Origin of the sequence: Embleya sp. NPDC020630, from assembly GCF_044334985.1 — a bacterium.
In the GTDB taxonomy this organism is placed as follows: Bacteria; Actinomycetota; Actinomycetes; order Streptomycetales; family Streptomycetaceae; genus Embleya.
In genome coordinates this window covers 121443-236785 of record NZ_JBIRUB010000009.1, presented here as the reverse complement: position 1 = coordinate 236785, position 115343 = coordinate 121443, and the positions used below count along the sequence as shown (strand labels likewise).

The window sequence follows — 115343 nt, the reverse complement described above, 5'->3', positions numbered from 1 at the left end:
TTCGGCGAGGTAGGGGCTGTCCACGTCGACGTCGACCACGTGCGGGGCCGGCATCGCGGGGCCCGGATCCAGCGGGCTCGCCAACGCGGCGGCGGCCTCGCGGCGGATGTCGGCCGCCGTCGCGGCGGGCGTACGGCAGATCGCCGCATGCCGGGAGATGGCCGTCTTCACCGTGACCGTACGGCAGCCCGGCGCGTAGCGCGCGGCCTCGGCGCAGGTCGCGTCGTCACCGGTGACCAGCACCACCGGCACCCCGGCCTCGGCGGCGACGAGTGCGTTGAAGCTCCCCTCGTCGACCGCGCGGCCGTCCACGCGCACGCCGAGGATGCTGTGCGAGAGGTAGGTGTGGGCGAGCACTCCGGCCTCGCCCGCGCCGGTGTGGTAGCCGACGAACGCCAGCGCGTCCACGTCGGATTCGAGGCCCTGGAGCATGCCGAGGGGTTTGTTGCGGCCGACGATGAGCACCGCGCGCGGGTCGAGTTCCTCCAGGAGCACGTTGTCCATGCCGCAGTGCGCGTCGTTGACGATCACCTCGTCGGCGCCGCCGTCCAGGAATCCGGCCACCGCCGCGTTGACGTCGCCGGTGAGCAGGCGCCGAAAACGTTCGTAGCGCGGGTTGCCGGCGCGCACGTCGGCGGGCAGCACCGTGCCGGTGGCGCCTTCCATGTCGGCGGAGATCAGGACGCGGGTCATACCGCCACCTCCTCGGGGTCGGGACAGTCGTGCTCGGACGGGTACCCCGAGCAGGTCGCGGACCCCAGGTCCACGAGGGCGTGCACATGCGCCGCCCCGCTCTCCAGGACCACTTCGCGAACGGTCTGCGCCTCGCGGACGGTGGCCAGGCGCACCTCGCCGTCCACGACCCGGTAGCCGTATACGGCCGGTCGGGGCAGCGAGTTGTAGGCGAAGTGGGACGAGAAGTAGTACGCGCCGGTGTCGTAGAGCGCGACCACGTCGCCCGGTTCGAGCAGTGGCAGTGCGCGGCCGACGGCGGTCAGGTCGCCGGCGAAGCAGCACGGGCCGGCGACGTCCTGGATCTCCTCCGGCGTGTGCTTGGGGCGGCCGTGCGCGTCGAAGGCGCCCACGCGCAGCGGCCACGCCTGGGGCATGAACACGGTCCGGGTGGCGACCTGTGCGCCGGCGTGGGTGATCGCGATCCGTCGGCCGCCGGCGCTCTTGGTGTACTCCACGAGCGAGGCGATCGTGCCGTTCTTGGCGAGCAGCGAGCGACCGAACTCGGTGACCAACTCGTAGCGGCCGTCCAGGAGTTCGGGCACCGCTGCGCGCAGTTCGGCGACATAGTCGGCGAAGGTCGGGTCGTCCTCGTCGCCGGTGAAGTCCACGGGCAGGCCGCCGCCGATGTCCAGGCCGGTGATCTGTCGGTGGCCCAGGACGGCGTTGACGTGCTCGGCGAGTTCGTAGGTGGCCCGCAGGCCGGCGGCGATCAGGGACAGCGGGCAGCCCTGGGAGCCGACGTGCGCGTGCAGTCGGTTCAGCCACGGCCGGCGGGCGAACGCCTCGACCACGGCCTCGACGGCCCCCGGGTCGCGCAGCGCGATGCCGAATTTGGACGTGGTGGTCGCGGTGCTCATCGCGCCGATCGTGCCGGCGCCGACCTGCGGGTTGACCCGGATCCCGATCGGCCCCGTCGCCGGGCGCTCGGCCACGATCGCATCGATGCGCGCCAGTTCCTGGAAGTTGTCGACGTTGACGGCGATGCCGTGCGCGAGGGCGTACCGCAGTTCCTCGACCGTTTTGGCGGGGCTGTCCAGGACGAGCCGGTCCGGGGTGAACCCGGCCGCCAGGGCCTGTTCGAGTTCGCCCGGCGAGGCGACCTCACAGCCCATGCCCGCGTCGGCGAGCAGGCGCAGCACCGGGACCAGGCCGCACGCCTTGGCGGCGAAGGTGTGCAGTACGGGGGTGTCGCCGAACGCCGCCGCCAGCGCGTGGACCGACGCCCGGATGCCGTCCACGTCGAGCAGTCCCAGCAGGGGTTGCTCCGGGCCCAGCAGCCCCTGCTCGACCACTCGGGCCAGGGCCGCCTCTCGGGCCGATCGACGCCGTCGGGCCGCTGCGGAAGTCACGTGCACCACACCTCGGAGATGTCGAGTGTTCGCGACCCGTTCGAGTCGCATGCACAGCTTGGATCCGGGCGTGGGCGGGGGTCAGCGTCACGGGCGACCAAAGGCGGAGGCATCGGTTGTCTGCCATCACAAGAAAATGATCATGAAATGCAGCCCGCCGCACCCCGGACTCACGGGCGCGCCCGGTACGCCAACCGCAGCCCGAGGTCCGCGAGCAGTCGGCCCGTCGGGTCGTCCAGGTCCACTCCGAACAACTCCTTGGCTCGGCGCAGCCGATAGCGCAGGGTGTTCGGGTGCACGCTCAGCCCGCGCGCGGCGGCGGCGGTGTCGCCGAAGGCGCCGAGGTACGCGCCGACCGACGCGGAGTACTCCGATCCGTGCAGGCGGTCGTGCTCGACCATCTCGTGCACCGGTCCGGCCATCGGCCACAACGACGCGAGCCGGTCGAGGAGGCGCACCAGGGCCACCTCGGACACCACGTCGGCGGACAGCGCCGACGCGGACGCGGGCGCCCGGGCCGACGCCGCCGCCCGCTCGCGCAGCACCCGCACCACGATCTCGGCCTCCTCGCGCGCACCGGGCAACTCGTCCGGCCGCCCGGCGGTGGGCCCCACCCCGGCGAAGACGACCGTGCCCGGAACCGACCGCGCCGTGGCGACCAGGTCCCGCGCCGGGTCCACGTGCGCGTCGCCCGCCGGCGTCAGAACGAACAACCGCCGCCCGGCCCGCGCGGTCACACCCTCCGGGCGCAGCGCCGTCGCCTGCAACGCGAGCACGTCGAGCACCCGTTGCTCGGCGTGCGTGGGCGGGTCGGCCGCGGCCTGCGTCGCGGAACGCTCGTACGCCTCGACCACGATCACGGTGTACGGCCGATCCGGGCGCACCCCCACCGTCCGGGCCGCCTGTTCCGCGCCCGCGCCGCCGCCGAGGAGCGTGTGAACCGCCTCCTCCCGCCGCCGCGCCGCCTCGCGACCGCGCGTCTCGTGGTGGACCAGGTGCGGCAGGGCCGCCCGGGCGGCGGTACGCAGCGCCGCCGTCGCGTCCGGCGCGAGCGGGCGCCCGTCGGCCGCGGCCCAGATCGACCCGAGCACTTCTCCCCCGTCGCGCACCGCGATCACCAGCCGCTCCGCGTAACGCTCGTCGGCGGGCAGCCGCACCACATCGTCGGTGCCCCACAGGGTGCGGAAGAAGCCGCTCTCGCGCAGCTCCGCCACCCGCCAGCGCGGCACCTCCTGGTTCAGGATGGTCGCCCGGCGCATCGGATCCGGCTCGTGGTCCATCCGGGAATAGGCCAGCACCCGCGACTGCGGATCCTCGATCGTGATCGCGCCGCCGACCAGGTCGGCGACCGTATTGGCCAGGCCGGACAGATCCCCGGGGCGCAGGCTGTCGACGGCGGCGAGTTCGAAGGTGCCGCTCTGCGCGCAGGCGTTGCGCAGCAGGCCGAGCACGTGGGTCCAGCCGCGTCGGGGATGCCGGGTGAGCAGGGCGGTTCCGCCGTGTTCGGCCGCCTCGACCACCGCGGGATCCACTCCGGCCGCCCCGCGCCGAAGCACCAGCGCGCTCGCCCCCGCGTCACGGGCCGCCCGCACGGCCTCCACCGCGTCGCGCCCGCGCGGGTCCACGCCCACCCCGAGCAGGATCGTCCCGGCGAGCGCCGCGCCGTCGGCGTCCTCGTCGCCCAGGTCGTACAGGATGACCCCGCGCACCGGCACGTCGGTCCCGCGCGGCGCCACCACGACGTCGATGATCCCGGGGTCGATCAGATCCAGCACCCGGGCCAACGTCGCCGCAGCGGAACGGCCGGAGGTTTCACGCTCGGTCATACACCCATGATGCCGGGCACGGTCATCGGGCTGTCGCAGTCGTGCATCAGTGCGACCAACCGGCCGCAGTAGCTGCGCTCGGCCTTCATATAGCGGCGATTTCCCGCGCCGAACGACCAGGCCACGGCATTCATCTCCGCCTCGTCGTGCGAGGGAACCCGGTCGAAGAATGTGGCCAGGCGGCCGGCGATGTGCGGGAATCGCCCGACGGGAAGCCGAAGAGCATAGATACCGACGCGCTCGATCCGTCCGGTGTCGATCCGCAGGGTCACCGAGAGCGTATACCCGCCCGGCGCCGTGAAGGCGCGCATGTCCGCGAAAGTCCGCGCGTCCGGCCCGGCGCTCCCGGACAGCGCGAGCAGTCGCTTCGTCGACTTCGCGTCGATGCCTTCCGCGGTACGGAAGTACAGGTTCGCGGTGCCCTGTTGATAGTCCACCGCCACATTCCGCACCACCGTCAGGCCCAGTTCGCAAAAACGGCTCTCGTGCCGGCGGATCGAGTCCGGGATCTCGCGCGGCCCGAGGACCTCCTCCAGGGGCCGCCTCCCGTCCAGATACACCCAGGTCTTGACCAGGCCCTGCGCCGAGTCGAAGTCGCACAGTTCCCTCGACCCCGCGTACAGCGCGCTCCAGGCGCGGATCAGACCGGTGGCCGGGCTGCGGGCGGGGATGAAGCCGGCCCGCTCGGCGATGTGCACGGTGTCGACGGGCCTGCGCTCGTAGAAGCGATAGTTCAGCGCGCCGCCGGGCCGGTCTGTGGTGCGCCACAGCACCGCCCCCCGGTGGAAGCTCTCCTCGAACACATCCAGCACCCGGCGGGTCATCGGTGCGCTGTAGTCGGCGCCCAGGAGGTCGGCGGTCGTTTCGATGTCCGCGAGGAATCGGGACGGAGAAAATTCGATGGTAGACATAATCAGGATGCGCTCCCGGTTTTTGTATAGAAATTGACGAAACCGCGGAGCGGCTATTCACTCACGATCCCACAAAGCTCCGCAAGGACATGTCGGTATGTCGCGGAACACGAATCACATTCAGAGTATCGGGTGTGAAAAGGCGCCCGAATGGGCGAGTTCCGGTCGGGCCGGACGATTATCGACGTGAAATCAGATCAGCCCGAGCCGGCGCAGATCCGCCGCATACTTGTCGATCAGCCCGGCGGACAGATGGGGAATCCCCGGCTCGCCGATCCCCGTCGCCCGCACGGCCCGCGCGAACCGTCCGGCCGGGAAACGCGAGCCGGCCACGGGTTCGGCCGGTTGCCGGAAGGTGTGCAGCAGAGGCAGTACGGAGTGCCGACGCCGCGTCTTGGGCAGCGCCCGCAGCGCGGCCTCGAAGCGGGTGAACCAGACGCCGTGGTCGTCGACGCGTTCGATGTCGTGGCCGGTCGCGACGAGCCGGTCGACGAAGGTGTCCAGCGAGATGCCGTCGTCGTGGGGGTTGACGACGTTGTACGTACGAAAGCCGTCCCCGTCACGGGCGCCGAGGGTGTCGACGGCCCGCGCGACGAAGTCGACGGGCAGACCGTCGAAGTGCGCGCGTGGCCCTTGGGCCTCGACGTCCCTCCGGTAGAAGGAGGCCGGCGCGATTTTGGTGGCGACCAGGCTCAGCATCAGCCGGGTGAACACGTCGGTCACGTTGAGCTGACCGGCGTGGTGGGGGTGGGCGAGGATGATGTCCGAGCGCAGCACGGTCACCGGCAGGCCGTACCGCTCGTGGGTTTCGCGCAGCAACACCTCACCGGCCCACTTGCCGGCCGCATAGCCGGTGGCGTACGCGTCCGAGAGGCGGCGCTCGGGGCTCGCCTCGCGGATGTCGACGCTCTCGTCGAGCCGCGCCGGTTCGACTCCGGTGGCCACGCCGACGCTGGACAGGTAGGTGAACGGCTTGATCCGCCCGGTGAGCGCCAGTTTGATCAGCTCGGCGGTGCCGGCCACGTTCGGGCCGAAGAGCTGGTCGTACGGCAGCACGTGGTTGACCAGCGCGGCCAGGTGGAACACCCGATCGACCTCCTCGGTCAGCCACCGCCACGTGTCCGCGTCGAGACCCAACCGCTCCCGGCCGATGTCCCCGGCGAGCACGTCGAGCCGCCGGGCGGCCAGGGCCCGGTAGCGGCGCGACAGTTCCCCGTCGCAACCGTCGTCGAAGGCGGCATCGAGCCGGCGGCGGGCCTCGGCGTCGTCCCGGCCGCGCACGATGCACACCAGCCGGCCGCCCGTGCCGGCCAGGCGCTCCAGCAGGTCGAGGCATACGAATCGGCCGAGGTAGCCGTTCGCGCCGGTCAGCAACACGGTCCCGGTCGCCGTCGGCCGTACCGGTGCCGCCGGCGCACAGGCGGCTTTCAGGGTGGCTGCGTCGATGAACCGGTCCGGTGTGAGGTCGACGGCCCGCACCACGTCGCCGCCGGCGCCGTGCACGGAGCCCGCCGAGGGTCGTGCCTCACCGAACTCGCGTACCGCCTCGATGTGTTCCGCGATCGCCCGCATGGAGCACGCCGGGCCGAGCAGCATGTCGACCGGGACCTCGACCCCGAAGACGTCCCGGAGCAGTTCGGCGAACGCCAGCGCGGACAGCGAGTCGATCCCCAGGTCGGTGAAACGCGCGGCCGGCCCCGGATCCGCGACCGACAGCCCCAGGAATGCGCCGGCGGCCCGGCGGACGGCCGCGAGCACCGGTTGATCGGCGCCGGCCTCGCGCAGGGCGCGCAGTTCGTCCGGCCGTCCCGTCGCCGTCTGCTCGTACAGCCGTTCCAGATGATCCCCGTAGCGCTCCTTCAACCGGGGTCGGACGTTCTTGCGCAGCTCCGACAGCAGGCCGTTCCCGATGTCGAAGGGCTCGGTCTCCACCAGGAAGTCCCGGGGAACCTCGTAGGGTTCCAACGCGGCCTGCCTGGCGACCCGTTGCAGCGACTCACCCAGTGCCCGCCGCAACTCGTCGCCCTCGGCCCGCGCCATCGCCTCCTCGGTGGGCACGATCACGGCGAGCAGATGGGCACGTTCGCCGTTGCCGTACACGTAGATTTGCCGCACGAGCGACGCGGTGGCGAAGATGCTCTCCAGCCGCGAGAGTGCGACGAACTCCCCTTGGGCCAGCTTCAGCACGTCGTTGCGGCGGCCCACGTACACCAGCCGGTCCGGGCCGATCCGCGCCATGATGTCGCCGGTTTGGTAGAACCCGTCCTCGTCGACGACCTCGTCGGTCGTCCCGGGCCGTCCGTGGTAGCCGGGGGTGACGAACTCCGACTTGATCAGCAACTCGCCGCGCGGATACGGCAGATCGTTGGTGCGGTAGCCCGACTCCGGTACGTCGACGAGCTTGTGGTCGCGCACCGCGGGCCGCTGTACGCGGGAGTCGAACAATACGACGCCGGCCTCGGTCGATCCGTAACTGTCGTGCACGGTCCGGCCCAGGTACGACTCCATGAAGCGGGCGAGTTCCGGGGACAGCGGCGCACTGCCGCACATCACCCGCAACACCCGGCCGCCGAGGCGGGACTCGCGGCCCAACTCCTGTTTCGGCCCGAGCAGTTCGTGGCCATGCTGCCGATAGAGCGTGTCGCAGATGCGCGGCACCAGCATCAGCTGCGTCGGGCGGACGAGCCGGATGTCGTCGAAGAGGGTCGAGGCGTCGCTCTTCGCGGGGAAGTACGCCGTGCCGCCGTGGCCCAGGGTGTGGAAGAGGACGGTACGGCCCGCCACATGGCTCAGCGGCAGGTACTGGACGGTGATCCAGGGTAGCCCGTCATCGGGGATGCTGCCCATCCACAGTCGCCGGAGCATACGCTCCGTGTAGATGGCGCCCTTCGGCTCCCCCGTGCTGCCGGAGGTGTAGACGAGCAGCCGCATCGTGTCCGCGTTCGTGTCCTCGTCCGCAGCGGTCGGCCGGCGCGCCGGGGCGGCGGGTGGGAGTGTGCGCCCTCGCTCGGTGACGACGGTAAGGGTGTCGATCCCGGTGAGTCCGGCCTCGGCCAGGCGCCTGCGCGCCGCCTCGAAGCGCTCGCGCTGATCGTCGACCTCAGGGTGGTGGTCGAACACCACGAGCCGGGGCCTCGACGTGCTCGCCAACACCAACTCGACAGCGTTGTCCAGGACTTCGACGCCGGCCGCGAGGACCCGGGGCCCGACCTCGTCGACGATCGACCGTAACCGGGCCACGGGAGCGCTCGACGGCAACGGCACGGACACCGCCGCCGACCGCAGGCACGCCAGGTCCAGCACCGTGTAGTCGACGCCGACGAAGCCGTACACCGCCACGAAATCCCCGGCATCGACCGCACGCTCCGCGTCCCGCGTCCACTCGGCCGCGACCGCGCCGGCCCGTTCCCACAACTGGGCGTAGGTGATCGTGTCGAACCACGGCAGCGGTTCCAGTGTGGTGCGACCCGACGTCGGATCGAGCACCGTGCGTGTCGCGCGCCGACCGAGGGCGGGACGTCGGGCGTAGGCTTCCATCAGCAGCGCGACGCTCCGTACCAGGCTGTCGGCGGAGTCCCGAAACGCGGCGCCGACCGAGGGAACGGGCACGGCGGCGCGCAACTGCGCGTCCTCCGTCACCACATCGGCGGGCTTCGGGAAGCCGCGGGCTACGGCGTCCCGGTCGCACGTCGCGGATGACGGGGACACGGCTCACCAACCTTCCGAACGAGGGGATCGATTCCACCGAAAGCCTCCCATCGACCCCCCTGTCGCAACGCCGATCCGCCCCCGAATGCACCCGACCTGGCGAACAGAACCACCCGAAACGGCTCCCGTCGCCATCGCCGCCGGACGAAAACGATCGACATCTACGATGTTTCGGTGGACGCATGCCAACAACCGAAAGGCGACGTCGGATGCTGAACCACGGCCTTGACGTGTCCGGTCTGGAACGTGACGTCGCCCTGTCCGACCTGGTGGCCGAGGGAAACGAACTCGACGTCCTGGTATCGCGCACGCCGACTGGTCCGACCCCACCCCGGCGGCGGGGTGGACGATCGCCCACCAGATCGCGCATCTCGCCGCGGCCGATACGAACGTCCTCATCGCCGTACGAACCCCGGAGGCGTTCGACGCCGTACTGAAACGGACGGAAGCCGCGGGCAGTCGACACGCCGATCTCGAAGCCGCCGCGGGAGCCGCCAAACCACGATCGGTACTGCTCGACGAGTGGCGCTCCGGTCGCGCCGAGGTGGCGGCGGCGCTCCGCGACCTACCGACGGAGCACGGATTTCCCTGGTACGGCTCACAGTTGACCGCGACGCTCATGGCGCCGCTTCGGCTCATGGAGGTGTGGGCCCACGGGCAGGACGTCTTCGATGCGGTATGCGCCGCACGCCGTCCGACGGATCGACTCCGGCAGATCGCCACCCTGGGCGTGATCGGACGCGAACTCTCTTTCCATGCCGCCGAGTTGCCGCTTACGACGGAGCCGTTCCGGGTCGAACTGGCCGGCTCGGACGGCCGAACCTGGACATGGGGACCGGCGGATGCGGAGCAGCGGGTGGAGGGCGGCGCCCTCGACTTCTGCCTCCGAGTCACCCGGCGCAGGTACCCGGCCGAGACCGACCTCACGGCAGTCGGTGGGGACGCGCAGGCGTGGCTGGACAACGCCCGCGTCTTCCTCTGAGCAGGCCCCCGACCGCCGTGAACCCCGGGGACCACCGCCCGGGGTTCACGGTCGTGGAACCGTGGATCGGCAGCTCCCGGATCAGCTGACGTACTTGATGGACACCCAACCCTTGATACCCGACGCCTGGTGCTTGACGTAGTACCACTCGCCGGCCTCGGCGTCACCGTCCCGGTACACGACGCCCTGGCAGTAGACGGTGACCTTCGCGCCCTTCTGGAGCACCCGCAGGATCGGCGTCCAGGTGCCCTTGCCCTTGCGCAGGCTGACGTTGTTGCCGGTGATCTTGGCGGTGTGGTCGCGGAGATCCCGGTAGCACCCCGGGTTGCTCACGGCGGACGCCGACGGCGCGAGCGCGACGCCCACACCCGCGAACAACGACACCGACGCCAGTACAGCCGCAGCGCTCCGACCCATTTTGCCCACTGGCAAATTCCCTTGATCGACATGAGGAACAAGACACACGGATCCTTCCCGCTACCCCACTCGCGCGGATATCCGGTTCGCGCGACACGGCCCCCTCCCATGAGCCGGCCGCCGGAGGCCCGCCGCGGCGTGATCTTGGGGTCGGTATCCTGGCCATCGCCGCAGAAGAGGGGAACCATGGAGTTGTCGGGCGCCGCCGATCCGCGGCGGGTCGGACCGTACGCCGTGCTCGGCGTGCTCGGTGCGGGCGGCATGGGCAAGGTGTTCCTGGGTCGTTCGCCCGGCGGGCGTACCGTCGCGGTCAAGGTCGTCCGTCCCGAACTCGCCGACGACCCGGTGTTCCGGGCTCGTTTCGGACAGGAGGTGGCCGCCGCCCGCCGCGTCTCCGGTGCCTTCACCGCCCCCGTCGTGGACGCCGACCCCGACGCCCCGGTCCCCTGGATGGCGACGGTATTCGTGCCCGGCGTACCCCTGTCCACCGCGGTCGCCCGGTATGGGGCGCTGCCCGCGGCGGCGCTGCGCATGCTGGTCGCCGGGTTGGCGGAAGCGCTCGGCAACGTACACGCCGCCGGCCTGATCCATCGCGACCTCAAACCCTCGAACGTCCTGGTCGCGCTCGACGGGCCGCACGTCATCGACTTCGGGATCTCCCGGGCGGTGGAGGGAACCTCCCACACCCGCAGCGGCGCGGTGGTCGGCTCGCCGGGGTACATGTCGCCCGAACAGGCCCTGGAGCGGCTGCTCACCCCGATCAGCGACGTGTTCTCGCTGGGCGCCACCGCGTATTTCGCCGCCACCGGGCTGCCGCCGTTCGGAACCGGCAACGCCGCCGCGCTGATGTTCCGCGTCGCCGGCACCGAGCCGGACCACGCGCCGCTGGCCGGACTGGACGAGCCGCTGCGCGCGCTGATCCTGCGCTGCCTGGCCAAGGACCCCGCCGAGCGGCCCGAACCGGCCGAGGTGGTCGAGGACATCGAACGCCAGGGCGTCGACGTCGCGGCCGGGAGCTGGCTGCCCGCGCCGCTGACCGCCGACATCATGGCGGTCCGCGCGTCGACCCTCACCGCTCCCCCGCCCGCGCCGATACCCCCGACTCTGCCGTCCCCGCGCACCCCGCCCGAGCCGCCGGCACCGCCCACCGCCCGCACGATCGGTCGCCGCGCCCTGCTCGTCGGCGTCGCGGGCACCGTCGCGGTGGCCGGCGGCGTCACCGCGGCCGTCGCGCTGTCGAACCGGGGCGGGGGCAACGTCGAGAACGCCGGCCGCAAGAGCGAGTCCGCCCGCCCCCGTCCGGCCGGTACCCCACCCGCCCCGGCCGCCCTCTCGACCACGCCCCTGACCGCTCCCGACGCCGTCGTCCGCAGGATGCGCGACCTCGGCGAGCCGAGCTCGGGTCTCGTCCTGAGCGGCGACGTCCTGGTCACCTTCGGCCTGCTCGACGCGAACGGCCTGGACCTGGACGCCAAGGCCCGTTGGGGGCCGACCGCGGCAAGGATCGAAGGCGTGTCGGCCAGGCATCGGCCGGGCATCGTGCGCAACGGTGTCCTCTACTTCTGCGGCGGTGCCGGCTCCGTCGCGGGCCTGCACGCCATGGACGTCTCGACCGGAAAACTCCTGTGGTCGGTGGCGGAGCCGCCCGGCGATCGGCTCCTGCGGGTCGTGGCCGGAATCATGGGCGACACCGTGATCGTCTCCGGCGACCTCCTCGGTGGCACCTCCATGCGGGGTTTCGTGTGGGCCGTGGACGTCCGAAAGCGCGCCACGCTGTGGCAGGAAACCGGCACGGACGTGGCGGCGGTGCTGCTGGTACCGCCCACGACCGAGTCGATGATCCTCGCGGGAGGCGGCGGAATCGGCCGAGACGGCGAGGTCGTCGTGCTCGACCCGGCGACCGGCAGACGCGGCTGGCGCAACCCGGTACCCGGCGGCTCCTTCGGCACCTTCGCACGGTCGCGGGCGTGCTTCGCGGGTGGTGCCTACGTGTACGCAGGATCCTCGGTCACCGCGGTCGACCCGCTCGACGGCCGGCAGCGTTGGACGTTCCGGACCGGCCGCAACGGCGGCGACACCTTCGGGGAACCGGTCGCGAGCCCGGACGGAAGGACGGTGTACGTCACCTGCGCCGTCGGCCTGGTCGCCCTCGACGCGGCCACCGGCGCGCCGAAGTGGGCCACCGCGCCGCAGGAGGGTTCGCTCCGCGAATCCGACTCGGCCGGGATCCGGATCGCGGACGGCAACGTCTACGTGGCGGACGACAGGGCGAACCTCTGGGCGGTGGACGCCGAGACGGGCAGGGGCCGATGGAAGTACGGCGACCCCACCCAGGACGCGACGAACGTCCTGCTCACGGCCGTGGGCGGCGGCCGGGTGTGGGGCGCCAACCGCACCTCGCTGGTGGTCGTCGCCGCGAGCGGGGCGTAGCCGCCGAACCGCCCACACCATCGCCACGACACGCGCGATCGGCCCGGACGACGCCCGGTCGATATTCGAACTCCCGCTTCGAATCGGGGCGTTCTCCAACGAAAGGGTGACGGCAGCAGGCCATGGAACAGCTCGACGCCTCGGATCCTCGACGGGTCGGCCCGTACGTCCTGCTCTTGCCGCTCGGCTCGGGCGGCATGGGGAAGGTCTACCTCGGCCGCTCCGCCGCCGGACGCGCCGTGGCGGTGAAGGTCATCCGCGCGGACTTCGCCGCCGACGAGCACTTCCGCAACCGCTTCCGGGCCGAAGTCGCGGCCGCGCGGCGGGTGTCCGGGGCCTTCACCGCGCCGGTCGTGGACGCGGACCCCGACGGCGATCCGCCGTGGATGGCGACGGCGTTCGTCTCGGGTCTGTCGCTGTACGACGCCGTGCGGCGGCACGGACCGCTGCCCGAGGCTTCGTTGCGGATGTTGCTGGCCGGGGTGTCCGAGGCGCTGGTCGGGATCCATGCGGCGGGGGTGATCCACCGCGATCTCAAGCCGGGCAACGTGCTGTTGGCTTTGGACGGTCCCCACGTCATCGACTTCGGCATCGCCCACGCGCTGGACGGCACGTCCTTCACCCGGGAGGGCACCATCGTGGGATCGCCGGGGTACATGTCGCCGGAGCAGTCCCTGGGGCGGTCGGTGAGTGCGGCGAGCGACGTGTTCGCGCTGGGTTCGACGATGTTGTACGCGGCATCCGGACAACGGCCGTTCGGGGATGGGCCGCCGGCCGCCGTGCTCAGGCGCGTCGTCGGCGATCCGGCCGATGTCGGCGCGCTGCCGGCCTCCATCCGGGACGTGGTGGCGGCGTGTCTGCACAAGGACCCCGTACGACGTCCGACGCCGCGGGCGCTGATCGACTTCGTCAGCCGGGACGAGGGCGGCTCGGGCGGGGGAAGTTGGCTGCCGAACCCGGTGACGCGCGAGGTGAGCCGCGCGGCCGATGTCCTGACGGGCCTGCCCGCGGCGCGGGACGCGGCGAGTGGTCACCAGGCCCCGCCCACGACGGGCATGGACGCCCCTGCGCCGGCGCGGGCGCCCGCCGGGTCCGGAACGCCCACCCGGTCCGGGGCGTCGGCGACACCCGAGACTTCGGCATCAGCCGAGTCGCCGGCGCTGCCCGGGACCGCTGCGTCGCCGGGGACGTGGCCACCGCCCGACACGTCGGCATCACCCGGGATCGCCGCACGGCCCGGGACATCGGCACCGCCCGGGGCCTCCGCACCGCCCGGGACGGGGTCGCCGCTCGGCGGGCCCCCTCGTCCCGACAGCCCGCGCCCGCCGGAGCAGGCCCGGCAACAGCTCTTGCGCAGGCGGTTGTTCCTCGGCCTCGCCGCCGGTGCGGCGGTGGCCGTCTCCGGCGGCGTGGCGGCCGTCCTGCTGCCGGGGGACGCCGATTCGGCCCGGGGCACGGCCGTGACACCGTCCGCCGGCGGACCGGAATCCTCGCCGCCGGCCACCGTCGCGCCCCCGCCGCCGGTCGCCCCGCATGCGCCGCTGCCCGCGCCGACCGGTCGCAAGGGTGTCCTCGACGGCCCCACGGCCGCGACGTCGTGGACGGCCAAGGCGAGTGGACCCGTCACCGACGTGGCCGTATACGGGGGTTCGGTCATCGCCACCAGCAAGAACGGCCGGGACGCGTTCGACGCCGGCGCGGGCCGACCGCGGTGGACGCTGCCCCTGACCGGGAGTTGGAGCGACGCCGGCAGGGTCGCCGGGGACGACCGCGTCGCCTACCTCACCGGCACCAGGGCCGCCGGCGGGCAGGACGTGCTGAGCGCCGTCCAGCCCGGCACCGGAAGGGAGTTGTGGACGCTCCCGCTCCCACATGTCGAGTGGGCCCCCACGGGCGTGGCCGGCGTCGTCGACGACATCGCCTTCGTCACCGGCCGAGGGATTACCGGTAAGACGACGACGCTGTCCTCCTTCGGGTTCGTCTGGGCCGTCGACGTCCGCACCCGAACCGGCGTGTGGGAGACCGTGGGCGCGGACGTCGACGGGTTGTTCGTCCCCCCGCGCGGCCCGAACCTGCTGTCGCACGGCGACCGCGACCGGGGCTCGGACGGGCGCCTCGTAATGCTCGACGCGACGCGCGCAGGCGCCCGAGGCTGGACCATCGACGTACCGCCCGTGTCGACGCAGGGGTACGTCCCCGTGACCCGGCCCCCGATCCCCGTCTGTTGGACCGCCGGTGGCTTCGTCTACTGCGCGGACCGGATCCGCCTGGTCGAACCGGAACGGGGAAAGCCGGTGTGGGACTTCCCGGCCGCCGGCGCCGGCGAGACCTTCACGGACTGCGCGTCGAACACCGACGGCGACACGGTTTTCGCCACCACGCAGACCACGCTCTATTGCCTCGACGCGAGGAAGGGCACGCTGCGTTGGCGCAGCTCGATACCCGGCGATTCCGCGAAGCGACCGACGTTCGGGACGCAAGGCCCCATGGTCCGCCACGACTTCGGCAACGTGTACGTCGCGGACAGCACCGGAACACTGTGGGCGGTCGAGGCGGCCACCGGAACGACCCGGTGGAAACACCCGTTCCCGGTGCAGCCTCCCGGTGACCGCGCCGGCCCGATCCTGACCGCCGCGGCAGGCATCGTGGTGATCGGTTACGGCTTCCAACTCACGGCGATCGACGCGGCCGGGTAGGCCGGAACACCGGGACCGATCGGCCACGGTCACCGCGTCGAAAGTGGCCGATCTCGCCGCCCGCGGACCGGGCTACGCGTGGGCGACCGGATCCGAGAGCCCCGCCGACGGATTCCGGCCGACGTTGTACCGCTGGAACGGCACGGCGTGGAACCGGGACACCTCCTTCCCCGGCGCCGACGAGCCGGGCTCGCTCGGCCGGGTGCAGTTCGTCGGCGACGAGGTGTGGATCTTCCACTACCGCGCGGAGGTCGCGGAGATCCTGCGCCGGTCGGCGACCGGGTGGAGTGCCGTACCGCTGCCGCAAACCCTGTGGACCTACCAGGACTTCACCGCCGTACCGGGTGCCGCGTGGGTGGTCGGCGAGGACGACACCGGCCTGAAGGTGTTGCGCTACGACGGTTCCGGCTGGACCACGCAGTCCACCCCGGACGGCGTGCTGTTCCTGATGGGGATCACCGCGCGCACCGCCGACGACGTCTGGGCCTGGGCGGACACCGCCGAGGGGACCACCATCCTGCACTGGGACGGCGGTTCCTGGCGGGACGCGAAAGTACCGCTGCCCCCGAACAGCAATGTGCATACGATCCTCCTCGAACCGTCCGGCGCGATCACGATCAGCGGCAGCAGGTACACCGACGGCGTGGCGCGCGTCTATCTGACGAACCGGAACGGCCGTGCCTGGCACACCCGTTACCCACCGCTGGAGGACACCTCCACCGAGGCCATGGTGCGCGGCCCGGACGGCGCGCTGTGGTTGCCGGTGCGCAGCGACCGGGCGTTCCAGTCCAAGTACGCGCGGATCGACGGCCCCCGCACCACGTGAGGCGCCCGGTTTCCCGCTGGTGCTGCGCTGGGACGGAGCCGCGTGGCAACGCCGCGGCCTGCCCGGGATCACCTGGCAGGGCGAGTTGTCGTCCATCGCCGCGACCTCCCCGACCGCGATCTGGGCGGTCGGCCGCGACGCGGCGGGCGGCGGCCACGTGCTCCGCTCCGACGGCTCCGTCTGGTACGAGGGCCGGGCGCCGCTCGGTGTCGCGCCGACCCGAGTCGTCGCCGGCGGCGGCCAGGTCTGGCTGATCGGCACGCGCAACGACGCGCAGGCGCTGCTGCGTTGGGACGGGCGCGCCTGGCGGGACCTACCGGTGCCGCCCGGATCCGTGTACGGACTGCACATCCTGGCGGCCGAGGACGTGTGGGCCGCGGGCGCCGGCGCCTCGGGCGCGACCGTGTCGCCTGGATCTCGGTGATCCGCTCCCAAAAATGGGCCCCACCGGGCAACTCCCCACCCCTGATCCCCGGCCCGGACTTCCTCGCCTGGACCGGCCAATCCTTCACCGAGTACCAAGAACCCGTCGTCCCGGGCGAAGGCCCCTCGACCACCCTTTACCTGACCCCGGTCCCCAACACCACAACCATCTGGTCCATAGGCCGAGCCCCCGGCCCCGAATCCGCCTTCACCCCCCGCACCCAACACTTCCCCTGACCCCTGCACGGGCGCACGGGCGCACGGGCGCGTCGCCACGGAACGAAATCACCGGAGCCAAAGGTATAGACCTATTGTCTCGACGCGTGGGGGACGGCTAGCTTGGGGGCGCCGCGGTACGAACCGTCAGTCCTCGTACGTCGTTTCCCCGGACCGGACCGTCCGGGAGAATGGGGTTGGGCTCATGCGCAAGGTTTTGACCGGTTTCGCATTCGTCCTCGCACTCGCGGCCGGCGCCGCCGCACCCGCCGCTGCCGACGGCGGGCCGCCGGACTTCACGTATATCGTCGGCTACTACGCGTCCGCCGAGGACTGCCGCGCCGGAGCCGTGGCGCAATACCCCAACCACGGCGCCTACTTCTACTGCCAACAGGTCAACGACCACGCCTGGGCCTTGTGGATGCACTAGCCCGGCGAACGCGCCGCTGACGCCGCACGCCGCGCCGGCTATCGCCGCCCGGCCGTGGTCTCGGCGACGGGGGACCCGTCCTCGGGCGCGTCGTCGTCGAACGCGCGGTTGATCACCTGGTACATCACGAAGTCCTGCCACCGTCCGGCGATCCTGAGGTATTGCGGCGCCAGGCCGTACCGCGTGAAGCCGTTGCGTTCCAGCACCCGCTGCGACCCGACGTTGTCCGTCAACGTCTCCGCCTGCACCCGGTGCAGCCGCAGTTCGTCGAAGGCGACACGCACCGTCTCGCGCACCGCGGCCGTGGCCAGGCCGCGGCCGTTGGCGTGCGCGCTCACCCAATAGCCCATGGCGCACGACTGCAGCGCCCCGCGCACGATGCCGTTCAGCGTCAGCCGGCCGACCACGTCCCCGGCCTCGTCCACGATCACGCGCAGGTGCACCCGGCCGGCCGACTCCTCGGCCAACGCCTCGCGGATCTGCGCAGCCTGCGTGTCCAGGGTGAAGAAGTCCTCGGCGCGCAGCGGCTCCCAGGGGGCCAGGAACTCGCGGTTCCCGACCACCAACTCGGTCAGCGCCGGTACGTCGTCCATGGTCAGCCGTCGGGTCACAAGCACGAGCCGAGCATGCCACGATCCCTGCCATCGGCCGCGACCGGGGCATCGGACGCGGCGACGGTCAGGTCGGGTGCGTGAGCGAGCCGGAGTGGGGCCGGTGTTCCCAGCCCCGGTCGGTGCGGGCGAGTTCGCGGAAGCCGGCCGCGGTCAGCCGGGCGATCGACGTGGTGTCGGCGGCGGATTCGTAGTCGAGCACGCGGTCCGTGCCGGCGAGGTGCAGCCATTCGGCCGCGTGGGCGAGCAGGTGGCCGGTCAGGTCGTCCGCATCGGCGTCCGGTGCGACGTGCAGGTTGCCGATGTCGGCCAGGCCGCCGCCTCGGGCGCGGCGTTCGGGCCGGTCGAGCATGGTGTCGACCTCGATGAAGCCGAGTTCGCGGTCGCCGTGGCGGGCGGTCAGCCGGGTACCGCACTCGCCGACGGATCGACGCACGACGAATCGTTGCGCCGAGGGGTCGGCGCACGCTCGGCGGAGATCGGCGACCTCCGCGACCAGGACGACCTCGGTGTCGCCCGTGTGGTGGAACCCGGCACGCTCGAAGACGGCCCGGACGTGCGGCCACGGTCGCGGCAGGCCGTACACGCCCGGCGCCGGCAGCGCGCCGTCCGCGTACCGCACCCGCACGCCCCAGCGGGCCGACTGCGCCAGGCACGCCTGCATCAGCAGGTCGGCGGCCCGCTCGGCATCGGGCCGAAAGGAGGCGGCCGGCCGGCAGACGAACCAGTCGACCACACTCGCGTCCCGGTAGTCGGCGCCGACCTCGGCATCGTCGCGATAGCGCAGCAGATGCGCCGCGGCCACCACGCACCGGTGGTGTTCGGCCACCAACGTGACCCGTTCCGCGACCCATGGGTCGGTGACGAACTCGCCGGGCCGCCGGGTCAGGCAGTCGAGCACCGTGTTCACGGACACGGAGACACCCGGGACCACGGCGGCGACGTGGGCGTTGACGAGGTCGGTGAGTTGGTCGCGGTCGTCGCGACGAAAGAGGCGCACCGTGGGAGCGGACGAAGGCATGCGGAGAACTCCGTTGAAGATCCGACAGAGAAGCCGCCATGCGATGCGGTACCCGGCCGACGATACCCCAGACTCGGACCGGACCGGCCGACCACGCCTCGTTCCGCCGGCTCAGCGCGGCTCGTCGCCCTCGATGACGATGCGGTGCATGACGCGCGGGCCCCGGTAGTCGTACACCGCGTAGTGCTGGGTGCTGCGGTTGTCCCACAGCGCGATGTCGCCCGGCCGCCACGTGAACCGCACCTGGAAGTCGGGCCGGGTCACGTGCTCGAAGAGGTGCGGCAGCAGCAACTCGTTCTCGCGTTCGTCGAGTTCGACGATCCGGGTGGTGAAGATGCGGTTCACGTACAGGCATCGGCGACCGGTCACCGGATGTGTGCGCACCACGGGATGCACCACCGGCGGCAGCGCCTGCGGGTCGCCGCCGCGGTGCGAGCGCGACTTGGTGACGTCGTGCTCCGCGGTGAGGCCGTCCAGCAGTGCGCGCATCGGCGCGGAGAGGGCGGCGTACGCGCTCTCCATGTCCGCCCACAGCGTGTCGCCGCCGAGCGGCGGCAGCGACACCGCGCGCAACATCGTGCCCATCGGCGGGCGGGCCAGGAACGTCGCGTCGCTGTGCCAGATGTCGGCGTTGGAGACCTTGGGCCCGTCGCCGTCGGTGGCCAACACCATGACCTCCGGCAGGTCGGCCTCGGGCGGCTCGCCGAACGGAAAGCGCTGGAGCGCCCCGAATCCGGCCGCGAAGTCGCGCTGGCGGCGCGCGGAGATGTCCTGGTCGCGGAAGAACAGCACCTGGTGGGTGTGCAGCGCGTCGGCGAGGCCGGCGTAGGCGTCCGCGCCGAGATCGCGGTTCAGGTCGATCCCGGCGATCTCGGCGCCGATGGCGGGTGTCAGGGGGCGGACGTCGAACACGGGTACTCCAAGGCGTTGTTGTTCGATGCGATCGATGCGATCGATGCGATCGATGCGATCAAGCTTTGTGAGACAGATTGTCTTAATCAATCGACTGAGACGGAATGTCTTACACTCCTCCCGTGGATGTCAAGACCCGAACCCGCGCCCGCATCCTGGACGCCGCCGAGCGCCTGTTCGCCGAGCGCGGCATCGCCGCCGTGTCGCTGCGCGAGATCGGCGCCGCGGCCGGACAGCGCAACAACTCCGCCGTGCAGTACCACTTCGGCACCCGCGAGGCACTGGTCCGCGCGCTGTACGAGGACCGCCTCGCACCGCTCAACCTGCGCCGCCTCGACCTGCTCGCCGCCCTCCCCGACGAGCGCCGCGACGACCTGTCGGCGCTCGTCGACATCCACCTGCGACCGCTCGCGGAGGCCATGCGCGACGGCGCGCGCGAGAGCCACTACGCCCGGTTCGTACACCGCTTCACGCTCGAAGGCGAAGTGCTGTCCCCGCCGCTGGGTTCCGACGTCGCCGGCGGCGTGCGCGCCGTCACCGCGCTGATCGAGGACACCCTCGCCGCCGCCGAGCCGGACACCCCGCCCGCCGTGCACGCGACCCGGCTGCGGCTGATGTTGCTCCTGGTCACCGCGACCCTTGCCGACAGCGAACGCCGCCTCGACCAGGGCGCGGAACTCCCTCTGCCCTTCGAGGACTTGCTGACCGAACTCGCCAACGCCGCAGTGGGCGTACTGGATCCCACAGGAGCCGTGCGACGACGTTGATTCCGCGGGTCGACCGAACACACCGCGCGCCGTGCCGCCGCCGAGGACGCCGCGATTCCTATCCTGTGGCCTGTGACATCCGGATCAGATCACCCAGATGACCGCAACTCGGACGGCAAGCCGGAAATCGGACCGTCCGCCGGCTCGGCCCACGCGGCCTCCGGCGCTCCCCCACCGCACGACTCCGACCGGGCCTCCCGGTCGCGCGAGGCCCGCCAGTCGGACAAGCGCGGCGGCCCCGGCCACAACGTCCTGCTCCTGCTGATCCTGATGTTGCCCGCGCTCAAACTCGCCTGGACCGTCGGCGAAGGATCCGCGACCCGCGACGTGGTCACCGCGATGGGGCCCGCGAACTGGCCCGACGTCATCCTCGGCATGATGCTCGGCGACGCGCCGTTCGCCACCCTGCTCGCCATCGTGGTCTCGCGGATCAGCTTCGCGTACTTCGCCGCCCACGGGGCCGTACCCCGCGGCGACGACCGTATCTCCCGGGCCCGGGTGGTCGGGTTGTCCCTCGCGACGCCGCTCGCCTTCGGGGTGTTGATCGGTGTGTTCTTCGGGCCCTGGTGGGGGTTGACCACGGCGGTCGCCGCGGTCCTGCTCCGGTACGGCGTCATCGTCGAGTACCGCGCCGGACGCCGCGGCCGGCATCCCGAACGCCGCGCCCAGTCCCCCGCCCCATGGCGGCGCGCGGCCTCGTTCGGCCAGGCCGCCGCACTCGTGCTGACCGTGGTCGTGCTGCCCGTCGTCGCGCTCGCCGACGCCCTCGACGGCCGCTCGTGGGCCCCGGTCGTGCACTGCTCCGTCGACTACGGCCGCGGCCCCGCACCCGCCCGACTCATCGAACTCGACCGCGTCGGCAACGGCGTCGTCGGCTGGGACGTCGACGCCCGCGAGATCGCCAACGGCCTCGACTGCGCGGCGGACGATAACGACGTGATCCGCGAACCGTGGTGGCGTGACCGACTCCGATAGCGTCGAGCCCATGATCGTATGGCTCAACGGCACGCACGGCGCCGGCAAGACGACGACCAGTGCCCTCCTGCAACCACTGCTCCCGAATTCACGGGTGTTCGACGCCGAGAAGGTCGGCGAGACGCTCATGGACATCAAACCCGGGCTGCCGGCAACGGACAACTTCCAACACTGGCCGCCGTGGCGCGAGTTGGTCGTCGAGACCGCCCACCGCGTACTCGACTACACCGGCGGCACCCTGGTCATGCCGATGACAGTCCTGGTCGAGCAGTACTGGCGCGAGATCAGCACGGGCCTCGCCCGACACGCCGTCCCGATACGGCACTTCGTCCTCCACGCCGACCAGGACACCCTGCGCCGGCGCATCGAGGGCGACTCCCTCCTGGGCCCCTCCCCCTTCCGTTTCAAGTACCTGGAGCCCTACGCCGAGGCGGCCCGCACCTGGCTGCACGCCGAGGCCGAGGTCGTCGACACCACCCACCTCACCCCCACCGAGGCGGCGCTACAGATCGCCGAGGCCGTCGGCGAGGGCCGCGACGGGTAGTGGGTCGTCGTGCGCCGCCTGGGCTCGGCGCGGGTTCGGCTCGGTCAGCCTCGGATGTCGAACTCGCAGTAGTCGACGTCGGTGAGTTCGACCGCCTCCAGGTCCACGGCGCGGGTGCCGCTCTCCTGGAAGTAGGCCTGGTGCAGGCCGGCGGCGACGATGCGCTCCAGGTCGCGTTCGGGGGCGCCGGCGTGGTGGGCGTCGAACAACTCCCGGGCGCGGTCGGGGGGAAGGGGTTGGGTGATGCGGCGCATGCGGGGGTCGTCGGTGGAGCCGGCGGCCGAGGAGAATCCGAACCGGGCCCTGGTCTCGACGATCACCGCGCCCGCGGCGGCGGCGCGTTGTTCGGCGCGGCGGCGGACGCGGGGTTGCCACAGGCGGCGAACCTCCGCGTCGATCCGGGCGTTGACGGGGCCGGGCGGGTTCTTGCGGTCGCCCTTGAGGTAGCGCTCGACGGTGCGTTGGCTGACCCCGAGGAGCGCGGCGACGATGCGGGTGCGGTTCTGGTTCTTGCTCATCAGGAACCGTACGCGGGCCTTGGTGGACCGGGGCGGTTTGCGGGTGAGGACGTGCTGGGCGGCCTGGTCGAGGCCGTCGCCGATCTTGCCCATGCGGGTTCCTATTCGCCTTCGGCGACGGCGTCGACGCCGTCCTTGATGTGGCGGGCGGGGTTTTGTCCCTCGACGAGCATGCGCAGGGCCCATTCGAGGGGGCGGGTGCCCTCGTGTTTGACCATGCCCGGGCTGACCCCCAGGCGGAAACCGCCCGGGATCGGCTTGCCGTCGGCCGTGCGCGGCAGGACGTCCAGGGGGGAGGGCCCCTCGGAGAGGTAGACGACGCAGTCGGAGAGCACCGCGATGGGGTACAGGTCGGCGGTGGTGGCGAGTTTGCGAATCTTGCGGTGCATGCCGACGCGGGCGTTGGCGATCACGGCGGCGCGGATGTCGGGGCGCCAGGTCGGTCGCTCCAACGCGGGCCAGCGGTCGCCGGGGCGGTAGCGGGCGCCCTGGGGGCGTTCGCGGAGCTTGCCGATGCCGCCCTTGACGGTCGCCTTGATCGCGGCCAGGACGATCGCGCGGGCGGGGTCGGCGCGCTTGTGCTCGGCCATCGCGGCCAGGAACGCGGTGTCGTCGAGGTCGGGGGTGACGCCGAGGTCGGCCATGGTGGTCAGGTAGGCGTCCCGCAAGCGGGTGTACCAGGGGTCGAGGTAGGCGCCGTGCTCCGGACGGATCCACGCCTCGAACGGGTCGATCACGGCGCCGAGTTCGGCGGCGTAGGCGACGGTGGGGGTGGCGTACCAGCCGGGGCCGATCGGGGGCAGGCCGGTCGGGGTGAACGGGTTGGGCAGGCGGGGGTCGAGCTCGATGCCGGAGAGGTCGACGTACCAGCAGCCGGGAAGCTTGCGGTCGAAAGTCGGTGCCTCGACGTGGACCGGGGCGCCCAGGCCCACCGGCAGGCGGGACGCGGCGGCGAGGAAGGCGGTGTTGACGTCGAGGCCGACGGCGTACTCGCGGTTGCCCTCGTCGTCGCCGACCAGGTGGATGGGGCGGTGCCAGTCGTACGCCTCCTCCACCAGCACGTCGGCGCCGCCCCGGTTCTGCGCGACCGGGTGCTCGTCCGGGGCCTCCGGCGGCGCCGGGTCGACGGCCTCGGTCAGCGAACCGCCGACCGGGCCGGAGCGCCACTTGCCGGTGCTCTCGTCCTTGACGGCCTGGGTCGGCGGGCGCAGCTCGGTCATCAGGGTCAGACCCGCGACGGCGGTGGAACCGCGGGGGGTGACCACGCGGGTGGCGTAGGTACCCAGGAGTTCGGCCAGTCGCGGTGCGGGCAGGTCGGCGGCGTCGGCCCAGGAGCGGGTGTCGAGCGCGTCCCAGCCGAGGAAGGCGAACTGCACGCACTGCCGTCGGCCGCCGTCGGCGGGCGGTCGGTAGACCTTGGTCCAGGGGCCGAAGCCGCGCCGGGTCAGCCGCCAGCCGTCCTTGGTGACCTGCTTGACCAGCTTGTGGTCGTCGGGCAGGCGCAGGTTGCGGCGGTCCTCCAGGTCGGCGGGTACACCCAGGCGCTCGGCGGCGGCGGCGGTGACCACGACGAGCGGGTCGGCGTCGCGGCCGGCGCGGTGCAGGCGCTCGGCGCCCAGGCCGACGTCCAGGGCCCAGGTCACCACGGCGGGCAGCGACTTCGCGGGACCGGGCAGGATCCGACCGTCGACCAGGTACGCGACGAGCCGGCCCTTGTCGGCATCGAGGACGGCGAGTGGGCCTGCCGGGAACCGGGCGGCGGGCGGCGCGTCGGAGGGGGCGGTGTCGGCCTTGGCGGCCGTACGGGTGCGGGGCGGCGACTTGGGGGAGGCGGCCGAGGGGGCCGTGGAGGGGCGCGCCGCCGCAGGCGGGGCGGAGCGCGACGGCCGAGGGGGCCGTGGCGGGGCGGCGGGCGGCTGGGCCTCCAGCGGCGGAGGCGCGGCAGGCGGCCCGGCGGCAGGCGGCTTGTCGACGCCGCGCAACTGCGCTGCGGGCGTCGGCGGCACGGCGGGCGACGGCGGCGCGCTACGCACCCACGGCGCGGCGGCCGTCCTCGCCCCGGCCCCGCCCGGACCGAGCGCCGCCGTGAAGGTGGTGTGCGTGGCGGTGGCCGTCTCCGCTGTGGGCCCGGCCTCGTTGGGCCCGTCGAGTTCGTCGACCGGCCCGTTGGCGCCCTCCGCCGCGTCGGCCTCACCCGGGGACGGTCGCGGCGCGGGGTAGCGCTCGGCCAGCCCCGCCAACAGGCGCGCGTACGCCTGGCGTTGCGGTGGGCGCGGGTCACTGCGCCCCGCCTCCCACGCGACGACCGTCACCCGCTGGACCCCCAGCGCGTCCGCGACCCGCTGCTGCGTGAACCCGGCGGCCTTGCGCAGCCTCGCCCGCTCGGCCGGCGACGGGAGATCACCGGGCGCCTCGGCCAACAACGCATCCACGGCGTCGAACAACGCCGGTTGGGGCTCGGACATGATCCACCTCCACCGGCGAATCTATCAACGAGCACACTCCGGACCCGACATTGACCTTACATTGCGCCCGAACTCGCGACTCCGAGCGCACGGGGCTGCCGAGTCCCCCGCAAGGGTGAGTTCGGGCATGGGGCGACACATACCCGGAGAAGCTACCGACAGCCAACGACGGCGGCGCCCAGGCCGACCCGAATGTATGGGGCACCGCCCACCTCCCCGGCTACACCCCACCCCCGGCCAACCGGACTCACCCGCCGAAATTCTCCTGGAAGCCGCCCGGGGCGCGAACTCCCCCGCGTCCGTCGCCCAATCCCCCGCACGGGAATCCCCCTCGCGGGCGGCCCACGCCGATAGCCGGCCGACGCCTATGCGCCCTCGGAAGCGGCCCCTTCCACGATCGACAGCACGGTCGGGGTGGGCACGACCCGGACCAACCGCAGGCCCGCCGCGTCGAACAGTCGGGCGAAGTCCGCCTCGGTACGCTCTCGGCCGACCAGGGACGCCATCATCATCAGGTCCAGTGCCTTGCCCTGGTGCGGTTCGTTGCCCTGCGGCAGCACCGCGTCGACGACGAGGACCCGACCGCCGGGAGCCATCTCCCGGCGGCAGTTGCGCAGAATCCGCACACACTGCTCGTCGTCCCAGTCGTGCAGGATGCGCTTGATCAGGTACACGTCTGCGGCGGGAACGGAGGCGAAGAAGTCGCCCTCCGCCGTGGCCCAGCGGTCCGTCAACTCCGGGACATCCAGTCGGTGGCCGGCCAGGACGTGGGCATGGTCGTACAGGATGCCCCGCAGCCGCGGGCCGGCCCGCAATGCGGCCAGCAGGAAGCCGCCGTAGCCGCCGCCCACATCCACGAGCGTGGCCGCCTCGGGGAAGGCGTAGCAGGCGGCGATCGGCACGTTCTCCGCCTCCGACATGGAGTCCATGCCCGCGTGAAAGACGGCGGCGGTCTTCTCGTCCCGAGCGAAGTGCTCGAAAAACGGCACGCCGAAGATGTCCTCGAAGGCCGAGGAACCCGTTTCCAGGCAGCGGGTCATCTCCCCACTCGGCAGCCACATCGTGCGATCCGTCAGCATCAGAACCGCCGCGCGTGCCGAGACGGGCGCGTGCGAACGCAACGAGTCGCCCGCCGAGGTCAGCCGGAACCGGCCCCGGTCGTCCTCCTCGAACAACCCCCGGGTGGCCAGGAGTCGCAGCAGCCGATACAGATTGTGTTCCCGAGTGCCCGTCAGTCGCGCCAGCTCCGCCGCACCGAGGGGTCCGTCGGCCAAATGGTCCGCGACCCCGACCGCCGCGGCCGCGCGCAACGCGGCCGGATACAAAAACCCCAGGGCCTCCTCGACGACAAGGGCGGCACTGCGCCGCGCGGCCTCCGCACCCGACTCGCGGGAATCACCGTTCATGCAATCGCCTCCGAATGCCCGAACCATCCGAGTCACACATCGAGCAGGACAACAACTCGCCCACTCACGGCGGTTCCCCGCCGCCCCCGCACTCTTCCCCTCCATCACGATACGAAGGTCCATCATGACGTTCCGTGAAGCCCCACGGGACCCCCGACGCACACAACCGTCGCCGTCGACCGAAGGCCGCCTCCGACCGAAAAGCCTTTGCCCGAGCCGGCCCGGGTTGCTACGGTCGCCCCCGCGCGGGAGGCGCGCGATCAGCGGGACAGGGAGGTTGATGAATATGGCCGCCGTCGGCTCTCTTCGGCATACCCTCGTCCGTCCCGCGTACTGACACAGCGCGGGGCGGGTCGTTCAACGACCAGGAGTGACACGTGACTTCCTCCGCTTCATCGGCCCGCACACAGCTGACCACCGACCGCCTCGTCCTTCAGCCCTGGACCGCGGCCGAGGTCGGCGCCGTCCTCGACGGCACCGGATCGGCCCACTGGGCCGAAGACTTTCCCGCCGACGGCGACCGCGTCATCGCGGGCCTCTTCGACGACAACCCCGCCTGGCTCGGCGAATACGGCCACCACCTGATCATCGAGCGGGACAGTGGCCTCGTGGTGGGCTCGATCGGCCTGTTTTGGCCGCCCCACGAGGGAACGCTCGAAATCGGATACGGCATCGTGCCCTCCCGCCGCGGCCGTGGCTACGCCCCCGAAGCCGCCTTGGCCTCGGCGGAGTTCGCCCTCGGAGCACCCGGCGTCCACACCGTGTCCGCCACCGTGGAACTGTCGAACCCGTCCTCGGTCCGCGTGCTGGAGAAGGCCGGCTTCCACCGCTGGACCACCGACGAGGACACGGCCCGGTTCCGACTGACCCAGACGGCCGCCGGCGACCGGCGCTGACCCCCGGCCCCGGAAGCACACACGGCTTCCGGGGCCCATCCCGCATCCCGAACCCACGTGGGAGGGCCGTGCGATTGCGATATGGTTCGCGGCCGGGAACAGCGGGACATCGGCCGGGGGGCGACCATGGTGGAGGACTTCGGCCGGCGGATCGAGCCGTATCGGCAGGAACTGCTCGCCCACTGCTACCGCATCCTCGGTTCGGTCCACGACGCCGAGGACCTGGTCCAGGAGACCTGCCTGCGGGCCTGGCGGGCGCGCGATCGGTACGACCCGGCCCGCAGTTCGCTGCGGACCTGGCTGTACCGGATCGCGACCCATGCCTGCCTGACGGCGTTGGAGTCCCGCAGTCGCCGACCGCTGCCCTCGGGAATGGTCGCCGACAGCCGGCCGCTCGATCCGCTGGTCCACGGCGGCGAGGTCACCTGGCTGCAACCGATGCCCGACGCGCTGCTGCACCTGGGGGATCCCGCCGGCGCGGCCGTCGATCGCGGCAGCCTGCGACTGGCCTTCGTCGCCGCGTTGCAGCACCTCTCGGCGCGGCAGCGCGCCGCGCTGATCCTGCGCGAGGTGCTCGCGTTCTCCGCCGCCGAGACCGCGGACATCCTCGGTACGTCAATCGCCTCGGTCAACAGTTCGCTGCAACGGGCGCGGGCGCGGCTGAACCAGGCGGGTGTCCTGGAGGACCAGGTCGGCGAGCCCTCGCAGGCGAAACAGCGGGCCTGTGTCGATCGCTACATGACGGCGTTCGCGAACGCCGACGTCGAGGGGCTCAAGCGGCTCCTGACCGACGATGTGCTCATGGAGATGCCGCCCATGCTCAATTGGTTCGTCGGGCGCGACAACTACGGGCGGTTCATGGACTGGGTGTTCGACAAGGCGGGCACCACATGGCGGCTGGTCCCCGTCGCGGCCAACGGCCAGCCGGGGTTCGCCGCCTACAACCTCGGCGCCGACGGCGTGTTCGAACTGCACACGCTCCAGGTGTTCACCGTCACCGCTTCCGGCATCGGCAGGAACACGGTGTTCCAGGACGCCGAGGTGTTCGCGTCGTTCGGCCTCGCGCCGCGGTTCGAGGTCTGACGACCGGCAGGTCGTGTCCTCGATCCCCGTCGAAAAAAGTTCGTCTCGGCGCGATGAGTTCGGATCCCGCCGCCGGTATGTATCCGCGGAGCCACACACGACTCCCCGTGCGTCGCACAGCGCGACGATCCGCGGCAGTACGACCGGAACGAGGGACACCATGACCACGACCGCCAACCGCACGCGAACCGCGGACGAGACCGCCGTCCTCCAGGTTCTCAAGGGCGTGTACGACGCCTGGGACGCGCACGACGCCGACGCGTTCGTGGCCGACTACACCGAGGACGCCTGCGCGATCCTGCCGGGCTCCTACCGCCCGTCCCGCGAGGACGTGCGGCGGAGCATGGCGGCCGGCTTCGACGGCTTCCTGAAGGGCTCGACGACCGACAACAAGGTACTGGGCATTCGCTTCCTCAACGACGACGTCGCCCTCGTGGTCAGCGAGTCGAACGTCATCTTCCCGGGCGAGACCGAAGTACCGGCCGACCGCGCCGTGATCGCGACGTGGGTCCTGACCCGCCGGGACGGCAGGTGGCTGCTCGCGTCGTACCAGAACTCCCCCGCCGTCGTGACCATGGGCTGACCACCGCGACGGCGACGCGGGACACATGACCGCAGGACCTTCCCGCCGCGTACCCCACCCGGGTACGCGGCGGGCGGGGGCCTCGGCCACGGGCGGGGACGGCCGCCTCGCCGGCGGGATCCCGTCGATCGACGCAGACTCGAAGAATGGAGATCCGCCAAGCGCACGGCCACGTGACGCTCCCCGACCGCGACGACGTCGAGGTCACGCTCGACCTGTACGACTGGCCGCTCGACGGTGACACCCTCCCCCACAGGTGGACCGCCGTCATCGACGGCCCACCCGTCCTGGAGGCGGGCGTGGAGGGCGTCCTGCACCTCGACACCGAGCCGACCGCCCTCGGCCACCGCTTCGTCGTCGTGGCCGGCGGCGACCACACGACCCGACTTCTCGGCCGAGACCCCCGCTGACCCACCCCACCGAACCGGCGACCCACCCGTCGCGCGGGGTCGAAGGACAGGTGTGACGGTCGCGGACAGGGCATACGTGGGGGATCGAAAGATCACCGTCCGACCGGGTGGAGAAGGGAGCCGAATGCCGTCCGACGTCGATCTCTCGGCGGCGCTGTCCAGGGTCAAGGAGAGCGAGACCTCGCTGGTCGCGCAGGTGCTGCGGACCACCGTGGCGGCGGTGACCTCGTACGTCGCCGCGCTGCTGTTGACCGGCCCCGATCCACAGCCGATCCTGTCCCCGCTCACCGCGCTCCTGGTGGTCCAGGTCACCTCGTACGCGACGTTCACCACGGGTGTACAGCGCGTGGCCAGCGTGGTGTCCGGGGTGCTGATCGCGGTGATGTTCAGCGAGGCGGTCGGGCTCAACTGGTGGAGTCTGACCCTGCTGCTGTTGGCCTCGCTCGGTCTGGGGCACCTGATCCGGCTCGGCGATTCGATCAACGAGGTGGCGATCAGCGCGATGATCGTGCTGGGCGTCAGCCAGGTCGCCGACACCGCGTGGGACCGGATCGCGGAGACGCTGATCGGGGCCGCGGTCGGCATGGTGTTCTCCCTCGTCCTGGCGCCGCCGGTGCACGTCCGGCCCGCGAACGAGGCGGTGATGTCGGCGTTCGACGCGCTGACGCGACTGCTGGACACGATGGCCCGGGAGATCGGCGAGGACGTCAGCCACGCCCGGGCGCACGGCTGGCTGGAGGAGGCCCGCCGGATCGACCGGGACATCGTGCGCGTGGACGCCACGCTGTCGACGGCCGAGGAGGGCACCCGGCTCAACCCGCGCGGCAGACGGGCCACGGTGCGGGTGCTGGCGCTGCGCAGCGGCCTGGACACCGCCGAGATCAGCGCGGTGGCGTTGCGCATGGTGTGTCGGGCGCTGAGCGGGCTCTACGCGCGGGGTGAGCACGGCGAGCCGGCGTACACCGAGATCCCGTTGGCCACCGCGCAGTCCCTGCGCAGCCTGTTCCACTCGCTCGCGGCGCTGTTCGCGGCGTACGGCCATCTGGTCGTGCTGCACGGGCGGGCCCTGCCCGAGGAGGCCGCCCGAGCCGAGAACACCCAGCGCGAACGGCTGGCCGAGGCGCTCGAGGACCGCTCCCGCACCGAGGCGATCCTGCTCGCCGACTCGATCGAGAACCCGGATCGCTGGGAGCTGTACGGCACGCTGCTGACCGCCGTCGACAAGCTCGTCGACGAGACCCGCCCGGCAGGCACTCCGGGCGACCTGGCGCAGCGCATCGAGGAGCGGCGGCGGCGACTGGCCGAGGAGCGCCGGTTGCGCGCCGTGGTCGCCCGGCCCGGTCCGGTCCTGCGCGAGCGCATCCGGCGGGTGGTGGCGCCCACCGACCGCCTCCTCCGCGCCCCGCGCCGGCTGCCGCGGCCCCTGCGGCACACCCTGCGTCGCCGGACCTGACGGATGGGGGCGCCGGGTGGGGTGCCGGCCACGTGCCTGTCGAGCCCGTGGCCGGCGCCCCACCGCCGTCAGCCCGCCTGGGCGAGACCGGTGAGGCCGGGCGGCAGGTCGCGGGTGTGGACGACGCCGAGGCGTTGCGTCGCCCGCGTCAGGGCCACGTACAGGTCCGCCAGGGCGAACGCGGCCGGCTCCACGACGATCACCGCGTCGAACTCCAGGCCCTTGGCCTGCTTGGGATCGAGCAGCACCAATGGCCGGGTCAGGTCCGGCTCGACGCCTCGCTCGGCGTGTGGGATCGCCGTCGCCAGCGTGTCGATCAGCTCGCGCGGCGCGATCACGGCGACGCGGCCGTCGACGGGAACCCGCGCGTCGGCGCCGCCGGTCGCGTCCCCCGGACCCGCCTCCGGGGCGGCCCCTTCGTGCGCGACCGCCCACGCCACGGCCGCCGGCAGGTCCGCGGTGTGCCGCGACCACGGCTTCACGCCGGTCGAGCGCACCGAGTCCGGCGGTTCGAATCCGGGGTCGACGGCCCGCATGACATCGGCCGCGACCTCCATGATCTCGGTCGGCGTACGGTAGTTCACGCCCAGCCGCACCCGCTCCCAGCGGCCCTCGACGAACGGGACCAGGATGCGCTCCCACGAGCCGCACCCGCCCGGCTCCGAGGTCTGCGCGGGGTCGCCGACCAGGGTCATCGACCGGGTGGGGCTGCGCCGCATCAGCAACCGCCAGGCCATCGCGGACAGTTCCTGGGCCTCGTCGACCACGATGTGGCCGTACGCCCAGGTGCGGTCCGCCGCCGCGCGTTCGGCGGAGGTGCGGTGGTCGAGTTCCTCCTGCCGTTCGGCCAGGCGTTCGGCGTCCACGAGGTCGTGGGCGCTCAGCACCTCGGACTCCTCGTCGTCGCGATCCTCGAACTCCTGGGTGCGCGAGCCGTAGGACAGGTCGAGCACGCCTTGCGCGTACGCGATCCGCCGCCGGCGTTCGGCCGCCACCAGGGCCTGCGCCAAGGAGTCGTCCTCGCCCAGGAGTTCGGCGGCCTCGTCCAGCAACGGCACGTCGGCGACGGTCCATTCGACGCGGTCGCGGGTCCCGAAGACCGGGTCGTACCCGATCGGGCGCCGGATCGCGGCCGCGTCCTCGTCGGACAGGTAGACCGGTTCGGCGAGGTAGTCCGCGACCAGTTCCTGCGGCGTGAGGCGCGGCCACAGTTCGTCGATGGCCGCCTGGACGGCCGGACTCTCGGCGACCGACATCGACAACTGCGCGATCTCGCTCGAGCCGAGGAAGTTCGGCCCGCCGAACGGGTCGGCGCCGAGCCGGTCCACCAACTGCTCGGTCAGGCCGTCGATCACACGCGACGCGAATGCCGGGCGGGCGAGGTTGTGCGGCAGCGGCGTCGCCCGCGCCTTGCTCCGGGCGGCCTCGGCGATCGCCGCGTCGAGGTACAGGTCGCCGTCGTCGTGCTCGATGAACAACGGCGTCTCGGGCACCGTCTGCCGGTCGGCCACGAAGCGGCGCAGCACCTCGGCCATCGCGGCACGGCCCTTGACCTCCGCCGCCTCCGGGGTGTCGACGGCGGTGGCGGTCACGCCCGGGAACAGCTCGCCGGGGGTGGCGAATTGCACGCCCGTCTCGCCGAGGGAGGGCAGCACGTCCTCGATGTAGCCGAGGAAGGCGGGGTTGGGGCCGACCACGAGCACGACGCGGCGGGTCAACTGCTCGCGGTTCGCGTACAGCAGGTACGCCGCGCGGTGCAGCGCGACGACGGTCTTGCCGGTGCCCGGGCCGCCCTCGACCACCAGCACCCCGCCGTGCGGCGCGCGGATGATCCGGTCCTGCTCGGCCTGGATGGTCTGCACGATGTCGTGCATGCGCCCGGTGCGGGCCGCGTCGAGCGACGCGAGCAGCACGGCGTCGGCGTCCGAGCCCTCGAAGCCGGTGCGGGTGGCGTCGGTGAGGTCCAGGATCTCGTCGTGCAGCCCGGTGACCCGGCGCCCGGACGTGGTGATGTGCCGCCGGCGCCGCAGCCCCATCGGGGTGTGCCCGGTCGCCAGATAGAACGGCCGGGCGACATCGGCACGCCAGTCGATGACCAACGGCGTGCGCTCGGCGTCGTCGCGGCGGATCCCGATGCGCCCGATGTGATGGTCGGCGCCGTCGCGGAACAACAATCGGCCGAAACACAGGCCGTTCGCACCGGCGTCCAATGCCGCCAGCAGGCCCGACTGCTCGAAGACCGCGATGTCCCGCTCGACGCGTGCCTGCCGGGTGCCGTCGTGCTCGCGCCCGAGCGCGCTCTCGACGGCGGCCTCCGTTCGGGCGCGCAGGTCCGCGAGGTGCGCATACAGCACATCGACGAATTCCTGCTCGTGTCGCAATTCGGCGTTTGACAATTCGACTCCCGGACGGATATCATGTCGTCGTTGAGCTTTCCGAATACCATTCGGAATCGGTATTCAGAACCACCAAATATACCTCGCGAAAAGCCCCGGACGTCAAGTCGACCGGGGCTTTTCCGTGTGCCGCCCGGTCCGTCGCCGGGGGGCCGGGGTGGCGCTACTCGAAGCGTGCGGTGTCGCCCGCCCCGCGGCGGACGATCTCGGCCTCGTCGCTGGAGAAGTCGATGACGGTGGTCGGTTGGGTGCCGCAGTCGCCCGAGTCGACCACGGCGTCCACCACGTGGTCGAGCCGTTCCTTGATCTCCCAGCCCTGCGTCAGCGGCTCCTCCTCGCCGGGCAGGAGCAGCGTGCTGGACAGGATCGGCTCACCGAGTTCGGCGAGCAGGGCCTGGGTGACGACGTGGTCGGGAATCCGCACGCCGACCGTCTTCTTCTTCGGGTGCAGCAGTTGCTTCGGCACCTCCGACGTCGCACGGAGAATGAAGGTGTAGGGGCCGGGAGTCGACGCCTTGATCGCCCGGAACACGTCGTTGTCCAGGTGTACGAACCGGCCCAGCTGGGCGAAGCTCTCGCACACCAGGGTGAAGTGGTGCCGGTCGTCCAGCTCGCGGATCGCGCGAATCCGGGCGATGCCCTCACGGTTGCCCAATTGGCATCCCAGTGCGAAACAGGAATCCGTCGGATACACGACGAGCGACCCGCCGCGGATCAGGTCGACCACACTGCCGATGGTGCGTTGCTGGGGGTTCTCGGGATGCACATCGAAATACTTCGCCATGCGCAGACCTTACGGGGACCGGGCCGCGCCCCCGACCAAAGCCCACCACCCGACGGCGGCCGTTGCGGCGGAGGTCGAGGGATGAGGGGCTTGTCCGGCGTCACTTGTGGGGCCGCCGCACGATCCGAGGCGTAGCAATCCGGTGACATGGCGGGACCCAATTCGTCGAGTCTTCCGGGCTAACGTCGATCTTGCACGGCGCGCCACCGCCTCCCGTCCCGACACCGGAGGGAGTGGGCAACGTGTGCGTCCTCGATACCGATTGCTCGGGAGAAATCGCATGTCCCTCGTAACGATCCCCCGTACGAACACCGTCCGTACGCTGGCCGGCGCCGTGCTGGCGGCGGCCCTGCTGATTCCCACCGCAACGGCGTGCGACTCGGACGACAAGGACAAGAACACCGCGCCGGCCGCCACGGCCAAGGTGGGCGACAGCACCCCGCCGCCCGTCCCGGCCACCCCGCCCGCGACGGCCGCCGCACCCGGTGCACCCGGTGCACCCGGTGCACCCGGTGCGAGCGCACCGGCCGGCACGACCACCCCGAAGACCGGCACCCCGCCGGCCACGACGCCCAAGGGCGGCGGCGGCTCCTCGGGCGGTGGCAAGACCCTCGTGGACGGCAGCACCGCCCAGATCGAGGGTCTCGGCGCCCAGCGCTACCGTGCCAAGATCGTCAACGGCGGCCAGGTCCTCGCCACGCTCGAAACCAACGACACGGACGCCGGACTCGACGCCAACGGCATGTTCGTCGTGCTCTCGATGGACGGCACGATCCACTCCTGGATGGGCGGCCAACACACCGGTCCGGGCACCTTCCGACTCCCCGGCGGCTGGACGGCCGAGGTCACCAAGGTCGGCGAACTCCGCTTCCGTGCGCGGATCCTCGGCAACGGGGGTGCGGACTACGGGACATTGGAAGCGAACCAGCACGACGCCGGCGCGGTCGCCAATGGCATATACATCGTGCTGAGCGCGGGCGGCGAGATCAGCGGCCACGAGTAGAACCCCGGCGGGCCCCGCCGGTCGCACGGCGCGACGGTGGAGCCCCCCCGGCTGCTCCACCCCCGCCGAAGACGCAAACGTTCGGTCGGCAACGCCCCCTGGCGCGCCCGAAATCCGCTGCGAACCGGTCCGGGAATCGCCCGCCCGTGCGGGCACCATGCGAGGTCTTCTTCGCCCGTCTGCGCACGCACCCGGCGGACCGCCCCGACCCGATGGAAATCCCGTACCCGACCGACACGTTCGTCACGCACAAGCACACCATCTGACTCCGGACCGGGCCCCGACAGCGGCGATCACCAGGAGATACAACGGGAGTTGCAACGCGACCGGCAACGCGAGCGCCTACGGGGAATGGGACGAAGACTACGACGTGAGCTGCAGCGGAAGCCGCGACACGCGATACATCCGAGCACCCAGAGTAGTCTCATGGCGACGGATCGTCGCCGACGCCACGCCCATCCGGCGGGGGCTTTCCAAACCGCCTCGGAATTCGGCCTTTCGGCCGCCGGTCCTTGATCGATTGCACAATGCACAGGAACAGAGAAGAAGCATTCCGGATGCCACGACCTCGGCAGGCTTATGATAATACGCGCCCGTTGTTAGAGTGACACGGTAAATGCAGCGAGCCGGGCGGGGATTCTCTTCGCCGAATCAGCCAGCCGACGGAGGTGCACGTGTCGTTGTCCGATGAGGATCTTCGAGTCATCGCCGGAGACGTTCTGCGATCTGTTCGCTATCTCACCCTGGGTACCGCCTCTCGGGGCGGTGAATCCTGGATGACCCCATTGGCGCACGCCTGGGACTTCGAGGACCATTTCTACTGGATATCGGCCGCCGACTCCCGGCACTCGCGCAACATCGACGAGAATCCGGCCGTTTCGGTACTGGCCTACGACCTCGGCACGACCGGGACGGACCAGGCCCTGTTCGGCAGCGGAACCGCCCGGCGACTGAGCGACGACGAGGTCGCCGAGGGCTGCGCCGTCTACTACGCACGGCGCTACCCCGACCCGGAGGTACGGGTGAAGCGCGAACGCCCGGCGGACGACTTCCGCGGGGCGTCGCCCAATCGGCTGTACCGCGCCCGCATCGACGCCTACTCCCTGCTGCACCCGGACGGCCACCCCGTACACGGTGGCCTGGTCAGTCACCGCGTGACCGTTCCGTTCAGCACCGCGCAACTGCTGTCCGCCGACTGAGCAACCGGACGAATCGGGCGCCCGGACGGCTCGGGCGCCTTGTATCGTGACGCCCTCGGGGACGCGCGGGCGGGCCGGAACGGCCACCCCGAGTGAGGAGTCACGGTCATGCGGACGTATGCCGGTGAGGACGTCGTGCTCGGTCTCGACCTCGGAGGCACCGCCTTCAAGTCGGCGCTGATCGGCCGCGACGGCGCCCACGAATTCGTCGGCCGGCACCGCAGCGGGCGCGAACTGGGCCCCGACGCCGTGGTGGACCACGTGCTCGACCACGCCGCCGCCTCGGTGGCCGAGGCGACCCGGCGCGGCGCCGTGGTGCGCGCCGTCGGGGTCGCCGCCTGCGGGGTGGTGGACGAGGCGGCGGGGGTGGCCGTGTTCTCCTCCGCCTTCCGGTGGCGCGACGTGCCGCTGCGCGACCGGGTGGCCGAACGGCTGGGCCTGCCCGTGGCACTTGGGCACGACGTGCGCGCAGGCGGTGTCGCCGAGGCCCGCCTCGGCGCCGGCGTCGGCCACGACGTCTTCCTGTTCGTGCCGATCGGTACCGGGGTGGGGGCGGCGATCATGATCGGCGGTCGGCCGTTCGTCGGCGCGCACTGGCGGGCCGGCGAGTTGGGCCACACGGTCCTGCGGGCGCACGGCCGCGCCTGCGGATGCGGTCAGCGCGGATGCGTGAGCACCGTGGTCGGCGGGCCCGCCATCGCCCGCCGCCATCGCGAACTCGCGAACCCGGGCGACGGGTCGGCCATCGATGCCGCCGACGTCGCGCGTCTGGCGGCCGAGGGCGATGCGATCGCGGTCCGGGTGTGGTCCGAGGTGATCGACGGCCTGGCCGACACCTTGGTGATGTCCGTGACGATGCTCGATCCCTCCGCCGTCGTACTGGGCGGGGGGATCGCGCGCTCGGGCGACCTGCTGCTGTGCCCGTTGCGCGCGGAACTCGAACGGCGGCTGACCTTCCAGGTGCCGCCGCAACTGCTCGGCGCGCGCTTCGAGGACGAGTCGGGCTCGTTGGGCGCCGGCCTGCTGGCCTGGGACCTCTTGGCCGGCGATCCCCCGTCCGGCGCCTGAATACTCGTCCTCAACCGGCGAGTTCGCCGTCCGCGGCGATCCGGAAGGCATTCGCGGCGATGGTCAGGCCCGGGTTCACCGCCGCCGAGGACGGGAACACCGCGCTGTCGGCCACCCACAGATTGTCCAGGTCGTGCGCCTTGCCATAGGGGTCGACGACGCTGGTGGCCGGGTCCTCGCCCATCACCGCCGTACCGCACTGGTGGGAGTTGACCGCCACCCCCATGCGTCGGGTGAAGACCATGGGGTACCCCGATCGCCGCATCGCGTCCGTGGTGCGCCGCACCAGTTCCCGATGCGGCGCCAGGTTGTTCGGCGACCAGTGCACGACCACCCGATCCGCCCCGTCGACGGTGATGCGATTGCTCGGCGCGGGCAGGTCCTCGCTGGTGAGGTACAGGTCGACGCTGTGCGCGGCCAGCGCGCCGAGCATCGGCGCCGGCACCCGATCGCCGAGCACGCGGGCCATCGGGGCCTGGAGCTTCCCGAGCGTTTGCACATTGCCCAGCGGCCCGTGCGGACCCTCGTCGCGATACCAGTCGTTCCAGCCGAGGGTCTTCTGGAAGACCGTCTCGTTGCGGCGGCGCGGGTCGACCGCGACCACGAACGTGCTGTTGTGCACCATGTAGTTGCGGCCCACCCGCCCCGAGCCGTCGGCCAGACCGCGCACCGCTCCGGACCCGGACCGCAGGAGCAACGCGGCGGTGTTGACCGCCCCGGCCGCCAGCACGAACCGTTCGGACACGACGCGCAGTTCCCTGCCGTCCCGGGTGGCGACGGCCTCGGTCACCCGTGTGCCGCCCGGGTCGGTGCGCAGCCGTACGACCGTGGTGCGGGTCAGGAGTTCGACGTTGCCGGCGGCCAGCGCGGGGCGCATCGCGCACACGTCGGCGTCGCTCTTGGCGTCGAGCAGGCACGGGAACCCGTCGCAGGTGGCGCAGCGCACGCAGCCACCCCCGGTACGCAGATCCACCCCGATCGGCATGTCGAACGGCGTCAGTCCCTGGCCGCGCAGGGAGTCGGCCAGTTCCGCGACGGCGGGTTCGTGGGCCACCGCGGGAAACGGGAAGTCGCCCGACCGCCACGGCTCGGTGGGGTCCTGCCCCGGGGTGCCGTGCACCCGGTAGACCCGCTCCGCGCGGGCGTAGTGCGGCTCGATGTCGTGATAGTCGATCGGCCAGGCCGGCGAGACGCCCTCGTGCAGGTCGACCGCGCCGAAGTCCGTTTCCCGAAATCGCGGCAGTGTGGCCCCGTACACCTTGGTGTTTCCGCCCACGTAGTAGTGCACGCCCGGTCGGAAGGGCCGGCTCGTGCCGTCGTACCAGCTTTCGCTGTTGCGATAGCGGCCCTGCGTGAAAACGGCTTTCGGCGACCAGTTCTCGTATTCGCGCGGCAGGAAGTCCCCCCGCTCGATCACCGTGATCCGGGCTCCGAGATCACGCAGTGCGTAGGCGAGTGTCGCGCCTCCCATGCCGGAGCCGATGATCGCGATATCGCACCGAATCTCGTCGGAACGCGGTTCGAGGAGGCCGGGCAGCTGTGCTGGAGAAGGGGTATTCGACACGTGGGTGTTTTCCTTTCCCGAATTGCGCGTCGGGGCAGCCTGGGTAGTCAGGTCGGTGCCAGATACCTGGCGGTGATCTCGTGGGCGAACGCCATGATGGTCCCCTGCGGGCTCACCCCGGTCGCGCCGGGCAGCACCGACGCGTCGCACAGGTGCAGCCCGCGCAGGCCGTACGGTCGGCCGTATCCGTCGCACATCCCGCCGCGTTCGGGCAGGCCCATCGGGCACGAGGCCATGGCGTGCACCGAGACCAGGTCCCAGCGCCTCGGGTCGGCTCCCGGGACGAACGCCTCCGCCTCCGCGACGGAGCGCAACACGCGCCGCTCGGGTGCGTACAACTCGACCGCGCCCGCCGCGAACAGCACCCGCGCCGCCTGCCGCAGTCCGAACCGCAACAACTCCCGGTCGCTCGCCCGCAGATGATGCCGCAGGAGCAGGCCGCCGCCGGGCAACGCGGTGACGCGGACGCCGCCGGACATCCGGACCTGCACCGTGTACGTCCCGACGTGGTCGATGGCCGCGAGCAGCCGGGCCGGCACGTGCGGCGGATGCCCGGCGAGGCTCGCGGCCAGGGTGCCGGGGGTGAGGTTGGCGGGCATGACCAGGACGCCCAGGTCGGCGAACTCGTGGAGCTGGGTGGTGAAGATGGTCCCGTCCCGGGCCGCGACGGGGTCGGCGAAGCGGGCGTTCACCCGCAGGTTGACGTGGATCGCGGTGTGCCGCCCGGCCCGGCGCGCATGGATGCCGCTGCGTTGCAGCAGGGCTGGGGTGCCCAGGGCGCCGGCGGCGAGGAAGACGACGTTCGGCCGATAGGTCGTCCGCCGCCCGTCGGGGCCGACCGCGTATACCGCCGTGACGGTGCGCCCGTCGTGCCCGATGCGAACCGCGCGGGTGCCGGCGTCGACGCGCGCGCCCCGCCGCCGGGCCTGCGGGAGGTAGGTCAGCGCCATGCTCTGCTTAGCCCCGGTCGGACAACCGGTGGCGCAGCGGTTGCTGTGTCGGCATCCGCGCACCGCGCGGCGGGCGTCCTGTCGGCGCCAGCCCAGGGCATCCGCGCCGACCGCGAGCAGCCGCGAGTCCCGGTTGGCCGGCGGGCGTTGCATGTGCGTGATCACCGACAACCGGCGGGTGATCTCGCGCAGGTGTGTGTCGAGGTGTTCGGCCCGATATCCGTCGACGCCCGAGCGCAGCGCCCAGCGGTCGAGCAGGTCGGTGGGTGGGTGCCACAGCAGGCCGCCGTTGACGACGGTCGTGCCGCCGACACAGCGCCCTTCGCCGAAGGCGATCGTCGGGCGCCCGTGGATCGGGGACAGTCCCGCGTTGCGGTACAGCCGCCGCATGTTCGCGGCGGGCGACGCTTCGGCGATGTCCGCGACGGACACCTCGGGTCCCTCCTCCAGCACGATCGGTTGCCGTCCCGCGCGCGCCAGTTCCAGCGCGGCGACGGCCCCACCGGCGCCGGAGCCGATCACGAGGGCGTCGCAGTCGATCACCGCGGGTCGTTCGGCCATGCCCGCTCCGGAAGTTCGGTACCCGCGGCCCGCGCCGCCACCGCCGCCGGCCGCACGCCGTCCAGCGCCCCGTAGCACGCGAGGGCGCCGGTGGTCCGCATCACGGTGCCCAGCACCGGCAGCCGTTCCAGCCGCGCCGCACCCACCGACAACACGTCCGGGGAGGCGAGATCGAGCCGACGACCCGTCACGAGCCGGAAGACGGACGGCACCAGGCGCAGCAGCACGCCGAACACGGCCCGATAGGGCTGCGCCAGCGCGGCCAGGCTGCCCGCGACGTGCTCGTCGGCGAGCGCGGCGGCCTCGGGCTCGCGCAGCGGCGGATACCGGACCGTCCACACGCGCGCCAGGCCGCTCGCCCGCAGCGCCCGGGAGCTCCGCGCGAGTGCGCGCCGGTCCGCCGCCGCCGGGTCGGGGGCGACGTCCCCGCCGCTCACGCGGTCACCCTGTCCTTCACGAAGGCGGTGACCAGCCGGGTGATGCCCTTGTCCAGGACCCGGTCCAGGGCGGTGAGGAAGAGGTCGATCTCCTCGTCCTCGGCGATCAGCGGCGGTGCGGCGATCAGCGGCAGTCCGTGGTTGGAGCCGTAGTAGGTGAGCACGTCGTGGTCGTGGTAGAGCGCCGAGATCACCGCTCCGGTGACCAGTTTCGCGCGCAGTTGCGGGTCCCTGGCGAAGGGTCCCGGGAGCAACCGCGTGATGCGGTCGAGGCGGGCCGGGCCGGCGTTGAGGAACACCCCGTGCAGCGCGCCGCGTCCGGTGGTCGCGGCGACGAGGCGGTGGTGTGTCTCGGCAAGTTTGGCCAGTCCGTTTCCGAGGCGTTCGCCGATGTGTCGGGCCCGGGCGGGATAGTCGTCCTCGACCACGATCGCGACGGCTTCCAGGGCGGTGACGGTCTCCTCGCCGAAGCCGTGGTAGGTGGTGCTGTGCAGGGTGGCGTCGGCGAGGTTGTCGTACGCGCGGCGGAAGACGTGTTCGCGGGCCGCGTAGCCGGAGATGGACGCCTTGCCGCCGCCGAAGGACTTGGAGGTGACGAGCACGTCCGGGATCAGGTCGCGGTGGCGCATGAAGTGGAACAGCGAGCCGGTGCGCCCCCATCCGGTGAAGACCTCGTCGAAGACGAGCACGATGTCGAGTTCGTCGCACATCCGGCGCACCGCGCGCAGGAACTCCTCGGAGCACTCGCGCAGTCCGGAGGCGCTGAACGGTTCGAGCACCACCGCGTACACGTCGCTGCCGCCGTCGCCGGTGCGGTGTCGGTCCAGGGCGAGGGCGAAGGAGTCCACGTCGTCGTAGGCGAAGCGGTCGGTGCCGGGCAGGCTCGGGAAGGGGAAGTGGATCTCCGGCGACGCGGTGAGGCTGCCCGCGCCCAGGAGTTTGCCGTGGAAGGCGATGTCGGTGTGCAGTACCGTGCCCCGTCGGCCGCGGTGGTATTTGTACGCCAGTTTCAGAGCGCCTTCCACGGCCTCCGCCCCGGAGTTGGGGAAGTAGGCGATGTTCAGGTCGCCCGGCAGGAGCATCGCGAGGTTGTGGCCGAGTGCGGCGACGTACGGGGAGAGGTAGTTCTTGTGCACCTCCATGCGCTTGCGCTCGGCGAAGCGGCGGCGTGCGGCCAGGATCCGCGGGTGGTTGTGGCCGTGGTTGAGCACGCCCACCCCGCCGGTGAAGTCGAGGACGCGGCGGCCGTCGCGCAGGGTGATCCAGCAGCCTTCCGCGTGTTCCACGAGGTCGCGGCCGAATCCGAACGAGCCGATCAGGGTGACCTGGCTGCGGCTGACGTGGCGCCGGTAGAGATCGTGCACCTCGTCGATCGACAGGTGCTCGCAGGCCTCGGCGTCGAGCAGTTCGCTCACGTCCCGTCTCCCGTTCGTAGACTGGCCAGACCGGTGCGTTCGTGGGCCCGCACCCGATCGGCGACGAGCCTGCCCGCGTTTCTGCCGTGTCGTACCGCGTAGTTGGTGCCGCGGTCCTCGGGGAAGACCTGCGCCATGCCGGCCATGTACAGGCCGGGTACCGCGCATTCCACGCCCGGCACGATCCTCGAATAGTTGCGGGTGATCACCGGTTGTGCGTGATCCGCGCGCCAGACGTGGTAGCCGCGCACCCATTCGTCGCGAAAGCGCGGGAACATCCGGCGCAGGTGGGGCAGGCTGTAGCGGAACACCTCCTCGTCGCTCATCCGGTACAGCGCCGAGTCCTCGGGGAGGTACTTGGAGAGGTAGACGATGTGTCGGCCGCCGTAGTGGCCCGGATCGTCGAAGTTGGTGTGCTCGATGACTCCGACGTAGGGGAACGTGGGGTCGGTGACGTTGAGCCAGTAGGTGTCGGAGAGCGCGTGGGCGTTCTCCAACACCAGGCAGATGTTCGCCAGGTAGGGGATGCTGCCCAACTGGCGGCGCAGCGCGGGTACGGCGAGGTGTTCGTCGTCCTGCCCGGTCAGCATGTCGGCGAGCACGCTCGGCGCGGTCGTCACCAACACCCGCCGCGCGGAGACCACTTCGTCGCCGACGCGGACCCCGGTGACGCCGCCGTGGTCGACCAGGACGGCGGAGACCGGGCTGTGCAGCCGCAGTCTGATGCCCAGTTCGCACAGTCGGGGCCGCCAGGCGTCGAGCAGAGCGCCGCAACCACCGCGCAGGTAGTGCAGCACCTCGCGCCCGGATCTGTTGCGGCTGCCGCCGCGAAGGTGCAGCTTGGTCCACATCCACGTGGCCCCGACCTGGGGAGCGTAGGCGCCGAACTTGCCTTCCAGGAGCGGTTGCCACACCAGGTCGAACACCCGGCGTCCGCCGATGCGCACGAGCCATTCCTCGGCGGTGAGCGCTTCGAGTTGGCGCCAGTGGCGTACTCGCGCGGCGCGCATCACCATCAGTCCCAGGCGCACCCGGTCGGCGGGCGGCAGCGGGGCGAAGCGCAGCACGTCGAGCGGGCTGGACAGGCGGTGGATGGTGTTGGCGTGGTAGAAGCCGGTGCGGGCCGGCCGGCGCTCCACCAGGTGGCCGCGGCCGAGTTCGGCACACAGCCGGAACATGTCGTGATCGGACTCGAACCAGTGGTGGTAGAAACGTTCGAGTTGTCCGTCGCCGACGTCGAAGGTGCCGGCCAGGCCGCCGATGCGGTCGTCCGCCTCGACGATCAGGGTTTTCAGGCCCGCGAGTCCCAGTTCGTGCGCGGCGGCGAGGCCGGTGAATCCGGCGCCGACGACCACCACGTCGAAGCGGGTGTCATCGCGGCTCACGACGCCTGCTCCTCGGGTTCGGCGAGCGCGGTCACCGGAGTGACCGCGTGTTGCCGGTCGCGCCGGGCGACCACGTAGGACGGGCGGCCGCGCGCCTCGTGGTGGACCAGGCGCAGGTATTCGCCGAGGACGCCCAGGAGCAGCGCTTCGCCGCCGAAGGTCCACGCGGCGACCGGCATCGGCCGCCGGCGCACCGCGGAGGTGAGCGCGACGCCGCCGAGCCAGGCGACGCCGACGGCGGTCGGGAGCCGGGCGGGCGTGGCCGTGCAGGTCATCACGCCCCGGTGGGACAGGCTCGCCATCTTGCGAAGCGTGTACTTGGACCGGCCGGCCGAGCGCGGGGCCCGCCCGTATTCGATGCTGGTCTCCGCGAAGCCCGTCCAGCCGACGAGTCCGCGCAGGAAGCCCGGGTCGCCGGACAGTTCGGTCAGGGTTTGCACGACCGAGCGGTCGAGCAGGCGGAAGTCGCCGGTGTCCAGGGCGATGGGATGGTCGGCGAGGGACTTGAGCAGGCGGTAGTAGACGTAGGCGGTGGCGACCTTGAACCGGGTGTCGCCGTGCCGAGCGACACGGCGACCCGAGACGACGGGCCAGCCCTGGCCCCAGCGTTCGACCATGGCCGGGATCAGTTCGGGCGGGTCCTGGAGGTCGGCGTCGAGGGTGACCACGGCGTCGCCGCGGGCCTCGCGCAGTCCGGCCATCATCCCGGGCTGGTGGCCGAAGTTGCGGGTCAGTTGTACGAGTTGCACGTGGTTGTCGGCGCCGGCCAGGGAGGTCAGGACGTCCCAGGTGTGGTCCCGGCTGCCGTCGTCGACGAAGACGATCTCGTGGTCGTATCCGTCGAGTGCCCGCATGACGGTGGAGATGCGGCGATGTGCCTCGGCGACCACCTCTCCCTCGTTGTAGCACGGCACCACCACGCTGATCAGCGGCGTGCGCGGCGCGGGTCCGTCCGCCTTTCGCTGCGACACGGTGCGGACTCCTTCCGGTTCAGCCCAGGACGGCGTCGCGCGTCGCCCGGAACTTCTCGGCGGCGGCTGCGACGTCGTGCGGGCGGCTGAAGACGTCGACTCCGAAGTCGGCTCCCAGGTAGGTGTCGGTCAACCCCACCGTCAGGGCCACGGACCTGCTCAGGACGTCGTCGGTACGGGGCAGCGCGCCGGGGCGGTAGGTGTGTCCGCGGGCCGGGGGTTCCACCGGGCGGAAGGGGCAGGACGGGTGGTCGGGATCGGCCAGGGCCCGCAGTTCCGGCAGACCCCCGTAGTGGTGTTTGGGCGAGTGCAGCAGGGTCTTGGAGCCGAGCCCGGAGGCGACCTCCTCGGCTGCTTCGCGGTTGTCGAAGACGTAGACCGCGACGGTGGCGCAGTCCCCTTCGGCGTCGTGCAGGGCCCGTTCGGCGACGCCGTCGCGGGTGCCGATCGCGTCGGTGAGGTCGCGTTTGAGCGCGCGGGTGCGGGCCAGGACGTCGTCCAGGCGCGCCAGTTGTGCGCGCGCCACCGCCGCGCCGAACTCGCCCATCCGCAGGTTGAGACCCAACAGCACGTCGCCGGGGCCGGTTTCGCGCGCGTAGGGGAACCAGCCGTGGTGGTGGAAGGAGTAGGCCCGCTGGAACGTGGCGGCGTCGCGGGTCAGCAGGAGACCGCCGTCGCCGCCGGTGACGACCTTGAAGACGTTGAGCGAGAAGGCCCCGGCCTCGCCGATGCCGCCGAGCGGGAGACCGCGGTATGTGCCGCCGCACGCCTGGGCCGCGTCCTCGATCAGGAGCAGGTCGTGCTCGCGGGCGATGCGGGTGAGGGCGTCCATGTCGCAGGAGGCGCCCAGCATGTGCACGGGCATGATCGCGCGGGTGCGCGGGGTGATCCTGGCGAGCACGTCCGCCGGGTCGAGGGTGAGCGATTCGTCGATCTCGGCGAGCACGGGCGTCGCGCCGCTGTAGGCCACGGCGGACAGGCACGCGACGTACATGTATCCGGGGACGATCACCTCGTCCCCGGGTCCGATGCCGAGCGCGGCGAAGGCGGTCAGCAGCGCCGAGGTGCCGCTGTTGACCGTCAGGCAGTGCGGGGACGCGAGCCGGCTCGCCGCCTCCCGTTCGAGCCGGCGGCACTGCGAGTCCTGTGCCACGGGTTGGGAGTGCACCCCGACCGTGTTCTGCCAGGCGTCGAGGACCTCCGCGATGTTGCGTCGTTCCTCGTCACCGAAGGACGCGTACCCGGGACCGGGCATGCGACCGCCTCCTCACGTCGTGTTCGTGGCCGGTGCGGTGGACTCAGAACACCGTCGGGCAAAACGGCGCCGGGTCGTGGTGGAACGCCCGGGTCGCGGCCCGGAGCGCGCCCGCCCGGTGTTCGACCACCCGCCCGGCCGCGGCCAGTTGCGTCAACGAGGTGCCGCCGAGGTACACGGCACCCAACTCACGTACGGTCAGCTCCAGATCGGCCGAGGCCGAGGTACGCGCGCACTCGGCCTCGTGCGTGCCGGTGCGCAGTCGCCAACGGCCCTCGTTCCACGTGCAGATCGGGTCGGCGACGTCCAGCACCAGATCGACCTCGGCGCCGTATCCGCGTCCGGCGAGGGCACGTTCGACGTCCACCGGGCGGGTGTAGAGCTGATCGCGCGCGACGGGCGCGGCGCTGCGCGGGTCGTCGAGCAGGGCCAGGATCGCGTCGTCGATCGGGCGGTCGGCGATCACCGTGCCGCCGAGGTCGATGTCGAGCAGGGCCCGCCACAGACTCGCGTACGCGGCCGGGTCGTTCGCGAACAGCTCGCGGACGTGCACCTCGTAGCGCGGGTAGGAGTTCTCCCACCGGGCGGTCAGCGAGTAGAGGGCGTATCCCCTCGCCGGCTCGCCGTCGTCGGCGCCGGCCAGCATGCACAACAGCCGTCCCGCGCCGCCGCGCCGCTCCGGCAGGTCGAGCACGGCCCGGCGCATCCAGGTACCGTCGCGCCGGGGCATGCCCGGCCGCCGGTCGATGGCGTGCTCGTAGATTCGGGTGATGTCCGCGCCGCATCGAGCGGGGTCCAGGACGCGCACGGACAACGGCGGGTCGGCGGGCAAAGCGGCGGGAGGTCCGGTCAACTCGCGCGAGGATCGGGGGATTTGGATCCGGACGGCGCGAGTGGCGGAGCCGAATCCGAAGCGTCCGTAGATGGCCGGCTCCGTGGTGTGCAGCGCGGCGACCGCCTCCTCGCCGCGGTCGTGCAGGCCGGCCAGGGTGCGCCGGATCAGGCCGCGCATCAGGCCGCGACGGCGGTGCGTGGGGTCCACGGTGACGTAGCCGATGCCCGCGATCGGCTGCCGACCGCCCGGGACGCTCATGTCCAGCGAGTACAGGGCGAGCGTGGCGCAGGTCTCGCCGGCGCGGTGCGCGAGCAGCGAGCGCTTCGGCTCGAATATGTCGCCGATGATTTTTCGATATTCCGGAACCGCCTCGTATCCGCCGTAGGCCAAGGCGACGACGTCGGCGAATTGGTCCCATGAATCCGGCGCACGGAAATCGTATCCGTCGATACGTGATCGGCTCTGATCCACAGGCAAGGGCACCTCGCAGGCATGCGAAAGAGTTCGGGGTGCACGTCTCGGTGACGACCCGAACGGGAGAATTGCCGAATTGCGGCGGCGCACCGCCGACCGACCGCCGAGTGATCTATATCGACCGCCGGCTGATCTTTACAGGCCATCGGCCCACAATCATGCTTCACGCCGGGCCTGCGACTGTCAAGGCTTGTCGAGGATTCGTTCGGGAAGCGACCGTGCGGGGTTCGCTACCGATCGATCGAGCAGGAATTGATCCTTCCGTTCCGATGCTCCGAAATCGGAACAGATCATTCTGCCGAATTCCATGAAGATTGCCGGGGTGCCTTGTGATCTACGGAACCGATCGCTAACACTCGAACGCGACGCCGACGTGCGGATACGCGTCTTCGCTGCGACCGAGGAGATCACATGAGCAATCCGAGGTTTATCGCCGGCAACACCGCCATCGACGACTGGCAGCAGCACGTGGAGGAGGACAACGGCACCGGGATCTACATCGACGTGGACACCAGTGCGGGCAACTTCTCGGAAACCCCGGTGTACACGGCGAATCTGTGCGGGCGCGACTCCATGTGGACCACCACCGGTGGAAACACCATTTACACGCCGACCGCCAAGGGCTTCCGCATCTACGTGCGCTGGCAGGACGGTCGGCCGCTGCCGGTGGAATACGCGGTGAGTCACGGCTGGTATATCAGCTGGGTGGCGACCGAGGTCTGATCCGGCGTTTCGAAATCACTGACGGGAAAGCCCTCGGCGACCCATCGGCGAGGGCTTTCCCATCTTTTTCGGCGTCGCGGCCGCCGCTTGTCACGAGTTGTTCGCACCCATGCGACAGGGGACTTCATCGACATGCAGAGGTTGCGCGAGACACAGGTTGCACAATTCCTGGGCCGAGCCGTCTCCCTCCCGCCCGACCGGACCGTCCTGGACCTCGTCGAGGATCGGGCATCGCGAGCCCCACACGCCCCGGCCGTGGAATGCGCCGGCCGGGTCCTCGACTACGAGCGCGTGAACCGGATGGCAAGCGCGCTGGCCCGTGATCTGCACGAACACGGCGCCGGACCCGGCGACCTGATACCGCTCGCCGCCCGCAACGGCCTCGGCCTGCCGGTGGCCATGCTGGCCGTCCTCAAGACGGGCGCGGCGTTCGTGCCCCTGGACGCGACCTGGCCCCAGCAGCGGCTGCACGGCATGATCCGCGCGTGCGACCCGAAGGTCGTGCTGTCCGTCGCCGGCCCGGACACGGCGCAGGACGCCGGAGTCGGCACGAGCCGGGACACCCGGCCGACGTGGGGCGACGACTCCGATGCTCCCGTGACCCTCGCGGTCGACCTCGACCGGCTCGGCGCCCCGACCGCCGGCCGCTTCGGCCCGCCGGCGCGCCCCGACGACCTCGCGTACGGCTTCTACACGTCCGGGTCCACCGGTGTACCCAAGTGCGCCCTCAACACGCATCGCGGCCTGCTCAATCGATTCCTCTACATGACCCGCCGATTCGTGACCGACGGCCCGGAACGGGTGCTCCAGAACAGCCGGCACACGTTCGACTCGTCGCTGTGGCAACTCCTGTGGCCGCTCACCCACGGCGGAAGCGTCGTCATCCCGGAACCCCGGGGCATGCTCGACCTCGCCGCCACCGTCGACGTGATCGCGCGGCATCGGATCACGATGACCGACTTCGTCCCGACGATCTTCAACAGCCTGGTCGAACTGCTGCACTCGCAACCGGAGTTGGTGCCACGCCTCGGCTCCCTGCGGCGGCTGCTGATCGGCGGCGAGGAGATCAACGCGCGCGCCGTCCGGCTGTTCCACGAGATGTTGCCCGACGTCGCGCTGATCAACACGTACGGCCCGACCGAGGCCGCAATCGGGTCGGTCTTCCACGACGTGACCCGCGACCGGCGCAGTCCGCTGCCGATCGGCCGTCCCATCGACAACACGTGGGCGATCGTCCTGGACGAGCACAACCGGCCGGTGGCGCCGGGCGAGATCGGCGAGATCCACATCGGCGGCGAGTGCCTGGGCCTCGGCTATCTGGGCGATCCCCGGCGCACCGACGCGGCGTTCGTCGCGAACCCGTTCGCCGAGCTGCCCGGGTCGCGCATGTATCGCACCGGCGACCTCGGGCACCACGACGCGGACGGCGTGCTCTTCTTCGGCGGCCGACGCGACCAGCAGTTCAAGGTCGGCGGGGTGCGGGTGGAATCGGGCGAGGTCGAGCAGGCGATCGCCACGCACCCCCACGTCCGCGAGGCGAAGGTGGTGGCGCACGAACACGGCGGCTCCACATACCTGGCCGCCTTCGTCACCGTCAGCGGCGACACCTCGACCGACGACCTGGTCCGCCACGTACGCGCGACGCTCCCGGCCGAGTTGACCCCGAAACGCTTCGTGATCCTGGAGAACATGCCGTTCAACGGCAACGGGAAGGCCGATCGCGGCGCCCTGAAACGACTGCTCGACCGCCCGGCGCAGTCCGGAGCCCCCGCCGCCCCGGTCCCGCAGGGCACCGCCGGCGGCGCCACCCGACCCCTGCCGACCGCGGAACACGCCCGGCAGGCACTGCTCGACCTGTGGGCCGAGGTGCTCCCGGAACCCGTCGTACACGCCGACAAGGACTTCTTCGACAGCGGCGGCGACTCGCTCAGCGCCCAGCGCCTCGCCCTGGCCATCGCGGCCCGCTTCCGGACCCGGTTCTCCGTACGCGACGTGGTCGCGGCCCCCACCGTGACGGACCAACTCGCGGCGCTGCGCGGCCGAACCGGGCCGAACGGCAACGGAAACGGCCACGCAATCGGCGGCGGAAGCGACAGCGGCACCGGCGCCTCGACCGCCGCACGGCGGACCCGCCCGGGTCCCGCCGAGCACTTCGGCCACGATCCGGTGCTCCCTCCGGACATCCGACTCCCGTACGCGCCGACGGAACCGCGCGTCGAGCATGTGCTGCTCACCGGCGTGACCGGCTTCGTCGGCGCACAACTGCTCTACGACGTGCTTCGCCCGCCCGGGGTTACCGCGTACTGCCTGGTCCGCGCCGACGACGCGGAGTCGGCCCGCAGGCGCGTGGCGGACAACCTGCGCCACTACGGCCTCTGGCGCGACGAGCACGCCGAACGCCTGCACATCGTGGTCGGCGACCTGTCCGCCCCGGGCCTGGGCCTGGACGACGCGGACGCGCGCCGCCTCGCCGAGCGCGTCGACACGATCGTGCACGCCGGCGCCCTGGTCAACCTCGTGCGCGGATACTCGGCGCATCGCCCGGCGAACGTCGAGGGCACCGTGGAGATCCTGCGGTTCGCCACGCGGTGCCGACCCAAGGCGCTGCACTTCCTGTCCACCCTGGCCGCGCGCGGCCGGGCGCCGGTCCCCGACGGCCCCGGGTCCCGGGCGCCCGAGGCGCCGTGGCCGGCCGCCGACGCCGCCACGACCGGGTACGGGCGGTCCAAGTGGGTGGCTGAACAACTCGTCCTCCAGGCGGCGGAACGCGGCCTGCCGACGGCGGTGCACCGGCTCGGCGAGGTCATGCCCGCGACCGACACGGGCGTCCCGAACACCGGCTCCCGCACGGACCTGTTCATCCGGGCGTGCCTGCGGGTAGGCGTGTACCCCACGAACCCGCTGCTCCTGGACTACACGCCCCTGGACACCGTCGGGGCGCTGCTGGCCGCCGCCGTGGCGCACCACGAACGCGGCTGGTTCCACCTCCTGCACCCCACGCCCGTGCAACTCGGCGGACTGCTGGGTGCGTTCGGTGCGGCCTTCGGGCTGGAGCCGGTCGGATACGAGACCTTCTGGACGGCCCTGCACGACGCCTCGCTCGCCGCGCCCGGGGACCGCACCCTGGCGGGGGCACTGGCCGTACTGCCGGCGCCCGAGGAGAATCCGCAACCGCACCGAAATCGGCTGGCCGAGGTGTTCCAGGACGGCACGGCGCTGTTCTCCGTCACCCGCGCCGAACGGCTGGCCCGGCGGATCGGCCTGCGACCGCCCGTCATCGACGCGAAGGTGTTCGACCGCTACGTCCACTACCACCGGATGGCGACGCGCCCGTGACGCGACCGACGACCCGCCGGGGACACCGGCGCGAGCCCCACCCACCGCCCGGGAGCGGTCGGTGGGGCTCGAACACCTCAGCGGATGGCCCGCCCCGGCTTGCGCACCAGGACGTGGCCGGTGCCGGCCGCCGCGTAGACCGGAGGACGCGGCCGGACCCACACGTGGGCGAACGGCATGTCGTAGGCGCCGACGGAGCCCACCAGGACCAGCTGTCCCGGGCCCAGCGACGAGGGTCCGTCGACGGCTCGGGTGAAGACGTCGCCCTCGTAGCAGTTGTTGCCGTACACCACGTACGGCTCCCGGGCGCAATCGGCGCCGGGCACGTCCCGCGTACCGCCCGCGTCGTCGGTGCCCGAAGACACGAACTCGATCGGGTGGTGGCGGGACTTCACCGTCCGGGCGAGATTGGTGCCGGCGTCCAGCACCAAGAGGTCGGGCCCCTCGGCGCGGCGTTTGCGCACGGCCACCCGGGCGACGAGCACGCCGTGTTCCTCCGCCAGGCTGCGCCCCGGCTCGACGACCAGGTGCACGTCCCGGGGCCGCAGGCCGAGCAGCCCGCACTCCTCGGCCACCTCGGCCGCGAACTCCGCCCAGGGCGCCGCCGGATCGGCCGTGTCGCCGCGCGGTGGAAACCCGCCGCCGATATTGAGGACGAAGGGCTCCGGGGCGTCGTGGGCCAATTCCGGCAACGTCTCGCGCCACAGTCGTATCGCGGCGCGGTACGTCTGCGGGCCGCCGACCAGGGTTCCCACGCCCAGATGCACGCCCCGAACCCGCACTCCCGCATCGGCCAGAATCCGCCGGGCCCGCGGCACCTCGTCGGGCATCAATCCGAATCGCGACCACTCCCCCGAATCGGTCCCGATGGCCAGGCGTAAACACACACGCGGTCGTGGACCGCCCTCGGGAATCGCGGCGGCGACGTGTTCGACCTCGGCCGCCGAGTCGATCTGTACGCCGACCCCGAGCGTCAGGGCCCGGGTCAATTCCGCGGCATGTTTCACCGGCCCGTCGAAGAGAATGCGATCGGGCGGGAAACCGTCCCTCAGGGCGATTTCGAGTTCCGGGCCGGAGACCACTTCGGCCGTCGCCCCCAGTGCGCACAACAGCCGCGTGAACGCCGTCAGTGGATTGCTCTTGTAGGAATACGCCAGGGTGCACCGCGGAAACCACTCGCGCCATGCCTTGCCCATCGCCGAGAAATCCCGTTCGACCCCGCTCGGATCGACCACGTAGAAAGGTGTCGGTATTTCCCGGGCGATCCGCTCGGCCGCGGCTTTCAGTCGATTTTCGATCACGACCAACCTCCGAATTTCTCGTCGGATACGAGGGAAGGTTTTCACCGTAGGACACCGATCCTGCGCATGTCGAGCCTCGAAAAGGGGAACTCCGATCGGCGCCGGCCGCACCCGCGGTCGGCTTTTCGGCAAACCGTATCGAGGTAACGACCGGAGTGTTAATGTCCCGGAATGAATGATGCCTCGCCCATATGGGATCCCGAGCGTGACCTGATCGCCATACCCGGCGCGCCCGGCTCTTCAGGACCTTACGCACAGTTGGTCGGGGCGGCCTTCGAGAGGGTGGACGCGGGTCTGGGGGCCGAGCGGGCGTTGAAAGCGGGGGCGCTGCTGCCCGCGGTCTCGGTGTTGGAGCGCAAGGCGGAGCCAATCCTGCGCCGCCGAATCCTTACGGTGGTGCAGTGCCTGGAGCGTGTGGTCGAGCGTTATCCCGACGACCCCCGACTGCGGGACTTCCTGGAGGTCCCGGCGGTGTTGCACCGGTGGATCATGCGGCACGACCATCGGGAGCGGCCTCGGGTGGACTTCTGTCGGCCGGACCTGGTCGGCGCGGATCTGGGTTCCGTACGGGTGTTGGAGTTCAACCCGAGCAGCCCGGGAGGTGTCATGGTGACGGGCACGGTCAACCGCATGTGGCGGGGATCGCCGGTGGGGGACGTCCTGGCAGGGTGGGGCGTGCCCGACGCACCGATGGAGCAACCGTCCTGGTTCGCGGACTGGGTACTCGCCCACGGTCGTGAACGCGGCGTTCCCGACGCACGGACCCAACGGATCGCGCTGATCCGCGGTCGGCGCCGGTCGCGGTTCGAAGTCGACGTGATGCGGGCCCAGTTCACCGCGCGGGGCCGGGTGTTGATCCCGGTGGACGCCGACGACGCCGCCGCCCTGTCGAAGTTCGCGTTGGCGTACCTCAAGTACGTCCCGGCCGACGCCGCCGAGGTCGAGCGGTGGGACGTGTTGTGCGCACGGTTGACCGCCGGCGACCTGGTCGCGCCCAATGCGTTGGCCGAGCGCTGGGTGGCGGAGAACAAATTATGCCTGGCCGTGATGTCCGATCCCCGGTTCCGACACCTGTTCACCCCCGCGCAGCACACGGCGCTGCACGCGCTCGTGCCCTGGAGCCGCAAACTCGGCGACGGCGTCTCCGTGGCCGAGGCGATCGCCGGTCGTGTCGACCTGGTCGTCAAGGCCCCCTATGGATTCCGCGGCCAGGCCGTACACATGGGGGTCGACACGGACCCGCACACCTGGACGGATCTGCTGGGAGATCCGGCACGGCGGGGATGGCTCGTTCAGGAACGTGTCGCGCCCTCGTGCGTCGACACCGATGGAGGGCGATACATGCGCGACCTGAAGGTCGCGGTTGTGCGTGGGCGGGTGATCGGCTACGGGTCGCGGATGGGCCGTAACCATGTCCTCAACGGAGCCCTCGGCAGCGCGATGGCCGCCGTGTTCGCCCCACACACCCTCGACACGGCCTGAGCCCAACGTCGCCCGAACGCGCCGCGTCAGTCCTTACGACCCGTCGCCGTGACCGTCACACCCAGCCCGATCATCACCGGCCCGCCCACGCCGCGCTGCGATTACGGCGGTCCCGTGCCGTGGGGGCTGTGGCGGACCCGGTACGGGGTCCACCACACGTATCGGCCCACCCGGTGCAGCAGGCCCGCGTCGTGGTAGCGCGCGGTCACCGCTTCGGTCAGGTCCGTCGTGGCCACGCCGCGCAGCAGCGGCTCGATGACCTGTGCGTAGCGGGGGTTGCGGATGACCAGGCGACGGAACGGGTCGGCGCGGTGGTCGCGGACCTCGATGAAGCCGGGACCGTGGCGGTAGCCGAACTTCGCGGGGCGGAAGTCGTCACGCCAGGCGGCGGCGAGGCGGTCTCTGTCGCCGTCGCCGTCTCCGTCGATCACGGTGGTCGGCGGGTGCAGGTGGCCGAGCGGGCGCCAGTCCCAGGGGCCGGCGGGCGGGCGGAGCGTCCAGTCGACGGCGAAGCCGTGCGCGGTGAGTTCGCGGACGACCACGAGTCCCGCCACGGCCGCCGCGCCGTCGGCCTCGCTCCCGCCGTCGGACAGCTCGATCGCGGCGTGCAGCCGGGCCAGGCCCGCACCGCCCGCGGCGAGCCGCGCAACCTCGTCCAGGGGGTCGCCGGCGACGTCCGCCTCGCCGAGGTACATCCCCGGTATCCGCGTGGCCTCCGGGTCGCGGTCGCGCCACAGGGCCAGCCGTACCGGCGGGAGGTCAGTGCTCATCGGCGGCCGAGGTGGGTACGAGCGTCGGCCGGCGCGGCCGGATCGGCGCCGGGTTGCGCGCGGCCGGCGCGACCTGGACGACCTCGCCGCCTTCGGCGAAGACCACGCCGAGCGAGCGCCATCGGGTGAGCAGGTCCTCGATGGCCGCCGCGGTGACGCCCTCGTGGCGCGCGGCGGTCTTGCGCAGCAGCGCCGCCGGGCTGTGCGGGGTGTCGAGCAGCCGGAACACCGTCGTCTCGATCGGGTCGACGAGTTCGAGCAGGTGCCAGTCGAAGCCGGGTCGGGTGTCGACCAGGACGATGCGGTCCCCGAGGTCGTGGTGGGTGAGCCGACTGCGCGGATGCGCGGCGATCCAGTCGGCGATGGCCGGCCGCAACCGGTCCAGGCAGGCCGCCGAGATCCCGCGTCGGGGCACATCGAAGATGTAGACGAGATCGGCGAGTTCCGCTTCGGGCAGGTCGTAGATGTGCCGGTAGTGCGCGGCCGGTCGGGGTGGGCCGAAACCCAGTTCGGGCCGGTCGAAGTACGGACTGAAGCGCTCGACCTTGACCCGGGTGGCACCGGCGGGCGGCATGAGGTGGTACAGCGCGCGCAGTTGGTCGATCACGTCGTCGTAGTCCCCGTCGGTCTCGCCGGGAAAACCGTAGAGGTGGTTCCAGCTCACCTCGGTCCCGACGGTTTCCGCGTCGCGGAGCAGCCGCACGTTGCGGCAGGCCGTCACGCCCTTGTCCATCAGCCGCAGCACCTTGCTGCTCAGGTTCTCGATTCCCGGTTGCACATGGCTGATGCCGGCCGCGTACAGGGTTTCGAGTTGGTCCCGGCGCAGGTTCGACTTGATCTCGTAGCCGATCCGCAGGTCGTATCCGGACTCGGCGAGGCGCGGCGCCATCGAACCGAGGTAGGCCATGTCGATGATGTTGTCGGTGACCCACACGTCGAGGATGCGGTGTCGTTCGACCAGGGCGAGGAGTTCGGCGACGAACCGGCCCGGGTCCTTGCTGCGGAACTCCATGAACGAGCCGTTGAGTCCGCAGAACGTGCAGTGGTGCTTCGCGCCCCACCAGCAACCGCGCGAACTCTCGACGACGAGCCGGGGTTCGACCCAGGAGCCGGCAGTCGACCTCGCGTGTCGTTCGAAGTAGTCGCCGTAGTCGGGCGTGACGAGCGCACCCGGGGGCAGCGGCGCGGCCTCCATCGGGTTGACCACACACGCGCCGTCCGACGTGCGCCAGCACAGGCCCGCGATGTCGGCCAGTGCCTTCTCGTCGCGGTCGCCGTCGATGGTGGCGGCGAGCAGTCGTGGGAACGCGGCCTCGCCCTCGCCGCGCACGACGGCGTCGATGTACGGGAAGTTGCGGTGCAGCGCGTCGCCCTGCGGGCCGTCGCAGTTCGCGCCGCCGAACACGGTGAGCGTGTGCGGCGCCAGTTCCTTGACGACGCGCGCCGCGGCCAATGTCGCGGCGTTCTGCGCGAACGTGGTGGTGAAGCCCACCACGTCCGGCGCCTGGGCGACGATCCGGGAGGCGGTCTCGCGGACGAACCGCGGCGCGAGTTCGTGCAGTTCCAGCGCCCTGGCGATCATGCCGTCGGGCACTCGACCGGCCAGGCGGGCGGTGAACTCCGGTACCTGCCAGCGCGGGCGGTCGTTCAGCGCGGCCGAGAAGATCCATTCGCTGAGCCCGGAGAAGTAGGAGTTGGCGCAGAACTCGTATTCCTCGGCGGTGAAACCGGTATGCGCGACCAGCCAGTCGACGTAGTCGAGGTTGGCGTGCACGACCTCGACGTGGGCGTCGGGGAAGACGTCGAGGACGCGCCGCCGCAGGATGCCGAGCGCCAACGACGGCATGTCGATCGACGACCACGGCATGTCCACGAGCACCACGCGCATGTCGCTCACCAGCGCCCGCGCCGGCTCAGCGCGGCGCGGGCGGCATCGCCCGCGGGGGTCGGGGTGGTCTCGAAGGCCGCGGCCACCCGCGCGGACACCGGGCCGTGCGCGAGTCCGGCGGGGGTGGCGAAGTACGCGTACAGCGTGGTCTCTTCCGGGGGGCCGGCCACGCCCGGGCCCCAGCCGGCGACGGCCGCCCGGGTATACCGGCGCAGCGCCGCGTGGCCGTGGTCGGTGCGCACGACGCCCTCGACTCCGATCAGGAACGACAGCGGCTGCTCGTGGCAGAGCGCGGTGAACAGGGAGAGCATCAGTTCGTGGTCGACGCTCTCGCGCACGGTCGTGGCGGTCGCCTCCGGCAGGTCGAGCAGGAATCGCGCGAACGCCTCCTCCACCGACAGGCCGGGGCCGAGGTGCGGGACCAGCCGGAAGGCGCCGAAGTGGGTCGAGGTCAGGAACCCGTCGAGCAGCTCGGCGTCGTCGTGGCCGGCCGCGCGGAGCGTGTGCAGGCTGCGCGCGAACGAGCCGGCGAGCCCGCCGTCGCGGCCCAGCCGCCAGATCCGGGATCGGAACCTGCGCGCGGCGGCGTCGAGTTCGTCGAGTTCGACGGTTTCCAGACACTCCATCTCGCCCGGGTTCGTCGCCACCTCGGCGGCGCCTTCGTCGGCCAGGCGGGCGCGCAGGTCGCGGTCGAGCAGGAGGCGCATGAGCAGGTCGGCGAGTTGCCCGCCGGACAGACCCGTGCCGGTCGCCGGCGGGGCGGAGGTCGTCTCGCGCGGTGGTGCGGAGGTGCCGACGAGGCGGTCGTCGCCACGCCGCCATGCGTCGGCCAGGTCGCGCAGCCGCTCGAAGTTGGGCCGGGACCGGTCCACCAGCCGGCCGTCGTCGCGGTACATCGGGTCCTCGTAGCTGACCCCGAGCAGGTTCGGGCAGCGCGGCAACAGGTATTCGGTGAGCTGTAGCTGCTCGTCCAGGAGCACGCCGTGGTGCAGGTCGCGGAACTTGCCGCCGACGATCTGGCAGCCCGACAGGTGCAGTTCGCGGCAGCGGTCGAGGGGTAGGGCCTCGATCCCGTCGAGCATGTGGCGGCCGGTACGGCCGCGCAGCCACTGGTAGCTGAGCAGATGGCCGACGTCGAGGGTGACCCACACGTCGGCGTCGTCGGCCAGCCTGGCGAAGTATGCGAACGCGTCGAGGCCGCCGAGGTGGAAGGACCCGCCCTCGGTGAAGCCGGGGAACTCCACGTGCAGCGGCGCCACCAGGCGACGGGCGGTGTCCGCGGTGTTGGCGGTGGCGATCTCCAGGCCGCGTTCGGTCAGCGGCGGCGGCAGTGGATACGGCAGCGGGCAGCCGCGCAGGCTCCAGATCCCGAGGTCTTCGACCACCCAGGACAGGTCGTGGCGGGCGGTGAGTTCGTTGGTGAACTCGATGGTTGGGCCGCGGTCGTAGCGCTCGGGCGAGCCCATGTTCAACTCGGTCTGGTGCAGCGCGCGGCGGGTTCCGGTGGGCAGTTCGGCGAAGAAGCGGTCGTAGGCGGGGGCGTAGTCGGCCAAGCGTACGGCGGCCCGCGAACGCGGTTGGAACGAGGGGCAGGCGTAGGCGAAGTCGTGGCCGTGGCGCCGGAAGAACGCGCGCACGCGTGGCGAGATGTCACCGCCGTCGGGCGTTTCGACGAAGCCGATGCCCCGATTGCCCAGGGTGCCTCCGCTCCACGGCATGTCCATGACCAGGCCCAGACCCAGCCTGGTCGTGGTGGCTGACGTTGGTGTCACGACGGCCTCCCGGCGTACTCGACGTCCGCCTCGGTGGTGGTGCCCGGATGGGGTCGGCCGGCCAGCGCGCCGACCAGGCGGCCGAGGAGCAGCCGGCCGCGTGCGGTGCGCGCCGCGAGCAGGCCGTCGGCACGCTGCGCGACGTCGCGGCGCGGCAGCGCGTACAAGCGCTCCCGAGCCAGATCGGCGATGGCGATCCGGTCATGGACGCCGTCGAGTTCGGCGGGGACGATACGCACCCACGGGTGTGGCCCGACCAGTTCGGCCTCGCGCGGGCCGGTCCCCGGTGTGCTGCTCGGGGGCGAGAGCCGGCCGGCCCGGCCCGGGGAGACCGTGCGGAAGACCCGTTCCAGTCGATCCAGCGCCTCGGCGCGGGCGGGGCCGCCGCCGACCGCCATCGGATAACCGACCCGGCCGCCGAGGTAGTTGAGTTCCGGATTGCCCGTGAGCGGCCCGGAGGTGTCCAGCGCCAGGCCGAAGTGCTCGGGGTGCCGGGCGAGCCGGCTGCCGGGCTCGGCGATCAGCAGTTCCAGCGCGTCGATGCCGATCCGGTCCTGGTTGTCCGTCAGGAAGCGCAGGGATTGCTCGAACTCGTCCGGTGTCTCGTCGAGGACGTGCCCCATCACGGACAGCCGCATGGTGATGCCCGCGTCGGCGAGGTTGTCGACGATGCGCTGGTAGTCGGCCGCGCGCACACCCCGGTCCAGCAGGTCGAGCAGGCGCTGCGAGGTGCCCTCGTAGCCGATGGCGATCTGCGCGCAGCCGAGGTCGGCCAGCTCGCGGCAGAACTCCGGGGCCAGCAGGCCGGGTTCGAGGCGGGCACGGACATCGAAACGCACCCGGACACCGCGGGCCCGCGCCAGCCGCATCGCCCGCGCGATCAACCGGAGGTTGGTGTTCTCGTCGGCGATCGCGACGAGTTCGGCGCCCGTGTCCCGGACCACCGACTCGACGGCGTCGGCCAGTTGCGCGGGGGTGCCCTGCTGGTAGCCGCCGCGGGCCAGGGAACGATTGCCGTAGGAGCAGAAGGCGCACCGCCCCCAGTAGCAGCCCACGCAGGACACGATGGCCAGTTGGGTGGTCTCCGAGAGGTAGGCGTGGATCGGCAGGTCGGCGAAGTCGGGTGGACCGAGGTCGCGAAACCGCAGCCGTACCGGGTGCGTCGAGTGTTGCGCGGCGCCGTCGGGTGAGAGCCAGGTCATACCGGGTACGTCGGCCTGTGCGGCGGTCCCGTCCAGCGCGTCGAGCCAGCGCTCCAGCGGCTCCTCGCCGGCCGTGTGGCACAGGGCGTGGACGGCGTGGCGCACGCCGGCCAGCCCGGCCAAGTCCCGGTGACGGAGCATCACCTGCTGGCCGCCGAGGCAGATGTGTGCGTCGGGTCGCAGCCGCCGCGCCCAGGCGGCGATCAGCAGCGCGGGTGCCAACTGGCTGAAGAACGCCACGGACAGGCCGACCACGCGGGGCCGGTGTCGGGCCAGCAGGTCCACGACGTGCCGGTGGAGCCGCTCGACCGCGACACCGGACGCGGCGGGCGGCGTCTCGGCGGCCACGCGCACGGCGGCGTCGAGTTGGCCGAGGTCGCGCCAGGTCCGGGTGAGGAGCGTGTCGCCGACGAGCAGCTCGACGGCGTTGCGCGCGAGCCGCAGCGCGTCGAACGCGGCGGGTGTGTGCGCTGGTTGGGGATCCTGAAGGTCGTGGGGCGCGTCGGCCGGTCGCTCCATGACCCGGGCGCGGATCTCGCCCGCGTGCCGGATCACGACGTCGGCCATGGCCTGCCGGTACCAGCCGTCCAGACCGGTGCCGCCACGGGCCGCGACCGCGGCGGTCAGCGTCTGCGGGTGTCGCAGCACGTCGTGCACCAGGCCGATGTTGAGATCGGCCTGGTGAACGCGCCGACCCCGACGCCGCAGGTGGCCGGTCAGGTAGGGCAGGCTCAGGTACGGGAAGAACCTGGCCTCGGTCTGCGGCGGAAAGATCAGGAGGACGTCGACCCGATCACCGCCGCCTGCCCGTTCGGACGGCACATTCCCACCTCGGCAGTCCGGGGTCTCAGATGGAGACGTCTTCCTCGTTGTTCGCCGCGATGTAGGTGTAGGAGTGGTACGCCCCACCGACCTTCAACTCGCTGGTCTCGATCACTTCGAGGTCGTCGAGCTCGGCGAACTCTTCCTCGTCGGCGGCGGTTTCTACCGTCACCTCGGGCGGTGCAACACTCATGATCCCTCCCCTGGCGTGCGATGGTGGCTGACGCCTTCACGGTAGCGGTGTGCGGTGGTGTGTCAACAGCCTTACGACAAAAGCAAGTTCCGCTCGGAGGAAGCTGCCTCGTCGAGAAAGCGCGCGACCCAGCGGCTCGTCGTCTCGTCGGCCTGGCGTGCGATACCGGGCGCGGGAATGCGCTCGGGCACCTCGACGTCGAGAAAGGCAAGACATCCCCGCACGCCGTCCTCGTACTTTGCGAGCAGGTCCTCGTAGACGACGACGTGGGGTGTGATGCGGTGGCGATCGAAGTACCGCGCCCAGGTCGCCGCGTCGTGATCGAGCATGCGCAGGTGCCGGCGGATGCCGTCGGGGTCGTAGCGCGGGGTCGAACTCGGCCGCCCCGTCGGAAGGTGGGTTCCGTCGACGATCCACACGCCGGTCTGCTCGGCCACGGTGTACGAGATCGCCTGCCGCAGGCGGTCCCGGCGCACCATGTGGATGTAGCGCGGCCCGCAAAGCAGTTCGTGCGGGTCGACCTCCAGGGCGGCCAGGTGGCCGGCGTGCACCTTGATGCCGAAGACGCCGTTGGGACTGGTCCGGCACCGCATCAGGGCGCGGACATGGGCGGCGGGCAGCCCGTCCGGGTCGTCGGCGTCGAATCCCCAGCGTTCGAAGTAGTCGAGGACGTGGGCGTCGGCCAGGTAGTCCTCGGGAAAGCCGGCCACGCCGGTATGCCACAGCGCACGGGCAAGCATGTTGCTGCCGCAGCGCGGGCTCGACGCCAGGACGTAGCGAATCGGCGGCGGGCCGGCGAACGGCGGGAAGTCGTACCGCTCACCGTTCGTCGAGTATCGCAGCGCCACGACCACCACTCCCGCTCCTCGCCGCCGTCCACGAACAGCCCTGTGACGCACGGCTCTTGTGATGCTATCGGCAGATGTGATTACCCCCGGAGCGGAACCGTCCCCTACCTTGAGGCCGTCCCGACCGGAGCTGTACGAGAACGTCCCGCTCGACGGTGGTTGGTTCGGACCCTGCGGCGGTGCGCGTCCTCCGGTTCCACACCCCTTCCCCCCCTTCCCGAGGAGACGCATGTCTGGCCGCGTCACACCACGCCTACGTCCCCGTCCCTTCCCCATCGGCCTGGTGACCACTCTGATCGCCACGCTCGTCGCCTTTCTCGCACTGGCTCCGGCCGGGCCCGCCGGCGCGACCGGCGCGCGACCGTCCGGCGCTGTTCCCTCTCCCACCGCGCCACACCGAGGGGTCGTGGCGCAGAACTCGGCCGACACGCCGACTCCCGGGCGTGACAGGGCCGTTCAGGCCTTCGTCGAGCAGCGCGCCAAGCTGCGTGCGGCCTTGTCCGGGGATTCCGCGAGCACCCCGAGCGACGCCGCGACAGCCGCCTCCGGCGCGAGCCTCGCGCCGACGCACAACTTCTGGGGCGTCTTCCCGCAGGCCGGCACCCACGACGGCATCACCGCGACGCACAGCGTGGATCCCTCGTACAGGGTGAGCAACTCGCAGAACTTCACCTACGCCCCGACCACCAAGGCACTGAACTCGTGCATGGAGGTCGTCACCGCCTACTGGAGCCAGGGCGCCGAGATCTGGGCGTGGGACTGGTGCGGCACGAGCGGCCCCGCCAAGACCGTGAAGGTGGACGCCGCGTTCCTGGCGAAGTACACCACCACCGTCAACGGAATCACCTCCTACAGCGTGCAGTTGAGCAAGGACGCGACCTCGGGCAACGCGTGGTCGTCGTTCCTGTACAACTACAAGACCCAGGCGTGGGAGTCGCTGTTCCGCTCGTCCGGCACCGACCAGAGCGCTCTCAACTACGGCTGGGACATCTTCGAGATCTACGCCACGGTCAACCCCGCCACCGGTAAGGGCTACTACTGCACCGAGGCCCGCAATACCACGTTCGACAGCACCGACATCAAGCTCCGCCGGGGCGGCGCGTGGCAACTCGCGACCCCCACCGACTCGCCGTGGACCAGCACCAGCCCGCGCGGCAGCGACTACCTGTGCCCGTCGCTGACCTTCACCCGAGCCGCGCAGAACTACCACTGGACGGTGCACCCCTGATCGTCCGCACGACCGCACGACCGGGCGCCGGACGGGCGGGCTCGACCCCCGTCCGGCGCTTCGCCCTCTGGCTGGACGAAAACGGTGGAGCCACCGGCTACTTCGACGTCCACGACTACATCGCCCTGTGCCGCCGGCACTACACGAAGGTGGGCCTGGGCGCCGAATGCGTCGACGCGCTCTTCCGCTGAGCCCCCGGGCCACGCCCGCCGCCGCCCGGTCGGGGAGACGGAAGTGCCCGGCGCGCTCGTGGCCTGCACACCCGAGCGGCCGGGCACCGTCCTCGGCGGTCAGACCAGTTGCGCCGACACGATCGTCACGGGCTCCACCGGCACGTCGCGGCTGCCGTTCCTCGACGTGGTGGGCACGCCCTCGATGGCGTCCACCACGTCCTTGCCGTCCACGACCCTGCCGAACACCGCGTAGCCCCAGCCGTCCTGACCGGGATAGTCGAGGAACTCGTTGGCGGCGGCGTTGATGAAGAACTGCGCACTGGCCGAGTGCGGATCCGACGTCCGCGCCATCGCCACCGTGTACTTGTCGTTGCGCAGACCGTTCTTGGCCTCGTTCTCCACCAGGTTCGGCGCCGGCTTCTTCTCCATGTCCGCGGTCAGGCCGCCGCCCTGGATCATGAAGCCCGGGATCACCCGGTGGAAGATGGTGCCGTCGTAGTGACCGGCCTTGACGTAGTCGACGAAATTCGCCACCGACTTCGGAGCCTTCGACTCGTCGAGCTCCAGGGTGATGTCCCCGCTCGAGGTCCGCAGCAGTACTTTGATCATCCGGCCATCGTACGCAGTGCCGAAGCCGCCGCCGGGTACCGACACCGACGGGGGCGGCCGACCGGAATCCCGGCCGACGGCCCGCGAAGGCCCGTACGCCACGCCCCGCCCCGAACGGCCCGTCCGCTACCGCAACATGCGGTCGGCGCCGGCGGCCGTACGACGCGTACCGCTGTGGCGGTTCACCCAGTCGCGGATGAGGTTGATCGTGTTGGCGCACTGCGCGAGTCGACGGGGCCGCGAAACAGCGAAGGCAAGGAGATTCCTCTCCTTGCCTCTCTCAACTTATAGCGCACCCGGGGGCTTGCGGCAAGGCCCCCGTCGGGGCGCAGAATCGTCCGCCGTGGCCACTACCTGCGGAAATGGGAAGGACGACAACGAGGGATGAGAACGTGCCCGACAACAGGTTCGACGACGCCGGCGGCACCGGTGATGCGGCGACACCGGAGCAGGACTGTCTCGGAGGTATCGCGGTGAGCGACCGCTACGTATCGGATCTCGGCGGGATCGACGCGACGATGGTCGCCCTCGTCGGCGGCAAGGCCGCACACCTGGGCGCATTGTCCGGGATCGAAGGCATCCGGGTGCCGGCCGGCTTCTGTGTGACCACGGACGCCTTCCGGCGAGTCGTCGCGCAGGCGCCGTCGCTCGACGAGCTGCTGGACCGGCTGTCCCGCTCGAACCCGGACGACCGGGAGGAGATCCGCACGCTGAGCGCGGAAATCCGCCGGACCATCGAGGAGATCGCCGTCCCGGACGATGTCGCGACGGCGATCACCGGCGCGCTCGCCCGGTTCGGCGAGCAGGCCGGCTACGCCGTACGATCCAGCGCGACCGCGGAGGACCTGCCGACGGCCTCGTTCGCGGGCCAGCAGGACACGTACCTGAACGTGGTCGGGCCGACGGCCATCCTGCGTCATGTCGGCCGGTGCTGGGCCTCGTTGTTCACCGAGCGGGCGGTGGCCTACCGGCGGCGCAACGGCATCGACGATCGTGCGGTCCACATGGCCGTGGTCGTCCAGCGGATGGTCTTCCCGCACGCGGCCGGCGTCCTGTTCACCGCCGACCCCGTCACGGGCAACCGCAGGGTCGCCACCGTCGACGCCGGCCCGGGCCTGGGCGAGGCGCTGGTCTCCGGCCTGGTGAACCCGGACGTGTTCACGGTGCGCGACGGCGAGATCGTCGCCAGAACGATCGCCGACAAGCCGCGCGCCCTCCACGCCGTGCCGGGCGGCGGCACGCACGAGGTGGCGATCGCCCCGGACCGGCGGCGGCAGCCGGCGCTGACGGACGCGCGGGTGTTGGAACTGGTGCGGCTCGGTCGGCGGATCGAGGCGCACTTCGGCCGGCCGCAGGACATCGAGTGGTGTCTGGACGGCGACGGCTTCCGGATCGTGCAGAGCCGGCCGATCACGACGTTGTTCCCCATTCCCGAGAGCGACGACCGGGACAACCACGTCTACGTCTCGGTCGGCCACGGGCAGATGATGACCGACCCCATGAAGCCCCTGGGACTGTCCGTGTGGCAGCTGACGGCCATGGCCCCGATGTCCACGGCCGGCGGGAGGTTGTTCGTCGACGTCACCCGCCGCTTGGCCTCGCCCACGAGCCGCACCGCCTTCCTGGACCTCGTCGGGCGCGGCGATCCGCTGGTCAGGGACGCGCTGGAGAGCGTTCTGGAGCGCGACGGCTTCGTTCCGTCGCTCCCGGACGCGGGTCCGCCCGAGCCGCTGATCGTCGACTCGGCGCCCACCCCGATCGAGACGGATCCGGCCATCGTCGCCGAGCTGATCGAGCGCGGCCGGACGTCCGTCGACGCCCTGCGGCGCGAGATCCGGAGCAAGTCCGGACCGGCGCTGTTCGACTTCCTGACGGAGGCCTTCGCGGAGCACAAGCGGGCCCTCGGGGATCCGCTGAGCCTTCGGGTGATCATGGCGGGGATGGAGGCCACGTGGTGGCTGGGCGACAAGCTGTGGGAGTGGCTGGGCGAGAAGAACGCGGCCGACACGCTCACCCTGTCCGCCCCCGGCAACGTCACCTCCGAGATGGGCCTGGCGCTGCTCGACGTCGCCGACGTGATCCGCCCGCATCCGGAGGTGGTCGCCTACCTGCGGGGTGTCGAGGACGAGGACTTCCTGGACGAGTTGCCCAAGCTCGCGGGCGGGGCCGAGGCGCGCGACGCCGTGGAGGCCTACCTCGACCGGTACGGCATGCGCTGCGTCGGCGAGATCGACATCACCAGGCCGAGGTGGCGCGAACGCCCCACCACACTTGTCCCGGTGATCCTCGACCACGTGAAGAACTTCGAACCCGGCGCCGCCGAACGGCGGTTCGAGGAGGGCCGGCAGCGGGCACTGGCGAAGGAACGGGAGGTATTGGCGCGCCTGCGAACCCTGCCCGACGGGGACCGAAAGGCCGACGAGACCAAACGTATGATCGACCGGGTCCGCACCTTCATCGGATACCGGGAATACCCGAAGTACGGCATCATCACCCGCTACTTCGTCTACAAGCAGGCCCTGCTGGCCGAGGCCGACGACCTCGTGCGGGCCGGCGTGCTGGCCGATCGGGAGGACGCCTACTTCCTCACGTTCCAGGAACTCCACGACGTCGTACGCTCGCACCGGGTGGACGATCGGCTCATCCGGGAGCGCAAGAACGCCTTCCGGTCGTACCACGCGCTCACCCCGCCCCGGGTGCTCACCTCCGACGGCGAGGCCGTCAATGGGTCCTACCGCCGCGACGACGTACCGGACGGTGCGCTGGTCGGCCTGCCGGTGTCCGCCGGCACCGTCGAGGGTCGGGCCCGGGTCGTCCTGGACATGGCGGAGGCCGATCTCGATGCGGGCGACATCCTGGTCACGGCCCACACCGACCCCAGCTGGTCGCCCCTGTTCGTCGGGATCACGGGCCTGGTGACGGAGGTGGGCGGCCTGATGACGCACGGCGCGGTGATCGCCCGGGAGTACGGCCTGCCGGCGGTCGTGGGCGTGGACCAGGCAACCCGGCTGATCCGCGACGGGCAGCGGATCCGTGTCCACGGCACCGACGGCTACGTCGAGATCCTGTCCTGACTCCCGACCACCGCGGCGGCGGGGAATCCGGCGCCGGAACCCCGGCCCGGATCCCCGGTCACCCGTGCGTCAGACCCAGGCCCGCAACTCCTCGTCGCGTGGGGCGTCGACTTGGGTCCACGTGGTGTCGATGCGCATCGTGGCCCGGCGCTCCGGGTCGTAGGAATCCCACCCGGGCTTGCCGGTGCGGGCGAAGTCGATCCAGGCCGCGTGCATGCGGCGAGCCAGCTCCGCAGGGGGATCGGCCGGGCCCAACAGAGCCTCCGGGCCTCGGAGTTCGGGCAGGTGCGCGAGGTCGAAGACGAACGGGACCTCCACCGTGTGCGTGGCGCCGAGGCGACCGTCCAGCGCCGGGGAGCGCCAGGCGAACTCGTAGACGTGGGTGGCCGATCGCGGGTGCGCGGCATGCGCGTCGGCCAGGGCGCGGCTGCCCGCCCCGAACAGCGCGTCGCCCAGGATGGCGGAGCGCAGTTCGCCGAAGCCCGCCTCGGGCCGCGACTTCCGGTAGGTCTCGACGAGTTGCCCCGGATCGGGGTGCGCGCGGGCGGCCGTGTCGTCGACGTCGGCGGCGGTCGAGTCGGCGTAGCTGTCCACCGGAACCAGGTAGAGGTTGCCCTCCTCGGTGTTGGTCCCGACGAGCAGGTCGACGCTCGCGCCGAGCCCGGCGGCGACGGACTCGGCGGGTTGGGTGTCCAGGACCAGGCCGAACGGGGCGAGGCCGAGCAGCGGGTCGTGATGGGTGTCGGTCCGCAGGTCGAGGCCAAAGAGCCGGGAGGCGGCCTCGACCAGGCGTTCGTCGCCGATGTCCGCGAACGTGTCGACGTACGGCTCGATGCCCAGGTGTTCGGCCGCCGCCCGGGTGACCCGGGCGGCCTGCTCCGGCGTGAACGCGCCCAGGCCGCTGCCGCTTTGTACGATCGCCCGGCGCAGCAGGCCCGCGGCTTCCGGGCCGGCCAGGACGCCGCCGACGATGGTCGCCCCGGCCGACTGGCCGAAGAGGGTGACGCTGCGCGGATCACCGCCGAACGCGGCGATGTTGTCCCGGACCCACCGCAGCGCGGCCACCACGTCCAGCAGCCCGCGGTTGGCGGGGGCGCCGGGGATGTCGAGGAACCCGGCGATGCCGAGGCGGTAGTTCACGGTGACGAGCACGACGCCGTCGCGGGCGAACGTGGATCCGTCGTACAGCGCGGACCGGGTCGACCCGGCGACGTATCCGCCCCCGTGTACGAACACCATGACGGGCCGTCCACCGTCGGCGATCGCACCGGCGGGGGTATGGACGTCGACGGTGAGATAGTCCTCCCCGCGGCTCCAACCGGCCCCGAAGTAGGGGGACATGTCCACCCGGCCGAGCCCGCGCTCGGCCTGGGGGGCATTGGGTCCCGGGGCGCCGGCGTCGCGGATGCCGGGCCACGGCTCGTGCGGTCGCGGAGCGGCGAATCGGCCCGCGCCGCGCGGCGGCGCGGCGTAGGGGATGTTCCGGAAGACGGCGATGCCGTCGTCCCGGCGCGGACCGCGCACGGTCCCGTGTGTGGTGGTGACGGTGTGCGACACGACGATGCCTTCCTCAGTCCCGCTCGGTGTACGGGGTGAACGGGGCCCAACCCTTGATCGCGAACCCGGCGCCCTCGTGCGCGACTTCGGCCGCGCCGTGGCCGGCCAGGTGCGCGGGGATCACCAGGGCGTTGTGGTCGGCCGCCCAGCCCAATACCTTGCGGCGGGTGGCGCGGGCGCCCGCGGGGTCCTCGCAGAAGCAGCTGTTGACGTGCGGTTCGAGCACCTGCACCGGGCTGTGCAGCATGTCGCCGACGAACACCGCGCGGTCCGTCCCGGAGGCGAGGGTCAGTACGGAGGAGCCCGGCGTGTGTCCGGGAGCCGCGTCCAGGCGCAGGTGGGCGTCGATGCGGTGGCTGCCCTCCCACAGCAGCGTCCGACCGGCCCGGTGCACCGGGGCCACGCTGTCCTCGAAGACGTTCTGGTTGCCGCGGCCGAATACGCTTTCGTGGCTGTTCTCGGGGTTCCAGAAATCGAAGTCGTCCTTCGGCATCAGGTAGGTGGCGTTGGGAAAGGTCGGCACCCACTCCCGCCCGTCCAGTCGGGTGTTCCAGCCGACGTGGTCGATGTGGAGATGCGTGTTGATCACGATGTCCACGTCTTCCGGCGCGACACCGGTGCGGGCGAGATTGGCCAGGAAGTCCGTGTCCAGTCGGCTCCAGACCGGGGCGTACGGGCGCTCTTTGTGATTGCCCACGCCGGTGTCGACCAGGATGGTCCTGCCCTCGCTGCGCAGCAGCCAGGTCTGGATCGCGGAATTGACGATATTGGTCTCGGAATCCAGAAAATGCGGATCCAGCCAGGGGGACTCGTCCGTCCAGACCTCCTTCGAGCTTTCCGGGAAGAAGGCGTGCGGGGTCATGTCGACGGATCCGTAGTATTCGCGGATTCGGGTGATGGTGACGTCGCCGAGTTCGATCTGCTCCATGGGTATTCCCTGGGTTCCTTATACATTCGAGGGGCTTTCCGAAAGCGTACGAACGGCCCGGTCGGCTCCGGTATCCGTCACGTGACTGCACCGCGCGGGGCGTCGGCCCGCCCGCTTGTAGCCTGGGGGCGACCAGGCAGGACGGCTCGGTCGAGCGACGGGCCCCGATCACCGGAGACCCGTGAGCACGCACGCAGGCACCCCTCGTCCGGGCGCCCGATCGCACCCGGAACCCGCCGAGCCGCTCGTCGGCCGCGACCGGGAGGTGGCCCGCCTGCTGCACACGCTCGACACCGCCTCGGCGGAACAGCTGCTGCTGCTGGGCGACGTGGGGATGGGCAGGAGCGCCCTACTGGACCGGGTCGTGCGCGCGGCCGAGACCGACGATGCCCGCGTCCTTCGAGCCGCCGGCAGCGAGTCCGAGTCGAGCCTGGCGTTCGCCGCCCTGCATCAACTGCTGCGTCCGGTGTCGGCCGAGGTGGACGACCTGCCGGAGCGGCAACGCGCCGCGCTGCACGGCGCCTTCGGCACCGGTCCGATCCCGGCGGACACCGACCCGATGCTGATCGGCGTCGCCGTATTGGGCCTGCTGTCCGCCCTGGCGGAGCAGGGGCGGGTGCTCGTGGTCCTGGACGACGCGCAGTGGTTCGACCGCGCGTCCCTGGACGCGTTGTCCTTCGCCGCCCGACGGACGGCCGGCGAACCGGTCACGATGCTGGTCGCCGCCCGCACCGGCGATCACCTGCCCGGCTTCGACCGGCACATCCCGACGTTGACTCTCGGACCGCTGGACGACGCCGCGGCGGGTCATCTGCTCGACCTACAGCCGCAACGCCCGACCGGCCGGACGAGGGCCCGGATCCTGGCCCAGGCCGACGGCAATCCGCTGGCGCTCATCGAGCCGGCGCGGGCGGCGGGCGCACCCGGGTCGACCGCCGGGTCGGCCGCCGGCGGGCCGCTCCCGCTGACCGAGCACTTGGAACGCCTGTTCGCGGCTCGCCTGCCCGATCTGCCGTCCACGACCGCGCAGGCCGTGCTGCTCCTGGCCGCCATGGACACCGTCGACTCCGCCATCGCCGCCCCGGCCACCCTCCCCGGGCCCGAGGACGCCGCCGTGTGGGGGCCCGCCGAACGGGTCGGGCTGATCCGGCGCACCGGTCGGGGTGTGCGCTTCGGCCACCCCCTGGCCCGCTCGGCCGTCTATCACGCCGCCCCCGTGGAGGCCCGGCGCGCCGCCCACCGCACACTCGCCGAGGCGCTGCGGGGCGAGCCGGACCGGCGTGCCTTGCACCTCGCCGCCGCGAGCACGCCGCCGGACGCGGCCGTCTCGGCGGAGCTGGAGCGCACCGCCGACCGGGCCCGGCGTCGCGGCGGCCACGCGGCGGCGGCCGAGGCCCTGCACCGTGCCGCCCACCTCGCACCACGCGAGGACGGCGCCCGGCTCCTGGTCGAGGCCGCCTCGGCCGCCGCGCTTACCGGGGACCTGCCCTGGGTCGAGGAGCTGGCCGCCGAGGTACGGGCGCGCACCGACGACCCGTCGCTCCTGGCCCGCGCCGCCGGCGAGCTCGGCCGGCTGGCCGCGCTGATCGTGCGGCACACCGTCGTCTTCGCCCGACTGGCCGACGCCGCCGAGGAGTCGGCCCCCACCCGCCCCGGCACGGCGCTCGACCTGGTGGCCTCCGCCGCCGTGGTCCGCTTCTACTGCGGCGAGGACGCGCAGCGGCGACGCGTCCGCGACGTCCTGGCCGGCATCCCCGACGACGCGTCGTGGTTGCGCGTCTGGATTCGGGCGGTGTCCGACCCCTTCGACAACCGGGCCGAACTGCTGTCCCTGCTGCCGCGCCTCGTGGCGGAGGCGCGACGCCGCCCCGACCGACTCACCGCGTTCGCCGTCATGGCGTGGTTGTTGGACGAGACCGCGCAGGCCGTCCGCGCCTTCGACGAGGCATTCGACCGCTGGGGCGTACGCGGACCGCTACCGGAGGGGCTGGGCGGCGCGGCCGCCTGGAGCTATGTGGAACTGGGCAGGTGGGGGCGGGCCCGGGAGGCGTGTGCCCGTAGCGGGGCACTCGGCGCGAGAGCCGGCCTCGACCACGCGGTGGCGTGCGCGGCCGCCGTGGATGCCACGATCCTCGCCTACCAGGGGGACCCGGCGGCGGCTCGCCACCGGGCCGAGGAGGCACTCGCCCTGGTCGACCCGGCGGAGAGCCGCTCGGTCGCCGTCTACGCCCGTCGTGCCCTCGGCGCGGCAGCCCTCGCGGAGGGCGCGCACGAGGACGCGTACCACCAACTCCGCGCCGTTTTCACCGCGGACGGCGAGCCCGTGCACTACCACGCCGCCTATCCGGCGCTGGCGGATCTGGCCGCGGTGGCGGTACGCACCGGCCGGCGCGAAGAGGTGGCCGGCATCGTCGAGCGCGCCGCACACACGCTCGGCGCCGATGCCTCACCCCGCCTGCGTGCGCTCATCGAGCGGGCTCGTGGTCTGCTGGCCGACCCCGAGGACGCCGAGCCGCACTTCCGCGCGGCCCTGGCCGACCCGGAGTCGGCACACCGACCGTTCGAACGTGCCCAAACCCTCCTGGACTTCGCCGAGTGGCTGCGCCGGCGTCGGCGCATCGCCGAGGCGCGGGTCCCCCTCGCCGAGGCCCTGGAGACGTTCCGGCGGCTGGGCGCCCGCCCGTGGATCGAGCGGGCCCGGGCCGAGGCGCGCGCCGCCGGCCTCGACGTCTCCGATTCCGCGCCCGACGCACTCGCCGAACTCTCTCCGCAACAACAGCAGATCATCCGGCTCGCCGCCCGCGGACTGACCAACCGCGAGATCGGCGAGCGGCTGTTCTTGTCCCCGCGCACGGTCGGCTCGCACCTGTACCGCAGCTTCCCCAAGCTGGCCGTCACCACCCGCTCCCAGCTGCGCGACCTCATCGACAACGCGCACGCGACCCCCGACCGCCGGGACTGAGGCCACACCTCGCATCGCCGCACATCGCCCCGACACCTGCTCGGCGACGCTCGGACGCTCAACCGCTCGATCCGATTCGCGAACAGCAACTGAGTGTGCCAATGCGTCAGTTCGCTGCTTCGCCTACGTCGGATTTCGCCCCGCTTCGGCGCCGAACCGGAAGGAGCCGTGCGACTTGTCCCCGTCGGGAACCGTCCCTCGGGCGCCGACGTCACATCACCATGGCCGAGTCGAATGCACGACCACCCGCCAGAATCCGGACGATCCTCGTCATCGCCGCCGGACTGATCGCCGTCGCCTGCATCGGAGTCGCACTGTGGGTCGTGTTCACGGATGACGGCGAGGAAAAGAACGCGACGGGAGAGCCGACCCGCTCGGTGTCCGACACACCGGTCGGCGCACCGGGCACCGCCCCCGTCACCTCACCCGCCGCCACCCCTGCCGCGTCCCCCGCCGAGACGGCGATCCCGCCGGGCACAACGCCACCGCGTGCCACGCCCACGGGCATCCGAACCCCCGCCGTCCCCGCCGACGGGCGCGTCGACACGCGCACCATCTCCTTCGCCGAGGCACGCGGCCTGCCCAAGGTGTTCGCCATCGCCGAATCGGCGGCACAGGACGCGGACGTCCTGGCGGGCGTATTCGCCGGCAGCCCGAACAAGCGCCCGGCGGAAACCACCCCCGCAACGGACTTCGCCCGCAACGTCGTGGTGACCGTGACCGTCGACGCGGGCTGCCTCGATCCCGAGGGCGCCCGGCTGTTCGCGACCGGGAACCGGCTCCGGCTCGACGTACGCCTCCCCGATCGCAGCCCCCCGCCGGAATGCCTCGCCCCGTACATCCGGCTGGCCCGCTTCGAGGTGCCCCGCGCGTGGCTGCCGCAGCATCCGGTCCTGGACGGCAAGTCGCCGGCGACACCGAACGCGGACTCCCGCCCCTGACGCGAATACCGCACCCGGGTGCGGCGACCGCCGACGTACCGTGCCCGGGTCAGGACCGTGTCAGACCGCAGTTCCCGGCCACCCACTCGAGAACCGACTGGTAGGCCACCGCGAAGCCGCCGATGTCGTCCATCGTGCCGTGTTCGACCCGCTGGTGGAATTGGCGGTCGACGTTGTCGACGCTGCCCTTGATGGCCGCGGGTGCCTCGTTGTTCATGCGGTCCCACACCAGGATCGTCTGCGCGTCGGGCAGACCGTTGTGGAGCTTGTCGTCGGTCGCCATGGTCTTGACCGCGTCGGCGCAAAAGGTCGCGTTGCCGCCCGGGCCGCCTCCCGCCGACGCCGAGGCGGCGGGCGGTCGCGCCGTCGGCACACCCGTACCCTCGCCGGAGCCGCCCGTGGTCGTACCGCCCGACGTGCCTGCGGACGTCGCGGTGGCGACAGCGGCGGGCGGTTGTGGCGGTGTCGCCGTGGCGCCTGCGGTCTTGTGGTCCGACGAGGACCCGCCGCACCCGGCGAGCGTCGCGACCATCAACGCACCGCTCGCCACCACGATCACCCTGGACATCCGACCGGTCGACACCGGGCCACCCCCTGTTCCGGTTCGCGAACTCCCGCTCTGTCGGCGGGAATACCAGGTGCGGAGAGCACGCTAGCCGCACGTGTTCCGAGCACACGCGCGCTTGGCGAAACCGTGGGAGAACCCGGGGCTTGCATGCTCCTTCCATGGCCGATTCGGCCTGTTCCTGCCCAGCCCCGCACACCGCGACAGGTGCGCGCGAGCCCGGGCGCCGGGTCGCGGTCGCTGGTCGCCCTCAGCGGGCAATGCCGACCGCTCGCCGCAGATAGCCGACGTACGTGTGCCTGGCCGGCCACCACCATCCAGCACCCCGCCGACGGGTGAGATCTTGTTGATATATCATGTCAGCTCCATTGTGATCTTATTTGCTCATCACGGCCGCCGGATGGAGCGGCTCGACGGGAGATTGTCGTGACCACCGCACTGATCATCGGTGACCTCCAACAGGGCATCACCGGCGGTTATCCCTTCGCCAGGCAAGTCCTGCCCCCACTCACCGAGGTGTTGCCGCGAGCCCGTTCCGCCGGTGCTCTCGTGGTGTTCGTGCACTTCGCGTTCCGCGGCAACGGGGCCGATCTCCTCCCGGACAACGCGCTGTACCGGACGTTCTTCGAGGCCGGCGACACCTTCCGCGAGGGCACCGCCGGCACCGAGATCGCCCTTCCGGTCGCCGACGCGGACGTCGTCGTGCTCAAGCGCCGCACGAGCGCGTTCGCCGGCACGGACCTCGACCTCGTCCTGCGGGCGCGCGGCGTCGACACGATCGCCATCGCCGGCGTGGCCACCGGCGCCATGGTCGCCGCCACCGCGTACGACGGGGCCGATCGCGGATACCGGGTGACCGTGCTGCGCGACGGCTGCGCCGACGGTGATCCGGCCGTCCACGACTTCTTCATGGACGCCGTCTTCCCCAGCCGCGGCTTCACGGTCACACCCTGCGCCGACTGGCATCCGGAACCGGCCTGAGCACTCGGCCGCACAGGGTGGGCGTGGAATCCTAGGCGGGCGGCAATGGTGACGTGGGCATCTCGATCGGCGCCTTGTTGACGGAGGCGCTGCGGGCCAGGACCTGGAGCACGTCGCGATGTACGCGCTCGCATCGGTTGCGCATCGCCTCGTGGGTGCCGGCCACGTCCCGCGCGCGCAACCCGTCGAAGACGGCCGCCAGTTCTCCGGGCGGGCTCGCCGCGTCCGGGGCGATCAGCGCGGCCATCCGCAGGACCCGTTCCAGTTCGTCGAGTACGTCGACGATGGCCTTGGCTAGACGGGTGTTGCCGCCGGAGTTGGCGATGATGGCCTCGAATTCGATCGAGGCCCGCAATGCCTCCTCCTGCCCCAACTCGCCCGCCGCGAGCGCGAAATGCACCCGGGACAACACTTCGAGCCGCTCCAGCGCGGGCCCGTCGACACCTCGGCGCGCCGCCGCGGACGCGGCCTCGCCGGACAACAGCGTGCGCAGTCCGCAGAGGTCGTCGGTGTCCTGGAGCGTGATCGGCCTGACGACGTAACCCGCGCGCGGCAGGGCGGCCACGAGTCCGTCGCGCCGCAATCGGGCCAGCGCCTCGCGCACCGGCGTCTTGCTGATGTCCCACTGCCGCGCGAGCGAGGTCTCGGTGAAGCTGCTACCGGGCGACAGCGTCAGATCGATGAGCTGGCGTCTGATCGCCCGGTAGGCCTGGTTCGTGCGATCGAGCCCGGCATCTTCCGCGCCGACCAACAGCAGTGCGGGGATATGCGGCATTCCCGTGATCACCGAATCGTCTTCACGAGCATCTTTACGCACCCCGTAAGCATACCACCGGCCCGAATTGATACAGCAGCTTGACCACTGCGTGCTCTCCGGCATGGGGATAAAGGAATCCCGTCCGAATTCCGACAAGGGCAATGGGCCGGCGGATTCGTCAGGTGTCCATCGCGGCTCGTTCGGCCGCACTGCGCAGCACACAGAATTCGTTGCCCTCGGGATCGGCGAGGATCACCCAGCCCGAGCCGTCCGGATTCCGGTGGTCGGCGAACAAGGTGGCCCCCAGGCCGAGCAGTCGCTCAACCTCTTCGTCGCGCGATGTCTCGGGGCGCAGACACAGATGGACCCGGTTCTTGACCGTTTTGGCCTCGGGCACCTGGTTGAAGTACAACACCGGGCCGTCCGCGAGTTGCACCTCGGTTTCCCGCGCGCCCGGTTTGTCCTCCGGATGCAGCGGACGGCCGGTCACCCCGCTCCAGAACCGGGCCAACTCGTAGGCATCCGCACAGTCGATCGCCACATTCTGCAATACCGAGACCATGGGCGTGATTCTTCCCGATCCTCGCGCCGAACACCCGGGTAGGCAGTAGTCGATCGGTGGTGTTTCGGCTCACCCTCGGAGGATCGTGTGTCGGACGGGACGCAGCTCTACCGCAGCACCGGGGTCGCGCTGCTCCGGGCGGCGGTGACGCCGCTGGGCGAGATCCCCACGCGGTGGCCCGACCTGGACCAAGTACCGGACTGCGTGGCGTGGTTGCGGCGGACGTGGGCGCGGCCCGGGCTCGCCGCCGGCATCACCGCGGCCGGCCCGACTCTCGCGCGCCGGGTCGAGGCGCTGATCGCCGGCACCGACGACGATGACCCCAAGCGGGTGCGCCGGGCCACCACCGCCGTGGTCCGCTACGTGCTGCGCAGCGCCGGACGCCCCACGCCCTTCGGCCTGTTCGCCGGTGTCGCACCGTTGACCGTGGGCTCGCACACCCGGGTCGACTGGGGGACCGGGCATCGGCCGGTAGCCCGGGTCGACACCGAATGGCTCTCCGACGTCGTCGACCGACTGGAGGCGTGTCCGGAGCTGTTGGCCCGCGTGGATGTGGTTTTCAGCCGGCCGGTCAGCGAGCGGGGCGACCGGTTGGAACTGGCGAACGGCCCGTTCCGGGTAAGCGTGCGCCGTACGCGGGCAGTGCTCGCGGCGCGGGAGGCGGCGGCGACGCCGGTGCGCTTCGGCACGCTCGTCGACGCCGTGGCCGAGGCGTTTCCGCGGGTCGACCGCGCCCGGGTCGAGGCGCTGTCGGCCGATCTCCTGCGGCTCGGCTTCCTGATCAGTGCGTTGCGCGCGCCGATGACCGTCACCGACCCGCTCGCGCGACTCGTGGCCGAACTCCGGCGGGTGCACGCGGACACGGTGCCCGCCGTCGCCCCGCTGGTGGCCGGATTGCGCCTGGTGGCCGAGGGTGTGCGCCGACACAACGAGGCGGCGCTCGCCGACCGGGCCGCGTTGCGGGCCGAACTGGGCGCGCGGATGCGGACGTTGTCCGATGCGGGTCGTACCGCGCTCTGCGTGGATACGCGGCTCGACTGCCGGGTCGCCGTTCCCCATGCGGTGGCGTGGGAGATGGAGCGGGCCGCGAGCGCGTTGTTGCGTACGACGCGTCGGCCGGCGGGCGAATCCGCGTGGCGGGCCTATCATGCCGCGTTCGTCGACCGGTACGGCGTCGGGGCGGCGGTGCCGCCGGCCGACCTCGTGGACCCGGACACCGGGCTCGGTTATCCCGCCGGGTATCCCACCGCCACGGAGGTCGCGCCGGCCGAGACGGCGACGCCGCGCGACGACCGTCTGCTCGCGATGGCGTGGGAAGCCATGGCGGACGGGGTCGGCGTCGGCGAGGTGGTGTTGACCGACGCGGACATTCGTACCCTGGCCGACGGCACGGGCTTCGACGAGCGGCGCATACCTCCGCACCTCGAATTGTCCGCGCGCGTACACGCGCCCAACGTCCGGGCTTTGGATCGTGGGGAGTTCACCCTCGTGGTGGCGCCGGCGGGCGCGGCCGGGACGATCACCTCACGGTTCACCCCGACGGCGACCGGTTCGGGCCTGGAAGACGTGTACCGCACGCTGCCGCCCACAACCGAGGGCGCGTTGCGGGTGCAGTTGGCCACGCCGCCGGTGTACGCCCATGCGCAGAACGTCGGCCGCGTCCCGCGATATCTGCCCCACGTGCTGTCCCTGGGGGAACACCGTGGCCCCGACGACTCGGAAATCGCGGTGGATATCGGGGACTTGGCCGTACTGGCCACCCCGACCGGCCTGCACCTGGTCGACCGCTCACGGCATGTCGTCGTGGAGCCACAGGTGTTCCATGCCCTCGCCCTGCACCGACAGGTGTCCCCGCTCGCCCGCTTCCTCGCCCGGCTGCCGCGTGCGTTGGGGGCCCAGTGGTACGAGTTCGACTGGGGGCCGCGAGCGCAACTCCTGTCCTGGCTACCGAGGGTGCGGTACGGACGCTCCGTGCTCTCCCCCGCGCGATGGCGGCTGACCTGCGACGACCTGCCGGCCGCGAGCGCCGACGAAAACTCCTGGCGACTCGCCCTGAAGGCCTGGCGCGCCCGGTGGAAGTGCCCGGACACCGTCGAGTTGCGCGACGCCACCGACCGCACCCTGCGCCTGTCCCTGGACGAGCCCGCGCACGCCGAACTGTTGCGCGGCCACCTGGCCAAGCGCGGCCACGCGATCGTGCACGAGGCCGCGTCCGCCGCCGAGTTCGGGTGGATCGACGGTCATGTCCACGAGATCGCCCTCCCCCTGGTCGCCCGCCGACCGCCCGCACCCTCGCCGTTGCTCGGCCTGCCGGGGCTCGCGGCCGAACCGTTGTGCGGCGCGGCGCCCGGATCGGCGAGTGAGGAGTGGGTGTACGCGAAGATCCATACGCACCCCGAGCGCTTCGACGAGATCATCGCCCACCGCCTGCCCGAACTCGCCGCCGCCCTGGACCGGGACCGCGCCCGGTGGTTCGTACGCCACCGCGGCATTCACGAGCGGGACCATCTCCGGCTGTACATCCACACCCCGGCCCCGCACGACCGAGCCGTGGTGATGGCGGCGATCGAGCGATGGACGCGGGAGTTGCGCTCCGGGCGGGCCGCGTCGCATCTCGTGCTGGACACCTACCGGCCCGAAGTCGGCCGCTACGGCGCCGGAGCGGCCATGGCGGCGGCCGAGCGGGTCTTCGCCGCCGACTCGCGCACGGTGGCCGCGTGGATCGTGCACGCACCCACGATCGACCTCGCGCCCGTCGCCTGGGCCGCGTTGTCGATGGTGGGCATCGCCTGCGCGTTCCACGGCGACCCCGGCGCGGGCATACGGCGCCTGGCCGCGCAACCGATCGGCGCGGCACCGCAGGTGGAGCGTGCGATCGCGGACACCGTCCCGGCCCGGATCACCGCCGACGGTGTCGATCTGGCGGGCCTGCCGACGGAGTTGACCGCGGCATGGACGGCCCGCGCGGAGGCCCTGGCCGCCTACCGCGAGCTGCTGCCCGCCGAAACCGACACCGACGCCATCCTGGACGCGCTCCTGCGCCTACACCACAACCGCGCCCTGGGCGTCGACCCGACCGGGGAACGAACCTGCCGACGCCTCGCTCGCCAGGCGGCCTTGGCCTTTCGGGCCCGCCGGGTCGGCCCGTGAGCCGACGGACGACTTCCCGCGCCCGTCGGGCCCGGACGCGCGACGGCCCGGGTCGGTGGATCCGACCCGGGCCGCCCCGTTTGTGCCGCGTCGCCCGACTACTTGGGGACGTTCCAGAGCTGCCCCTTGCCCGCGTTGGCGGAATGGAGCTGCACCACCGTGCTGTTCGCGGTGCTTCCGCCCTTCACGTCCAGGACCTTGCCGCTCGCCACGTGCACGATGCGGCCCTTGGCGTCGATCCGCCACTTCTGCGCGGCGCTGCCGTTGCAGTCGTACAGCGAGATCTTGGTGCCGTCGGCGAACGCGTTGCGCGCGTCGTCCAGGCACTTGCCCATCGAGCGCAGCGTGCCGTCCGAGTACAGGATCCAGGACTGGCCCGGGCCGGTGTTGCAGGTGTAGATCTGGATCTGGGTGCTGTTGGCCGGCTTGCCGCCCTTGACGTCCAGGCACTTCCCGGCGATCCCGGTGATCCTGCCCTGCGGGGGCACCGGAGCGCCGGCCGCGGCGGCCAGCGTGCGGAGCCCCTGGACGTCGAACTGCTGCACGTACTGGCCGGCTCGGGAGTCCGGGTAGGCGTTCAGGAGCGTGCACATGACCGGGTTCTCACCCGAGTCGGTGCCCTTGGCGCACTTCCCGGGTGCGTCGTCGGCGTGTGCCAGACCCAGGGTGTGGCCCAGTTCGTGGCTGACGTGGTTCCGCATGCCGACCTCGCCGAAGCGCGCGGTGGGCTTGCCGTCGGCGGTGAAGAAGGACGTGTTGATGTACGCGTGCCCGCTGGTCACCGTGTCCGGAGTGCTGCGCGAGTGGAACCCGCAACTCCACCCCGGCGTCCCGGATCCGTCCATGACGACCTTCCACGGACTGCCGTCGGTGGTCGTGACACACGGGTTCGGGAACGCGCCGATCACGATCTCGCCCTTGGGGCGCACGTAGTCGTGACCGACCGGCTTGGTGTCGACCGTGATCGGCAGCGCCGTCTCGTGCTGGATCTCGGCGGCGGAGCGTTTGACGTACGGCGCCAGCCAGTCGACCGACTTCTGATCGTAGAACTTGATCGTGTAGCCGGTCGACAGCAGCTTCGCCGCACCGGCCGACTTCCATCCGAGCCCGGACGGCGCGGCCGCGGCGGCGGCGACGGCCGTACGCTGCCGGGCGGGAGCGAGCGGCGGAATCGTCATCCGGCCGTTGACGAACCTGGTGCCGTCGACATCCGACCAGGCGGAGTCGGGCGCCTCGACCCCGTCCAGCGCCTGCTGAACCGGCACCGGATCCGGTTGGGCGTCGCCGTCCTGGTCACCGAACGCCGATCCCGAAAGTTGCAATCCACCGACGATCGCAGCGGTCGCCGCGAATGCGGCGACCAACGATATTCGGCGCTTCCCCGTGACTTTCAAATCCAGTAACCCTTCGTTCAAGGCCGTGAACGCACCTCTCGGCACGGCCGAAAAACACCGTACAGGTCACCGGTCGCAACAATTTCCGCCCCCGCTTCCCCCGCGCAACCCGGCCCCGCCTCGCGCGATCGGGACAGGAATCAGAGCGCGAGAACGGGTCGTTCGCGGTGGCCGGCTACTGGGCGTGGATGGCTGTGTGGGCGGCTTCGATCAGGGTTTGGGGAGCGATGTCGAGGGTGCGCAGTGCGACCACGGCCGCGAACGCGTCCTCGGGTTGCTCGGGCGAGGGAACGTCCTTGGCGTCGATCACACATCAGCTCTAGTTGATGGATCGTCAACAAAAGTTGATGGGGTTCGGAGGTCAGAGCACGAACGGATACGCCGGCGCCGGCCCGTCCTCCGCGTCCCCGTACGGTGCCGGCCGGCCGAGGGCCGGTCCGAGTGTCGTGGTGCCCGGGGTCGCGCGGTCGCGCAGGCCCGTGCGGTAGGCGTCCATCGCGGCCTCGGTGCGGCCCATGCGGCGCAGCAGGTCGCCCAGGAGCATGCACAGGTCGGCCAAGTCCCCCGCCGCGCCGCTGCGTTCGAGGATGCCGAGCGCGCCGACGTAGTGCTCCTCGGCGCGTTCCGGCTCGCCCCGCTCCTCGGCCATCAGACCGAGCAGCCGATGGGCGCCCGCCGCGTGCACCGCACCTCGGTTGTCGTCGAGATCCAGGACGCCCGACAACAACTCCCGCGCCTCCTCGTGCCGGCCGAGACGACGCAGTACGTCGGCCAGCTCCACCTCGACCTGGGCGGTGAACAGTCGGGCGTGCCGAGCCGCAAGCATCTCGCGCGCGGTGCGCAGCTCGGCCTCGGCGGCGTCGAGCGCGTCGTGCTGGGCGTGGACGTAGCCGCGCATCCAGTGGCAGTGGGCGAGTTCGGTCCGCAGTTGCAGCTGCCGGTACAGCTCCTGCGCCTTGGCCAGCGAGGCATCCGCGTCGGCGATGCGGCCCTGCGCGAGCAGCGTACGGGCGACGCTGCGATGCATCCCGGCCACCAGGGCGGGATCGGAGACGCTCGGCGCCAGCGCGAGGGCGACCTCGGCGGCGTGCGCGGCGCGGACGTACGCCCCCATGTCCATGTAAGGCGCGATGGAGGCGGCGTGCAGCAGGACGAGCGCGTCGGGGTCGTGCAGGTCGTCGGCGGCGAGTTCGGCCAAGGCGGTCTCCAACACGTAGCACGCGTAGCGGAGTTCGCCGGCCAAAAAGTGGGCCACCGCCCGGCCGCGGATCGCGCGGGCCCGGCGGGGCGCGGGTTCGCCGGCGAGTTGCCGCTCGGCCGCCTCGAAGTGGGCGCGCGCCCGCGCCGGTTCCCCGGTCACCAGCGCGCACTCGCCGAGTCCGATCCGGGCGGTGGCCTGCTCGGCCGGCAGTGCCAGCCGCTCGGCCTCGGCGAGCAGTTCCCCGTAGCGCGGTGCGGCCTGCTCGGGGGTGCCGGTGGCGAGCAGGCGCTGGGCGTCGGTGAGCGCGAGGCGCAGTTCGGTGGCGAGGTGGGCGGGGTGACCCGTGGTCAGCTCCTCGTACGTGGTGCCGAGTTGCCCCGCGAGGAAGCGCAGCGCGGCCTCCGAGGGACGGGCCTTGCCCGATTCCAGAGTGGAGATGTGGGCAGCGGTGTACCTCGGCTCGGCGAGCTGACGTTGCGTCAACCCCAGTTGGTTGCGCATGCGTTGGATGCGGCTTCCGATCTCGGCCGGCTCGTCCATCGAGTACCCCCTGCGGTTGTTCCTCGCCCCGAGGCATTGTGCGGCAACGCGTCGACGCTTAGCTTAAGTTCGGACTTGGATTCACTGAAGTCCGGATCTATCTCCCCTCGCGTGCCAAGGAGAATCCCTTGCGCAGATCGAGTACATCCCTTCGCACATCCGTGATGGCGGCCGCCGCGGCCGTCGCTTTCGTGTGCGCCGTCGTCACCGCCCCGGGTGCGGCCGCCGGCGCCGCCGCGAACAAACCGACCACCGACCGGGTCCAAGTCGAGATCCCCGGCCCCGAATCCGCGGGGCCCACCGCGCTCGCGCAACCGCACACCGAGGCGGGCTCCGGGTACACCTGGGTCTCCCGGCGGGGCCGAGAGGGATCGCCACCGGGCGCCCTCTCCCCCGAAACCGCGCCGGGCGACGGCGCGGTCACCAAGGTCGTCGACAACGGCCCCACCACGGACCGCCTCGACGTCGTCTTCGTCGGCGACGGCTACACCGCGGGCGAACTCGCGCAATTCCACACGGACGTCAGGGAGCGCTGGGCGGAGATCGTGGCCGTCGAGCCGTACACGACGTACGCGAACCTCTTCAACGTCTGGGCGGTGGACGCGGTTTCCCGCCAGTCCGGAGTGTCCGGCGACCCGTCCCGGGACGTGGTCCGGGACACGGCACTCGGATCCTACTTCTGGTGCGAGAACACCGAACGGCTGCTGTGCGTCGACGAGGCCAAGGTCGATGCGTACGTCGACAACGCGCCGGCCGTCGACCTGGTGATGGTGCTCGCCAACAGCGCCAAGTACGGCGGCGCCGGCTACAACACGCCCAGCCCGACGCTCGGTTACGAGGGCATCGCCACCTCCTCCGCGCACAACGCCCAGTCGGGCCAGGTCGCCATCCACGAGACGGGGCACTCGCTCGGCAAGCTCGCCGACGAGTACTTCTATCCCGGCGTCCCCGGCTACGAGCACTACACCGGCCCCGAACCGGGCGAGTCCAACATCACCGAACTGTCCGCCGCGCGCATGCGGAGCACCCGCACCAAGTGGTATCGCTGGCTGGGCCAGACCTCACCGGACGGCGGCACGGTCGGCGCGTACACGGGCGGCGGCTACTACGTGACCGGCCTGAACCGGCCGACCGACGGCTCGCTGATGCGCTTTACCGGCAAGCCCTTCAATCTGCCCGGTGTCGAGGCGATGATCGCCGGCTTCCACCGACACGCCTCCGCGGCACACGCCCTCACCCCGACGGCACGGACGTTGCGAGCCGAGGACAGCGCACGCATCGCCCTGGCCCGACCCACCGGTCCGGCCGCGCGGCCGCTTCGGGTGCGGTGGTACCTCGACGACAAGCCGCTGAGGCCACCGGCTCGGGAGGACACGATGCAGGTCTCGGAACTACGCCTCGACCCGCGTCGCCCGGGGCCGCACCGGTTGACCGTGGTGGTCGTCGACCCGACCGACTCGGTCCGTGACCCCGTCATCGCCGAGACCCTGCGGACGAGCCTGACCTGGGTCGTACGGGCTTGATCATCCTGGTTTGACACGGATCGTCCGAGTTAAGCCCGGATCATCCGCGCCCGAGCGCACACCACCGGCGGCACGGCGACCCCGGCGCGCCTCTCGCGCCGGGGTCGCGCCGTCTCGTCCGGCCCCTCGGGCGCCGATCGCCACGTCGTGGCCGTTTGGCCACGGCGGTGGGTGCGGGGTTGCGGGCGCTTCGCATCCTCCGCCTCGGATAATGTTTGCCGCACCGAGGTCGGAACCTGTCGGACGATCCTCGTGCCCGTCCGGGAGGGAAATCGCGATGCCGACCACTCGCCACGAGGAACTGCGGGCTGCGATCGTGCAGGCCCGTGAGGCGCTCACCGCGCACCCGGACGCCGCGACCTCCCCGGCCCTGGCGGCCCTGATCGCCGCCGCGGAGCCCTTCGCCAACTTCACCCAGGCGGTACCGCCGCCGACGACGCGGCAGTTCAAGGCGCGCCTGCAACCGGAGCCGTGACCCTCGACGCGGGAATCCGGCTCAGGCCGCGTGGCGGTTGTGGTGCCGGCGGGCGTTTCTTCTGCGCAGCGCGCGGCGTTCGTCCTCGCTGAGGCCGCCCCACACACCGCTCTCCTGCTTGGTCGCCATCGCCCAGGAGAGGCAACGATCGATCACGGGGCATCGTCGGCAGACGGATTTCGCCTGGTCGATCTGCTCTCTGGCCGGGCCGGAGTTGCCGACCGGGAAGAACAGTTCGGGGTCTTCGTGCGTACAGGCAGCGGCGGATCGCCAGTCCATGTCATCCTTTCCGGCCGCGCCGAGGGGCGCGGCCCCGCGGTTCGGGTTCTCGGCCCTGCTGCCCGGGATACCTCCACCCAACCGGCCGAGTCGGCGAAACCCTGCGGAAGTTCGCGGATTCTCACGCTCGCACTTCGTCGACGGCCGGGAGGGCCAGTCGCAACGTGTCCTCCGCCGCCTCCGGATCGGCCAGCAGGGCCGGGAGGAGCAGCCGCCACAGGTCGGTGAGGTCGTTCTCGATGTCGGCCCGGCCGGAGAGCGCGTCGGAGACGGTATGCAGGCCGAAAAACGCGTGGATGATCGATTTGGCCGCCCCGGCCGGATCGATCCGCTCCGCGAGTACGCCCTCCTCCCGCGCCCGCTCCAGCAGCGCTCGGACGGCGGTGATCCAGCCCACGAACGGCGCGGGCAGCGTCGCGTCGATCCCGTACCGCTCGCTCCACAACCGCGCTCCACCGCGCACGAGCGGATCGTCCCGAAACGCCCGGGCCACGTCGAAGCTCAACCGCACCAGCCCCACCACCGCCGGCACAGCGGCCCCGGTGTGTCGTTCGATCAACACCGGCCACGTGTCGAAGTGTGCCTCGACGATCGCGCGGGCCAGGGCGTCCTTGTTCGAGAAGTGGAAATAGATGGCCCCGCTGGTGAGCCCCGACGCGTTGCCGATGTCGCTGATGCTGGTACCCGCGAAACCTCGCTCATGGAACAGACATGCCGCGGTCTCCAGAAGAGACCGGCGAGTCGCCCCTGCCCGTGCCTGCACGTGCCACCTACCTCCAACTCGAACGCCCGGTTGGGAATCGTCTGCCCTCGGGCCGCTCCGGCGGGCCTGATCGCCGGGCCACGCGCGCCGCCGCCCGACGGGTGGAGTGGAGACGACATGCACCTTCCCGACACCTGGGTTCTGCTTGTGTTCATGGTTGCTCTTGGCGGCGACACGGCGTCCTCGCGCTCGTCGGCGAGGCTCCTGAGCTGGTCGCGCACCGTGGAACGGGAATCGGTACATCGAGTGTCGGTGGCCGAGGTGCTGCTCACCGACGTGGTCCGGGTCGCGGGCACGACCTTCCTGGCCGCCGCCCAGTGGCCCTGCTCCCATCCCACGTTTCGCCCCACCGACGACGGTGGCCACAGTCGGCTGATGGTCCTGGAAACCCTCCGTCAGCTCGGAATCTTCATTCCGGCGCAGTTCTATGCGGTGCCTCCGGAGGCACACTTCCTGATCAAGGACCTTTTCTACGGTGTCGACGCCTCGGCGGAGCCACGTTCGACGGGTGGCGCCAGCGATATCACCTGTTTGGCCCAGGTCGACGACTTCCGCCCCACGCACGACGGCCGCGGATTGCGGGGGCTGCGGCTGCGGCTGCGGTTGTCGGTCGGCGCCACGACCTTCGCCCGCGCGGGGGGTAACGCACGCTTCCTGGACCCCGACACGTACGCGGCGCTGCGCCGGGGCGCGGCGGGGGCGCGCCCGGCGGCTCCGCGTGTACGGCCGACGCCGGAGGCGGTGGACGCGACACTGCCCCGGGACGTGCTGGTCGCCGAATCCGACGGCGGTGTCCTGGAGGTGGATCCGGCCGATCGGCTGCATCCGTTCTTCTTCGATCACCCCTGCGACCACATGCCCGGGATGGTGCTCGTCGAGGCCGCCCGGCAGGCGATCGCGCTGGTGAGCGACGGCGAACTGCTTCGGCCGACGGCGTTTCGCCTGCGTACTCCCCGGTTCACCGAGTTCGACCCGCCCGCGCGGATCGAGTGCACGCTGCATCGCGGTCGACAGGCCTCGTTCCGCGTTCGTCAGGGCGGGGCGTACACGGCCCTGGGCGCGGCGCGCTACCGCTGACCCCGAGGCCGACACGCTGACAATCCGTCGTTGTTTGAATACGGACTGTGTTCGTCCTAGCGTAATGATCGTTATGTTTCGGGGCATACCCCGCCCGCCGACGCCTCGGGTGGGGTGTCCCCCCGGATCCACATCTCTCGATCGGACGGCTCACCAATGGCAGGAAACTCCCTTCTCTCCTGGACTCCCGCGGCAATCGTCTTCGATTGCGACGGCACGCTGATGGACAGCGAGCGCCACTGGGAAGAGGCACGCGAACTGGTGCTGCGCGGATACGGCATGGACACCCCGGACGACTTCGGCGAACGTACGAAGGGCCTGCATTTCACCGAATGCGGACGGGTCATGACCGAGGTGATCGGGCTCTCCGGCGGCCAGGCCGACCAGGTGACGGCGCAACTTCTGGACCACTTCCGGAAGTTGGTCGCCGCCGCCCCCGTAACCATTCCGGGCGCGGGTGAACTCGTGCGTCTGGCGGCCGACTTCGCGCCGCTGGCGGTGGCGAGCAATTGCCCGCGCGACGTGGTGGAGTCGGGGTTGGCGCAGGCCGGGCTGCTTCCGTACTTCACCGACATCGTGGTCCCGGACGCGACGTTGCGGCCCAAGCCCGACCCGGACGTCTATCTCGCCGCGGCGCGGGCCTGCGGCGCGCCGCCGTCCGTGTGCCTGGCGGTCGAGGACTCCTACTGCGGGATCCTGTCCGCCTCGCGCGCGGGTCTGCGAGTCCTGGGTGTGGGGGCCGCCCCGCGTGACGAGGAGCTGGCCCTCGTGGACATGTGGGTGCCCACGTTGGCCGACGCGGCCCTGGTCGCCTGGGCCGATTCGCGCGAGCCGGTGGGCGCCTGCGTACGCATCTGAGCGTGGCTCGATCGTCGCTCTCCGCGACCGAGCGCATGCCGGTCGCGGAGGGGCGGCGGTTGGTCATCCGTCGTGCGCGGAGGTGCCCGGTGGGTGAAAGCAGGCGGTGATGGCCTTGCCGTGCGGGGTGGGGTGGGTGTGCCATTCGTCGGCGATCGCGTCGACGATGGCCAGGCCCCGGCCCGAGGTGGCGAGACTCTCGGCGCCGCGCGGGGCCGGCAGGCCCGGGCCGGTGTCGGCGACGTAGACGTTCAGGCAGCTGCTGTCCCAAGCCAGGACCAGTCGGGCCGTGCTGTGCGCGTGGACGTGGGCGTTGGTGATCAGTTCCGAGACCGTGAGGAGGATGTCGTCCACCGTCTCCGGGGCGTCCGCCGTCCAGGACAGGCAGGCCAGCCGCTCCCGGGCCCAGCGCCGACCCGCCTCCACACCGCCGCCGATCGGAAAGGAGTGTGCCCACCCGACCGCTCGCAGGTCCGCCATGTCATGCTCCTCTCGCTTGGTCGCCGTCGACCGGACGTCTGCCCCGTACGGTCGCACTCACGCCGCCCCGGGGATCACCGTCGTGCACGTCGGTGTTCGCGACGTACACGCCGTCTCGTGGGACACGCAAGGGCGTGGAAGAAGTGATCGAAGGTATCCGGGCGTTCTCCTGGCCCGTCCGCGCGCCCACGATGCGTTCGTGCGCCCTGTGCCGGACACCTCCGGTGATGTTGTGCTTGCGGGGCGAGCAACTCCCGGTCGGTCTCGCCGTGCGGCCCTTGCGCGGTGACGGGTGATGCGAGGTGGAAGATGCGAGGTGGACGATGACCAGTGACGCGATTCCCACCCCTCCGGGCGGCGAGGTGCGGGTGGCTCTGACGGGTGGGATCCCCGAGATGCCGGCGGTCCTGGTGGTGAACGGACCGGGCATACCCGAAAAGGTGTCCGTGGCCTTCCGCAACGGGCGGGAACATTACGAATACACCGGTGGCGCGGTGGAGTTGGACGGCGCGCACCTACCGCTCTACCGCTGGAGCTACTCCACGCGCATCGCCGAATAGCCGCCGGGCGGCACTGCGCTCTCGTTCGGCTCCTCGCTGCACCGAATCGTGGCGTCCGGGCGTCAGGACAGGAAGCCCACGATGCCGCGGCCCGGGTGGGTGTGGGTTTCGTGGAGCCAGGTGCCCAGTTCTTCGACTGCCTCGCGGACGTCGCCGTCCAGGGCTGCGAGTCGTTCCTCGGTGACGGCCTTGTACTGGGACAGTGCGGTGGCGCAGGCTTCCGGCGTCCAGACGCCGTGGCCGGGGAGGTCGGAGGTGGGGAGCGGCTCGGGCAGGCCGTAGCCGAATTCGGACACCGTGACAGCCTCGATGCCGAGGGACTTCAGGGCCTCGTCGACGTGCCCCAGCCACGCGAACTTGAAGGGCGAGAAGCTGTTGCCCCACAACCGGCGCCCGTGGAAGGCGCAGATCATCCGGTACGCGTACCCGTACTGGAAGGCGTGCCGCTCCTCGAACGGGCCACCTTCCACGACCGCCGTCAGCGCCTCATATCGCGTCGGCGCGCCGTTCTCGATCTCGTGCGCGAAATAGTCGTCGTCCCGCGACATCTCCTGCTTGAACCGCCCACCGATCGCGCGGCGAACCCGCACGTCACCGGATCCCACGACAGCACGCGGGAGTTCGGGGTCGACCAGGAACAACGACAGCGAAAGACTCATACGGCCAACCTATCCGCACCGGCCGACACCCCCATCGAGGGCCGCGCAAGCCCCGAGGCGGCCCGACGCGGCCTGACCGATCCCTCCCCCGTGAACGTGACCGTGGTCTCGAACGGCTACTCCTCCCCCGCCGGTCCGGGCGCCGAGTACACCTATCCCGAGTAGACGTCGCGGTCGGCGCCGGCGCTTCGTTGTCGGACGGGAATCCGGCTGAGATGTTGACCGAAATGGAAAACTCGGCCTTCGTATGAGGTGTTGGCCGCCGGAATCCGGGATGCCTAGGCTGAATCCACCGCACGCCAAAAGCATCCACGGGAGCCTCCAGTGAGAAGCACACGAATCGTGCTGTGCGCCCTGCTCGTCACCTGCGCCGTCGGCCTCTCGCCCGTCGCCGCGTCGGCATCCTCGGCATCGTCGGCGCCGGCGTCCCCGGCGGATCGCAGCGCCTTCGCCCTGTCCAGCGCCGCGTTCGCGGACGGCGGCCTCATCCCCAAGGTTCACGAGTGCACCAGCGGTGGCGGCCACGACCCGGCCAAGAGGAACGAGTCCCCGCCCCTGGCCTGGTCGGGCGCGCCGGCCGCCGCCAAGAGCTACGCGATCGTCATGCGCGATCTCGACAACGCCAACCTCATCCACTGGGTCATCTACGACATCCCGGTGGGCACCACCTCGCTGCCCCAGAACGTCGACCACGCCTATCGGCCGTCGGTGCCGGCCGGAGCCAGACAGGTCTACTACCGGGGCAGCGCGAGCCTGTACGGCTACCAGGGGCCCTGCTCGCCGTCGACCGTGAACACGTACGAGTTCGTCGTCCACGCGCTCGACCGGACGTCGCTGACCGAGCTGAACTCCGGCTCCTCGACGCAGACCGCCGCCAGGACGATCGCCGCCGCCTCGATCGGCTCGGCCAGGATCAGCGGCGAGTCGTAGCCCGACGGTGCCCGGACGCACGGCGCGCCGCGGCATTGCCTGCGGCGCGCCGGCATCCGCGCGCGGATCAGGACCGGCGGCGCAGCCGGAACCACTGGGGTTTGGTCCGGTTCATCGGCCAGCCCAGGCCCGCCGTGGGGGCCGGCTCGACGGTCGACAACTCCCAGTCGGGGAAGGCGGCTTCGACCTCGTCCCGACTCGTGCCGCCCACGAAGGAGCGGTACCGGGTCGGGCCGAACGCGAGGATCAGCAGCGTGGCATCGGGCTCGGCCAGGGCCGTGACACCACGGCCGACGGCCTTTCGCTGGTCGACGTCGAAGCCCTGGAAGCAGCCGATGTCGAGGAAGAGGTCGAAGGTGCCCAGATCGGCCGACCCGAGGTCGGTCACGTCGCCCACGACGTAGGTGACACCTTCGTCGCCCCGCTGTCGTGCCGCCTCGATCGCGGCCGGCACGTAGTCGACGCCCACGGCCTGCCAGCCCCGCCGGGCGAGTTCCGGGGTGAACTGGCCGCGCCCGCACCCCAGATCGAGCGCTCGGCCGAGTGGTCGCGGCCGGTCGACGTCCTCACGAGCGAGTACCGCCGCGATGCTTTCCCCCGAGGCCTTCCCATACGACTCCCAGGGCGTCATTCCGAAGCGGTACATACGAGCGTAGTTCGTCAAGTCCATCGACCTCCCGAGTCGATCAACAGGTTAGGCGGCGGCGAATTTCGGGACGGAGTCGGGGCCCCGATGATCCACGTGCCGAACTCCTGTCATCCGTCGGCGAGATGCCCGACCGCCTCCACGAAAAGGACCACGGCAACGGACTTCGCCGAGCCACCCCGCGCCCACCGCTATCGCGCACCGCGCAACTCGAGAATGTACGTCGCGGTCGACGCGACGACGCGGTCCTCGTCCCGGGACAGCTCCGCCAGCGCCCGTGACGACCTTCTTCCCGGAACGTCCGCCAGGGCCTGGGTCAACCGGCGCCGCGCCGACGGCCTCGCCGCGGCATGCGCGAGGCACTCGACCAGGCCGCCGGCGATACGCTCCGCCACCGTCGGGTCGCCGGCCAGCACGCCCAGCGCGTCGGCCGCGTCGGCGTCGTTCCGCTCCGCCACGATCATGTCGAGCAGCGTCGGAATCGCGTCCGCCACGCCGCGCGCGCCCAGCGCCAACGCCGCCTGCCCGCGGACCACCTCGTCGGAGTGGGTGAGCGCGTCCCGGAGCAGCGCGGTCGCCTCGGCGTTCGCGATCTCGGCGATGGCGCGGACGGCACGCTCGCGTACCTCGGCCTCCGGCGCGTCGAGTCCCGCCGCGAGCAGCGTCGGCGCGTCCTCGCCCGCCTGCGCCAGGGCCCAGCGCAGGGCGCCGGCCGCGTTCGGGTCCGACTCGCCCAGCACGGCCTCGACCAGCGCTTCCACCGGAACGGGCCCCTCGTCGATCGCGGACAACGCCGCCCGCTGCCGCGCGCCCGCGCTCTGCGATCCCAACGCTTGGAGGAGCGCGACGATCTGGAGCACGTCCTCCCAGCCGGCCGGTTCGGCGGCACCGATCCGCCGCAGTCGCGTCAACAATCGGGTCTCGGCGGCGATGCGCTCGCGCGTGCGCCCGATGAGATCGTCGACCAGCTCGGCGGGCGCGAAGGCGGGATCGTCGAGCGCCCGCCCGACGTCGCGCAGCGACAGCCCCAACGACCGCAGGCTCTCGATGTGGAAGATCCGCCGGATGTCCTCGCCGGAATACTCCCGATAACCCGAACCCGTGCGACCCGTCGGCCGCACCAGTCCGAGCGACTCGTAATGCCTGAGCATGCGGGCACTGACCCCGGAGCGTCGCGCGACGTCACCGATCAACACTGCCTACCGCCCTTCCGCACCGGCCCCGCCGAGGGCCGCGACACGCTTCGCCTCCTCGATCGCGAACTCGAATCCGGCATCCGGGTCGCGCCACAACCGCTCCGTCGCGATCGCGTGCGCACGCACGCGACGGTCGGGGTCCGTGGTCGCGGCGCCGAGTGTCGGCAACATCGCCTCCCCGAGCGCGATCAGCGCCCGGCTGAGGCTCAGCCGCGTCTCGTGTTCGCCGCGCCCGAGCTGCGTCGCCAACATTACGGCCAGCGCGTGCCGGGCATCCTCGGGCACCAGTACCGCCGCCGCCCGCCAGGCGCTGCGCGCCACCTCGTCGTCGGCGTCGGACAGCAGCGCCGGTGTGATCGCCGGCCACGCCCGCCGATCCCCGATCTTGGACAGCGTGTGCAACGCCTGGCTACGTGCCCGCGCCCGCTCCGAACGCACCTCCTCGACCAGCAGCGGGACCGTCAGTGACGCCGGATGGCGGGTGAGCGCCCACGTCAACGTCTCGCGCACCTGGAAGTCGGGGTCGATCCCGCACCGCTCCACGAGCGTGCGGACGAATCCCGGGTCCGGGTTCGTGCCGGCCGCCAGCGCCACCCGCATCCGGACCGAGGGATCGCCGTCCGCCAATCCCCGGAGTCCTCGCATCATGCCCGCGCCCTGTTTCGCCATGGCCACCGCGACCACCTCCTCGGCGACAGTCAAAACGTTGCCATCGTGTCAAGGTCAACCCCAGGGCCGGCGGAGCGCCGATCGTCGCCGTCTTCGACGTCCCGGGAATGACCCGCAGGCAGTACGAGCAGAGCGCGGAGAAGGTCCCCGGCCGCGCCGGCCCGGTGAAGAACCTCTCGGACTGGCCCGTGTCCGGCCTCATCTCGCACACCTCCGCCGCCACCCCGGACGGCCCGCTCATCGTCGACGTCCGGGAATCGGAGGAGGCTTTCCGGGAGTTCGGCAAGACCATCATCCCCATCCTCGAGGAACTGGGCGCGCCCGACCCGAAGCCCAGGATCTACCAGACCCACACCGTGGTCACCGCCTGAGGGCCCCACCCCTCGGCCCGGGCGTCCCCGTTCGGGACCGGGACGCCCGGGCCGCCGCGTGTCGGGGGCGGTAGGCACGTGGCTCGGGGGGCGGATGGCGGGGAGGGTGGTCGATGTCGACGCGGTGCCCGGTGTGTGCGTCGGCGGTTGTGCCGATCGTGTATGGAATGCCCGCGGCCCCCCTGTGGGAGCCCGCTCGGGCCGGGGTGGCGCCGGTACACGCCGTACTCGAACGCATCGAACCCGGCGGGCGTGCGTCGGATCGACGTGGACTGGACGGTGTTCCGCCGACGCGTGCCGCCCCGGGTCCGGGTCCTACCCCGGCGGGCCGAAGCGGCCTCACTACGAGGTAAGTTCGGCCACCAGCCGGGTCGCGACGGGTACGGGGACGCCGTGTCGCGCGCCCGCGCGCAGCAACGCGCCGCCGATCGCGTCGAGTTCGGTGGGTCGGCCGGCCTCGACGTCGCGCTGCATGGACGACTTGGTCTGTTCCGGGAACGAGTCGTAGAGCGCCAGGGAGTGCGCCGGATCGACGGGGACGCCACAGGCCCGGCTGACCGCGGCGGCCTCCTCGACGAGCGCGAGCAGTTCCGCGCGCCGCCCGGTCCGCACCTCGCCGATGGTGAGCCCGTAGCGGCTGGTGAGCAGCGCGAAGGGGGCGAGGAAGGCCAGCTTCGCCCACAACGCGGCCGCCTCGCCGCCCACCGCGCGGGTGCGCACACCGGCTTCGGTGAACAGCGCCGCCAACGGCTCGACGCGCTCCGGCGGGCCGGCCAGGTCGATCTCCGTGAACGGGCTGCCGTGTTCGATCACGCCCGGCGCGAGACGCGTGGACTCGACGCGGATCACGCCCGGGACGACGGCCTGTTCGCCGTAGTTTTCGCGCAGCAGGGCCGGGTGTTCGACACCGTTGAGCAGCGGCAGGATCACCCCGTCCCCGATCGTTTCCGCCGGGATGCGCTCCAGCGCGTCGTGTAGTCCCGTGTGCTTGACCGTGATCAGGCACAGATCGACGGGTTCGCGCAGGCGCGTGTCCGCGTCGACGTGGGCGGTGAACTCGCCGTACTGCCCGCTGCGCACCCGAATTCCGTTCCGGCGCAGGGCTTTTGCGGTTTCCTCGCCCGCGACGCAGGTCACGCGGTGGCCGGCTCGGGACAGCAGGGCGGCGAGCAGCCCGCCCACTCCTCCCGGCCCGAGGACCGCCACGGCTCGGGGAGACACGGCGGCGGGCTCGTGGGGCGACGTCGAAGCGGGCACGGACGGTTTCCTTTCGATGGCGACGAGGGTCGGCACCCGTCCCGCCGGGCTGTCTCCCGTCCGGACGGGGACGCGTGGTCGGGTCGGGTTGCCGCCCGGTTCCGATGATCGAACCGGGCGGCAACCCAAGTCAATCCTCGGGTTTGCTGCCAACTTCCCAAGCCTTACCTTGGGGCCATGACCCTCGATGACCTCCGTATCTTCGTCGCGGTGTGCCGGGCCGGGAGCCTGAGCGCCGTCGCCCGGGACCTCGCGTGCACCCAGTCGGCGGTGAGCCAGCACGTGAAGCGGTTGGAACGGGAGACGAAGGTGCAACTCCTGGAGCGGCACCCGCGCGGCGTGGCCCCCACGGCGGCGGGCCGACTGCTGCACGCCGCGGCGGCCGACGGCATCGCCGGACTGGATGTGGCCCTTCGTCGGCTCGACGAACTGGCCTGCGGTGAAACGGGATCCGTCCGGGTCACCACGGGCGCGACGACCGTACGGCACTTCATGTCGGAGGCGGTCGTCGCCTTCCGCAGCCGATATCCCGGGGCCAGTCTGGAGTTTCGCACCGAGACCTCCAGTCGCAACTGCTTCGACGCGCTCGCCTCCAACACCCTCGACCTCGCCTGGATCACCGTCGGAGGCCCGATTCCCGGCATCCAACAGCGCTGCGTGGCCGAACTGCCCTGGGTATTGGCGGTCCGGGCCGACGACCCACTGGCCGAACGCGCCCACGTCGACGCGGCCGACCTGGCCGGCATCCGCTACATCCGGCCTCCGGAAGACTCCTCCTCACGGGCCCACCTCGACGCGGCCTTCACGAAACTGGACATCCGCGTCCCGCCCGAATCGGGCGTCGCCGACTGGGACACCGCCATCCTGCTGGTCGAACTGGGCCTGGGACACGCGATCGTGCCGGCCCTGCCCGACCGGCGGGCTCCCGCCGACACCGATCCCGTACGCTTCCTGCCCATCCCGGTCCTGCCCCGCCTGCCGGTCGGCTGGGCCGTACGCCGCTGGGACGACCTGACCCCCCTGGCCCGCGCCTTCGCCGACAGCGTCACGCTCACCGGAACCGATCCGCGTGATCGGCACTCCAGCGACCGAACGTACGGGCGGGCCGACCGGTGACCCGTTCGACGGTGTCGACCACCGTGCCGGCTTCGGCGGGCGGGTCGGCGTACCAGCCGATCACATAGTCGGCGTCCTCCCGCGACACACCACCGGCCATCAGCCTGGCCACGGCCTGTTCGTGCGTGATCGCGACGAAGTCGACGTCACGGTGGATCGCCCGGGCCAGGATCGCGATCCGCTCGCGTGTGGTCAGCGCTTCGGGCCCGGTGAGGTTGTACACGCGGCCCGCGTGGCCGTCGTCGAGCAGGGCGGCCACGGCCACCGCGCCGATGTCGGCCTCGTGCACCAGCGCGCTGGGGAAGTCGTACGGCTCGCGCACCACTGCCTCGGCCCGGATCGAGTCGATCCAGGTCAACGTGTTGGACATGAACTCCTGCGGTTCCAGGCGCGTCCACTCCACCCCCGAGTCCGCCACGGCCTGCTCGACCGGACCGACCCAACCGCCCCACACCACCGTGATGCGCCGTACACCCGCCTCGACCGCTCGCCGCACCAACTCCGGCCCGGCCTCGGCCGCTCCCGCCGTCACCGTGACGTGCATCCGATCCACACCGTCGAGGGCTGCACCCAACCCCTCCGGCGACGTATGCGTCCCGAACACCGTCTCGACCCCCGCCGGCAACCTCCCCGCAGCCGCGACCGGATCACGCGTCAACGCCCGAACCTTCTCCCCGCGCCGAACCAACTCCGCCACCACATGCCGACCGGTGTTCCCGGTGGCACCCGTAACAAGCGTCGTCACAGCCGAACCCCTCTCGTTCCCGACGACGCTAGAAGTTCAACCAAACTTGAGGTCAAGCCACCCCTCACCGGGTCCGTTTGCCGCTATCGTGCGCGTGTGATCGACTCCGGGCAGCGGCCGCTTCTTTTTCTTGATGTCGACGGACCGCTCATACCGTTCGGTGCGTCGGCGGAGCAGTATCCGGATGGCTATCCGACCTACCGGTTCGTTCCGCACGTGCCGGACACCTTCGCGAATCCGCTGTTGGCCAGGGTCGATCCCGCGCACGGCGCACGGTTGGCGGCGCTGGGCTGTGACGTGGTGTGGGCGACGACCTGGATGCACGAGGCGAACGAGTGTGTGTCGCCTCGGCTCGGGCTGCCGCGGCTGCCCGTGGTGGCCTGGCCGGAGCCGGCCGATGTCGACGCGCACGCCGATCGGGCCGGGCTGCACTGGAAGACCCGGGCCCTCGTCGCCTGGGCGGCGGGGCGGTCGTTCGTGTGGGTCGACGACGAGATCGGTGACGGCGACCGGGCCTGGGTCGACGCTCACCATCCCGCGCCGGCGCTGCTGCACCGCGTCGACGCCGTGCACGGGCTCACCGCGGCCGACTACGCGACCCTGGGGGCGTGGGTGGCGGGCTTGTGAGCGCCGACGGCGGGGGCGTGCCGCAGAATTCGGCGAGGAGTAGGTAGCCGGCGGCGTCGCTGTCGCCCGCCCAGTCGGTGTCGAAGTTGACCACCAGGGTGTGTCCGCCGTCCCGGGTGGTGTAGGCCATGCTCTGCGAACCCGGCAGGAAGCCGGTGTGCCCCCAAACCTGCGTGCCGCACGGCAGCGTGGCGCGGAAGACGCCCAGGCCGTCGTCCTGGCCGTCGCCGAAGTCGGGTGAGGGCACGGTGGTGGTCAGCTCGGCCATCTGCGCCTCGGGCAGCAGTCGGCCGCGCATCAGGGCGGTGAGGAAACGGTCCAGGTCGGCGGTGTCGGACACCAGTTCGCCGGCCGCCCACCCCCAGGACGGGTCGAACTCGGTGATGTCGTACACCGTTTGGTCCGGGTCGTCCGGGAACTTCGTGTACATCCGCCCGCTCGGCGCCGGGATGCGGGGGTACGTGCCGGGCAGGAGCGTGGAGCGCAGCCCGAGCGGGACGAGGATGCGCCGCTCGGCCTCGGCCGCGTAGGTGTGGCCGGTGACCCGTTCGACGACCATCGCGGCGAGGACGTACGCGGTGGTGGTGTAGTTCCAGCCGGCGCCGGGCGGGAACGTCGGTGCGTGCTTCAGGCCGATCGCGACCAGTCGTTCCGGTGTCCAGGTGTCGTAGCGGTGGTCCAGGAAGGTCTTGCCCAGGAGGTGCAGGTCGGGATCGTCCGTGTAGTCCGCAACGCCGCCGGTGTGGTTGAGGAGTTGCCGCAGGGTGATGGCGCGGCCGTCGTTACCGTTGCCGCGGACCAGGCCCGGCAACCATTTCTCCACGCTGTCCGCGAGGCTCAGCCGGCCCTCGGCCTCCAGTTGCAGCAGGACCGCGGCGATGAACGGCTTGGAGATGCTGCCCACCCGGAAGCGGTCGACCGGGCGGGGCGGGCGGCCCGTACGCAGGTCGGCGACACCGGCCGTGGCACGCCAGGTGCCGTGCGCGTCCCGGGCGCGGACGATGACGCCCGGCACGCCCGAGCGGATCGCGAAGTCCATGGCGGCCCGGGTCTGTTCGTGGCCGGCCCCCGCCGCGGCGGACCCGCCCGTCGCGGCGGCTGTGTCGCTCGCCGTCGGGGGCACGCCGGCCCCGACGGCGGTCATCGCGACCGCCGCGACCGCCGCGACCATGGCCCTTCGAACCGTCCGCATCGCCACCGCAGCCTCCCTCTCGCCGACCTCGCCCATCCTCCCCCGCCGACGGCCTCCGGATGACCCGATGCCCCCGAAATCAACCCATTCGGGGCGCAAACGCGCCCCGGGCGCACGTGGGCGCCCGTGTTGGTCTAGACCTCTACGCGCCGATGCCGCACGCTGGTGGATGCACCGGCCCTGCTCGCCCGCACGCGTCCCGTCACCGTCTCGACGGAAGGTTGCCCGATGCGCATCCGTACCCTGTCGCTCGCCCTGGTGAGCGCCCTCGCCACCATGCTCGGCACCGTGCTCGCCGTCGCGCCGCCCGGCCACGCCGCCGCGTCCGCGTCCGACCCGGTCGTGCTCGTGTCGACGTCGGCGCAGCTCAAGTCGGCGTTGGCCGCAGCCGCCCCGGGCGCCACCATCCGCCTCGCCGACGGCACGTACACCGGCAACTTCCGTACCACCAGGGCCGGTCGCGCCGACGCCCGGATCACCCTCGTCGGCTCCACCAACGCCGTACTGCGCACCGGCACCGGCGGCGGCTACGCCCTGCACCTCGACGGCGCCGCCTACTGGACCGTACGCGGCATCACCCTCACCCACGCCCAGAAGGGCATCATGATCGATGCCGCCCGCGGCGTGTTGGTGGACTCCGTCACGGTGCACGAACTCACCATGGAGGGCGTGCACTTCCGTAATTCCAGCAGCGACGGCGCGATCGTCGACTCCCGGATCTACGACACCGGCCGGGACAATCGCGGCATGGGCGAGGGCGTGTACGTCGGTACCGCCAACACGCTTGCCGACCGCAGCGATCGGGTGCAGATCCTGCGCAACGTGATCGGCCCCGACGTGGGCGGCGAGGCGGTGGACCTGAAGGAGGGCACCACCGGCGGCCGGGTCGCGGGCAACACCTTCGACGGCACGGGCCTGACCGGGAACAACTACGACGACTCGTGGGTCGACGTGAAGGGGAACGGCTACCTGATCGAGGACAACACGGGCCGCGACTCCACGAACGACGGCTTCCAGGTGCACGCGCAGTTCCCGGGTTGGGGCTGCGGCACCGTCTTTCACGCCAACCGCGCCGACCTGACCGGCGCGACGGGCCCGGACCGACTCGCCATCCACGCCTTCTCGTACACCGCCGCCTGCCCCACCACCGTCACCGCCGACAACACCGTCGTCGGCGGCAACGGCCTGGTCAACCCGGGCGTCCCGGTCATCCCCTGACCGCGCCGCAGGGGACCGACCCCGGTCCCTGGGCGGACCCGCCTACGGACGGGGCCGTCGCGCCCTGGCCGCCCCGTCCGCCGGTGGGATGCGGCGGTGGATGTCCGCGAGCATCGTGTGCATCGCGATGCGGAAGATCTCCGCCTGGTGCGTGTCGACGAACGAGGTGTGGCCGAACACCTCCAGGGAGACCAGGCCGTGCATGTGGCCCCAGGCGCTCAGGATGATGGCGACGGCGGGTGGCGGCAGTGAGCCCAGCCCGTCCGGTGGCAGCCGCTCCAACTCCTCGCGCAGCGCCGGCGACAGCGGCGGGATGTCCGCGGCGGCCAGCTGCTGCGTGGTCAGCCCGCCGAACAGCTCGCGTTCGAAGATCGCGCTCATCCGGCGCACGGCCTGGGTGGTCGGGCCGTCGGTGGGTGCCGCGTAGTGGCGTAGCGGCGCCCCGTAGATCAGCTGGAACCGTTCCGGGTTGGCGACGGCCCACCGGCGGTAGCCCTCGGCAGCCGCCACCATGCGCGACAGGCCCGGGTCGGCGACGGCGTCGACCGCGACCTGTACCGCGTCCGCCAGGTCGTCGTACGCCTTGGTGATGAGCGCGGTGACGAGGTCGTCCCGGCTCGGGAAGTAGTGGTAGAGCGCCTGCACGGTCATCCCCAGGCTGCGGGCGACCGCACGCAGCGACAACGAGTGCGGCCCCTCCCGGCCGATGTGTTCCTCGGCGGCGCTCAGGATCTCCTGCACGGCGGCGGCCCGACGCCGCTCACGCAGCGTGAGCGGCGCGGAAGGCGCCGGCGGCGCAGGCGACGTGGGCACGGTCGATCCGGCTTCGGCTGGAGACATGCGACGACCTTACGACGAAGGTTCCGGCGCGCCACGACCCCGGCGCACCCTGTCAAGAAAATCTAACACTGCCAAAGTTTCTTGTACCTCACTAGGGTCATCAAGCGTGGCAGGAGGCGCCGCGAACGGCGCATTCCAGGTCTTTTCTTTTGTTATGGCAAGAGCCCAAGGAGACAACCCGTGTTTGAACGCATAGCCGAACTCACGGTTCGCCGGCCCAAATTGGTACTCGTCGTCGCGGGTCTGCTCGTGGTCCTGATGGGCGTCCTGGGCGCCGGCGCGTTCGGCAAACTGCTGAGCGGAGGCGGGTTCGACGACTCGGCCTCCGAGTCCACCCGCGCCAAACATGTCATCGACAAGAAGTTCGGCGGGGAGACCAACCTGGTCCTGCTGGTCCGCGCCCCCGACGGCGGCGTCGACGGCCCCGCGGCCAAGCAGGGCGGGCAGAGCCTGGTCGCCGATCTCAAAAAGGAGAAACACCTCGACAACGTGATCTCCTACTGGGACGCGGGCATCCCGGAACTGCGCTCCAAGAACGGCCGACAGGCCATGGTGCTCGCCCACGTCAAGGGCGACGACAGCGAGCGCGCGGAGAACGTCAAGGGCATCCTGGAGCACTACACGGGGCGGTACGGACCTGGGCTCACCGTCCAGGCCGGCGGTGCCACCGCCGTGGGCGACGAGTTGTCCGAGCAGGTGGTGAAGGATCTCGTGCTGGCCGAGGCGATCGCCGTACCGCTGACCCTGCTCCTGCTCCTGGTCGTCTTCGGCAGCGTGGTCGCGGCGCTGCTGCCGCTGGTCATCGGTACCGTCGCCGTCGTCGGCACGTTCGCCGAACTCGCCGTCCTCGGCGGCCTCACCGACGTCTCGGTCTTCGCGATCAACCTGACCACGGCCCTCGGCCTCGGCCTGGGCATCGACTACGCCCTGTTGATGATCAGCCGATTCCGCGAACACCTCGCGGCCGGGGCAAACGTGGACGACGCCGTCCGGCACACCGTGCGCACCGCGGGCCGTACGGTCGCGTTCTCCGCCGCCACCGTCGCCGCCGCGCTCGCCTCACTCCTGGTGTTCCCGCAGTTCTTCCTCCGCTCGTTCGCCTACGCCGGGGTCGGCGTGATCATCGTCGCCGCGGTCGCCACCCTGTTCGTGATGCCCGCGCTGCTCGCCCTCCTGGGGCACCGGGTCAACAGCGGCCGCATGCCGTGGGCGAGGTTCGACCGCCCCGCCTCCGCCCGCACGCCCCTGTGGGGACGGATCGCCGGCACCGTCATGCGCCGTCCCGCGCTCACCGCGATTCCGGTGCTCGCCGTACTGCTGCTTGCCGCGAGCCCGCTGCTCGGCATCACGTTCGGCACGGCCGACGAACGAGTGCTGCCCGAGGACGCGCAGAGCCGGGAGGTCTCGACCGCGCTGCGGACGAACTTCGACGGCAACGACGCCGCGGCCGTACACATCGTGATCAACGGTCCGGTGACCGAGGGCCCGTTGGCGGCGTACGCGAGCGAACTGTCCCGGCACAAGGACGTGGTCCGCGTCGCGACCTCCACCGGCACGTACATCGGCGGCCGGCCCGCCGCGCCCGGCGCCGGCAACCCGGCGATGGGCCGCCCGGGCGCCCAGCGCATCGACGTGGTCGGCGCCCTGGCCCCCAAGTCGGACGCCGCCCAGAACCTGGTCGCCGACGTACGGGCAGTCACGCCGCCCCCCGGGACCCACCCGCTGGTCAGCGGCACCGACGCCGAGTTGGTCGACTCCAAGGACTCGATCGGCGGCCGACTGCCCGCCGCGATCGCCCTGGTCGCCGTCACCACCTTCCTCCTGCTCTTCCTGTTCACCGGCAGCGTCGTCCAGCCGCTGCGCGCACTGCTCCTGAACATGATCAGCCTGGGCGCGGCCCTGGGCGTGATGACCTGGATGTTCCAGGACGGCCACCTCGCCTCCCTGTTCGGCTTCACCCCGCAGCCGATGGACACGTCGATGACCGTGCTGATGTTCTGCATCGCCTTCGGCCTGTCGATGGACTACGAGGTGTTCGTACTCAGCCGGATCAAGGAACTGCACGACGAAGGCGAGGACACCGAGTCCGCGGTGGTCAACGGCCTCGGCCACACGGGACGCATCGTCAGCGCCGCCGCAGCGCTGCTCGCGGTCAGCTTCTTCGCCTTCGGGACGGCCAAGATCAGCTTCATGCAGATGTTCGGCATGGGTACGGGGCTGGCGATCCTGATCGACGCGATCGCCGTACGGGGCGTGCTGGTCCCCGTCGCGATGCGACTCCTCGGCCGCTCGGCCTGGTACGCGCCCGGCCCGCTGCGCAGGTTCCACGACCGCTTCGGCCTGAGCGAAGGCGGCCCGGCGCCGGCGGTCGCGCCGAAGCCCCCGGTCGGCGCGGCGAGCGAGAAGGACCCGGCGGGCGTGTGAGCACACCGGCGGCGGACGGGGCGCGAATTCGCGCCCCGTCCGCTTCGTGCCTTGCGCGTACGGCAACTCCTCTCGGGATCGCCTTGCGCATCCGGCAACCCATCGGGTCGGCGGCGCGCGATCCGCCTAGCGTGACGGCATGACCCACCCCGCACATCACGGCGCGCACACCGCCCACACGCACGACCACGCCGAGGCCGACCTCACGCAGACCCTGGACCTGGACGCGGAAGTCCTCGCCGAGCACATGGACGCCGTCACCGCGTCGCTGCCCTCGGGGACCGAGCCCCGTCACATCGTGGACCTGGGCTGCGGAACCGGCGCCGGTACGCTCGCCCTGCTCCGGCGCTTCCCGAACTCCCGGGTGACGGCCGTCGACTCCGCCCCCGCCCACCTGGATCGCCTGCGGGACAACGCGGTCGCCAACGGCGTGGACGAGCGTCTGCGCATCGTGCGGGCCGACCTCGACGCCCCGACACCGCCCGACCTCGGCCGCCCGGAGCTGGTCTGGGCGTCCGCCTCGATGCACCACATGAGCGACCCGGACCGCACCCTGCGCCAGGTCCGCGAACTGCTCTGTCCGGGCGGCCTGTTCGTCATGATCGAACTGGCCGCCTTCCCCCGCTTCCTCCCGCCTGAGGCGCCGGCGGACAGCCCCGGCCTCGAAGACCGCTGCCACGCCACGATCGACCGGCAACACGCGGCGACGGCCTCCCACCGGGATGCGGACTGGGCCCCAAAACTCCTCGCGGCCGGCTTCGCCATCGAGTCCGAACGCACCCGAACGCTGCACATCCCCGCCTCGCGGAACCCGGCGGTGACCCGCTACGCCCACACCACCTTCACCGGCCTCCGCAACAGGATCGGTCGGCTCCTGACCCCCGAGGACCGCACCGCCCTGGACCGCCTCCTCGACCCCGAATCCCCCCACAGCCTGCTCACCCGCGAGGACCTGGCCCTGCGAACCCGACGCACGACCTGGATCACCCGGGCCGGCTGACGCCGCGCCGGCAACCCGATCCCCCACCACTTCCGGAGCAATGCCAAAAGTACCGACGCCGGGACTTCGTCCCGAGGACAATAGCGACGCGTGGAAATGCGATGCTTCTCTTCGATGCGCGATCGGGATAAAGATCGGATCGTATCCAAAGCCGTTTCCGCCGTCCGACAATTCCGAAGCGAACCGAATCACCTGATCCTCCGGCCGCCGAGTAGGCGACGTGGACCCCCTTTCCGTTACGATCAGCCCGCTCCCAGGAAGGGGATTCTCACCAATGGCTCAGCGCGTAGTCACGCTCTACACGGATGACATCACCGGCAACGAGGGTGAAGACATCGCAACGCATACCTTCGGCTTGGACGGCGTCACCTACGAGATCGACCTCGGCCAGGACACCTACCAGCAACTGCTGGACGCCCTCGGCCCCTACTTCCACGCCGGCCGCAAGACCGGCACGTCGCGCCGCACCACCGTCAAGGCCCACAAGACCGGCGACGGCCCGGACCCGGTGAAGGTCAGGGAGTGGGCCAAGGCACAGGGCATCGAAATCAACGCCCGCGGCCGGGTACCGGGTGACATCGTGGCGAAGTACCAGGCGGCTCACTGACCCGAACGCGGGCACTGAGGCACAGGGCAAGCCCGGTGCGGAGGCGCGCGGAGGCGCCGCGAAGCGTCCCGAGCCTCCGCACCTCGTCAGCCTCCGCTTCCGGGCGATCCGCGAGGGCGAGCGCCGCGGCATAGGGCCGTTCGCCCTCGTCGAGCCTCGCCGCCACGGCATCGAGCACGGCCCGAAGCACGACGCGATCCGCGCCGGGGTGCTCCGCCAACAGGCGTAGGAGCATGTTGTCGTTCCAGGCGCTGTCACGGGCCGTGCTCAGTTCGAGCAGAACGGCGGACGGGGTGTGGAGATTGGCGGCCAGGGCGTGCCACACGAAGGGATAGGGACGCCGCGCGAGGCGATGCAGGGCGGAACCGTTCTTCTCCGTACGCGCCGCTTCCAGGTAGTCGGCAGGCGTGGGCACGCGGATGGCCTCCGAAATCGCCGAAGCCGCCATCCTGACACCGGATCCCGAGCCGCACCATCGAATACCGCGACGGTCGGCGGGGATCAGGCGTTGGTGACGGATTGGGGGAAGGTGAAGACGCCTGTGGGGTCGTAGCGGTGGGCCACCGACTTCAGGCGTTGGAGGTTGCCGGCGTAGTAGGCGGTGCCCCAGTCGGGGAGGGTCGCGTCGATGTAGTTGACGTAGGCGCCCGTCGCGCCCAGTGCGGCGAGGCCGTCGCGGACCGCGTCGACCGCCTCGGTGGCCGCCGCCTGGCCGGCCGGCGTGGTGTTCGCGTAGATCTGGGCGGTGGCCAGGGCCTTGCGGTGCGGGAAGGCGGTCGCATCGGGGGCGAGTTCGGCGACGGCGCCGCCCATCGAGTCCAGGAGCAGGTCCAGCCCGAGGCGGCCGGCCATCAGGCCCACCACGGCCTGGCCGTCCAGCGCGGCGGTCAGTACGCGGGAGACGGCGACGAAGGCCTCGCGGGTCAGTCGTCCACCCTCGAACGTCGGGTGGCACTGGGCGATGGTGTCGGTCGAACAGCCGGCCATGTACTTCATCGCGTCCAGGTAGTTCTTCGCCTGCACACTGCGCGTTCCGGGCTGCGTTCCGACCGCGGCGACCAGCGTGTCCAGGAGCGGGTTCAGCGCGTCGGGAGTGCCGACGTAGCAGCCGCCCACCCGACACGTCGGCGGTGTGCCGCCGGAGATCACGCAGTTCGACCACAGCTCCGGCGGCGCGTCCGCGATCCACCCCTGCCAGGCCCCGACCACCGAGGGCGTCGCGCCGGCCGGAAAACGCAGCGAGAACACGGTGAGCGGGGGCGCCGGCTCCGTGCGGAACGTGAACCGCGTGACCACGCCGAAGTTGCCGCCGCCCCCACCCCGCAGCGCCCAGTACAGATCCGGCTCGGCACACTCGGACACGGTGAGCACGCGCGAGTCGGCGGTGACCACCTCGGCCGCGACCAGCCGGTCGCAGGTGAGCCCGTACTTGCGGGTCAGCACCCCGATCCCGCCGCCCAGGGTCAGCCCGCCGATCCCCACCGTCGGACACGAGCCGCCCGGCAGCAGTCGGCCCGCCTGCGCCAGTCCGGCGTACACCTCGATCAGCCGGGCGCCCGCACCGACGTCCACCGTGCCGTCGTCGTGCACCTCGATCCGCGCCATCGGCCGCAGGTCCATCACCAGCCCGTCGTCGGGCACGCTGTATCCGAGGTAGCTGTGCCCACCGCTGCGCGCGGCGATCGGCACGCCGTGGCCTCGGGCCGCGTCCAGGCAGCTCTGTACATCCGTCGCCGACGTGCAGCGGGCCACCGCCGCCGGCAACTGCCGGTCGTACAGCTCGTTGAAGCCGAGCCGGGCCACGTCGTATCCCTGGTCCGCGGGCAGCAACAACCGACCGTCAAGGCGCGCCTTCAACGCCGACCAGTCCGGCGGCCCGGCCGTCGGCATCCGCGTCCCGGCGTACGTGCGCGCCCGGGGCGCCGGCCGGCTCACGGCGCCGCGCACCGATCCGTCGGCCGTCGACCCCGTGAGCACCAACGCACCGCCGACCCCCAAAGCGGTCAGGAATCCTCGTCGATCGATCGTCATATACCCACATCTCCCGGCGACCCGTGCGCACCGCGTGCCGGCGACGCATACCCTGAGTTATCGCAAGCTTTACCCCCGAATCGGTCGAAGGCACGCCGCGCTGCGCCCATCGGCCGATACGACGGAGTCCACCCGGCTCAGTCCACCCCGCCGATCACGGCCCTGCCCTCGGCCGCGGCGGCGGCGAAGAACGGACCCAGGTCCTCCAGTTCGTGCTCCTCGCACTCCCCGTCCCAGCGGGCCGCCCCGCCGGCGCGGGCCCAGCCCTCGGCGACCAGGCCCTCGGCCACCCGACGGACCTCGTCCGGGGCGAGGACGAAGGCGGGCCCGTAGCAGAACTCGTACTCCTCGACCTCGTCGCACTCGTGCCCGGTCGCCCCGGCCAACCACGGGAAGGCCGCCTCCCAGTCGGCCGTGCCCTGCTCGGCCTGCGCCCTGCTCTCCGCGACCGCGGCGAGCAGGCGGTAGTCGAACCTGTAGGAGTCCGCGCGCGGACGAAACTCGCCGGGGAGCACCGCCGCCCGTTCCGGATCGGGTCGGTCGGACGGGTCGATTCGCTCGGGTTCGTCGGCCGGGTCGAAAAAGAGCGTCTCGATCAGTTCGGGCCGCTCCAGTACCGCCGCCGGCACCGACGGTTCGACCTTCGCGAGCATCAACCACATGGACATGGGCTCTCGGCTTCCTTTTCTCGTGCGCGGTCGGCCCGACGGCCGTCCGGTCCACGCGGGGAAGGTATCGGCGGCCACGGACACGCCACCCTCCGCCCGGGTTTTCGGATCGAGGGGATGCAACCCGCGAACGGCGGAGCGCGTGTGCGGAGGGAAACCTCGGTTCGGAGGTGTGGATGAACGCGGTTGTGTCGCGGTCGCCGGAGAGAGGGAGGGTCCCGGATGGGGACACCCGAGATCGACGCTCGCCAACGGCACTGCCGGGGCCCGTACTTGGGTTTTCGGCGGCGGCCGGCGAATCCTCAAATCCAGCGCAGATCCAACAACCTTGTAGCACGCCGTGGTTAGTGTTCGCGGTTCGAGCCGACACACATCCGGGAAGCGAGGGTCCGGGCCCGTGACGTCTTTTTGTACCCGAGGCCGTGACACCGGCGGCCAGGCCTGCTCGACACCCGACGGCGAGCCGGCGGACCTCGCGGAACCCGCGGATCTCGCGGAACGCGTCTATCGGCAATACTCCACGCCGTTGTTGTCGTTCTGCCTCAAGCTCACCGGCGGGGACCGGCCGTGGGCCGAGGACGTGGTCCAGGAGACCATGTTGCGCGCGTGGCGGCACGCGGGCACGATCGCCGACGACACGTCCAACCTGATGCCGTGGCTGGCGACGGTGGCGCGCCGGATCGTGATGGACGACCGCCGTGCGCGTCGTTCCCGGCCCCAGGAGTGCAGCCCGGAGCCCCTGGAATACGTTTTGGCCGACGACCAGTGGGAGCCCCTGCTCTGGAAGATGGCCGTCGCCGACGCACTGCCCTCGCTCACCGCCGCGCATCGCGAGATCATCGCCGAGACGGTGTTGAGCGATCGTGATCCCAAGCAGGCCGCCGAACTGCTCGGCATACCGGTCGGAACGGCGAAGTCCCGTACCTACTACGCGATCCGCGCCCTGCGCCAGGCCCTGGAGGAGCGCGGCGGCGGATGAGTACCCGAAATTCCATACAGTGTCGCGCGGACCACGCGGCAGCACGGTCGGGTGCTGTCGTGGATGCCCGATGTGGGGAGCTACCCGGCAGATGAGGAACACCGATCCGCTCGAATTCTTCGCGAACCACCGCGAAACGATCCTCCGTTGGGGTGGCATCTCGGCCGCCGCGCTCGTGGTCTTCCTGATCCTCCGGTTCTTCGCGATGCGAATGGGCGGGTGGAAGGCGGCGGCGCGGCGGTTGTGGCGGGAAATCGCGCTGACCGCCCACGCGTTCGGCGGCCCGGTGCGGGCCTGGCTGCGGTATCGGCGCTCGGTACGGGTGCTGGTGCGGGGCCTGGGCGCGGCGACGACCTGGCGGGACGCGGAACGTGCGCTGGTGGCCGCGAAGTTCGCCGCTACGCCCGCTCAGCCGTATGCCGCCGTCGTCGGCGAGGACACGGTGACGGTGCTGTTCGCCGCCGCCGGGATGCCGTCGCCTCGGGGCGTCTGGCGGGCGGTCCCCGACGACCCGCGGGCCTGGACGGCCGTTCGGGCGGAGTTGCCGTCGGTCACGCCGGACGCGGAAGGGACCAGGCCGGTCGTCGTCGCGCTGGGCGAGCGGGACCGGGAGTGCGTGTTCGTCGACCTCGTCGTCGGTCCGGCGATGGTGTGTGTACAGGGTGATCCGCGTTCGGGGCCGGCCCTGTTCCAGGCGGTCGCGGCCCAGTTGGACGCCAGGCTGCCGACCGGGCAGGTCGTGGTCGCCGACGGGGTGCACCGCGACGTGGCCGGACAAGCGGTGCGGGAGGCGTACCGGACCGCTCGCGGCAGGCCGCCCCGGCTGGGGCTGCCCACGTTCCTGGTGACCCCGGAGCTGCCGGATCCGCTACCGCCCGAACTGACCGAACCGCCGCGCGACGAACCGCCGTTGCGGCTGCTGCTCGGCGGGCCGGGACGGGGACACATCCGGACGCTGCTCACCGATCGACACGGTCGGGTCGGTCTGCCCGGCACGCCGCTGGTGGTCGTGTGCCATTCCCTCGGCGCGGCGCTGGCCCGCGTACTGCCGACCATTCCGCCGGTGCTGCCGCCGGTACCCGCGCCGGTGGCCCGCTCCGGAGTGGACCACGCCGCATGGTTCGCCGAGGAGGAGGCCGGGGCCGAATCCACCGCCGCCGAGCCGCGGGCGGCGGAGCCGGTGGCCATCGGGGAACCGGCCGAATCCATGGCCGCGGCCGTCTCCGCACGATCCTCGACCGCCGAGCCGGCCTCGGCCCGCCCCGCACCCGAATCGACCGCGACGGCCACATTCCTCGCCCCCGCCGCCGGCACACCCACCGGCTCGCCCGCCGTCTCGGCCCGCCGAGAGGCGACCCCCCGCCGGGAACCCGCCGGCGCGCCGGGCCGACCCCCCGTCACCGAACCGCCGACCGGCCGCGATCCGTCCCCGATCATCGAGCCCACCCACAGACTTGACCCGTCTCCCCCGGCCGAACCAACCGACGGGCCCGACGCACGTCCCCCGGCCGAACCAACCCCCGACCAACCCGATCCGCCCACCGACACCCCCACCGACCGAACCCCCGATCCCGCCCCCGAGCCGTTCCCCCCCGGCTCCGGGGCCTGAGGGCCTGTCCCGCGGGATCTCGGTGACGCCGCGCCGCCCGGTACCGGACGGCGCGGCCCGATCCGCCGAGATCCGCCGCGCAGGCCCACCGCGACCCCGCCTCGCCCCCGGACACCCCCGCCGGGGCGAGGCGGGGTCCGTACCCCCTCCCCCCACCCCGCGAGAGAGTTGCATGCCCGTGAATCTCGCTCTCACCACCACCGATCCGCAGGGCCGACGCTCCGATCACCTGCTGGACGTGCCCGATTCGGCGACCGTCGCCGACCTCGGGTCGGTGCTGGGCGCCGCCGATCTGTTCCTGGGTGATCGGCGGCTCAATCCCGACGCGCGCGTGGGCACGAGCGGCATCCGCGCCGGCGCGGTGATCGGTCTCGGCGCTCCCGCGCCGACCGAGACCGCGACCCGGGCGTGGCGACCGCCCGGCTCCGATCCGGTCCTGGTCACCGTGCGGCACGTCTCGGGCCCCGGTGCGGGCCGGGTGTGGCGACTCGGCCCCGGCCGGCACGAGGTCGGCACCGATCGGGCGTGCGCGTTGCGCCTGGACGGCGGCGGCGCCCCCGCGCAGGGCACCTGGATCACGGTCGGCACGGACGGCTCCGTCACCGTCGCCCTCCCGGACGACGCCGACGAGGCCGACTGCGGCCTGCGCAGCCTCACCCCGCCGCCGCCCGTCGATCCGATCACCGGCACACCGCTGTCCACCGAGGAGCCCGCCGGCACGCAGGAGGGCGGGCCCGGCGGCCACTCGACCGAGCCCCCGCCCACGGGTCCGGACGGACAACCCGTACAGCCGCCGCTGCCGCCCGTCGGCGAACTGCCGCCGCTCGACGACGGATCGCTCCCCTGGCCCACCTACGCCGACCTGTCCCTCGGCGAGCACCTGCTGCGCCCGGGCCGGCCGGACGAACCCGAGGCCGCGGTACGCCCGGCCCCGGACGGCCTCGGCATCGAGTACAACCGGCCGCCGCGCATCGCCCCGCACCTGGACGCCGAGTCGATCCGGATGATGGGTCCGCCGACCGACACCAGCAAACGCCCGTTTCCCTTCCTGATGATGATCGCCCCGCTCCTGATGGGCCTGGCGATGATGTTCCTGTTCCGGAGCCTGTTCTTCGTCGTCTTCGTGTTCTTCACGCCGCTGATGGCGGTCGGCAACTGGATCTCCGGAAAGCGCACCGGTCGCCGCGACTACCAGGAGGCGAAGCGGGTCTATCGCATCCGCCGATCGGCCCTGGAAACCGAGATGCGCCGCGCGACCGTCGAGGAACGCGGGCTGCGCAACTCGACGTTCCCGGATCCGGCGGCGCTGCTGCTGACCGCGACCGGCCCGGGCCTGGCCCTGTGGCAGCGCCGGCGGCGCGACTCCGACCACCTGACCATCCGACTGGGCACCCTCACCCGCGCGTCCCTCAAGAGCATCGACGACCAGGCCCGGGAAAACCACTACCGCAACGTCAACTGGCGGATCGCGGACGTGCCGTTCGGGGTCGAGATGACCGCCTTCGGGGTGGTCGGGATCGGCGCCTCCGGGGAGTTGCCGCGCCGGATCGCGAGTTGGGCGGTGATCCAGACCGCCGTCCTGCACAGCCCGCGAGACGTGCGCATCGTCGTGCTGACCGAGGACGAACACGCCGACGCCTGGCAGTGGGTCCGGTGGTTGCCGCACCTGCGTCCCGGCCGACCCGGCGCCGCGGTGGTGGCCCTCGGCACCGACCCGGAGAGCACCGCACACCGGGTCAACGAGTTGATCGCCGACGTGCAGACCCGCACGGACTCCTCGCAGTCCGCGCTCGGCCCCACCCTGCAGCGCGAGCCCGACGTGCTGGTGATCCTGGACGGCGCCCGTCGCCTGCGCGATGTGCCCGGCATGATCGACGTGTTGACGAACGGCCCGGCCGTACGCGTGTTCAGCCTGTGCCTGGAGGAGCGCGAGCACCTGCTGCCGGAGGAGTGCACGGCGGTGGTGACGGCGAACGGCGGCCGACTCGACCTGAAGGCGTCACACGTGCCGGAGGTGAAGGGCATCCGGGCCGACCTGGTCGACCCCGCCTGGTGCGAGGAGGTCGCGCGCGCCCTCGCGCCGGTGCTCGACGTCACCGTGGAGAGCGATTCCGGACTGCCCTCCGAGGTCGCGCTGTTGCCGCTGATCGGCCAGGAACCGCCGGACGCCGAAGTGCTGCTCCGGGCCTGGGCGCGCCGCCCGGCGTCCACCACGTTCGTCCTGGGCAGCGGGTACGAGGGCGTGTTGCGCCTGGACCTGGTCCGCGACGGCCCGCACGGCCTGATCGGCGGCACCACCGGCTCGGGCAAGTCGGAACTCCTCCAGACGATGATCGCGTCGCTGGCCGCGGTCAACCGGCCGGACGAGTTGACGTTCGTGCTGGTCGACTACAAGGGCGGCAGCGCGTTCCGCGAATGCGCCGAACTCCCGCACACCCTCGGCATGATCACCGACCTCGACGGCCACCTGGTCAAACGCGCGCTGGCCTCCCTGGACGCCGAACTGCGCCGCCGCGAGACGGTCCTGAACGAGGTCGAGGCCAAGGACCACACCGAATACCGGGTCAAGCGCGCGCGTGATCCGCGCCTGCCCCCGCTGCCCCGACTGCTGCTGGTGATCGACGAGTTCGCCACGCTGGTGCGCGAACTGCCGGACTTTGTACCCGGTTTGATCAGCCTCGCCCAGCGCGGCCGCTCGCTGGGCCTGCATCTGCTGCTGGCCACCCAGCGGCCCGGCGGCTCGGTCAGCAACGAGATCAAGGCCAACACCAACCTGCGCATGGCCCTGCGGGTGACCGACCGCTCGGAAAGCCAGGACATCATCGACGGCATCGAGGCCGCCGGCATCTCGCCGAACAACCCGGGACGTGCCCTGGTCCGCCGCGGCGAGGGCCCGCCCACGCCGTTCCAGACCGCCTTCGTCGGCGCGGAACGCCCCGGCGCGCTGCCGAGTCCGGTCGCCAAGGCCGCCGCGTCCCGGCCGGTACGCGGCATTCGGCTCGGCTGGCAGCGCCTGGGCCGCCCGCTCGACTTCTCCGAAGCCGAAGCCGAAGCCGACGTCGACAACGACACGGACACGGGACCCGAGTCGCACTTCGACCCGCACGAGGACCCGATGACCGGGCTGTCCCAGGAACTGCCGACCGACCTGCGCGCCCTGGTGGACGCGCTGCGCGAAGCCGCGGACAGGTTGCCCGACTTCCGCCCGCAGCCCAGCCCCTGGCTGCCGCCGCTGGACGACCGCATGCGGCTGGACGAGCTGCCCGCCATCCCGGAACCGGCGCCCGGCGCACTACCGATGGTCCCCTACGCCCTGCTCGACATCCCGCACCTACAGGCCCGGCGGCTGGCCGCGATCGACTTCGCGTCCTTCGGCCACCTCTACGTCATCGGCGCACCACGTTCGGGCCGCACCCAGGTGCTGCGCACCATCGCAGGTGCCGCGGCGCTCACCATCCCGTGCTCCGATCTGCACATCTACGCGATCGACGCGGCCGGCGGGGGCCTGAGCGTGCTTGAGGCGCTGCCGCACTGCGGCGCGGTCGTCTCGCGCCACGACGCGGAACGCATGGAGCGGCTGATCAACCGGCTGACCGCCGAACTGACCCTTCGACAGCGGCTGATCGCCCGGCACGACTGCGCGGACGTCACCGAACTGCGGGGCAGGGTGGGCAAGGACCAACGGCCCGCGCACCTGGTGCTCATGGTGGACGGCTGGGACGCGTTGAGCACCATGCTCGACGACTACGACGGCGGCCGGTTGTACGCCGACGTCGTGCGGCTCCTGCGCGAGGGCCAGGGTGCCGGGATCCATGTGATCGCCACGTCGGAGCGGCTGTTGCTCGGCGGGCGCCTGGCCGCGCACAACGACCATCGGCTGCTGCTGCGCCAGACCGACCCGGGCGACTACACGCTCATCGGGATGCCCCGCAACAGCATCCCGGCGGCGGTGGCGCCGGGGCGGGGTTGGCTCGCGCCGGGGGCGATCGAGGCGCAGATCGCGTTGTTGCCGTCGATCGCCGACGCGCCGGTGGCGGCCGTCGACGGAGAGGACCCGTCGGCGAACGACCAGAGCGACCAGGCCGAGGCCATGAGGGAGTTGGGTCGGCGGGCGACCGCGCGCGACAGCAACGTAGCGGACGTACGGCGTCCGTTCCGGGTCAACGAGATGCCGACGCTGATCGGTTTCCAGGAGGCGCACGACCGCATGCCGCAGTCGCTGCGCAAGCCGTTCCAAGCACTGCTGGGTGTGGGCGGCGACGCGGTCGCGCCGCTCACCTACGACTTCGCGGACGGCGGCGGGTCGTTCATGGTCGCCGGGCCGCCGCGCAGCGGGCGCACCACGGCACTGGCCGCGATGTGTGTGTCGCTGCTGATGGGCGGCACCCGGCTGGTCGTACTGACCCCGCGTGACTCGCAGTTGCGCAAGTTGTCCGCGCACGGCCTGGCGCAGGTGCTCACCGACCCCGATCCGGAGCCGGAGGTGCTGGTGGAGGCGTTGACCTCGGTGCGCGAGCAACCGGTGGTGGTCGTGGTGGACGACGCCGATCTGATGCTGGCCTGCGCCGCCGACTCGGTGTTGCGCCGGATCGCGACGTCGGGCCGGGACCACGGTCAGGGGTTGCTGTTGGCCGGGTTGGCCGAGTCGATGAGTTCGCTGGGCTGGGTCGGCATGGCCCGGCGTTCGCGGCGCGGCCTGCTGCTGGGGCCCAAGACGCTCGGCGAGGCGGACCTGATCGGGGCCCGGCTGTCGGCCGAGCAGGTGCGCACGCCGCTCGGCCCGGGCCGGGGCTGGACCGCGGGCGACTCGGGCGCGGCGATCGCGGTCCAGGTGCCGCTGACGGTCCTGGACGGCTGACCGGCGGCGCCGGGGCCCGTCGGCACGTTCCCGTCCACTGCGGACTTGCGGGACGTGCCGACCGGCGCCGGCGCGGCGCCCCACCCGAAATGGGTTCGGCCGGCTGCTACTTGTGCGCCGCCGCCTCCGCCTTCATCTTCGCGACGGCGGCGTTGATGTCGCCCATCAGCTTGGTGTCGGAGCTGCCCAGCGAGTCGGCGATCTCGGTGAAGTTCTTGGCATAGGCCGCGATGTTGCCCGCCGAGTTCTTCATCTGCGTGCTGAAGGTGTTGTAGGCCTCCTGCAGGGCGGGGCTGGCCTTCTCGAACACCAGGCCGTTCTGGAGCAACGTGGCGACCTGGGTCTCCAGATCGCCGAGTTCCTTGGAGATGTCGCTCAGCTTGGCGCCCATCCTGGTGGCGGCGCTGCGGATCTCGTCGTAATCGACCTTGATGTCGGCCATCGGGTCCTCCGAGGGGTCGGGTTGTCGGGTGGGGACGCGCGGGCGGGCCGCTACTGGGAGGAGTTGACCTTGTCGGCGATGTCCTTGTCCATGTCCTGGACGGACTGCATGATCTGCCGGAACTGCTGCGCGTAGCCCTTGATGCTCTCCGTCGCGGCCTGGAGCGCCGTGCTGAACTTCTCGTACTGCGCCTGGAGCGCGGGACTGGCCTTGACGAGCACGAGGTTGGTGGTGAGCACGTTGTCGACCTCGGTCTTGGCCTCCTTCATCCGGGGCACGAGCGTGTGCTCGACGCTGTTGTCCAGGAGGTTGGACACCCGGGTGATCTCGGAGTAGGTGAGTTTGATATTGGGGGCCATGGTGGGTCTCCTCGGGAACGAGTCGGGGTGGGTCGTCACGAACGACGGTGCGGCGGGCGTCAGTTGATCTTGCCCCCGGGCGGCGGCTTCTGCACGCCCCCGCCCTTTTCGGTACCGTCCCTGCCGGCGTCGTCGTCGGCGTACTTGGGATCGCGCTTCCACTCGCTCTTGGGTCCGTCGCGAATGTAGTGCTCGGTCGTCTTCCCGGAGTGGCTGATCATGGTGCCACTGCCGTCCTTGTTGATGGTGAAGTCCGACGTGCTCTTGGTGCCGTCGCTCAACGTGGTGGTGATCGAGTAGTCGCGGACGTCGATCCGGCCCGGCTTTCCGTCCTTGCCCGCGCCCGGCACGTCGTCGACCCATTCCGGGGGACCCTTGTACGTGGTGGTCGTCTCGTAGGTCTGCCCCTGCGGATTGGTGATCTTCGACGTCTCCTTGACGATGTTGTTGTCCTTGTCCAACTCGACGCTCACGTCGATCTTGCCGTGCTCGTCCTCGTAGTGGTGCGAAGTCGGCGGCTTGTCACTGGGCTTGGGGGGCTCGTCGCCGGGCTTGGGGGGCGCGCTGTCCTCGCCCTTGGCGATCCAGGCGGCACACCACGCGGGCGCCTCCGGATCGTGGCATGCGTGTCGGATGGTCTCGTTCGGGTGATCGCGGAAGTACTCGGTGGCGCCGATCGAGGCCAGGTAGTCGTCCCACTTGGCCTTGTCCGCGAGCCACTTGTCGTGCGCGGCCTTGGCGTTGCGCCATTGGTCGATGCCCAGGCCGGTGGTGATCAGTCCCGCCGAACCGGAGATCCTCGAGTCCTGGTCGAAGAAGAGGTCGGATACCGCCTTGAAGCTGTCGGCGAGCTTGTTCAGCCCCTCCTTGGCCTTGGCGGTACGGGACTTGGAGTGGTGGTAGAAGCTGTTGAACGAGGTCGAGAGTCCGGAGGTGCCCAGGGCGGCGCGGCGCTCGGCGGCACCGGCCTCACCCAGCTCGCGAAATGCCCCGCCGGTGCCCGAATCGGCCTGCTTGGCGAGTTCTCTGAGCTTGG

At 71.5% G+C, this 115343-nt stretch carries 97 protein-coding genes and 1 pseudogene (2 of these 98 cut by a window edge); 43 read left to right on the top strand and 55 right to left on the bottom strand.

What is annotated here, in order from left to right; all coding sequences use genetic code 11:
* The 5 genes from ACH4XV_RS29045 to car form a co-directional block, all read right to left on the bottom strand.
* Positions 1-693 carry the 5' portion of a M55 family metallopeptidase gene (locus tag ACH4XV_RS29045; protein ID WP_395794814.1) on the bottom strand. Its footprint begins 141 nt before the window's first position, so only the first 693 of its 834 coding nucleotides appear in the window; it begins with the start codon at positions 691-693; the stop codon falls past the left edge of the window.
* A complete protein-coding gene (locus ACH4XV_RS29040) occupies positions 690-2135 on the bottom strand; it encodes a diaminopimelate decarboxylase (protein WP_395794812.1) in 1446 nt (481 codons plus the stop codon). Before ACH4XV_RS29040 ends, ACH4XV_RS29045 begins: the two co-directional genes overlap by 4 nt.
* A 119-nt stretch (positions 2136-2254) precedes the next feature.
* Positions 2255-3910, bottom strand: a complete 1656-nt coding sequence (locus ACH4XV_RS29035) for a PucR family transcriptional regulator (RefSeq protein WP_395794810.1) — start codon at positions 3908-3910, stop codon at positions 2255-2257.
* Positions 3907-4821: an aromatic prenyltransferase gene (locus tag ACH4XV_RS29030; RefSeq protein WP_395794808.1), complete on the bottom strand. Its 915-nt coding sequence runs from the start codon at positions 4819-4821 to the stop codon at positions 3907-3909. The genes ACH4XV_RS29035 and ACH4XV_RS29030 overlap by 4 nt, the downstream gene beginning before the upstream one ends.
* Before the next feature lie 192 nt (positions 4822-5013).
* On the bottom strand, positions 5014-8529 hold the full coding sequence (car, locus tag ACH4XV_RS29025; RefSeq protein ID WP_395794806.1) for a carboxylic acid reductase: 3516 nt from the start codon (positions 8527-8529) through the stop codon (positions 5014-5016).
* Positions 8530-8830: 301 nt separating this feature from the next.
* Here car and ACH4XV_RS29020 point away from each other — a divergent pair, with 301 nt between their 5' ends.
* On the top strand, positions 8831-9511 hold the full coding sequence (locus tag ACH4XV_RS29020; RefSeq protein WP_395795071.1) for a maleylpyruvate isomerase family mycothiol-dependent enzyme: 681 nt from the start codon (positions 8831-8833) through the stop codon (positions 9509-9511).
* An 81-nt stretch (positions 9512-9592) separates the two neighbouring features.
* Here ACH4XV_RS29020 and ACH4XV_RS29015 read toward each other — a convergent pair whose 3' ends face one another.
* Positions 9593-9895, bottom strand: a complete 303-nt coding sequence (locus tag ACH4XV_RS29015; protein ID WP_395794804.1) for an SH3 domain-containing protein — start codon at positions 9893-9895, stop codon at positions 9593-9595.
* Between the two features lie 219 nt (positions 9896-10114).
* Here ACH4XV_RS29015 and ACH4XV_RS29010 point away from each other — a divergent pair, with 219 nt between their 5' ends.
* The 6 genes and pseudogenes from ACH4XV_RS29010 (at position 10115) to ACH4XV_RS28985 (ending at position 16949) form a co-directional block, all read left to right on the top strand.
* Complete coding sequence (locus tag ACH4XV_RS29010; protein ID WP_395794802.1) at positions 10115-12358, top strand: PQQ-binding-like beta-propeller repeat protein; 2244 nt, start codon at positions 10115-10117, stop codon at positions 12356-12358.
* A 122-nt stretch (positions 12359-12480) separates the two neighbouring features.
* Positions 12481-15054 carry a protein kinase gene (locus ACH4XV_RS29005; protein WP_395794800.1) on the top strand — a complete coding sequence of 858 codons (2574 nt, stop codon included), beginning with the start codon at positions 12481-12483 and terminating at the stop codon, positions 15052-15054.
* Positions 15055-15097: 43 nt separating this feature from the next.
* Positions 15098-15877, top strand: a pseudogene (locus tag ACH4XV_RS29000) (hypothetical protein); the annotation flags it as partial.
* Between the two features lie 22 nt (positions 15878-15899).
* Positions 15900-16304 (top strand): hypothetical protein, encoded by a 405-nt coding sequence (locus ACH4XV_RS28995; protein WP_395794798.1) that lies wholly within the window; start codon positions 15900-15902, stop codon positions 16302-16304.
* Positions 16301-16540: a hypothetical protein gene (locus ACH4XV_RS28990; protein WP_395794796.1), complete on the top strand. Its 240-nt coding sequence runs from the start codon at positions 16301-16303 to the stop codon at positions 16538-16540. The genes ACH4XV_RS28995 and ACH4XV_RS28990 overlap by 4 nt, the downstream gene beginning before the upstream one ends.
* Positions 16541-16724: 184 nt before the next feature.
* A complete protein-coding gene (locus ACH4XV_RS28985; protein ID WP_395794794.1) occupies positions 16725-16949 on the top strand; it encodes a hypothetical protein in 225 nt (74 codons plus the stop codon).
* A 38-nt stretch (positions 16950-16987) separates the two neighbouring features.
* Here the strand turns inward: ACH4XV_RS28985 and ACH4XV_RS28980 are convergent, their stop codons facing one another.
* The 3 genes from ACH4XV_RS28980 to ACH4XV_RS28970 form a co-directional block, all read right to left on the bottom strand.
* Positions 16988-17566, bottom strand: a complete 579-nt coding sequence (locus ACH4XV_RS28980) for a GNAT family N-acetyltransferase (protein WP_395794792.1) — start codon at positions 17564-17566, stop codon at positions 16988-16990.
* A gap of 61 nt (positions 17567-17627) precedes the next feature.
* On the bottom strand, positions 17628-18581 hold the full coding sequence (locus ACH4XV_RS28975; protein WP_395794790.1) for an N-acetyltransferase: 954 nt from the start codon (positions 18579-18581) through the stop codon (positions 17628-17630).
* A 111-nt stretch (positions 18582-18692) separates the two neighbouring features.
* A complete protein-coding gene (locus tag ACH4XV_RS28970) occupies positions 18693-19493 on the bottom strand; it encodes a TauD/TfdA dioxygenase family protein (RefSeq protein WP_395794788.1) in 801 nt (266 codons plus the stop codon).
* Positions 19494-19615: 122 nt separating this feature from the next.
* Between ACH4XV_RS28970 and ACH4XV_RS28965 the strand changes: the two genes are divergently transcribed.
* The 3 genes from ACH4XV_RS28965 (at position 19616) to ACH4XV_RS28955 (ending at position 21779) form a co-directional block, all read left to right on the top strand.
* Positions 19616-20260 carry a TetR/AcrR family transcriptional regulator gene (locus tag ACH4XV_RS28965; RefSeq protein WP_395794786.1) on the top strand — a complete coding sequence of 215 codons (645 nt, stop codon included), beginning with the start codon at positions 19616-19618 and terminating at the stop codon, positions 20258-20260.
* Positions 20261-20332: 72 nt separating this feature from the next.
* On the top strand, positions 20333-21235 hold the full coding sequence (locus ACH4XV_RS28960; protein WP_395794784.1) for a hypothetical protein: 903 nt from the start codon (positions 20333-20335) through the stop codon (positions 21233-21235).
* Between the two features lie 10 nt (positions 21236-21245).
* Positions 21246-21779, top strand: a complete 534-nt coding sequence (locus ACH4XV_RS28955) for an AAA family ATPase (RefSeq protein WP_395795069.1) — start codon at positions 21246-21248, stop codon at positions 21777-21779.
* Positions 21780-21823: 44 nt separating this feature from the next.
* Here the strand turns inward: ACH4XV_RS28955 and tpg are convergent, their stop codons facing one another.
* The 3 genes from tpg to ACH4XV_RS28940 all read right to left on the bottom strand — a co-directional run bounded on the left by tpg (position 21824) and on the right by ACH4XV_RS28940 (position 26168).
* On the bottom strand, positions 21824-22390 hold the full coding sequence (gene tpg, locus ACH4XV_RS28950; protein WP_395794782.1) for a telomere-protecting terminal protein Tpg: 567 nt from the start codon (positions 22388-22390) through the stop codon (positions 21824-21826).
* An 8-nt stretch (positions 22391-22398) separates the two neighbouring features.
* The gene (gene tap, locus ACH4XV_RS28945; protein ID WP_395794780.1) at positions 22399-24762 is read right to left on the bottom strand and encodes a telomere-associated protein Tap; all 2364 of its coding nucleotides are present in this window, start codon (positions 24760-24762) and stop codon (positions 22399-22401) included.
* A 365-nt stretch (positions 24763-25127) separates the two neighbouring features.
* Positions 25128-26168: a methyltransferase gene (locus ACH4XV_RS28940; RefSeq protein WP_395794778.1), complete on the bottom strand. Its 1041-nt coding sequence runs from the start codon at positions 26166-26168 to the stop codon at positions 25128-25130.
* Between the two features lie 377 nt (positions 26169-26545).
* Between ACH4XV_RS28940 and ACH4XV_RS28935 the strand changes: the two genes are divergently transcribed.
* The 5 genes from ACH4XV_RS28935 to ACH4XV_RS28915 all read left to right on the top strand — a co-directional run bounded on the left by ACH4XV_RS28935 (position 26546) and on the right by ACH4XV_RS28915 (position 30593).
* A complete protein-coding gene (locus tag ACH4XV_RS28935; protein WP_395794776.1) occupies positions 26546-27064 on the top strand; it encodes a GNAT family N-acetyltransferase in 519 nt (172 codons plus the stop codon).
* A gap of 81 nt (positions 27065-27145) precedes the next feature.
* Complete coding sequence (locus tag ACH4XV_RS28930; RefSeq protein ID WP_395794774.1) at positions 27146-28147, top strand: sigma-70 family RNA polymerase sigma factor; 1002 nt, start codon at positions 27146-27148, stop codon at positions 28145-28147.
* Positions 28148-28307: 160 nt separating this feature from the next.
* On the top strand, positions 28308-28730 hold the full coding sequence (locus tag ACH4XV_RS28925; protein WP_395794772.1) for an SgcJ/EcaC family oxidoreductase: 423 nt from the start codon (positions 28308-28310) through the stop codon (positions 28728-28730).
* 146 nt (positions 28731-28876) lie between these two features.
* Positions 28877-29140 (top strand): hypothetical protein, encoded by a 264-nt coding sequence (locus ACH4XV_RS28920; protein ID WP_395794770.1) that lies wholly within the window; start codon positions 28877-28879, stop codon positions 29138-29140.
* Between the two features lie 124 nt (positions 29141-29264).
* On the top strand, positions 29265-30593 hold the full coding sequence (locus ACH4XV_RS28915; RefSeq protein ID WP_395794768.1) for an aromatic acid exporter family protein: 1329 nt from the start codon (positions 29265-29267) through the stop codon (positions 30591-30593).
* 68 nt (positions 30594-30661) lie between these two features.
* Here ACH4XV_RS28915 and ACH4XV_RS28910 read toward each other — a convergent pair whose 3' ends face one another.
* Together ACH4XV_RS28910 and ACH4XV_RS28905 are read right to left on the bottom strand one after the other, a co-directional pair.
* On the bottom strand, positions 30662-32974 hold the full coding sequence (locus tag ACH4XV_RS28910; protein WP_395795067.1) for a HelD family protein: 2313 nt from the start codon (positions 32972-32974) through the stop codon (positions 30662-30664).
* A gap of 178 nt (positions 32975-33152) precedes the next feature.
* Positions 33153-33773, bottom strand: coding sequence for an L-threonylcarbamoyladenylate synthase (locus ACH4XV_RS28905; protein ID WP_380027591.1), 621 nt, complete (start codon positions 33771-33773; stop codon positions 33153-33155).
* A gap of 280 nt (positions 33774-34053) precedes the next feature.
* On the opposite strand from ACH4XV_RS28905, the gene ACH4XV_RS28900 reads away from it, so the two are divergent.
* The 3 genes from ACH4XV_RS28900 to ACH4XV_RS28890 all read left to right on the top strand — a co-directional run bounded on the left by ACH4XV_RS28900 (position 34054) and on the right by ACH4XV_RS28890 (position 37043).
* Positions 34054-34776, top strand: coding sequence for a hypothetical protein (locus tag ACH4XV_RS28900; RefSeq protein ID WP_395794766.1), 723 nt, complete (start codon positions 34054-34056; stop codon positions 34774-34776).
* A 668-nt stretch (positions 34777-35444) separates the two neighbouring features.
* Positions 35445-35975, top strand: coding sequence for a pyridoxamine 5'-phosphate oxidase family protein (locus ACH4XV_RS28895; protein WP_395794764.1), 531 nt, complete (start codon positions 35445-35447; stop codon positions 35973-35975).
* Positions 35976-36083: 108 nt separating this feature from the next.
* On the top strand, positions 36084-37043 hold the full coding sequence (locus tag ACH4XV_RS28890) for an ROK family protein (RefSeq protein ID WP_395794762.1): 960 nt from the start codon (positions 36084-36086) through the stop codon (positions 37041-37043).
* 10 nt (positions 37044-37053) lie between these two features.
* On the opposite strand, the gene ACH4XV_RS28885 is transcribed toward ACH4XV_RS28890, so the two are convergent.
* From ACH4XV_RS28885 to ACH4XV_RS28850, 8 genes are read right to left on the bottom strand one after another with little or no spacing between them, the layout of a single operon-like run.
* Complete coding sequence (locus ACH4XV_RS28885; protein WP_395794760.1) at positions 37054-38607, bottom strand: GMC oxidoreductase; 1554 nt, start codon at positions 38605-38607, stop codon at positions 37054-37056.
* A 47-nt stretch (positions 38608-38654) separates the two neighbouring features.
* Positions 38655-40118, bottom strand: coding sequence for a GMC family oxidoreductase N-terminal domain-containing protein (locus ACH4XV_RS28880; protein WP_395794758.1), 1464 nt, complete (start codon positions 40116-40118; stop codon positions 38655-38657).
* Complete coding sequence (locus ACH4XV_RS28875; protein ID WP_395794756.1) at positions 40097-40555, bottom strand: hypothetical protein; 459 nt, start codon at positions 40553-40555, stop codon at positions 40097-40099. Before ACH4XV_RS28875 ends, ACH4XV_RS28880 begins: the two co-directional genes overlap by 22 nt.
* Complete coding sequence (locus ACH4XV_RS28870; RefSeq protein ID WP_395794754.1) at positions 40552-41970, bottom strand: aspartate aminotransferase family protein; 1419 nt, start codon at positions 41968-41970, stop codon at positions 40552-40554. The genes ACH4XV_RS28875 and ACH4XV_RS28870 overlap by 4 nt, the downstream gene beginning before the upstream one ends.
* Positions 41967-43355, bottom strand: coding sequence for an NAD(P)/FAD-dependent oxidoreductase (locus ACH4XV_RS28865; protein ID WP_395794752.1), 1389 nt, complete (start codon positions 43353-43355; stop codon positions 41967-41969). The genes ACH4XV_RS28870 and ACH4XV_RS28865 overlap by 4 nt, the downstream gene beginning before the upstream one ends.
* Complete coding sequence (locus ACH4XV_RS28860) at positions 43352-44326, bottom strand: glycosyltransferase family 2 protein (RefSeq protein ID WP_395794750.1); 975 nt, start codon at positions 44324-44326, stop codon at positions 43352-43354. Before ACH4XV_RS28860 ends, ACH4XV_RS28865 begins: the two co-directional genes overlap by 4 nt.
* Positions 44327-44345: 19 nt before the next feature.
* Positions 44346-45581, bottom strand: coding sequence for a DegT/DnrJ/EryC1/StrS family aminotransferase (locus ACH4XV_RS28855; RefSeq protein ID WP_395794748.1), 1236 nt, complete (start codon positions 45579-45581; stop codon positions 44346-44348).
* Between the two features lie 43 nt (positions 45582-45624).
* Entirely contained in the window at positions 45625-46887 is a 1263-nt protein-coding gene (locus ACH4XV_RS28850; protein ID WP_395794746.1) for a GNAT family N-acetyltransferase, read from the bottom strand.
* Between the two features lie 414 nt (positions 46888-47301).
* Between ACH4XV_RS28850 and ACH4XV_RS28845 the strand changes: the two genes are divergently transcribed.
* Both ACH4XV_RS28845 and ACH4XV_RS28840 read left to right on the top strand, forming a co-directional pair.
* Positions 47302-47613, top strand: coding sequence for a hypothetical protein (locus tag ACH4XV_RS28845; RefSeq protein WP_078982114.1), 312 nt, complete (start codon positions 47302-47304; stop codon positions 47611-47613).
* A 132-nt stretch (positions 47614-47745) separates the two neighbouring features.
* Positions 47746-50949 (top strand): amino acid adenylation domain-containing protein, encoded by a 3204-nt coding sequence (locus tag ACH4XV_RS28840; RefSeq protein WP_395794744.1) that lies wholly within the window; start codon positions 47746-47748, stop codon positions 50947-50949.
* A 77-nt stretch (positions 50950-51026) separates the two neighbouring features.
* Here ACH4XV_RS28840 and ACH4XV_RS28835 read toward each other — a convergent pair whose 3' ends face one another.
* Entirely contained in the window at positions 51027-52250 is a 1224-nt protein-coding gene (locus ACH4XV_RS28835; protein ID WP_395794742.1) for a hypothetical protein, read from the bottom strand.
* Positions 52251-52421: 171 nt separating this feature from the next.
* Between ACH4XV_RS28835 and ACH4XV_RS28830 the strand changes: the two genes are divergently transcribed.
* The gene (locus ACH4XV_RS28830; protein ID WP_395794740.1) at positions 52422-53732 is read left to right on the top strand and encodes a hypothetical protein; all 1311 of its coding nucleotides are present in this window, start codon (positions 52422-52424) and stop codon (positions 53730-53732) included.
* Between the two features lie 101 nt (positions 53733-53833).
* Here the strand turns inward: ACH4XV_RS28830 and ACH4XV_RS28825 are convergent, their stop codons facing one another.
* From ACH4XV_RS28825 to ACH4XV_RS28800, 6 genes are all read right to left on the bottom strand, one after another.
* Positions 53834-54502 (bottom strand): DUF5825 family protein, encoded by a 669-nt coding sequence (locus ACH4XV_RS28825; protein ID WP_395794738.1) that lies wholly within the window; start codon positions 54500-54502, stop codon positions 53834-53836.
* Positions 54492-56390, bottom strand: coding sequence for a RiPP maturation radical SAM C-methyltransferase (locus ACH4XV_RS28820; RefSeq protein WP_395794736.1), 1899 nt, complete (start codon positions 56388-56390; stop codon positions 54492-54494). The genes ACH4XV_RS28825 and ACH4XV_RS28820 overlap by 11 nt, the downstream gene beginning before the upstream one ends.
* A gap of 5 nt (positions 56391-56395) precedes the next feature.
* Positions 56396-58162: a DUF692 family multinuclear iron-containing protein gene (locus tag ACH4XV_RS28815; RefSeq protein ID WP_395794734.1), complete on the bottom strand. Its 1767-nt coding sequence runs from the start codon at positions 58160-58162 to the stop codon at positions 56396-56398.
* Positions 58159-60186, bottom strand: a complete 2028-nt coding sequence (locus tag ACH4XV_RS28810; RefSeq protein ID WP_395794732.1) for a B12-binding domain-containing radical SAM protein — start codon at positions 60184-60186, stop codon at positions 58159-58161. Before ACH4XV_RS28810 ends, ACH4XV_RS28815 begins: the two co-directional genes overlap by 4 nt.
* Before the next feature lie 25 nt (positions 60187-60211).
* Positions 60212-60379, bottom strand: coding sequence for a hypothetical protein (locus tag ACH4XV_RS28805; RefSeq protein WP_380007676.1), 168 nt, complete (start codon positions 60377-60379; stop codon positions 60212-60214).
* Positions 60380-60450: 71 nt separating this feature from the next.
* Positions 60451-61227, bottom strand: a complete 777-nt coding sequence (locus ACH4XV_RS28800) for a Stf0 family sulfotransferase (protein WP_395794729.1) — start codon at positions 61225-61227, stop codon at positions 60451-60453.
* 283 nt (positions 61228-61510) lie between these two features.
* Here ACH4XV_RS28800 and ACH4XV_RS28795 point away from each other — a divergent pair, with 283 nt between their 5' ends.
* Entirely contained in the window at positions 61511-62455 is a 945-nt protein-coding gene (locus ACH4XV_RS28795; protein ID WP_395794727.1) for a carbohydrate-binding protein, read from the top strand.
* Positions 62456-62745: 290 nt separating this feature from the next.
* On the opposite strand, the gene ACH4XV_RS28790 is transcribed toward ACH4XV_RS28795, so the two are convergent.
* Positions 62746-63237: a peptidylprolyl isomerase gene (locus tag ACH4XV_RS28790; protein ID WP_395794725.1), complete on the bottom strand. Its 492-nt coding sequence runs from the start codon at positions 63235-63237 to the stop codon at positions 62746-62748.
* Positions 63238-63710: 473 nt separating this feature from the next.
* Between ACH4XV_RS28790 and rph the strand changes: the two genes are divergently transcribed.
* Positions 63711-66311, top strand: coding sequence for a rifamycin-inactivating phosphotransferase (gene rph, locus ACH4XV_RS28785; RefSeq protein WP_395795065.1), 2601 nt, complete (start codon positions 63711-63713; stop codon positions 66309-66311).
* 69 nt (positions 66312-66380) lie between these two features.
* Here the strand turns inward: rph and ACH4XV_RS28780 are convergent, their stop codons facing one another.
* Together ACH4XV_RS28780 and ACH4XV_RS28775 are read right to left on the bottom strand one after the other, a co-directional pair.
* On the bottom strand, positions 66381-67868 hold the full coding sequence (locus ACH4XV_RS28780; RefSeq protein WP_395794723.1) for a carboxylesterase/lipase family protein: 1488 nt from the start codon (positions 67866-67868) through the stop codon (positions 66381-66383).
* A gap of 13 nt (positions 67869-67881) precedes the next feature.
* Positions 67882-68796, bottom strand: coding sequence for an MBL fold metallo-hydrolase (locus ACH4XV_RS28775; RefSeq protein WP_395794721.1), 915 nt, complete (start codon positions 68794-68796; stop codon positions 67882-67884).
* A 181-nt stretch (positions 68797-68977) separates the two neighbouring features.
* Between ACH4XV_RS28775 and ACH4XV_RS28770 the strand changes: the two genes are divergently transcribed.
* Entirely contained in the window at positions 68978-71758 is a 2781-nt protein-coding gene (locus tag ACH4XV_RS28770) for a helix-turn-helix transcriptional regulator (RefSeq protein WP_395794719.1), read from the top strand.
* Positions 71759-71979: 221 nt separating this feature from the next.
* A complete protein-coding gene (locus tag ACH4XV_RS28765) occupies positions 71980-72699 on the top strand; it encodes a hypothetical protein (protein WP_395794717.1) in 720 nt (239 codons plus the stop codon).
* A gap of 49 nt (positions 72700-72748) precedes the next feature.
* On the opposite strand, the gene ACH4XV_RS28760 is transcribed toward ACH4XV_RS28765, so the two are convergent.
* Positions 72749-73282: a hypothetical protein gene (locus ACH4XV_RS28760; RefSeq protein ID WP_395794715.1), complete on the bottom strand. Its 534-nt coding sequence runs from the start codon at positions 73280-73282 to the stop codon at positions 72749-72751.
* Between the two features lie 408 nt (positions 73283-73690).
* On the opposite strand from ACH4XV_RS28760, the gene ACH4XV_RS28755 reads away from it, so the two are divergent.
* Positions 73691-74245 carry a cysteine hydrolase family protein gene (locus ACH4XV_RS28755; protein ID WP_395794713.1) on the top strand — a complete coding sequence of 185 codons (555 nt, stop codon included), beginning with the start codon at positions 73691-73693 and terminating at the stop codon, positions 74243-74245.
* Between the two features lie 31 nt (positions 74246-74276).
* On the opposite strand, the gene ACH4XV_RS28750 is transcribed toward ACH4XV_RS28755, so the two are convergent.
* Together ACH4XV_RS28750 and ACH4XV_RS28745 are read right to left on the bottom strand one after the other, a co-directional pair.
* On the bottom strand, positions 74277-75062 hold the full coding sequence (locus ACH4XV_RS28750; protein ID WP_395794711.1) for a GntR family transcriptional regulator: 786 nt from the start codon (positions 75060-75062) through the stop codon (positions 74277-74279).
* Between the two features lie 118 nt (positions 75063-75180).
* Positions 75181-75564, bottom strand: a complete 384-nt coding sequence (locus ACH4XV_RS28745; protein ID WP_395794709.1) for a VOC family protein — start codon at positions 75562-75564, stop codon at positions 75181-75183.
* Positions 75565-75651: 87 nt separating this feature from the next.
* Here ACH4XV_RS28745 and ACH4XV_RS28740 point away from each other — a divergent pair, with 87 nt between their 5' ends.
* Positions 75652-78714 (top strand): lantibiotic dehydratase, encoded by a 3063-nt coding sequence (locus ACH4XV_RS28740; RefSeq protein ID WP_395794707.1) that lies wholly within the window; start codon positions 75652-75654, stop codon positions 78712-78714.
* Positions 78715-78812: 98 nt separating this feature from the next.
* Here ACH4XV_RS28740 and ACH4XV_RS28735 read toward each other — a convergent pair whose 3' ends face one another.
* The 3 genes from ACH4XV_RS28735 to ACH4XV_RS28725 all read right to left on the bottom strand — a co-directional run bounded on the left by ACH4XV_RS28735 (position 78813) and on the right by ACH4XV_RS28725 (position 81849).
* Positions 78813-80036, bottom strand: a complete 1224-nt coding sequence (locus tag ACH4XV_RS28735) for a ricin-type beta-trefoil lectin domain protein (protein WP_395794705.1) — start codon at positions 80034-80036, stop codon at positions 78813-78815.
* A gap of 247 nt (positions 80037-80283) precedes the next feature.
* On the bottom strand, positions 80284-80418 hold the full coding sequence (locus ACH4XV_RS28730; RefSeq protein ID WP_395794703.1) for a hypothetical protein: 135 nt from the start codon (positions 80416-80418) through the stop codon (positions 80284-80286).
* A gap of 51 nt (positions 80419-80469) precedes the next feature.
* Positions 80470-81849 (bottom strand): tetratricopeptide repeat protein, encoded by a 1380-nt coding sequence (locus ACH4XV_RS28725; protein ID WP_395794701.1) that lies wholly within the window; start codon positions 81847-81849, stop codon positions 80470-80472.
* A 128-nt stretch (positions 81850-81977) separates the two neighbouring features.
* On the opposite strand from ACH4XV_RS28725, the gene ACH4XV_RS28720 reads away from it, so the two are divergent.
* Complete coding sequence (locus ACH4XV_RS28720) at positions 81978-83372, top strand: M64 family metallopeptidase (RefSeq protein ID WP_395794699.1); 1395 nt, start codon at positions 81978-81980, stop codon at positions 83370-83372.
* 277 nt (positions 83373-83649) lie between these two features.
* Positions 83650-83847: a hypothetical protein gene (locus ACH4XV_RS28715; RefSeq protein ID WP_395794697.1), complete on the top strand. Its 198-nt coding sequence runs from the start codon at positions 83650-83652 to the stop codon at positions 83845-83847.
* Between the two features lie 21 nt (positions 83848-83868).
* On the opposite strand, the gene ACH4XV_RS28710 is transcribed toward ACH4XV_RS28715, so the two are convergent.
* Together ACH4XV_RS28710 and ACH4XV_RS28705 are read right to left on the bottom strand one after the other, a co-directional pair.
* Positions 83869-84126 carry a WhiB family transcriptional regulator gene (locus ACH4XV_RS28710; protein ID WP_395794695.1) on the bottom strand — a complete coding sequence of 86 codons (258 nt, stop codon included), beginning with the start codon at positions 84124-84126 and terminating at the stop codon, positions 83869-83871.
* 121 nt (positions 84127-84247) lie between these two features.
* The gene (locus ACH4XV_RS28705; RefSeq protein ID WP_395794693.1) at positions 84248-84889 is read right to left on the bottom strand and encodes a ScbR family autoregulator-binding transcription factor; all 642 of its coding nucleotides are present in this window, start codon (positions 84887-84889) and stop codon (positions 84248-84250) included.
* Between the two features lie 117 nt (positions 84890-85006).
* Here ACH4XV_RS28705 and ACH4XV_RS28700 point away from each other — a divergent pair, with 117 nt between their 5' ends.
* The gene (locus ACH4XV_RS28700; protein ID WP_395794691.1) at positions 85007-85966 is read left to right on the top strand and encodes a ScbA/BarX family gamma-butyrolactone biosynthesis protein; all 960 of its coding nucleotides are present in this window, start codon (positions 85007-85009) and stop codon (positions 85964-85966) included.
* Positions 85967-86122: 156 nt separating this feature from the next.
* Positions 86123-86824: an HAD family hydrolase gene (locus ACH4XV_RS28695; protein ID WP_395794689.1), complete on the top strand. Its 702-nt coding sequence runs from the start codon at positions 86123-86125 to the stop codon at positions 86822-86824.
* Between the two features lie 63 nt (positions 86825-86887).
* Here the strand turns inward: ACH4XV_RS28695 and ACH4XV_RS28690 are convergent, their stop codons facing one another.
* A complete protein-coding gene (locus tag ACH4XV_RS28690; protein ID WP_395794687.1) occupies positions 86888-87304 on the bottom strand; it encodes an ATP-binding protein in 417 nt (138 codons plus the stop codon).
* Positions 87305-87627: 323 nt separating this feature from the next.
* Here ACH4XV_RS28690 and ACH4XV_RS28685 point away from each other — a divergent pair, with 323 nt between their 5' ends.
* Positions 87628-87864: a DUF5988 family protein gene (locus tag ACH4XV_RS28685; protein ID WP_395794685.1), complete on the top strand. Its 237-nt coding sequence runs from the start codon at positions 87628-87630 to the stop codon at positions 87862-87864.
* A 62-nt stretch (positions 87865-87926) separates the two neighbouring features.
* On the opposite strand, the gene ACH4XV_RS28680 is transcribed toward ACH4XV_RS28685, so the two are convergent.
* Positions 87927-88523: a hypothetical protein gene (locus tag ACH4XV_RS28680; RefSeq protein ID WP_395794683.1), complete on the bottom strand. Its 597-nt coding sequence runs from the start codon at positions 88521-88523 to the stop codon at positions 87927-87929.
* A 324-nt stretch (positions 88524-88847) separates the two neighbouring features.
* Here ACH4XV_RS28680 and ACH4XV_RS28675 point away from each other — a divergent pair, with 324 nt between their 5' ends.
* Positions 88848-89453, top strand: a complete 606-nt coding sequence (locus ACH4XV_RS28675; protein ID WP_395794681.1) for a YbhB/YbcL family Raf kinase inhibitor-like protein — start codon at positions 88848-88850, stop codon at positions 89451-89453.
* 67 nt (positions 89454-89520) lie between these two features.
* Here ACH4XV_RS28675 and ACH4XV_RS28670 read toward each other — a convergent pair whose 3' ends face one another.
* The 3 genes from ACH4XV_RS28670 to ACH4XV_RS28660 form a co-directional block, all read right to left on the bottom strand.
* Positions 89521-90117 carry a class I SAM-dependent methyltransferase gene (locus tag ACH4XV_RS28670; protein WP_395794679.1) on the bottom strand — a complete coding sequence of 199 codons (597 nt, stop codon included), beginning with the start codon at positions 90115-90117 and terminating at the stop codon, positions 89521-89523.
* A gap of 173 nt (positions 90118-90290) precedes the next feature.
* The gene (locus ACH4XV_RS28665; protein WP_395794677.1) at positions 90291-91295 is read right to left on the bottom strand and encodes a HEAT repeat domain-containing protein; all 1005 of its coding nucleotides are present in this window, start codon (positions 91293-91295) and stop codon (positions 90291-90293) included.
* A 3-nt stretch (positions 91296-91298) separates the two neighbouring features.
* On the bottom strand, positions 91299-91964 hold the full coding sequence (locus tag ACH4XV_RS28660; protein ID WP_395795063.1) for a HEAT repeat domain-containing protein: 666 nt from the start codon (positions 91962-91964) through the stop codon (positions 91299-91301).
* A gap of 107 nt (positions 91965-92071) precedes the next feature.
* Here ACH4XV_RS28660 and ACH4XV_RS28655 point away from each other — a divergent pair, with 107 nt between their 5' ends.
* On the top strand, positions 92072-92335 hold the full coding sequence (locus ACH4XV_RS28655) for a hypothetical protein (RefSeq protein WP_395794675.1): 264 nt from the start codon (positions 92072-92074) through the stop codon (positions 92333-92335).
* A gap of 342 nt (positions 92336-92677) precedes the next feature.
* Here the strand turns inward: ACH4XV_RS28655 and ACH4XV_RS28650 are convergent, their stop codons facing one another.
* The gene (locus ACH4XV_RS28650) at positions 92678-93592 is read right to left on the bottom strand and encodes a ketopantoate reductase family protein (RefSeq protein ID WP_395794673.1); all 915 of its coding nucleotides are present in this window, start codon (positions 93590-93592) and stop codon (positions 92678-92680) included.
* A 177-nt stretch (positions 93593-93769) separates the two neighbouring features.
* Here ACH4XV_RS28650 and ACH4XV_RS28645 point away from each other — a divergent pair, with 177 nt between their 5' ends.
* The gene (locus ACH4XV_RS28645; RefSeq protein WP_395794671.1) at positions 93770-94708 is read left to right on the top strand and encodes a LysR family transcriptional regulator; all 939 of its coding nucleotides are present in this window, start codon (positions 93770-93772) and stop codon (positions 94706-94708) included.
* On the opposite strand, the gene ACH4XV_RS28640 is transcribed toward ACH4XV_RS28645, so the two are convergent.
* Entirely contained in the window at positions 94644-95453 is an 810-nt protein-coding gene (locus ACH4XV_RS28640) for an NmrA family NAD(P)-binding protein (protein ID WP_395794669.1), read from the bottom strand. The two genes, ACH4XV_RS28645 and ACH4XV_RS28640, sit on opposite strands and share 65 nt — an antisense overlap.
* A gap of 96 nt (positions 95454-95549) precedes the next feature.
* On the opposite strand from ACH4XV_RS28640, the gene ACH4XV_RS28635 reads away from it, so the two are divergent.
* Complete coding sequence (locus ACH4XV_RS28635) at positions 95550-96080, top strand: HAD domain-containing protein (protein WP_395794667.1); 531 nt, start codon at positions 95550-95552, stop codon at positions 96078-96080.
* Here the strand turns inward: ACH4XV_RS28635 and ACH4XV_RS28630 are convergent.
* Positions 96031-97272, bottom strand: coding sequence for a serine hydrolase domain-containing protein (locus ACH4XV_RS28630; RefSeq protein ID WP_395794665.1), 1242 nt, complete (start codon positions 97270-97272; stop codon positions 96031-96033). The genes ACH4XV_RS28635 and ACH4XV_RS28630 overlap by 50 nt on opposite strands.
* A gap of 228 nt (positions 97273-97500) precedes the next feature.
* Here ACH4XV_RS28630 and ACH4XV_RS28625 point away from each other — a divergent pair, with 228 nt between their 5' ends.
* Positions 97501-98490 (top strand): sheath polysaccharide-degrading enzyme, encoded by a 990-nt coding sequence (locus tag ACH4XV_RS28625; protein ID WP_395794663.1) that lies wholly within the window; start codon positions 97501-97503, stop codon positions 98488-98490.
* A gap of 42 nt (positions 98491-98532) precedes the next feature.
* On the opposite strand, the gene ACH4XV_RS28620 is transcribed toward ACH4XV_RS28625, so the two are convergent.
* Positions 98533-99330 carry a TetR/AcrR family transcriptional regulator gene (locus tag ACH4XV_RS28620; RefSeq protein WP_395794661.1) on the bottom strand — a complete coding sequence of 266 codons (798 nt, stop codon included), beginning with the start codon at positions 99328-99330 and terminating at the stop codon, positions 98533-98535.
* A gap of 180 nt (positions 99331-99510) precedes the next feature.
* Here ACH4XV_RS28620 and ACH4XV_RS28615 point away from each other — a divergent pair, with 180 nt between their 5' ends.
* The 3 genes from ACH4XV_RS28615 to ACH4XV_RS28605 all read left to right on the top strand — a co-directional run bounded on the left by ACH4XV_RS28615 (position 99511) and on the right by ACH4XV_RS28605 (position 103361).
* Positions 99511-101754, top strand: a complete 2244-nt coding sequence (locus tag ACH4XV_RS28615; RefSeq protein WP_395794659.1) for an MMPL family transporter — start codon at positions 99511-99513, stop codon at positions 101752-101754.
* 139 nt (positions 101755-101893) lie between these two features.
* Complete coding sequence (locus ACH4XV_RS28610; RefSeq protein WP_395794657.1) at positions 101894-102754, top strand: class I SAM-dependent methyltransferase; 861 nt, start codon at positions 101894-101896, stop codon at positions 102752-102754.
* Between the two features lie 274 nt (positions 102755-103028).
* Positions 103029-103361: an Lsr2 family protein gene (locus ACH4XV_RS28605; protein WP_395794655.1), complete on the top strand. Its 333-nt coding sequence runs from the start codon at positions 103029-103031 to the stop codon at positions 103359-103361.
* On the opposite strand, the gene ACH4XV_RS28600 is transcribed toward ACH4XV_RS28605, so the two are convergent.
* From ACH4XV_RS28600 to ACH4XV_RS28590, 3 genes are all read right to left on the bottom strand, one after another.
* Complete coding sequence (locus tag ACH4XV_RS28600; RefSeq protein WP_395794653.1) at positions 103303-103809, bottom strand: hypothetical protein; 507 nt, start codon at positions 103807-103809, stop codon at positions 103303-103305. The genes ACH4XV_RS28605 and ACH4XV_RS28600 overlap by 59 nt on opposite strands.
* 53 nt (positions 103810-103862) lie before the next feature.
* Complete coding sequence (locus tag ACH4XV_RS28595) at positions 103863-105392, bottom strand: FAD-binding oxidoreductase (protein WP_395794651.1); 1530 nt, start codon at positions 105390-105392, stop codon at positions 103863-103865.
* Positions 105393-105529: 137 nt separating this feature from the next.
* Positions 105530-106060, bottom strand: a complete 531-nt coding sequence (locus ACH4XV_RS28590; protein WP_395794649.1) for a hypothetical protein — start codon at positions 106058-106060, stop codon at positions 105530-105532.
* A gap of 397 nt (positions 106061-106457) precedes the next feature.
* Here ACH4XV_RS28590 and ACH4XV_RS28585 point away from each other — a divergent pair, with 397 nt between their 5' ends.
* From ACH4XV_RS28585 to ACH4XV_RS28575, 3 genes are all read left to right on the top strand, one after another.
* A complete protein-coding gene (locus tag ACH4XV_RS28585; protein WP_395794647.1) occupies positions 106458-107039 on the top strand; it encodes a sigma-70 family RNA polymerase sigma factor in 582 nt (193 codons plus the stop codon).
* A 91-nt stretch (positions 107040-107130) separates the two neighbouring features.
* Positions 107131-108648: a hypothetical protein gene (locus ACH4XV_RS28580; RefSeq protein ID WP_395794645.1), complete on the top strand. Its 1518-nt coding sequence runs from the start codon at positions 107131-107133 to the stop codon at positions 108646-108648.
* A gap of 172 nt (positions 108649-108820) precedes the next feature.
* Positions 108821-113506: an FtsK/SpoIIIE domain-containing protein gene (locus ACH4XV_RS28575; protein WP_395794643.1), complete on the top strand. Its 4686-nt coding sequence runs from the start codon at positions 108821-108823 to the stop codon at positions 113504-113506.
* Positions 113507-113612: 106 nt separating this feature from the next.
* Here ACH4XV_RS28575 and ACH4XV_RS28570 read toward each other — a convergent pair whose 3' ends face one another.
* The 3 genes in view from ACH4XV_RS28570 to ACH4XV_RS28560 are tightly spaced (at most 59 nt apart) and all read right to left on the bottom strand, a layout consistent with a single transcriptional unit that may run on beyond the window.
* The gene (locus ACH4XV_RS28570) at positions 113613-113948 is read right to left on the bottom strand and encodes a WXG100 family type VII secretion target (RefSeq protein ID WP_395794641.1); all 336 of its coding nucleotides are present in this window, start codon (positions 113946-113948) and stop codon (positions 113613-113615) included.
* Between the two features lie 50 nt (positions 113949-113998).
* Positions 113999-114307 (bottom strand): hypothetical protein, encoded by a 309-nt coding sequence (locus tag ACH4XV_RS28565; RefSeq protein WP_395794639.1) that lies wholly within the window; start codon positions 114305-114307, stop codon positions 113999-114001.
* A 59-nt stretch (positions 114308-114366) separates the two neighbouring features.
* A protein-coding gene (locus ACH4XV_RS28560; protein WP_395794637.1) for a serine/arginine repetitive matrix protein 2 crosses the window boundary here: on the bottom strand, positions 114367-115343 show its 3' portion. Its footprint extends 46 nt past the window's final position; 977 of the gene's 1023 nt are visible here — the last part of the coding sequence; its start codon lies off the right edge, out of view — the gene reads right to left on this strand; its stop codon occupies positions 114367-114369.

Excerpts from the sequence above, each read along its gene's own strand:
- ACH4XV_RS29040 (WP_395794812.1), bottom strand. The coding sequence starts at position 2,135 with ATGCGACTCGAACGGGTCGCGAACACTCGACATCTCCGAGGTGTGGTG.
- ACH4XV_RS29035 (WP_395794810.1), bottom strand. The coding sequence starts at position 3,910 with ATGACCGAGCGTGAAACCTCCGGCCGTTCCGCTGCGGCGACGTTGGCC.
- ACH4XV_RS29030 (WP_395794808.1), bottom strand. The coding sequence starts at position 4,821 with ATGTCTACCATCGAATTTTCTCCGTCCCGATTCCTCGCGGACATCGAA.
- ACH4XV_RS29010 (WP_395794802.1), top strand. The coding sequence starts at position 10,115 with ATGGAGTTGTCGGGCGCCGCCGATCCGCGGCGGGTCGGACCGTACGCC.
- ACH4XV_RS29005 (WP_395794800.1), top strand. The coding sequence starts at position 12,481 with ATGGAACAGCTCGACGCCTCGGATCCTCGACGGGTCGGCCCGTACGTC.
- ACH4XV_RS28985 (WP_395794794.1), top strand. The coding sequence starts at position 16,725 with ATGCGCAAGGTTTTGACCGGTTTCGCATTCGTCCTCGCACTCGCGGCC.
- ACH4XV_RS28975 (WP_395794790.1), bottom strand. The coding sequence starts at position 18,581 with ATGCCTTCGTCCGCTCCCACGGTGCGCCTCTTTCGTCGCGACGACCGC.
- ACH4XV_RS28955 (WP_395795069.1), top strand. The coding sequence starts at position 21,246 with ATGATCGTATGGCTCAACGGCACGCACGGCGCCGGCAAGACGACGACC.
- tpg (WP_395794782.1), bottom strand. The coding sequence starts at position 22,390 with ATGGGCAAGATCGGCGACGGCCTCGACCAGGCCGCCCAGCACGTCCTC.
- tap (WP_395794780.1), bottom strand. The coding sequence starts at position 24,762 with ATGTCCGAGCCCCAACCGGCGTTGTTCGACGCCGTGGATGCGTTGTTG.
- ACH4XV_RS28940 (WP_395794778.1), bottom strand. The coding sequence starts at position 26,168 with ATGAACGGTGATTCCCGCGAGTCGGGTGCGGAGGCCGCGCGGCGCAGT.
- ACH4XV_RS28930 (WP_395794774.1), top strand. The coding sequence starts at position 27,146 with ATGGTTCGCGGCCGGGAACAGCGGGACATCGGCCGGGGGGCGACCATG.
- ACH4XV_RS28925 (WP_395794772.1), top strand. The coding sequence starts at position 28,308 with ATGACCACGACCGCCAACCGCACGCGAACCGCGGACGAGACCGCCGTC.
- ACH4XV_RS28920 (WP_395794770.1), top strand. The coding sequence starts at position 28,877 with ATGGAGATCCGCCAAGCGCACGGCCACGTGACGCTCCCCGACCGCGAC.
- ACH4XV_RS28915 (WP_395794768.1), top strand. The coding sequence starts at position 29,265 with ATGCCGTCCGACGTCGATCTCTCGGCGGCGCTGTCCAGGGTCAAGGAG.
- ACH4XV_RS28905 (WP_380027591.1), bottom strand. The coding sequence starts at position 33,773 with ATGGCGAAGTATTTCGATGTGCATCCCGAGAACCCCCAGCAACGCACC.
- ACH4XV_RS28900 (WP_395794766.1), top strand. The coding sequence starts at position 34,054 with ATGTCCCTCGTAACGATCCCCCGTACGAACACCGTCCGTACGCTGGCC.
- ACH4XV_RS28890 (WP_395794762.1), top strand. The coding sequence starts at position 36,084 with ATGCGGACGTATGCCGGTGAGGACGTCGTGCTCGGTCTCGACCTCGGA.
- ACH4XV_RS28880 (WP_395794758.1), bottom strand. The coding sequence starts at position 40,118 with ATGGCCGAACGACCCGCGGTGATCGACTGCGACGCCCTCGTGATCGGC.
- ACH4XV_RS28855 (WP_395794748.1), bottom strand. The coding sequence starts at position 45,581 with ATGCCCGGTCCCGGGTACGCGTCCTTCGGTGACGAGGAACGACGCAAC.
- ACH4XV_RS28845 (WP_078982114.1), top strand. The coding sequence starts at position 47,302 with ATGAGCAATCCGAGGTTTATCGCCGGCAACACCGCCATCGACGACTGG.
- ACH4XV_RS28840 (WP_395794744.1), top strand. The coding sequence starts at position 47,746 with ATGCAGAGGTTGCGCGAGACACAGGTTGCACAATTCCTGGGCCGAGCC.
- ACH4XV_RS28830 (WP_395794740.1), top strand. The coding sequence starts at position 52,422 with ATGAATGATGCCTCGCCCATATGGGATCCCGAGCGTGACCTGATCGCC.
- ACH4XV_RS28825 (WP_395794738.1), bottom strand. The coding sequence starts at position 54,502 with ATGAGCACTGACCTCCCGCCGGTACGGCTGGCCCTGTGGCGCGACCGC.
- ACH4XV_RS28820 (WP_395794736.1), bottom strand. The coding sequence starts at position 56,390 with ATGCGCGTGGTGCTCGTGGACATGCCGTGGTCGTCGATCGACATGCCG.
- ACH4XV_RS28805 (WP_380007676.1), bottom strand. The coding sequence starts at position 60,379 with ATGAGTGTTGCACCGCCCGAGGTGACGGTAGAAACCGCCGCCGACGAG.
- ACH4XV_RS28790 (WP_395794725.1), bottom strand. The coding sequence starts at position 63,237 with ATGATCAAAGTACTGCTGCGGACCTCGAGCGGGGACATCACCCTGGAG.
- ACH4XV_RS28775 (WP_395794721.1), bottom strand. The coding sequence starts at position 68,796 with ATGGAGCAGATCGAACTCGGCGACGTCACCATCACCCGAATCCGCGAA.
- ACH4XV_RS28765 (WP_395794717.1), top strand. The coding sequence starts at position 71,980 with ATGGCCGAGTCGAATGCACGACCACCCGCCAGAATCCGGACGATCCTC.
- ACH4XV_RS28745 (WP_395794709.1), bottom strand. The coding sequence starts at position 75,564 with ATGGTCTCGGTATTGCAGAATGTGGCGATCGACTGTGCGGATGCCTAC.
- ACH4XV_RS28725 (WP_395794701.1), bottom strand. The coding sequence starts at position 81,849 with ATGGACGAGCCGGCCGAGATCGGAAGCCGCATCCAACGCATGCGCAAC.
- ACH4XV_RS28715 (WP_395794697.1), top strand. The coding sequence starts at position 83,650 with ATGCCGACCACTCGCCACGAGGAACTGCGGGCTGCGATCGTGCAGGCC.
- ACH4XV_RS28710 (WP_395794695.1), bottom strand. The coding sequence starts at position 84,126 with ATGGACTGGCGATCCGCCGCTGCCTGTACGCACGAAGACCCCGAACTG.
- ACH4XV_RS28700 (WP_395794691.1), top strand. The coding sequence starts at position 85,007 with ATGCACCTTCCCGACACCTGGGTTCTGCTTGTGTTCATGGTTGCTCTT.
- ACH4XV_RS28695 (WP_395794689.1), top strand. The coding sequence starts at position 86,123 with ATGGCAGGAAACTCCCTTCTCTCCTGGACTCCCGCGGCAATCGTCTTC.
- ACH4XV_RS28690 (WP_395794687.1), bottom strand. The coding sequence starts at position 87,304 with ATGGCGGACCTGCGAGCGGTCGGGTGGGCACACTCCTTTCCGATCGGC.
- ACH4XV_RS28685 (WP_395794685.1), top strand. The coding sequence starts at position 87,628 with ATGACCAGTGACGCGATTCCCACCCCTCCGGGCGGCGAGGTGCGGGTG.
- ACH4XV_RS28680 (WP_395794683.1), bottom strand. The coding sequence starts at position 88,523 with ATGAGTCTTTCGCTGTCGTTGTTCCTGGTCGACCCCGAACTCCCGCGT.
- ACH4XV_RS28660 (WP_395795063.1), bottom strand. The coding sequence starts at position 91,964 with ATGGCGAAACAGGGCGCGGGCATGATGCGAGGACTCCGGGGATTGGCG.
- ACH4XV_RS28655 (WP_395794675.1), top strand. The coding sequence starts at position 92,072 with ATGACCCGCAGGCAGTACGAGCAGAGCGCGGAGAAGGTCCCCGGCCGC.
- ACH4XV_RS28645 (WP_395794671.1), top strand. The coding sequence starts at position 93,770 with ATGACCCTCGATGACCTCCGTATCTTCGTCGCGGTGTGCCGGGCCGGG.
- ACH4XV_RS28630 (WP_395794665.1), bottom strand. The coding sequence starts at position 97,272 with ATGCGGACGGTTCGAAGGGCCATGGTCGCGGCGGTCGCGGCGGTCGCG.
- ACH4XV_RS28625 (WP_395794663.1), top strand. The coding sequence starts at position 97,501 with ATGCGCATCCGTACCCTGTCGCTCGCCCTGGTGAGCGCCCTCGCCACC.
- ACH4XV_RS28620 (WP_395794661.1), bottom strand. The coding sequence starts at position 99,330 with ATGTCTCCAGCCGAAGCCGGATCGACCGTGCCCACGTCGCCTGCGCCG.
- ACH4XV_RS28610 (WP_395794657.1), top strand. The coding sequence starts at position 101,894 with ATGACCCACCCCGCACATCACGGCGCGCACACCGCCCACACGCACGAC.
- ACH4XV_RS28605 (WP_395794655.1), top strand. The coding sequence starts at position 103,029 with ATGGCTCAGCGCGTAGTCACGCTCTACACGGATGACATCACCGGCAAC.
- ACH4XV_RS28600 (WP_395794653.1), bottom strand. The coding sequence starts at position 103,809 with ATGGCGGCTTCGGCGATTTCGGAGGCCATCCGCGTGCCCACGCCTGCC.
- ACH4XV_RS28595 (WP_395794651.1), bottom strand. The coding sequence starts at position 105,392 with ATGACGATCGATCGACGAGGATTCCTGACCGCTTTGGGGGTCGGCGGT.
- ACH4XV_RS28590 (WP_395794649.1), bottom strand. The coding sequence starts at position 106,060 with ATGTCCATGTGGTTGATGCTCGCGAAGGTCGAACCGTCGGTGCCGGCG.
- ACH4XV_RS28580 (WP_395794645.1), top strand. The coding sequence starts at position 107,131 with ATGAGGAACACCGATCCGCTCGAATTCTTCGCGAACCACCGCGAAACG.
- ACH4XV_RS28575 (WP_395794643.1), top strand. The coding sequence starts at position 108,821 with ATGCCCGTGAATCTCGCTCTCACCACCACCGATCCGCAGGGCCGACGC.
- ACH4XV_RS28570 (WP_395794641.1), bottom strand. The coding sequence starts at position 113,948 with ATGGCCGACATCAAGGTCGATTACGACGAGATCCGCAGCGCCGCCACC.
- ACH4XV_RS28565 (WP_395794639.1), bottom strand. The coding sequence starts at position 114,307 with ATGGCCCCCAATATCAAACTCACCTACTCCGAGATCACCCGGGTGTCC.